The sequence below is a fragment of the Bradyrhizobium sp. BWC-3-1 genome (assembly GCF_032917965.1).
GTDB classification, from domain to species: Bacteria; Pseudomonadota; Alphaproteobacteria; order Rhizobiales; family Xanthobacteraceae; genus Bradyrhizobium; species Bradyrhizobium canariense_D.
On record NZ_CP136625.1, the window covers coordinates 4031339 to 4141343 of the forward strand.

Here is a 110005-nt window from a genome sequence, read left to right on the forward strand (position 1 = left end):
CAGCTCCATGTTGCCGAGCTGCGTCGCTCCCGCCTTGAACGCTTCGAGCACCACGAGACCCTTTGCCAGCGTCGTCGCGAACGCGGCGTCGTCGATGCTGTCCGCCAGCACGGCGGCAGCGGACGAGGAGGCGCGGATCGGTTTGGACGCGGTTTTGGCCATCCAGGATTAATGAACCCGGTCGGGGCGGTTGTCCAATAGATTCATAAAATTGTATTTTGTGTCCACTATCCGGACACGCGGCGGCGTTGCCCGTGCGGATAAAATGTGCGCGACGAGCTCCGCCGCACACAGATTCTCGTCGTGATTCCGTGGGTTGTTGTGACAGGATTATTACGACTGAATGTCATATCGATTACAGCGGAGCGATTCATGTTGCAGTGGCAGGCGCGGACAAATCCCCTCGCGTGGTGGTGGGGGTCCCTGACGCTGGTCAGTGCTGCCAACATTCTCGCCTGGTTCATGCTGTACCGCGCGTTCTATCCCACGTCCGCCGGCAGCATCAGTGGCGGCTCCGACATCGGACTGATGTTCCTGCTCTGCGCCGGCTATGTCTTCGGCTGCGCCTTCCGCTCGTTCCTGCCGCGCGCCGACGTGCAGCGCATCTGTCTGTTCGACACCTGGCTCTCCAGCGTCTTCGTCGGCCGCACGGTCGCGACCGTGGCCGAACTGTGCTTCGCGGCGCAATGGGCGGTCATCCTGCATCAACTCGGGACCATGACGGGCGCCGAGACGGTTGTGAACATCGCGTGGGTGATCGTGCCCATCATCATCATCGCGGAGTGCTTCTCCTGGTATGCGGTGGTGACGACAAACTTCCTTTTCAACGCGATCGAGAACTCGCTGTGGGCGGTGACATTCTTCCTCGCGGGCATCGCGCTGTGCCGGCTGATGCCGGAATTCCAGGGGCCGGTGCGCTGGGCGCTGATTGCCGGCATCGTCGGCATCGCCTGCTTCCTGGCCTTCCTCGTCACCGTCGACGTGCCGATGTATCTCAGCCGCTGGCGGGCAGGGTATGAAGAGGGCAACCGGTTGCTCGGCTTCCTCGAAGGCCTGCATGACGTCTCGACGCGCTGGGTCGTGACCCACGACATCGCGCACTGGAAGGGCGAGCTGACCTGGATGTTCCTGTATTTCACCGCCGCCGTGTGGTCGAGCCTTGCGCTTTGTGCGCTCTACGCGATGGAAGGCTATCTCACGCGCTATCTGGCTTGAGCAATCAGGCCTCGCCGAGATCGACCTCCGTCAAGATGCCCTGGCGCAGCGCCAGCCGGACCAGCTCGATGTCGGATCCGACGCCGAGCTTGTCCTTGATCAGGGAATGCAGGTTCGCCACCGTCTTCGGGCTGACATGGAGCGTCTCGGCGATCTCCTCTGTCGTATTCTCGGCGAGCAGCAGCCGCAGCACCTCGAACTCGCGCGGCGTGAGGACGTCGGCGGCAGAGCTTTCCCCAGCCAGCCGGCTCAGCGCGAGCTCATGGTCGATGTCGGGGCTGATCGCAATCTTGCCGGCAAGCACGTCCATCACGGCGCGCACCAGCGTCTCCGGCGGACTGGTCTTCGTGACGTAGCCCCTGGCGCCGGCGCGGATCGCCTGCACGGCAAAGCCGGCATTCTCGTGCATGGTGAAGACGAGGATCCTCGCGCCCTTGTCCCACTGCCTGATGCGCCTGACCGCCTCGATGCCGCCGATGCCGGGCATGCTCAGATCCATGATGACGAGGTCGGGCGCCTCCGATTTGTAGAGACGATAGGCCTCGGCGCCGTCGGCGGCTTCGGCGATGACGCGAAGTCCCGGCTGCTTCTGGAGCACGGAGCGATAGCCCTCGCGGACGACGGAATGGTCGTCGACCAGCAGAATGGTCGCGCCGGCCGCGCTCATGCGGCGTGCTCCAGCGGCGGCCGATCGGCGGCTGCGAGCGGAATGACGACGCGCAGTGCGGAGCCGCCGTTCGGCTTGGCCTCGAAGCTCAATTGGCCGCGCAAGGCCGCGACGCGCTCGCGCATGCCGAGCAGGCCCATTCCGGATTTCGCGACGGGATCGGTCGCGCGTCCGTCATCGTCGATCGCAAGCGCGATCTCGCTCGCCCCCATCGTCAATTCCAGGCTGACCCGCGTGGCGACGGCATGCTTGGCGGCATTGGTGAGCGCCTCCTGCACGATCCGGTAGAGGCTGGCGCTGATCGTGGCCGGCAGGGTCTCGAATGCGCCGTCGAACCGGATCGAGAAGCGCGTCTCGCCGCGGCTGCGCCCGTTCCAGCCCGCGACCAGGCCTTCGAGGCTGGCGACGAGCCCGAGCTCCTCGACATCCGGCGGCCGCAGCCGGAACAGTGTGCCGCGCAACGTCTCCATCATGCCGGTTGCGGTCCGCGCGATGCCGTCGCATTCGCCAAGCAAGGAAGGGCAGTCCTGCGCGGCGGTCTGGCGGGCGGAGGAGGCGAGCGCCCGGATGGCGGCGAGCGACTGGCCGAACTCGTCATGCAGCTCGCGCGCGAGATGGCGGCGCTCCTCGTCCTGGAGCGCGATCAGCTTCCGCGTCAGCTCGCTGCGTTCGGCAAGTGCGGTCTCGAGGCTTTCGGCGAGATGGTTGAAGCCGTCGCGGATCGCGGAGAGCTCGGCAAGGTCGAACGGCGGCAGCCGCGTGGTGAGGTCGTTGGCGGCAATCCGCTCCAGGCCGGTGCGGATCATGCGGGTGGGGCGCAGCGCGCGTGCCAGCGCGGCGTAGACCAGGGCGCAGAGCAGCGGCAGCGCGATCGCCAGCGCCAGCATCAGGCGGCCGGCCTCGTGCCAGGCCTCCGCCGTCTGCACGGCCGGCTCGACCGAGACCACGGCGTCGCCAAGCTTCGCTCCGCGCACGATCACAGGCCGTGCCGCTTCGCGGCCGGGGTCGAACAGGCTGCGATAGAAGGCCGTGAAGGCTTGCGGCGGTGGGTTTGCCGGGGCGGGCGCGCCGCTGCAGAAGCGCTGGAGGATGTCGCCGCTCGTGCCGCGGAATGCCAGGCACAGGCCGGGCGTCATCACATAGGCCGAAACGGGGTCGAGGTTGGGAAAGTCCGAGCGCGGGCTGGCGACCCACTGGATCTTGCCCTGCTGTAGCTCCAGCGTCTTGGCGACGATGGCGGCGATGTCGTCGAGGCGCGCATGCGCCGCGCGGTCGGCCGTAATCAGGAAATAGGCGGAGATAACGGCGAAGCAGGCGGCCGATATCGCGGCCACGCGCAACGTCAGACGGACTTTGAGATCGAACCTCGGGCGGTTCCACATCGGCGGGCACCTGGTGCGAACGGGTTGTCGCGCCCGCATTAAACGGCAGAACGCACCTAGCGCAAAGCCGTCAGGCGTGAGTGCGGTGCACCGTCGTGAAATTTTCCCGGTCATCGCCGGGACCGGCGCTGCTGCGAGCCCTGATTACGCCGTCCAGATTGTGCGCCGCTCCGTCATACGAGGCACATTTATGCACCTGCGCCGGTTGATCCTCTCAGTCTGTCTCCTTGTCGTCCTTCCGGCGGCTTATGCGCTCGGTGCCGAGACTGCCGTCGGCGTCGCCATGGACGATTTCAGTTATACCGATACGTCAGCGGAGCCTGCCAACCAGACCGCCGCCCACGAGCGACGGCTGGCGGCCTTCATGGCCGCGCTCCGGCAAGATATCGGCGGAGACCGGCGCTACCGGCTCGTGCCCTCGGCCCAGGACGGCGCGGCGTTCAAGGTGATCGGCGGCATCCAGAAGACGAGCACACTGGTGCAATGGGCCAAGGTCGCCGTGATCGACGTTGGCGCCAGGAAGGTCGTGATGGACAAGCTCTACACCTTCCGCGGCGACAATGATGAATCATGGGAGCGTGCCGAGATCTTCGTGTCCCGCGAGATCATGGCCGCGCTCGGCGCACCCGCGCCGATCGCGCTGGCGGTGTTCGAATTCGAGCTCGAGGACAAGACCGCGGCGCCGGCCGCCGGTCTCGCGGCCGCAGATGCATCCTATCTGGCCGAAGTGACCGGCAGTGTGCGCGATGCCCTTGGCCAATCCGGCCGCTACCGCCTCGTCGATGTCGGCAGCGCGAACGAGGAGGCGGTAAAGGCACGCGCTTTACGCGACTGCGGCGGCTGCGAAGCGGCGATGGCGCAAGGGCTCGGTGCGGATCAGTCTCTGATCGGGGTGGTGCGGCGGGTCAGCCGCACCGAATACACGCTCGGCTTCCAGGTGCGCGATGCCAGGACCGGCGCGGTGCTGGCACGCGGCGACAGCGGCCTGCGCCTGGGCGCGGACTATTCCTGGAAACGGGGCGCCGTGCGGCTGGTCAGCGACCGGCTGATCGAGAACCAATAGCAGCGCTCATCGATCAGAACGTCAATTGCACCTTCATCGACTGCGAGCGGTCGCTGGCGAGCTCGAACGCTGCGACCGCGTTCTCGAACGGCATGGTCGCCGTGATCAGCGGCTTGACGTCGATCAGGCCTTCGCCCATCAGCCGCACCGCCAGCTCGAATTCGGGATCGAAGCGGAAGGTGCCGCGCAGCTGCAATTCCTTGGCGACGATGGAGTTGATCGGCAGCGTCATTTCGCCGCCCAGGCCGAGCTGCACCAACGTGGCACCCGGCCTGAGCACGTCGAGCGCGGTGCGGAGTGCGGCCTGGTTGCCCGAGGCTTCGAACAGCGTGTCGAACACACCCTTGCCGGTGCGCCACGGATCGAGCGCCGCGGCGTCGGCCGCGACATTGATGGCATGACTGGCCCCGAGCTTCCTGGCGACCGCAAGCGGCGCCTCCGCGACGTCGGTGACCACGATCTCGGCCGCGCCGCCGAAGCGCGAGACCAGGATCATCAGCGCGCCGATCGGGCCGCAGCCGGTGATCAGCACGCGCTTGCCGAGCAGGGGCCCGGCCTGCTTGCCGGCATGCAGGCACACCGCGAGCGGCTCGGCGACCGCGGCTTCCGCCAGCGACAGCTTGTCGGCGATCGCAACGGCCTGCGCCGCATCGACCGTGATGAATTCGCGAAAGCCGCCCTGCACATGGGGAAAGCGCATCGCGCTGCCGAGAAAGCGCATGTCGAGGCACTGGTTGCGCATACCCTCCTGGCAATGCAGGCACCGGCCGCACGGCTTGCTCGGATTGACCGCGACCCGAGTGCCCGGCTTCACGTTCGTGACGCCGTCACCGATGGCCGCGACCACGCCCGCGATCTCGTGCCCCAGCGCCATCGGCTGCTGGATGCGCACGACACCGAAGCCACCGTGATGATAGTAGTGCAGATCGGAGCCGCAGATGCCGCCGTTCGCGATCTTGACGCGGACTTCGCCCGGACCGGGCGCTGCATCTGGATAGCTATCGATCCGCAGATCTTTCGGTGCGTGAATGACGACGGCGTGCATGGTTGGCTCCCTCAGCGTTTCGCGGCTCACATCGCGGCGATCATGCCGCCATCGACATAGATGATCTGGCCGTTGACATAGGTCGAGGCCTCCGACGCCAGGAAGATCGCAACGCCCACCAGCTCGTCCGGTCGGCCCCAGCGCTTGGAGGGAACGCGGCCCATCAGCCAGTTGTTGAAATCAGTGTTGTTGACCAGCGCCTCGTTCATGTCGGTCAGCATATAGCCGGGGCCGATCGCGTTGGCCTGGATGCCGTGCTGGGCCCATTCCACCGCCATCGAGCGGGTCAGGTTCTTGATGCCGCCCTTGGCGGCGGTGTAAGGCGCAATCGTGGGACGCGCGAGCTCGCTGCCGAGCGAGCCGATATTGATGATCTTGCCGTGCTTGCGCGGGATCATGCGCTTGGCCGCTTCGCGGCCGATGACGAAGGCGCTGGTGAGGTTGGTCTCGATCACCTTGCGCCACTCGTCGGTGGTGAACTCCACCAGCGGCTTGCGGTGCTGGATGCCGGCATTGTTGACGAGGATGTCGACCGCGATGCCCTTTTTGTCGAAGTCGTTGAAGGCGGCGACGATCGCAGGCTCGTCGGTGACATTGAACGGGGCGCCTTCCGCCTGATGTCCGGCGGCACGAAACTCGGCGACGGCCTGCTCGACACGCTTGGGATCGACGCCGTTGATGATCAGCTTGGCGCCGGCCTTGGCCATGCCCTCGGCAATGGCGCGGCCGAGGCCGCGGGAGGAGCCGGTCACGAGCGCGGTGCGGCCGGAAAGATCGAAGAGGGCGGTGCTCATCTCAAGAATCCTCAGACGTTGGAACGGCGCACGGTCAGATCGGAGCGGTCGAAGACGGCAGGCAGAAGGTCGACGCCGAGGCCGGGGCCTTCCATTGGATAGACAAAACCATCCTTGATCGTGGGCATGGTGGTCACGAGCTCATTGTACCATCCCTTGTAGAAGGCGCGCACGGATTCCTGGATCAATGTGTTGGGCTGGCTGAACGACATGTGGATGGCAGCGATGAAGCCGATCGGGCCGATGCAGTCGTGCGGTGCGAAGGGCCGGTGATAGGTCTCGGCCATCGCCGCGATCTTGCGGCCCTCGGTGAGGCCGCCGGTCCAGCACAGATCCGCCATCACCACATGCATAGCGTCGCGGTCGAGCATGTCCTTGTAGGGGAAGCGCGAGCCCAGCGTCTCGCTGGCGCAGACCCAGACGTCGGTGCAGCGGGCATATTCGGCCAGCGCCTGCGGCGAGTTCATACGGATCGGGTCTTCGTACCAGGTCGGCTTGTAGGGCTCGAGCGCGCGCGCGATCTGTTTTGCGGTTGGCAGGTTCCACAGCGAGTGAAGCTCGACCATGATCTCCATCTTGTCGCCGACCGTCTTTCGGATCTTCTCGAACGGCTCGATCGCCTGCTTCATCTGCGCGGCGGAGATGTAGAGACCCTTGTTCTCCTGCGCCGCCGGATCGAACGGCCAGATCTTCATCGCGGAGATGCCGCTCTCCAGCAGGTTTTCGGCAAGCGCGTCGGCGCGGTGCATGAAGCCGTCGAGGTCTTCGTAGGGACTTTTGGCAGCGCCAAGATTCCAGTTCGCGACCGGGCTGATATTGGTGGAGCGGACATATTGGGTGCCGGCGCAGGTGTTGTAGATGCGCTGCTTGTCGCGGCAGAGGCCGCCGAGCATCTGGTGGACCGGCTGATTGCAGACCTTGCCGAACAGGTCCCACAGCGCAATGTCGATTGCCGAAGCCGCGCGATATTCGACGCCGGTGGACGACTGCGCCATCGGCAGGTTCAGCATGTCGCGATGGATCGCCTCGATGTGCAGCGGATTGCGGCCGAGCAGGCGGCCGGCAAAGGTGTCGTGGATCTGCGCCTCGACTGCGCCGGCGCCATAAAAGGTTTCACCGAGGCCGATCATGCCCGTGTCGGTGTGGACGCGCACCCAGATGACGTTGGAGAATTCTTCGGTGCGCAGCGTCTCTATCGACGTGATCTTCACGGCAATACTCCTCCCGTCGCAGGCGCGCGCAGCGCCGTCTTGTTGTCATTCCGCACCGCAACATGGTGCGGGCGCATGCGAAGTCTTACGCCCGCTTGTAATATATCACAACATGTTTTAGGGATATCACCAACAAGGCGGCCGCCCTGCAACGACGGCGCGGGCTGAGGGAGAGACGACATGGCAACGCGCAAGCGCGCGCTCGAGGTGGTGAGGAACGACGACGGCGAGGGCAAGCCCTCCCGGCGCAATCGTCTCAACTTCTTCGAGCTGGCCTATCAGAGGATCGAAGAGCTGCTCGTCCATTGCGAGCTCAAGCCCGGCCAATTCATGACGATGCTGGAATTGCAGCACATCACCGGCTTCGGCCGTACGCCGGTTCATCACGCCGTCAATCGTCTCTCCGCCGATACGTTGATCATCATCCGACCGCGCCACGGTCTGCGCATTGCGCCGATCGATCTGGCACGCGAGCGCATGCTGCTGGCCTTGCGCCGCGACATGGAGCGCTTCGTGATCCGGCTTGCGGCCGATCGCGCCAGCCTCTCGCACCGCAATCAGGCGCTGCATATTGAGCGCCTTTTGCGCGAGCGCCGCGCCACTCTGACCCTCGACGAGTTCAACAGTATTGACCGCCGCATCGACGCGCTGGTGCTGGAGGCGGCAGGCGAGCCGTTTCTGGTGCACACGCTACGGCCGTTACACACGCTGTACCGGCGCATCGGCTACATCCACCACCGGTTCATGCCGGGACAGGCCGAACTGTCAGGCACGATCGATCGTCACCTCGCCATTCTCGCCGCGGTCGCCGGCCGCCGCGTCGAGGACGCGGTGAAGGCGAGCGATGCACTGATCGACTACATGGGCGAGATGTTCACCGGCATGGAGGTCGGGATCGACCCGCGCCTGCTCGATTGCAGCATCGAGCCGCTGCTTGGCACGTAAGAAAGTTTTGAAGAGAGGACCAAAGATGTCGACGATGGCGATGCCACAACCGACCGCGAGCGAAGCCGCGGTCCGCTACCTCATCACGAACTACAGTCCCAAGGGCAACAAGGTCGGCTGGCTGATGATGGCCTCGATCCTGGTCGAAGCCTGGGATCTCTATTCGATCGCCTTCGTGCTGATCTTCATCAAGGAGCAGTTCAATCCCGATCCCCTGATGCTGGGCCTGGCCGCGGCCGGTACGCAAGGCGGCGCCCTGATCGGTGCGCTGCTCGGCGGCTGGCTCTCCGACAAGATCGGCCGCCGCGTCATGTTCCTGGTGACGATGGTGCTGTTCATCGTGCTGGCGCTGGCGCAGGCCTTCGTGCCCAATGTGTTCTGGCTCGTCGTGATCCGCTTCTTGCTCGGCGTTCCGCTCGGTTCGGACATCTCGACCGGCTACACCTACATCATGGAATCCATGGCCAAGGGTGAGCGCGAAGTCATGGGCAACCGCTGGCAATTCATGTTCGCGGTCGGTGAGGTCCTGACGATCGGCGTCATCGTGATCTTCCTGCTGCTCGACATCAACCACGAAACGCTATGGCGGGTGACGCTCGGCCTCGGCGCGCTGCCGGCGCTGATCATCCTGATCATGCGGCACGACGTGCCGGAGACGGCGGTCTGGCTGGTGCAGAAGGGACGCTACCGCGAGGCCAAGCAGGTCGCGCGCGAGATGTTCAACGACGACCTCGCCATGCTGCCGGACCATGACGTGGAGGTGCCCAAGGTGTCCACCCGCGACTTCCTCGCCGACCTCAAGAAGGATCCGATCCGCTGGCGCGCCACGATCTACGGCTGGATCGCCTGCTTCGCGCAGGCCAGCGAGTTCTCGACCTTCGCGTTCTACCTGCCGGTGCTCTTCGTGATGGTCGGCGTGTCGAGCGTGCTCGGCATCAATCTGGTGACGATGGCGCTGTTCTCCTTCGCTGCCGTGTCGGGCTGGGTCGGTCCGCTGCTGACCCCGAAAATCGGCCACCGCGGCATCTCGATCGCGGGCTTCTCGATCGTGCTGGTCTCGCTGCTGGTCGCGGCCTTCGCGCTCTACACCGACAACAAGATCCTGCTGCCGTTCGCGGCTGCCGCGATGCTGTGGGGCCATTATTGGGATGCCTCCAACTGCATGACGATCCCGACCATGGTCGCCAAGCCGAAATATCGCGGCACCGCCAGCGGCTTCGCCTACATGTTCGTGAAGCTGCCGTCGTTCCTCGCGATCTTCCTGTTCCCGTCGTTGTTCGCGGCGATTGGGCAGGCGAATGCCACGCTGTTCGTCGCGATCTTCCCGCTGATCGGATTGCTTGCCGCAATCTTCATCCTGCCGGAAGTCTACGGCTACGAGAACGACTGATCTCGCAAGTTACCTGATCGCGGCCGCCAAGGCCGCGATCAGGGCCGGCGGCGTCACGAGCAGTCCGAGCTTGAGGAACGGCCAGGCGCCGACTTCGATCTTCTCCCGCCGCAGCGCCACCAGCCACAGGATGGTGGCGAGCGAACCGGTCACCGACAGATTGGGACCGAGATCGACGCCGATCAGGATGGCGCTCACGACCGGCGCGGGCAAGTGATCGCTGGCGGCGACCGAGCCGGCAACGAGACCGACGGGAAGATTATTGGCGATGTTGTCGGCGACCGCGGTGGCGATGCCGACGCTCCAGGCCGCCTTCGTCACGGATTGTCCGACAGCTTCATGCAGCAGCGCGCTGAGCTGCCCGATCACGCCGGTCTTGATTAGCGCTTCCACCATCACGAACAATCCGCCGACCAGCGGCAGCACGCTCCAGGAGACGCCGCGCAGCACGGGGAGCGGCGATTGCCGGTTGAGCAGCAGCACGATTGCGGCTGTCACCACGCCGCAAACGAAGGTCGGCAGGCCCAATTGCTTGTCCAACGCGGAGGCCGTGACCAGCACGACGCCGATCGCCACGATGCCGATGGCCGTCAGCTTGCCGCCGCGGCCGAGCTTGGGATGCGGCACTCTGCGCGCGATCGTCTCTTCCTTCAGGGCGCGGTGCTGGGTCAGGCGCAGCACGACATAAGTCAGCAGGATCGAGGCCGCCGAGGGCAGGGCGAACAGCCGCAGCCATTCGGTGAGCGCAGGCATGTGGGCGCCGAACACGACGAGATTGGCGGGGTTGGAGATCGGCAGCACGAAGCTCGCGGCATTGGCGATGAAGGCGCAGACGAAGAGATAAGGCAGCGGCTTGGCGCCGGCCGCACGCGTCGCGGCATAGACGGCGGGGGTCAGCACGATCGCGGTGGCGTCGTTCGAGAGCAGGACGGTGACGAGCGTGCCGACAATGTAGATCAGCAGGAACAGCCGCTGCGGCGAGCCGCCGGCATGTTCCACGGCGAGCGCTGCGAGATAGTCGAACAGGCCTTCGAGCCGCGCCAGCTCGGCGATCAGCATCATGCCGATCAGGAAAAGATAGACATCCACGCCTTTCTCGATGCCGGTGAGCGCATCCCGCCAGGGCAGCAGACCGAACAGCACGAGCGCACTGGCGCCGATGATGGCCCAGATCGCCTCCGGCAGGCGAAAGGGCCGGATGATGACGCCTGCGGTCGCGACGACGATGATGCTCCAGGCCCAGATGGCGTTAGACGGCACGTTCGATCCTTGAGATGTGTCGGTTCATTCGGCAGCGATAGCGGAAGCCGATGTCGATGTCTTCCCCCCGCGAGCGCGGACGGCTATCTGCGATTGCCGCGTCTCGGCCCGAGTTTCAGTCCACAATGTTGTTCAAAAGCCCGTTGGGTTGGAGCGGCGCGATAGCGCCGTCATTGCGAGGAGCGCAGCGACGAAGCAATCCAGACTGTTTCCGCGGAAAGATTTTGGATTGTTTCGCTGCGCTCGCAACTACGGAGTTTGTGGCAGCTTCGTGCGACCATAACACTCATCGCGCCATCGACGGCTTTGCCGTGATTGCCTTGCGCAAGATGCGCGACAGCGCTTCGACCGAATACGGCTTCTGGATCAGCTCGAAACCGCGATCGGCGTTCTCGGCGAGAACGTTGCTGTAACCAGAGGTGAGCACGACGGGCAGGCCCGGATAGCGTTCGCGGATGATGCCGGCGAGCTCGACGCCGTTCATGCCGGGCATGATGACGTCGGAGAAAACGAGATCGACGGCGAACTCGTTCTCGCCGAGAATGGCGAGCGCCGCATTGGCGTTGGCGGCGCGGCGGACGACATAGCCGAGGTCTTCCAGCAGCTCGGTGGAGAACCGGCCGACCTCGTCGTCGTCTTCCACCACGAGCACGCGATAGCCGCGCCCGGTGGCCGCGGCCTCATAGGTCAGCGCCGCGGCTTCCTGATCTGTCGCGGGGCTGTGCGCCCGCGGCAGATAGATGGTGAAGGTCGCGCCTTCACCATGGGTGCTCGTCACGGCGATGTCGCCCTCGGACTGCTTTGCGAAGCCGAAGGCCTGGCTCAAGCCGAGGCCGGTGCCCTTGCCGACCTCCTTGGTGGTAAAGAACGGCTCAAAGATGGCTTCGATGTTTTCGGGCGCGATGCCGCTGCCAGTGTCGGCAACGGAGATCGCGACATAGTCGCCGCCGCGCGCCGGTTGCGTGCGGAGGTCGGGGATTCCCTGAACTTTCCGGACCGCAATGGTGAGACGGCCTTCGCCGTCCATGGCGTCGCGGGCGTTGATGGCGAGGTTGATCAGCGCGGTCTCGAATTGCGCGATATCGGCGACCGTGAAGCAGTCGCCATCGTGAACCTCCACCGCAATTTCGATGCGGCCACCGACCAGCGGCCGGACCAGCTGCGCGACCCCTTCAACCTGGCTGCCGACGTTGAAGATCTGCGGTTTCAGCGGCTGCCGGCGCGCAAACGCCAGCAGCTGGGCGGTCAGCTTGGAGGCGCGCTCGACGGTGTCCGAGATAGCATCGACATAACGGCGACGGCGCTCCTCCGGCAGCTCGCGGCGGCGCAGGAAATCGGTGGCCGAGCGGATGATGGTGAGCAGATTGTTGAAGTCGTGCGCGACGCCGCCAGTGAGCTGGCCGATCGCCTCCATCTTCTGCGATTGCCGCAACGCTTCCTCGCCGCGGCGGCGCTCGGTGATGTCGACAGCCTCGGGCACCGCGCCGGTGATGTTGCCGTGGCGGTCGAGCACCGGGCGCATGCCGAACTCGAAATCGCGCTCGCCGATGGGAAGGCGCAGGCGCATCTCCAGCCGCACGGCTTCGCGCTTGAGCACGGTGTCGAAGGCCTCGCGCACCCGCGCGCTCATGCCGTCCGTCGTGCTGAACCAGGGCGTCTGCCACAAGGGCTTTCCGATCACGTCCGCAGGGCTCGCCTTGATGGCGTCGAGCACGGTCGTGTTGGCGTAAAGCAGCTCGCCCCTGAGATTGACGAGGCCCTGATATTGGTTGCTGGTCTCCAGGATCGCGCGCAGCCGCGCCTCGTTGGATTCGAGCTCGGCGGTGCGCTCGGCGATGCGTTCTTCCAGCGTCTCGTTGAGCTGCCGGAGCTCGATCTCGGCCTGCTTGGCCACGGTGATGTCATGGGCAACGCCGATAAAGCCGATATGCCTGCCGGTCGGGTCCCAGCGCGGCTGCGATTCCGAACGCAGCCAGCGCCATTCGCCGGCGGCGTTCTTGTAGCGGGCTTCCAGCACGAACGGTTTGAGTGATGCTTCGCCCTGAACGGATTGCTGTAGCACGTGGGGCAGGTCGTCCGGATGCAGCACCTTGCGCCAGTCGAAGGCAATGGCCTGGTCGTAGGGCAGGCCGACGAAATCGACATAGGCCTGGTTGGCGAAGGACCGTGTGCGGTCGAGTTTGGTGACCCAGATCGGCACCGGGGCGCTGTCGGCGATCAGCCGGAAGCGCTCTTCGCTCTCGCGCAGGGTCTCACGCACCAGCATCTGGTCGGTGACGTCGATATGGGCGCCGACGAGGCGAAGGGCGCGGCCGCCACCGTCCCGCTCGATCTTGGCGACGACGCGGATCCAGCGGGTCTCGCCGTCGCTGGGGCGGATGATGCGGTATTCTGCGGTATAGTCCTCACTGGTGCCGGACAGCGCTTCGATGAAGTGCTTCACCGTAGCGTCCCGGTCGCCGGGATGAATGCGATTGATCCAGTCCTCGTGCGACTCGTCGGCAGCTTCCGGCGGCAGGCCGTGAAGCATCAGATATTCCGGCGAACGGCGGTTCTTGAAGCCTTCGCGGAAATCGACTTCGAGACCGCCGACCTTGCCGATGCGCTGGATGCGCGCAAGTTCGGCTTCGCGCTCCTGGAGCGCGCGATAGGCGTTGTCGCGCTCGCGCGCAACATCTTCCAGGTGCTGGCGCAGCTTTTCGGCGGCGATGGTCTCGGGCAAAGGATCGTTCAAGGCGTTGGCCGTTGTGATGCGAGAGCGCACGTGGCGGACCGATATTCACACAGACGTAGCGCGATGGCCATTGCTCAGAGGGAATATGGAAAGAAAGGCGTCGCCGGATGCAGTATGGTGGGCATGAGCGAACGCCAAGTCTGGCTATTTGTTCCGAACATTGGAACGATGAGCCCGCCGCGCGCGTATCCGCGAGGCGCCACAACTGTCATTCCCAAAAGCTCCCTTTCCGAAGAGGCTAAATCTTGAAGCTTTTTGTCTGCCAGGCCTGCGGCAACGTCCTCTATTTCGAGAACCGCACCTGTGAACGCTGCGGCCATCGGGTCGCGTTCCTGCCGGAGAAGGAGACGATGTCGGCGATCGAGCCCGACGGAGAGGTCTGGGCCACGCTCGCCGACAAGGGCAGCGGACGCATGCCGTGCCGTAATGCCGAATATGATTCCTGCAACTGGCTGACGGATGCAGGTGATACCACCGGCTATTGCCGCGCCTGCCGGCATAACGGCGTCGTGCCGGATCTGTCGGATCAGGCGCAACTCGCCGGCTGGCGCGAGCTGGAGATGGCGAAGCACCGGCTGTTCTATTCCCTGATCCGCTGGAAGCTGCCGCTCCAGACCCGGCAGGACAATCCCGAACATGGCCTGATCTTCAATTTCCTCGCCGACGATCCGCAGAGCGGGCAGAAGGTCCTGACCGGCCACGACAACGGCCTGATCACGATCGCGCTGACCGAGGCCGACGACATCGAGCGCGAGCGGCGCAGGCTGGAGATGGGCGAGCCCTACCGGACGCTGCTCGGGCATTTCCGCCACGAGGTCGGGCACTATTTCTGGGACGTGCTGGTGCGCGACGGCGGCATGCTGGACGAATGCCGCGCCGTGTTCGGCGACGATTCCGCCGATTACGGTCAGGCCTTGCAGCGCCACTATGCCGAAGGCGCCCCGCCGGACTGGCAGCAGAACTACGTTTCTGCCTACGCGACCACGCATCCCTGGGAAGATTTCGCCGAGACCTGGGCGCACTATCTTCACATCGTCGACACTCTGGAGATGGCTAGCGAGTTCGGCATGGAGGTGCGGCCCAAGGTGGACCGCGACGGGGAGTTGACGGCGCGCATCCGCTTCAACCCGTACGAAGCGAGGGACGTCGAGGCCATCGTCAACGCATGGCTGCCCTTCACCTTCGCCATGAACAGCGTCAACCGCGCCATGGGCATGCGCGATCTCTATCCGTTCATCCTCTCGCCGGTCGTTGTCGACAAGCTCGGCTTCATTCACGGCCTGGTCCGGAACGTGGGCAAGGCCGGGAAGCCGTAGGCCGTCCGGGGCCTGTCAGGCCCGTTTCGGTCTTGCTTCGGTCTTGCGCTGGTACGCCAGAGGGGCCGGATTTTGACCGTTGCCTCCAGCCTATTTTGATGTACCACGGGAGCCACACGGCCCCTCCCATAGGCTCCAACGGCCAGGGAAGGGTCCCGCCCAAGGTCGAGACTCAAGAAAAGCATGTTCAAACGCATTCTGATCGCCAATCGCGGCGAAATCGCCTGCCGGGTCATCAAGACCGCTCGCCGCATGGGAGTTCAGACGGTCGCGGTCTATTCCGAGGCCGACCGCGACGCTCTCCATGTCGAGATGGCCGACGAGGCCGTGCTGATCGGCCCGCCGGCTGCGGCCGAGAGTTATCTGGTGATCGAGAAGATCGTGGAGGCCTGCCGCAAGACCGGCGCCGAGGCCGTGCATCCCGGTTACGGCTTCCTGTCCGAGCGCGAGGCGTTTCCGCGCGCGCTGGAGGCGGCCGGCATCGTCTTCATCGGCCCCAACCCGGGCGCGATCGCGGCGATGGGCGACAAGATCGAATCCAAAAGGGCTGCCGCGAAGGCAAAAGTCTCGACCGTGCCCGGCTATCTCGGCGTCATCGAGGACGCTACGCACGCGGTCAAGATCGCTGACGAGATCGGCTATCCCGTGATGATCAAGGCCTCCGCCGGCGGCGGCGGCAAGGGCATGCGCATCGCGCATTCGACCTCCGAGGTCGCCGAAGGGTTCAACCTCGCCAAGGCGGAGGCCAAGGCCTCGTTCGGTGACGACCGGGTCTTCATCGAGAAGTTCATCGTAGATCCCCGCCATATCGAGATCCAGCTGCTCGGCGACAAGCACGGCAACGTGATCTATCTCGGCGAGCGCGAATGCTCGATCCAGCGCCGCAACCAGAAGGTCATCGAGGAAGCGCCGTCGCCGCTGCTCGACGAAGCCACCCGCCGTAAGATGGGCGAGCAGGCGGTCGCACTCGCCAAGGCGGTGAATTACGACTCCGCCGGCACCGTCGAATTCGTCGCGGGGCAGGACAAGAGCTTCTACTTCCTGGAGATGAACACGCGCCTCCAGGTCGAGCATCCTGTCACCGAGCTGGTCACCGGCGTCGACCTCGTCGAGCAGATGCTCCGCGTCGCCGCCGGCGAGAAGCTCGCCATTGCGCAGAAGGACGTCACGCTGACCGGCTGGGCAGTGGAGTCGCGCCTCTACGCGGAGGACCCGTTCCGCAACTTCCTGCCCTCGATCGGGCGCCTGGTGAAATACCGTCCGCCGGCGGAAGCGAGCCAGGACGGCATCACCGTGCGCAACGACACCGGCGTGCAGGAGGGCGGCGAGATCTCGATCCATTACGATCCGATGATCGCCAAGCTCGTCACCCACGCGCCGTCGCGCGCCGCCGCGATCGAGGCGCAGGCCACTGCGCTGGACTCGTTCTATGTGGACGGTATCCGCCACAACATCCCGTTCCTGTCGGCGCTGATGCATCATCCGCGCTGGCGCGAAGGCCGGCTCTCCACCGGCTTCATCGCCGAGGAATTCCCCAAGGGCTTTGCCGTGCGCGTGCCTGAAGGCGAGGTCGCACGGCGGCTCGCTGCGGTCGGCGCCGCCATCGATCACGTGCTCGGCGAGCGCAAGCGGCAGATCTCGGGGCAGATGGGCGGCCGCATCGTGCAGCGCGAGCGTCGCCGTGCGGTCTGGCTCGACCGCCAGGAGATCCTGCTGGAGATCGCGCGCGAGGGCGAGGCGGTCGCGGTGCGTTTCGTCAATGCTGACGGCAAGACCGGCAATGCGCATCTGTTGCAGTCGCCGTGGAAGCCGGGCGATCCTGTCTGGCAGGGCACCATCGACGGGCATGTCGTCGCGGTGCAGGTGCGCCCGATCGCGAACGGTATCCGCCTCGCGCATCAGGGCGTCGAGGTGCCGGTCTATGTCTGGACCGAAGCGGAAGCTGCCTCGGCGCGGCTGATGCCGGTGACCACGGCTGCCGACACCGGCAAGAAGCTGCTTTGTCCGATGCCCGGTCTCGTGGTCTCGATCGCGGTGACCGAAGGGCAGGAGGTCAAGGCCGGCGAGACGCTCGCGGTGGTCGAAGCCATGAAGATGCAGAACGTTCTGCGCGCCGAGCAGGACGGCACGGTGAAGAAGATCCACGCCAGCGCCGGCGCGACGCTCGCGGTGGATGCGCTGATTTTGGAGTTTGCGTAACGTCATTGCGAGGAGCCACCGGGTCCGCGCGAAGCGCGGCCCGATGACAGGCTCCGCGACGAAGCAATCCAGTCTGTCTCTGCGGATGCATTTCTGGATTGCTTCGCTTCGCTCGCAATGACGGAGTATGCTGCGGCCTCCGTGACCTAACCGAGACATCACCATGGCCTTTCGTTCCCGCCGCGAAAAACTGCGATCGATCCTGTCGGGCGGGACGTGCGTCCATCCCGGCTCGGTCTACGACGCTATCTCGATCCGCATCGCCGAGGATCTCGGTTTCCCGCTCGGCATGTTCGGCGGCTCGGTGGCTTCGCTCGCGGTGCTCGGCGACCCCGACATCACGCTGATCACGCTCACGGAACTTGCCGAGCAGATGCGGCGGATGTCGCGTGCTGCAGCGCTTCCGGTGTTGGTCGATGCCGATCACGGCTATGGCAACGCGCTCAACGTGCGTCGCACGGTGCAGGAGCTGGAAACGGCGGGCGCCGCCGGCCTCACCATCGAGGACACGCTGCTGCCGGCTGGCTTCGGCGAAGCGAAGACGCAGCTGATCTCGCTCGAGGAGGGCGTCGGCAAGATGAAGGCGGCACTCGACGGCCGCGGCGACCCCTCGCTCGTCATCATGGGCCGCACCGGTGCGGCCTCGATCACCTCGATCGAGGATGCGATCCGCCGCGCCAGAGCTTATGAGGCTACCGGCGTCGACGCGCTGTTCTTCACCGGCATCAAGTCGCGCGCCGAGCTCGAGGCCATCGTGTCTGCGACGCGCCTGCCGATCGTGCTCGGCGGCGCGCCGGAGGAGTTGAACGTGCTCGAATACCTCGCTGGCCAGCGCGTGCGCATCGCGCTTCAGGGCCACGCGCCGATCGCGGCCGCAACGCAGGCCGTCTACGAGACGCAGAAGGCGCTACGCGACGGCACTGCGCCGAAGAATCTCAAAGGTCTCCCATCGTCGGACTTGACCAGCCGCGTCACGCGGGAGGCCGACGTCAAGGCGCGGAGCGCCGATGTCCTCGGACTGAAACAATGAGCCGGGCGATCCTCCAGGTCATGATCCGCGGCCGCGTGCAGGGGGTAGGCTACCGGGCCTGGCTCGAGTATCAGGCGACGACGTGCGGTCTCGAAGGCTGGGTCCGCAACCGCCGTGACGGCAGCGTCGAAGCGCTGTTCGCGGGGCCGCCGAAGCACGTCGCGGACATGGTTGCGCTGTGCCGCCACGGCCCGCCGTCCTCGCGCGTCGACAGCGTCACCAGCGAGACGGCCGACGTCGATGAACTGAACTTGCGCCGAGCAGGCGAGGCGTTTTCGGTGTTGCCGACGGTGTAGCTAAAGAATCACCGCGGCAGCTTGGCGATCGCTTCGCTCAATTCGTGGATCTCGTAGGGCTTGCGCAGGATCGGGAAATCGCCGCGCACGCCTGCGGCGACTTCGCTGTAGCCGGTGGCGAGCAGAATCGGCAGGCCGGGGCGGATCTGGCGGAGGTGATGGGCGAGGCTGAGCCCGTCCATCTTGCCGGGCATGACGATATCCGAGAACACGAAGTCGACGCCGTTCTTCTCGATCTCGCTCAAGGCGGCTTCGGCGTCCGCGACCCGGCGCACCTGATAGCCGAGCTGCTCCAGAAGGCCGATGCTGACGGCGGCGACGTCCGGATTGTCCTCGACCAGCAGCACCGTGCCGCTGCCTTGGAACGCCGGTTCTCCCGCCGCCTCACGCGATGGCTCGTCTTCTCCGCGCGGCAGCAGGATGGTGAAGGTCGTGCCCTTGCCGAGCGCGCTCGCGACCCGGACCGTGCCGCCGGCCTGATGGGCGAAGCCGTGCACCTGGGAGAGACCGAGGCCAGTGCCTTTTCCGATCGCCTTGGTCGTGAAGAACGGCTCGAAGATCTTGTCGAGAACGTCGGAGGGAATGCCGAGGCCGGTATCGGTGACGTCGATCGCGATGAATTCGCCCACGAGGGGGTCCTCGTCGAGCACGAGATTGCGCGCTGCGATCGTCACCGTGCCTCCGTCGGGCATCGCGTCGCGGGCATTGATGACAAGGTTGAGCAGCGCGGTCTCGAGCTCGGAAACGTCGGTCCTGATCGGCCAGACGTCGTCGCTGACGTCGAAAGCCAGGCGCACGGAGCTGCCGACGCCGGCATCGAGTACCTCGCGGATCGCCGCGATGCGGTCGGCGAAGTCGATCGCCTGCGGATTGACGCTCTGCCGCCGCGCGAAGGTGAGGAGCTGGTTGGTTAGCGCGGCGCCGCGCCTGGTAGCGGTCTCGATGGCCGAGATCGCGCGCTGAAGCTTGGCTTCGTCGTCGGCCCCTCGTTTCAGCATGTGGAGGCTGCCGCTGATGATCATCAGGAGGTTGTTGAAATCGTGGGCGACCCCGCCGGTGAGCTGGCCGAGCGCGTCGAATTTCTGGGATTCGGCGAGCTGCTTCTGCATCGCCTCGAGCTTGAGCTGGGTATTGCGCCGCTCGGTGATGTCGCGCGTGATCTTGGCGAAGCCGACCAGCTCGCCGGCCTCGTAGATCGGATCGATCACGACGCTGGCCCAGAAGAAGGTGCCGTCCTTGCGGACGCGCCAGCCTTCCTCCTCGTAGCGGCCCTTTTCCCGCGCGATGCCGAGCGCACGGGCGGGCTTGCCGTTGGCGCGGTCCGTCTCGGTGTAGAACCGGGAAAAGTGTTGGCCGAGGATCTCCCCGGGTGAATAGCCCTTGATGCGCTCGCCGCCAATGTTCCAGCTGGTGATTCTCCCGGTGGGATCCAGCATGTAGAGTGCGTAGTCCGCAACTCCTTCAACTAACAGGCGGAAACTGCGTTCGCTTTCGAACAAATCCCTCTGCTGACTAGACTTCTCGACCATTCGCGGACCCTGCCTCAACGGGGGCAAACGCAGTAGGTGGCGGATTGTTCCCGGAGGTTGGAACATTTTTAGGCAACATTGCGCGTCCGTATGCAGGACGCAAGCCAGCAGACGCTCGCCCGCATTCGAGCCGGAAAGCCGTGCGCGTCAGACCGCCGCCACGCTACGGAACGTCGCCGCCACCGCACGCAGCGCCGCCAGCTTTGCGGGATCGCTGACCTTCGAATGGAGCATCACCTTTGAGCTGCCGAGTTTCGGCAGCTTGTGGGCGGGGCCGACGTCGACCAGGCCTGCCGGCGCGATCCGTCGCGCCAGCGGCGCGATTGCAAGTCCGGCGAGCGCGGCTGCAACCACGGCGGTGACGCCGCCGCCGACGAAGCGCTCACGCCATTTCAGGCCGGCCTTGTCGAGCGCGCGCACAGCGATGGCGCGGACGCCGCAGGGCGGGGCGAGCGTCGCGAGCGGCAAAGGCTGCCCCTTTGGCACGGTGAAGCGTCGTGACGCGAACCAGCCGAATTCGTCCTCGGCCAGCGTCTCTCCGCCGCGCCGGCTGCCTTCCTGGCGCACGATCACCGCATCCAGTCGGCCCGCATCATAGGCCTCCTGCATCTCGCGCGAGAAGCCGATGATGACGGCAAGCGTGAGGTTCGACGACATCGCATGCAGGCGTTCGAGCAGGGGTACCAGCTCCGGCCCCGCAGCATGGTCGGAGATGCCGAGCGAGAGCGACTGCGCGACTGAGGCCTCGCCCGATAGCGCGCGGTCATGCGCCGCGATCAGCGCGCGGGCGCGCTCCAGGAACGTCGCGCCGTCTGCCGTGAGCCGGACCGCGCGCGGCGAGCGCTCGACGAGACGTTTTCCCAGCAGCGTCTCCAGCCGTTGCAGCTTGAGGCTGACAGCCGCCTGGGTCGTGCCGAGCGCTTCGGCGGTCCGCGTAAAATTCTGGAGGTCGGCGACCAGCAGGAAGGCCTGGACGGTGGCGATGTCGAGCGTTGCTGTCATTACGATGTCTTATCACTGGTATCAACAGAGATAAGATACCAAAATGTCGGTGGCGGGTCTAGCTTCTCATGAACGCCGCGCAACACCTGCGCGACATCCGAGGAGAACGACCATGCCGCTGATCACCGTGTCCTACACCACCCCGCGCCAGTCGCCGCCGCTGAAGGCCGACATCGCGAGCGCCGTATCCGAGCTCACCGCAAAAATCCTGCACAAGGACCCTGAGGTCACGGCCATTATCGTGAAGTCGGTGGAGGCGAGCGACTGGTTCGCTGGCGGCAAGTCGCTCGCAGAGCAAAAGCTCGCGAGCTACTGGATCGACATTCACGTCAGCGAAGGCACCAACACCAAGGACGAGAAGGCCGCCTATCTCGCCGCGATGTTCCAGCGCATGGCCGGGATCCTGGGCCCGCTGCATCACGAGACCTATCTGCATGTCGACGAGGTCAAGGGCGACGCCTATGGCTTTGGCGGCCTGACCCAGGAGCGGCGCTACATCGCCGGCAAGCTCGAGGTTTCGCCGGAGAAGGCGTGAGGAGGGAGGCCGCGGGTGAATAACCGCACCCGCGGCCTGAACCGTTGCCAGGGATCGTCAGCTCGCTATGCGAAACTGAACTTCGTCCTTGTTCAGGAAACAGGTCTTGTCGAACAGCTTCAGGTCGAGCGGGTTCGGCAGCCTGACATCGTCCAGGTCAGGGCAGGGTTTGAGCGAGGAATCATAGGAACGGTCGATCTGCGAGATGAAGACGACGATCAATCCCTTGTCGTGCGCGAATGATTTCAACGCGCGCACCTGAACGGTGAGGTCGGGATTTTCCCGCCGCTGGTCCAGCAGCTGCAGATAGTCGATCACCACGACCGTGCCGCGCGGTGCTGCGGCCATCTGCTTGACGACGTAGTCGGCACTGATGGCGTCGGAGCAATCGACCTCGAAGAGTTTTTCGAACTCCGCCAGATCCACGCCGATCGCCCGAAAGCGATCCAGAACGTCTTTCTCGGTGTATTCGAGCGAGAAGAACGCGGCGCGGTGGCCCGACCGCATCGCCTCTACGGCAAGCCCGAGGCTCATCAGGGTCTTGCCCTGGCCGGGACGCGCGCCCACCAGCACCAGGTCACCCGGTTGGAATTGCGGGAAAAGCCGGTTGGCCGGCGTCGCTGTGGCCGCTTTCGCCGCGAGCAGGCTCCATGCGGAAAAGCCTTGCGTCGCAGCGACGCGGTCGAGCGCATCGTGCAGCGGGATGCCTACCTCGCGGGACAAGCGCTTCGCTTTTCGTTTCAGATGATAAATGGGTGCAGACAGTCTCATCGCAAAAACCTCCCATTGCGAGCTGAAGCGCAACCCCTCCTTATGCCTTGGCGCTCGAACAGTCGGTCCGATGATCAATTCGCCCGGCATGACATCTGCTTTCCCGGCGGAGGGGGGAGGCGTGGGCGACACCGGAATCGAGGGTAGCTGATTCCGGGTTTGCCGAGAATGAGGGAGACCGAAGTTAGGCCGCTGCTTCCGGCATCAGCGCCTGGGTCGGCCCGAACAGCTCCTCGAATGCTTGCCGAAGCGCCACGTCGACATCGCTCATCGTCAGGAGCTGGCCGAGATCGACCAGCGAGGTGACGCCGTAGCGGGGATCGGCGACGCCGCAGGGCACGATGCCGGCGAAATGTGACAGCTCCGGCTCGACATTGATGGCAATGCCGTGAAACGAGACCCAGCGCTTCAGCCGGACGCCGATCGCGGCGATCTTGTCCTCGTGCTCGGGTCCCTTGTCGGGCCGCTTGACCCAGACGCCGACCCGGTCCTCGCGCCGCTCGCCACGGATGTTGAAGGCGGCGAGCGTCTGCACAATCAGCTCCTCCAGGCTCGCGACATAGGCCCGGACATCCGGCCGGCGGCGCTTCAGGTCAAGCATGACATAGGCCACGCGCTGGCCGGGCCCGTGATAGGTGAGCTGGCCGCCGCGCCCGGTGGCAAAGGTCGGGAATCGGGCATCGAGCAGGTCGGTGGTCTTGCCCGAGGTGCCGGACGTGTAGAGCGGGGGGTGCTCCAGCAGCCAGACCAGCTCCGGGGCTGCACCGGCCGCGATCGCCGCGACGCGCGCCTCCATTTCGGCGACCGCCTCCGGATAGGGCACCGGCGCGTCCGAAATCCGCCATTCCACCGGCTCGCCGGTGGAAGCGGAAAACGGCGTCAAATCGAGCTCTTGGCGGGGGTGTTGGGGCGAATTAACCATTGGCTAACCATAACCGGGTGATGATCCCAGGAGCAAATACCAGTCCCTAGTCCTAGTCCCAAGTTGCGGTGGTGCTGAAGTGCCTACTCTCGACAAAGTCACCGTGGACCTCATGGTCGTCCTCGGGACGACGACCATGCCGATCCATCAGGTATTGCGTCTTTCCCGCGGCGCCATCATCGAGCTGGACGCAACCGAGGCCGACGAGGTCAAGGTTCTGGCCAATAATTTGCCGGTCGCCTCCGGGGTCGTGCTGGTCGACCGCAACCGCATCGCGGTCGAGGTCAAGCAGATGCTGCCACGTGTCCCGGGCACACGGTAGCGGCCCGGCAGGCGTCGCGGCCCGGGCACGCGTCGCGGCCTGGGCGCGCAGTAGCGGCCGGGCAGGCGGAAAAGGCCGATCCCGGCGCAAGGAGCCGGAACTTTCCTGCCAAGCTTGTGGAATTCAGGGCCTTTGGAGGCTTGTACCCCTCTGACGGATTTGTTAGATCGGCGCCGTTGATCCGGTTGGCCTTCAAGCCTCAAGCCGGCATCCCCAAAGCGCTCGTGGCGGAATTGGTAGACGCGCTGCCTTGAGGTGGCAGTGAGTAAAATCGTGGGGGTTCGAGTCCCTCCGAGCGCACCAAGCAAACAGACACGCGAAAGATTGTTTCGCGATTTTCGGTGCCCGCCCTGTTCGCGCTGCGGACCCTGCAACGGGGCCTCCCCAAGTCTTCGATGTTCGATCTCGCGGCCGAGGGTTCGCTCCCTCGGCGCGATCGGGCATGAAGTTGCCTGGCGAAGTTCGCTATGCCCTCACGTCCGGGTTCCCTTAGTTTGCCTGCGGTCGAGACTCCGGCTCGATCTGCGTGGCGGCGGGCTTAAACACCCTCGCCGGATGGCTGAAGATCTCGAATTCGTCGCCCCGCGCTATGCCGACAAGCGTGATCCCGCTGGCTTCGGCCGTTCGGACTGCGAGCGCGGTCGGTGCAGACATGGCAACGACGACGCCGGCGCCGATCGCGGCGGTTTTTTGCACCATCTCGACCGAAATCCGGCTGGTGAGAATGACGGCGCCAGCGCGGCCGGATGCTCCTTCCGTCGCGAGAGCGCCGGCAAGCTTGTCGAGGGCGTTGTGGCGCCCCACGTCCTCGCGCACCGTCATGGTCTTGCCGACTGGCTCGAAAAAACCCGCGGCGTGAGCGGCGCGTGTCTTGTAGTTGAGGATCTGTGACTCGCTGAGGGTTGCGACGGCCGTGCTGATCTGCTCCGCCGTGAGGTTCGCTGGCTGCTCGACGCACTGAACGATCCGCCCGGCTTCCCGCAAGCTGTCGATGCCGCACAGGCCGCAACCCGTCGGCCCGACCAGATGTCGCCGGCGCTCCTTCAGGCGGCGCCCGGCGTTCGTTCGCAGCCATAGCCGCAGTTCGATGCCGTCGCGACCGGGAACGACCGTGAGCTCCTCGATCTCGCCGATGTCCCCGATGATCCCTTCGGTCAGGCTGAATCCCACAGCAAGATCGGTCAGATCGGCGGGAGTTGCCATCACAACGGCGACGGTCGTTCCGTCGTAGACGAGTGCCACGGGACATTCCTCCGCCAGCATCCGCTCATCCCGCGTTCCGCTCGACGTCAGCCGGGGCATTCTCACGGATGCCGTGGGCATGGATGCGCGATCGTGTGCGCCGGATCGAGAGCCGTGCATGGGTGTTCGTCCTACGTCGATTCATCGACGCACGAACCGGAGCAAGGTTCCGAACGCTTGGAACTTGCCATCCCATCTCGGGTTTTGCGTGCAGGGCTTGCGATTGAAGGAAACGCCATGCGGCAAAAGGCAAAGGTCGAGAACTATGATGCGCCGGCAGGCGGCTGGGGCTCGCTCAAAGCCGTTGCCAGTATCCTGACACAGGAAGAGGTCGCCATTCTCGGCAGCGAGATCCTGCTCAAGCAGAACAAGCCGGACGGATTCATGTGCGTGAGCTGCTCCTGGGCCAAGCCGGCCAAGCCGCGTCCGTTCGAGTTCTGCGAAAACGGCGCCAAGGCGACCGCCTGGGAGATTACGCGCAAGACCGTGACACCGGAGTTCTTTGCGCAACATACGCTGGCTGAACTACGAACTTGGTCCGATCATCAGTTGGAGGAGCAGGGGCGCCTGACGACGCCGATGCGTTACGACAGGGCAAGCGACAAATATCTGCCGGTCGACTGGGAGGAGGCCTTTGCGGCTATCGGCGCCGAGCTGAACCGGCTCGATCCCCGTTCGGTCGTGATGTACACGTCTGGACGTGCCTCGCTCGAAACCAGCTACATGTACCAATTATTCGGCCGCATGTACGGCACCAACAATTTCCCCGACAGCTCGAACATGTGCCACGAAACCACGTCGGTGGCGCTGCCGGAGGTGATCGGAGTTCCGGTCGGGACCGTTCTGCTGGAGGATTTCGAGACTACCGGTTGCATCTTCTTCTTCGGCCACAACACGACCACCAATGCGCCGCGCATGCTGCATCCGCTCCAGGAGGCGGCGCAGCGCGGCGTGCCGATCATATCTTTCAATCCGCTGCGCGAGCGCGGCCTGGAGCGTTTCGTCAATCCGCAAAATCCGGTCCAGATGATCGCCGGCGGCACGCGCATCAGCTCGCAATATTATCAGGTGCGGGTCGGCGGTGATGCTGCGGCGATCGTCGGGATTTGCAAATGGGTGATCGAGGCGGACGACCTCGCGCGCAAGAATGAAGCTGCGCGCGTGGTGGATGTCGAATTCATCCAGCAGCACACGGCCGGCTTCGAGGAGTTCGCCGCATTCTGCCGTACACAGGATTGGGACGAGATCGAACGGGCCTCGGGGCTTTCGCGCGGTGCGCTGCGCGAAGCCGCGAACACCTATATGGAAGCCAAGGCTGTGATCGCCAATTACGGCATGGGCATCACCCAGCACAAGCACGGCGTCGAGACGAACAAGATGATCGTCAACCTGCTGCTGCTTCGCGGCAATATCGGCAAGCCGGGCGCGGGCATTTTGCCGATCCGGGGCCACTCCAACGTGCAGGGCCAGCGCACCGTCGGCATCTCCGAGAAGACCAAGCTGGTGCCGCTCGACAAGCTTGCGGAGCTTTTCGGTTTCGAGCCGCCGCGGTGGGAGGGACTGTCCACCGTCGACGCCTGCCAGGGTATTCTGAAAGGCGACGTTCGCGGCTTCGTCGGCCTCGGCGGCAATTTCCTGCGCGCCGTTCCGGAGCGGTCCCTGATGGAGCCCGCCTGGTCCGGCCTGCGCCTGTCGGTGCAGATCGCGACCAAGCTCAACCGGACCCACCTCGTGCCGGGCGAGGGCACTTATCTGCTGCCGTGCCTCGGCCGGATCGAGATCGACCGGCAGGCCAGCGGCGCACAAGCGGTGTCGATGGAGGATTCCACCACCTGCATTCACGGATCGCGCGGCCAGCGCAAGCCGGTGGCCGACCATCTCCTGTCGGAGCCGGCGATCGTCGCCGCCCTGGCAAAGGCAACGTTGAAGCCCAACCCCAAGATCGATTGGGACGCCTGGGTCGCCGACTATTCGCGGGTTCGGGACGCCATCGAGCGCACCTATCCCGACCAGTTCAAGGACTTCAATGCGCGCATGTTCGAACCCGGCGGTTTTGCGCGGCCACTCGCGGCGCGCGAGCGGAAGTGGAAGACCCCGAACGGCAAGGCCAACTTCACCGTTCCGAAGTCGGCCTTCGCGCCGCCGCGCGAGACCGACGGCGTCTATGAGCTGATGACACTGCGCGCGGACGGGCAGTTCAATACGACGATCTACGCCGAAGGCGATCGCTTTCGCGGCATCGAGGGCGGCCGCTACGTCGTGTTCATGAATCCCGCCGACATGGAGGGAGACGGGTTGAAAGCAGGAGATACCGTCACGCTGGTGACGGAGGCGGGCGACGGTGTCGAACGCAGCCTGAGCGAACTCCAAATCGTCCCCTATGGCATCCCGCGCAGGAGCATTGCGGCTTATTATCCGGAGTGCAACGTGCTCATTCCGCTCTGGCATTACGCGGAGGGCAGCAAGGTCCCTGCGGCAAAATCCATTCCGGTGCGTCTGTTCAAGGACATCCTTCCAGAGATCGTCGAGGCCGGAGAGGCTCGGATCTCGGCGTCGTGAACGCCGTCGATCACGCCCACAGGAGTGAAGGACGATGAGAGACAGCGCGTCGGACGTGACCGACATCAGCGACGCCGTTCACTTGTGCATCGACATGCAGAACATCTTCGCTCCGGGTGGCCTTTGGGAGACGCCATGGATGGCGCGAGTGTTGCCGACGATCGCCTCGATCGTTTCGCGCCATCAGGCCAGAACGATCTTCACGCGATTCATCACGCCGGAAGATCCGGAAGATCGTCCCGGACAGTGGCAGCGCTATTTTCGTCGCTGGCGCGAAGCGACCCGCAAACATCTGCCGCCATCCGGCCTCGAACTCGTGCCGGCTCTGAGCCGCTTCGTTCCGCCGGCTGCCGTCATCGACAAGCCGGCCTACTCCGCGTTCAGCAATCCTGGCCTCGCGAGCCTGCTGATCGACAAGAACGTCGGCACGGTCGTCATCACCGGGGCGGAGACGGACGTCTGCGTGCTCTCGACGGTCCTGAGCGCCGTCGATCTCGGCTTCAGGGTCGTCATCGTCGAGGATGCGCTGTGCAGCTCGTCCGACGTCGGCCATGATGCGCTGATGACGATGTATCGCACCCGCTTTCACGGCCAGGTCGATCTGATGACCGCCGAGGAATTGGCGGAGTTCTGGCGCGAGTAGGGCACGACCCGCTCAATTGACATTGTCGCCGAGCATGTTGCGGAAGGCGGCGGCGACGGCGGCAATGCCGCTGGCGCCGTGCATCAGCGCGATCTCGCCCTGTTGCTCATGGCGGATGGCGTGGGCCATCACACGCAGGCGCAGATCGCCGCCGCTATGCCACATCTGGTCGGCCATCTTGACTGCGCCTGCGTGATGCTTGCTCATCGTTTCGACGAAGACCGTGTCGAATTGGTTCGCCGGCGCGGCCTTGACCTGCCGCATCTCGGCCTGTGTCAGGAAGCCCGGCATGGCGGCACGTTCGTCCGAGCTGCAATCGGGTATCTCGGTGTCGAACCAGCTCAGCCACCACGTCTCGAAAATCCGGTTCTCGCCGGTCTGGCTTGCGACCATCAGCATCGCCAGCTTTCGCAGATGCGGGTCCTGCGCGCGCTCCGCGGCGATCCGCGCCAGCGCGATGCCCTGGGCGTGATGCGCAGTCATGTGACGGATGTAAGTCTGGTCCGCGTCCCTGTCGCGGCCCGCCCACTGCGGCTCGTAACCATGGCTGCCGAACAAGGCAGCCGCGCCGAGCAGTGCGATCAAAGCCAGCGCGCCGGTGATCCAGGCATTGGTGAAGCGAACGTCGCGCGCGGGTGCTGCTCCCCCCGTCCAGCGCAGCCGGGCAAACAGGGGGTACATCACGGCCGAGGAGCCGTGGACGAGCAGGCCGATCCAGTAGGGCTGCTGCAGCGTGAACAGCGGTTGCCAAAACGGAAACAGGGGCACCAGCACGAACCATTCCATGCTTGACGAGAACACGGCCCAGGGCAGCGCGAGCAGCAGGATCGTGAGCGGCCGCAGGTCAGCGGTCCAGCGCCCGAGCACACCGAAGAACACCAGCGCCCAGGAGAAGTCCGCCCATTGGTGGAAGGCGATCCCGGCAAGGATCGCGCTCCACGACGGCTCTGCGCTGATCGCCCAATCGCGCGCGGGAATGGCGGCGACCGTCATCCAGTCGACCGCGGCATCGCGTCCGATGCGCGCGGCGAAGAGCTGGCTGACGATGGTCGAGAAGGTGCTGCTGATCAGGCCGAGTTCGGCAGCGGCGACCCAGCGCGAGCGTCGCCGTGAGGCGCCTTCATCACCGGTGCGAATTGACTTGGAAATGGCTGACGGCGCGGCAGCGTTCACGTCAGCTGATTGAGTTTCTTCAACGGATTGAGCTCGCTCGGCTTGCTCTGTTCGTCCCGGCCGCGCTCCGCTTGCTCCTTGCCTTCCTCATGGAGATTCTGATCGCCGACGATCTCGCCGACGGCCTGTTTCGCCTTGCCGGCGATCCGCTGACCGAGGCCCTTGGTCTTGCTCATGATCCGCCTCCTGGCTCACGCCGCCACCCCGGCGCTTGAAGGGGGTGAGCGCCGGGGCTGCGGTTTCGTCTATTCAGCCTCCGGCAGGGGGGACGTCGGAGGCGTTGATGAGACTCTCTGACGCGCGGATGGTTCCTCGGCCGTCACCGTGGCTCGAGTTCGATGATCACGCCTTCATTGCCGCGGAGCAGGATGGAGGCGTCCGGCAGCGGCTCGGACGGCAGGTCGAGATGCGTCGACATCAGCAGGCGGCCGCGACCTTGCCAATGCAATTTCCGCGGCTCGGCGGCAATGTTGAGCGCGACCAGAATTTCCTTGCCGCCATCCGTCCGCCTGTAGGCAAGAACGTCGTTCTGCGCGCGTAGGGGCTCGTAGCCGCCGTGGCGCAGGCACGCGCGCTCGCGCCGCAGTCGCATCAGCGCGCGAAACAGCGCCAGGATCGAACGTGGGTCGCGCTGCTGCGCGGCCACGTTGGCCGCGCCGTCGCGCGGCTCGAGCGGCAGCCATGGATCGCCGGTTGTAAAGCCGCCGTTGCTGCTGTCATCCCATCGCATCGGCGCGCGTTCGGGATCGCGGCAAAGGCCATACCCCGGCACGAGCTTCTCAAAGGGATCGTGGACGCGGTCGGGCGGAATGGGAACGCGCTTGCGGCCGATCTCGTCGCCCATGAAGAAGAAGGGCGTTCCCCGCAGCGTCATCAGCAGCATCGCCAGCACGCGCATTTGCGGCTCGCCGATTTGGCTCGCGATCCGTTGCTTGTCGTGACCACCGATCACCCAGACCGGCCATGCATGATCCGGGATGGCGTTGAAATACGCGTCGATCGTTGCTTGCAGGGACAGCGCGTCCCATTGCGAGTCCAGCAGTGCGAAATTGAGGGGCAGATGCAGGCGCGGTCGGTCGTTGCCGTAGAAGTGGCCGATGCGGTCGGTCTTGCCTTGGACTTCACCGCACAACATCCGCCCTGGATAGCCGTCGATCACCTCGCGAATGAATTCGATGCAATCCATCGTCTCCGGCCGGTCGTCGGTAAAGACGGGCGTTTGGCGCTGCGGCGGCGGCTTGCCTTTCGCTTGCGGGTTATGCGGATTGTCGCGCAGCAGCGCGTCCTTGATCAGGACCGCGCTGGCATCGACGCGAAAGCCGTCGACGCCGCGATCGAGCCAGAAGCGCATGACGTCGGCGATCGCGGCGCGCAGTTGCGGGTTGCGCCAGTTCAGATCGGGCTGCTCGACCAGGAAGGAGTGATAGTAATATTGCCGCCGCGCCTCGCACCATTCCCAGCCGCTGCCGCCGAAGCGGCTCAGCCAGTTGTTGGGCGGGCCGCCGTTCTCGGCTGCGTCGGCCCAGATGTACCAATCGGCCTTCGCGCTGTTCCGTGAGCTGCTGCTCTCGATGAACCATGCGTGATCGTTCGCGGTATGATTGGGCACGAGATCGAGGATCACGCGGATATCCGCCGCGTGCAGGGCCTTGAGCAGGCGGTCGAACGCCTCGAGGCTGCCGAACGCAGGATCGATCGAGCAGTAGTCGGAGATGTCGTAGCCGAGGTCGCGAAACGGGCTCTTGTAGACCGGCGTCAGCCACACCGCGTCGACGCCGAGCCATTTCAGATAGTCGATGCGGGATGTCAGGCCGGCGAGATCACCCTTGCCGTCGCCGTCCGAGTCCTGGAACGAGATCAGTGCGATTTCGTAGATGACGGCGGATTCCCACCACGCACCTTCGTTACGGGACGCTTCGCTCATTGTCTTGCATCACCTCGTCGCGCGTTCTCAGGTCCGTTCCGTCGCGGCGTGCGCTGCGATCTGCTTGGCCGCGGTTCGGGCGCTCTCGATGCCCTTGGGAAAGCCGCTGCGGTTCGGATACAGCTTGCGCCGTGCGTCGCGCTGCGGCCGCTGCGGCTTGGTGTCCTGCGCGGCGCGGTAATCGAGCATCGCGATGCCGCCGACCATCAGCAGCGCCAGCGCGATATTGCCCTTTTTGGGATTGTCCGCGGTCAGCCCCGAGAGCAGCGCGGCGGCATCGAGGCCGTCGCCGCCGACGCGGGCCCACAGGCCGGCGTTCTTCTCGACCGAGAGCGTCATGACCCCGGCCAGGATCTCGCGCAGGCCGAAGGTGCGGACCAGCGTCTCATGGCCCTCCATGCCCAGCGTTTCCGTGACGCGCCGCGGCGCGAAGAATTCCACGACGCCGAGACCGATGCTGAACCAGCCGAGCGCACGGGCGAGCTGGTCTTCGGGCCGCTTCAGGCTCGGGCCGCCCTCGACGATTTTCGGGTCGCCCTTGGTGCGAACGATGTTGGAGAAATGAAACATGGGTCTTGCTCCTCAGGGCTTCAGCACGACCTTGACGCAGGAGTCGCGCTTGTCGCGAAACACCTGGTACATCTCGGGGCCTTGGCTAAGCGGGACGGTGTGGGTGATGACGAAGGACGGATCGATCTGACCTTCCTCGATGCGATGGAGCAGGTCGTCCGTCCAGCGGTTGACGTGGGTCTGGCCGGTGCGCATCGTCAGGCCCTTGTTCATGAAGGCGCCCATCGGCAGCATGTCGGAGAATCCGCTGTACACGCCTGCCACCGAAATGATGCCGCCGGGCCGGCAGACATAGATCATCTCGCGCAGCACATGGGGCCGGTCGCTCTCCACCATGACCATCTGCTTGGCGCGGTCGAGCAGCGTGTCGGGCAGGGAAGCCATCACATGCGACTCCATCCCGACGCAATCGATACATTTTTCGGGGCCTCTGCCGTCGGTGAGCTCCTCGAGCCGCTCCAGGACGCTTTCTTTTTCGAAGTTGATGGTGGTGGCGCCGCCGGCTTCGGCCATGCTGAGCCGTTCGGGCAGGCAATCGATCGCGATCACCTGGTTGGCGCCGAGCAGGATGGCGCTGCGGATCGCCATCTGCCCCACGGGACCGCAGCCCCAGATCGCGACCGTGTCGGTCGGCTCGATGTCGCATTGCACGGCGGCCTGCCAGCCGGTCGGGAAGATGTCGCTGAGAAACAGCAACTGCTCGTCGGGAATGCCCGCGGGCACCTTGATGTGCGTGGCGTCAGCGAACGGCACGCGCAAATATTCGGCCTGGCCGCCGGGATAGCCGCCGGTCAGGTGCGTATAGCCGAACAGGCCGGCGCCCGAATGACCGAACGCTTTTTCAGCGAGATGACTCTTGCGATTGGTGGTTTCGCAAACCGAGAAATTGCCACGCTTGCACTGGTCGCATTCGCCGCAAATGATTGTGAAGGGCACGACGATGCGGTCGCCCTTCTTCAGCTTGCCGTCGACGCCCGAGCCGACCTCGACCACTTCGCCCATGGTCTCGTGGCCCATGATGTCCCCGGGCAGCATGCCCGGAATGTAATTGTGAAAGAGGTGCAGGTCCGAGCCGCAGATGGCGCAGCTCGTGACTTTGATGATGGCATCCCGCGCGTCCTGAATTTCCGGATCGGTAACGGTGTCGCAGCGTATGTCTTCCTTGCCGTGCCAAACCAGCGCCTTCATCTCTTTTCTCCCGAGCTACGAGGCAACCAAGTCGAACAACGAACGATGGTTGCTATTCCACAGTGCAAAATCTTTGCGCCGCACCAGCGTGCGTCCCCGATAGGAACGAGCGCGCATTGCGGTGATTGGAGCGTCATCAATCCCCCTCGAGGATTAGCGAAGGATACGCTCATGCCCGCCAATCAACTCGCCGTCGTCACCGGCGCCTCCACCGGCATCGGGCTGGAACTCGCCAGATGCTGTGCCCAAGCAGGTTTCAACCTTGTCATTGCGGCGGACGAGCCCGAGATCGAGAGGGTGGCCGTCGATCTGCGCAGGCTCGGCAGCAGCGTCGAACCGGTGCAGGCCGATCTCGCCACCACCGAAGGCGTCGACAAGCTCTGCGCCGCGGTCGGCGACCGGCCGATCGACGCGCTGCTGGCCAATGCCGGCGTTGGTCTTGGCAAGGCCTTTCTCGACCAGGATTTTGCCAGGATCAAGCACCTCGTCGACACCAACATCACCGGCACGCTGTATCTCATCCATCGCGCCGGCAACGCGATGCTTCGCCGCAATTCGGGGCGCATCCTGATCACGGGCTCGATCGCGGGATTCACGCCGGGCAGTTTTCAGGCGGTCTACAACGCCAGCAAGGCGTTTCTTGATTCATTCTCATTCGCGCTCCGCGAGGAGTTGCGCGACAGCGGCGTCACCGTCACCTGCCTAATGCCTGGCGCCACGGAAACGGAGTTCTTCCGCCGCGCCGACATGATGGATACCAAGGTCGGCACCGAGCCGAAGGACAGTGCCTACGACGTCGCGAAGGCCGGCTTCGACGCCATGTTGCGCGGGGAGTCCGACATCGTGACCGGAATGAAGAACAAGATCCAGACCACGATCGCCAATGTCACGCCGAACGAGATGCTGGCCAAGCAGCATCGCAAGATGGCGGAGCCGGGCACGGCGAAGTCGTAGAACGATACCGTCGCAATCTAAGCTAACCGGTGCGGCGCGGACCGATAAGGAGGACGCCGATTCACATAGCCTAATGCGCAAAGCTCCCCGCGCCGTCAGACTGGTTCGGCTGGAAAAAGGGGGCTGTGATGCCGATGGATCGCGTCGAACAGGCCTTTGTCGCAACGGCAATCACGGGTTTTCTCGTCATGATGGCGGCGATCGTCTGGATGATGATGGGTTGATGACCGGGAGGGCTGCTGATTTGCGGATCGCGTTGCCCTATGCTGCGGTGCTTCTGTGTCTGGCGGTGACCGCCTGGCTCGCTTTCGCGCATCTGTTCTGATCGTCGTCAGGCTCGGCCGTGCGGATCGGCGATCAGCGCCGCCAGCCTCTGTGCCATCGCAGGCATATCGATCGGTTTCTCCAGGATCGGCACGTCGTGGAATTCCGGACTGATCGTGACCTTGTCGTATCCGGTCGTGAAGAGGAAGGGGACGTTCCGTGCCTTCAGTTCGCGCGCGACCGGAAAGATCATCTCGCTGCGGATGTTCACGTCGAGCACGGCGGCATCCAGAACACTGCCGTCGTGCAGGATACGGAGTGCGTCGTTGAGATCGCCCACCGGGCCCGCGATGTCTGCGCCGAGCGCGCGACATGCTCTGCCAATGTCGTCGGCGAGAAAATATTCGTCCTCGACAATGAAGATGCGTCGCCCGCTGAGCGCCGACTCTGGACCTGACGATCGAGGCGACATCGCCATGGTGCCTTCCAGCCCTTCGTTGCCGGTTCATAGGAACATAGGGCGGTGACCCGCCTTGGTACAAACGAATACAACCGATAGTGGGTTCCATGAGCAACCGCGACATCATCGTCATAGGTGGCTCGGCCGGCGCGACCGCGCCGCTGAAGCAGATCCTGGGCCGGCTGCCGCCGGATCTGCCCGCGGCGGTGTTCATCGTGCTGCACATCCCGGCGCAGGGCATCGGCATTCTCTCGACGGTGGCCAGCAGCGCCGGTCCGCTCCCGGTCCGGCAGGCCGAAAACGGCATGAAGATCGAGCCAGGCCGGGTTTATCTGGCCGCACCGGACCACCATCTGCTGCTGTCCGAGGATCGCGTATTCCTCGGGCGCGGCCCGCGCGAGAACATGGTCCGGCCGGCCATCGATGCCTTGTTTCGCTCGGCCGCCATCAACTACGGCCCGCGTGTGATCGGTGTGCTGCTCAGCGGCCTGTTGTCCGACGGTTCGGCCGGTCTCAACGCCATCAAGCGTTGCGGCGGGATTTCGGTGGTTCAGGACCCCTCGGATGCCATCGCCGATGAAATGCCAAGGAGCGCCCTCGAGGCGACCATCATCGATCTTTGCGTTCCCGGCGCCGGAATGGGCGACGTGCTGTCTGATCTCGCCAGGGAGGCTGCCGGCGCCGCACTGCCGATCCCGCCGGAGATCCGGCTCGAGGTCGAGATCGCGGCCGGCGAACGGATCGGCAGTGACCGTCTCGTCTCGATGGCCGATCCGGTTGCGCTGACCTGTCCGGCCTGCGGGGGCGTCCTGTCCGAGATGAAGGAATCGCACCCGATGCGCTTCCGTTGCCAGGTCGGTCACGCCTTCGCCGCCGACGTCCTCGCAAAAGAGCAGGAGGGGCAAGTGGATGAAGCCCTGCGGGTCGCACTGCGCATCATCGAGGAGCGGGCCGAGCTGGTGCAGCGCATGGCCGCCGACGGACGGCGCAACGGCCGGCCGGCGGTGGCCGAGATGTACCAGGCGCGCGCTGCCGAATATCGCGAATATGCCGACATGATCCGGCGCGTTGTGCTAAAGTCGCTCGATCCTCCCATTCGCAAGCGGGAGGCTTGAGGGTCGCGATGGCCATTTCCCTCGCCGAATGGACCGAGCAACTCGATACCGAGCGCCGCCATCTGATCAAGGCCGATCGGGATATCGAGGAGGGTTCGCGGCGCATCCTCGATCAGGAGGCGCGCATCCGCGAGCTCAGTGCCGGCGGCCACGACGCGGGCCAGGCGGAACGGTTGGTCGAGGCGCTGAAGCAGACCCTCACGGAATGGCTGCGCCATCGCGTCCTGATCGAGCAGCGGATCGCCTATCTTCGGCAGCAAGTCGGTCCGGAGTGATCTGGGGGCGTTGGCAGGCCACCCAAGCTCAATGCCTAATGCCCAATGCTCGCTGTACGGAACGCAGCGTGACGTTTCCGCCTTGCACCTGTTGGGATAATATCAATTCTGCTATTTGCGGCGAGCGGGCGTCCTCTGGTTCCCGTCAATGAATGAGAGCTACCGAGACCATGCATGAAATCGGCGACCAGTCGGTCGAAAGAGAGCGCCAGACCAGGTCTCCGCTGATCATCGGGGTGGGCGCCGCGCCGACAGCTCTGGATAGCGTCGAGCGGTTCTTTTCCAGGCTGACCGTAAGCGCCGACCAGGCCGTCGTGCTCGCATTCCAGCATCATGAGGCCCTCGACGAGCCGCGGCTGCGCCAGATCGTGCGAAATTCCCACGGTGGCAAGATTTCCGACGTCGGCAACGGCCAGACCATCGAGGGTGGCACGATTTATCTGTGCCCGCCGGCGATGATCACGACGATCCAGGACGGTCGCTTCGGCGTCCGCCCGGCCGAGCAGGCGCCCGGCGAGCGGGCGACGATCGACAGCTTCCTGGTGTCGCTGGCGGAAGAACGCGCCGAGCAATCGATCGGCGTGATCCTGTCCGGCATCGGCGGCGATGGCACGTTGGGTACCGCGACACTGAAGGACCACGGCGGCCTTGCCATCGCCGAAAAAGGCGCGAGCGACGACGCGGATCATCTGAAGGACGCCGATACGCCGGCGGCGATCGCCGACTACGTGCTGACCGCCGAAGACATCGCCGAGCACATCCAGGTCTATGCCCGTCATCTGCGGCGGCTGGAGGAGAAGCAGGGGTTCGATGAGGTGCTGGCCGCTGCAGCGACCTCGCTGTCGCGCATCGCCGACATCCTGCGCAGCAAGACCGGCAATGATTTCCACGGCTACAAGCAGAACACCTTCCTGCGTCGCGTGCAGCGGCGGATGCAGGTGGTCCAGATCGGCGACATTTCCGCTTACGTCGATTTCCTGCGCAACGACCAGGACGAGGCGCAGCACCTCTTCAACGACCTCTTGATCGGCGTCACCGAATTCTTCCGCGACAAGCGTGAATTCGAGGTGCTGGAGAACCAGACCGTCCCGAAGCTCTTCGAAGGCAAGGACGCGAGCCAGCAGGTTCGCGTCTGGGTGCTCGGCTGCGCAACCGGCGAGGAGGCCTATTCGATCGCTATCCTCCTGCGCGAGTACATGGCCAAAATGGACTCGCCACCGCAGGTTCAGATCTTCGCGACCGACATCGACGGACGGGCGCTGGCGGCTGCGCGCGTCGGCCGCTATCGCACCAAGATCGAAGCGGAGATGACCGGCGAGCGCCTGGCGCGCTGGTTCGTGCGCGAAGGTGACACCTATTGCGTGGTCAAGGAGCTGCGCGAGATGTGCATCTTCTCGCAGCACAACGTGATCAAGGACGCACCGTTCTCCAAGCTCGATCTCGTCTCCTGCCGCAACCTGCTGATCTACCTCAATGCCGAATTGCAGAACCGGGTGATCCCGTTATTTCACTTCGCCCTTCTGCCGGATCGGTTCCTGTTCCTCGGCAATTCCGAGAACGTCACGCGGCATCCAAAACTGTTCGTACCGGTCGACCGCCGCGCCCGCATCTTCAAGAAGCTCGAGACCGGAACCCGGCTGCCGCCGGAATTTCCGATCACGACCGCCGCGGGGAGGGCAAACCTCGAGATAGCGCCGGCGCGCTCCTTCCGCCCTGATATCGGGCTGGAGCGTCGCGCGCAGCGGATCGCGGAGCGCTATGCGCCCGCCTATGTCATCGCCGACAGCAACTTTCAGGTCCTGCACTTTTCCGGGCGCACCGGACGCTACATCGAGCCGACGGCAGGCGCCGCCACGCTCGATCTGCTCCAACTCGTCCACCGCGATCTCCGCCTGGACCTGCGGGCGGTGCTCAGCCGCGCGGCGGAGACCAACGAGCCCGCCCATGCCGAACAGGTGCAGCTCGGCGCCAACGGCCAGCACATTCCCGTCGACATCACGGTGGAGCCGATCCAGGAGAGCGGCAGCGGCGATCGCAATTTTGTCGTCCTGTTCAAGGACGGCCCGGTGCGCGCCATCGATGCCGGCGCAGGCAAGCCCAATGCGTTGGTGCAGACCGAGCATGTCGACCGTATCGAAGGCGAGCTGCGGGCGACGCGGGAGCGCCTTCAGGCGACCATCGAAGAGCTCGAAAGCACCAATGAGGAGCTGAAGTCCTCGAACGAGGAATACCAGTCCCTCAACGAGGAGCTCCAGTCCGCGAACGAAGAACTCGAAACCTCGCGCGAGGAATTGCAGTCGGTCAACGAGGAGCTGACCACCGTCAACGGCGAGCTTGCTCACCGCGTCCAGGAATTGACGCGCGCCACCAGTGACCTCCGGAATTTCCTGGAGAGCACGCAGATCGCGACCGTATTCCTCGACAACGAGTTGCGCGTGATGAACTTCACGCCGGCGATCACACAAATTCTGCATCTCGTAGAAACCGATATTAGCCGGCCCATCGCGCACATCAAGGCGCGCGTCCCGATCGAGGACCTCTATGACGACGTTCGCAGCGTGCTGCGGACGCTTGCCAGCGCCGAGCGCGAGCTGAGGGCGCCGGACAGCGGCACGCGCTACATCGTGCGAATCCTGCCCTATCGCAGCATCGAAAACTTCATCGCCGGGGTCGTGATCACCTTCGTTGACATCACCGCCATGACCCGCGCCGAGGAGCGGCAGCGCCTGCTGCTGGCCGAGCTCCAGCATCGGGTCCGCAACACGCTCGGCGTGGTGCGCTCGATCGCCCGTCGCACGGCCGATACGAGCTCGACGGTCGAGGAGTTTGCCTCTCATCTCGACGGCCGGCTCAACGCTTTCGCCCGTACCCAGGCGCTGGTGACCCGCGATCCCGAAGGCGGCGTCGATCTCGAATACCTCGCCGTCGAGGAGATGCTGGCCTATAATGCCAGGGAGGGCGAGCAGGTACGTGTCAGCGGTCCCCCGGTGCGTTTTCAGTCGAAGGCAGCGGAAACCTTTGCCCTTGCCATTCACGAGCTCGCGACCAACGCACTCAAATACGGCGCCCTGAGCCGGCCGACCGGTCGCATCGAGATTTCCTGGCGCCTCGAGCAGGGCACCGACCCGGCGGAGCTGGTGTTCGAGTGGCGGGAGCGCGGTGGGCCGCCGGTTGCGCCGCCGCCGCACAAAGGATTTGGGACCGAGCTTCTGGAGCGCACACTCGCGTTCGAGTTCAAGGGGCAGACCAGGTTGGCATTCAGTCCCAAGGGATTGGAATGCACGATCACCATTCCCCTCAGCAAGCGGGCGTTTCATACACCGGCGGTGGCCAGCTGATGCCCTTGTCGACGCTAGATCGCAGCCAGGTGGACCCGGTCATTCGCCGGCTGAACGTGCTGAGGCCCTTGTCGACGGAGGCCCGCACCTCGCTCGAATACGCGATGCTCGAGGGAATCCAGCGCGCAGGAGCGGGCGAGGATCTGATCTCGGAGGGCGATCCGGTCGACAGCGTGCGCCTCGTGCTGTCCGGCTGGCTCTGCCGCTACAAGACGCTGGAGGACGGCCGGAGACAGATCGTCAATTTTCTCTTTCCCGGCGAAAGTTGCGACGCGCACGCGTTCCTGCTCTCGGTGATGGATCATTCCATCGCGGCGATGACGCCGGTCGTCTACACCGAAATCAAGCGCGCGCGGTTCGAGAGTCTGGTGGCGGGGGACCGTGGGCTCGCGGAAGCGTTCTGGTGCGAGACGCTCGTCAACAACGCGATCCAGCGCGAATGGGCCATCAACCTCGGCCGCCGGGTGGCCTTTGAACGCGTGGCCCATCTGTTCTGCGAGATCATCGAGCGGCTGCGTCCTGTCGGCATGGTCGAGGGCAATTCCTGCGTGATGCCGGTGACGCAAATGGATCTTGCGGACGCCACCGGCCTGTCGGTGGTCCATCTCAATCGCACGGTTCAGGAGTTGCGTGCTTCCGGTCTGATCGTGCTGCGCGATCGCACGCTGACCATCACCGATCTCGATGCGCTCAAGGATGCGGCGCTGTTCTCCCCGAGCTATCTGCAACTCTATCGACGGAGCTAAGCGTTTGCTCGCTTCGGGAACGGTCGTACTTGATCCAGGTTAGTGTTCGCGGATGTTTTTTGAGCGGATGGCTGGTTTTGAGTAATTGACGTAACTTACGTAAAGGCAGTTTCGTCCCGAATCCTGTATTGTCGTTCCATGAACGACGTCCTGCTTGCCCGCGCTGAGCGCGCGATCGAAGCAAGCCGCGCCCTCCGGGCGCAGCGCAGAGCGGTCGCGGACCAGCTTGATGACGCCACGCGCGAGGTGCGCCGGGTGGTGATGGAAAGCGCGATGTTACGCTCCGAGCTCAAGGCCCTTCGCGATAACCGGCAAGAGCAGGATCTCCGGCACGGCGTGTCGCCGGAATAGGAGCCGGCGACACCAAACATGCAGCACGCGCCGGGGGCGTGCCCCGCTCAACGCCGCTTCGCTGCTTTGGATCGCCTGTTGTATGGCGAGCGGTTGACGGGCCTGAGCGAAATGCCTTCGCGCTGCGCCTTGCTGCGAATGGCCGCGACCGGGCGCTGCAGCTTGATGCTCATGACGCCCGTGGGCGTGTTTCCTTTTGCGAGCTGCTTCAGCTTGCTCACGTCCGCAGGTGTCCACCGTTCGCGCGCCCTGCGCTTGTACGCGGGATTTGCCTTGCGCGGGCCTTTGCGGCCGATCGGTGAGCCCGGCCGTTTCCATGCTGCTTTCGCCATGATGATCCTCCTTCAAGTCCTTCATCAATAAGCGAATCAGCATTTCGGTTCCGGCGCAGTCGAAGCAGCGCCGGCGTGCGAAGGGAATGCATCCGTCGCTCCTCGGCCCCTTCGTTTCGCACCAGCAAAATCACGCACCGTTAACTTATTGAAATGCCGGAACCTGCGGTTGCGGCCGAAGCTGCCAACACTGCCGGGCTGGGCCGCCCCAACCGGCATGAACTTTGGCCCCGGCGCCCGACCTCCCGCCGGGGCCAATTCCTCCGATCAAAAGGGCTTTGTGAAAGTACAATGACCGCGAAACGCAACCGCAGGAAACAGACCCAATCGCTCCAGGAGCGGTTGGCGGCATTCGCCCAAACGGCTCGCGAGCGCGCGCGCAGCCTGCCGCCCGGCAAGGAGCGCGACATGCTGCTTCAGCGCGCCAAGCAGAACGAGGTGACCTCGAACCTGACGGACTGGCTGAGCGAACCCGTGTACCCGAGACGGGGAGGGTGACGATGCGGAGCATCAAGCACTACCGCGCGTTCCAGATCGATCCGGACGGGCATGTGTTTGGATGCATCAACCTGGTCTGCGACGATGATGAGCAGGCCAAGCGCGAGGCCGCCTCGCTCGTGCTGGTGCACCGCATCGAACTGTGGCGGCTGGACCAGCGCATCAGTTCGATGTGCCGCCGGAAGTTGTCCGCCAGTAGAGCAGCGACACGAGAGCGAGAAGGAACCGCGCGCTGCGCCCCGGGTTGGTCGAACTGTACCGACCTCGCGAGGAGCCAGCATGACGGAAGCCGACATTCGCAAGGGGATGCCGCCCGTCAAGCTCTCGCGCGAGGCCTTCGAGCACCGCTACAGGAGCCGGTTCGTCGATCCCGCCTTTGCACCGCTCCAGCGCGAGCTCGACGCCATCGTCGGCGCAGCCTGGGATGCCTACAGCAATTCACGCAAGGCCCCGCTGACGCGAAAGGCGGGCGCGGGATTCTCCGATCCCGATTACGACATCGCCATCGACTGGCTCGATGCGCGCGCGAAGATCCTGGCAGCGCAGCGACGCCATGACGACGCGGACGAGACGCCGCGCATCCTCATCATCAACGGCTCGGCCCGCAGCGAGCACACCTGTCCCGGCGAGATGTCCAAGACCTGGCGCCTGGTCGAACTCGCCGAGCCGGTCTTTGCCGAGCTTGGATTTGCCGTCGACATCCTCGATCTGTCGCGCCTGGCTTCGGAGTTCGGCAGGACGATCCATCCCTGCAAATCCTGCGTCGGAACAGCGATGCCGCTCTGCCACTGGCCGTGCAGCTGCTATCCAAACTACTCGCTGGGACAGACCGACGACTGGATGAACGATATCTATCCGCTGTGGGTCGCCGCCCACGGCATCCTGATCGTGACGCCGGTGAACTGGTATCACGTGCCCGCCGGATTGAAGGCGATGATGGATCGCATGGTCTGCGCCGATGGCGGCAATCCCGATCCGACCTCGACCCACGGCAAGAAGGCTGCCGAAGCCAAGGCGCTGGAGCTGAAGGGCTGGTCCTATCCGCGCCATCTCGCCGGCCGCCATTTCGGCCTCGTCGTTCACGGCGATGCGGTCGGTGCCGAGGGGGCGCGCCGGGCCTTGTCGGATTGGCTGACCGACATGCAGCTGATCTCGGCGGGCCGCTTCGCCGAGCTCGATGGCTATGTCGGCTACATGGAGCCATACGCCACCTCGCACCGCGACCTCGATGACGACAGGGCATTCCAGACGGAGGTGCAGAACGTCGCGCGCGCACTCGGCAACGCGGTCCGCCTGGCGCGGAGCGGACAGCTTCGCGAGCCCGGTGCGGGCCTGTCGGATCCAAACCCCAAATGACGGCGAATGATCAGCCGTATGATTGCCTGATCGTCGGCGGCGGCCCGGCCGGGCTGATGGCTGCGATCTACCTCGCGCGATTTCGGCGCCGCGTCTGTGTCGTGGACGCAGGCGCGAGCCGGGCGGCGCTGATCCCGCGCAGTCACAATGTGCCGGGCTTCGTCCACGGCCTCTCCGGCACTGACCTGCTCGCGCGCATGTCCGCGCAACTGGGCGAGCTCGCGGTCACGCGCGTTGATGCCGAGGTCACCGGCTTGCGACGACACGATCACGGTTTTCAGGCGATCTGGAACGGCGGCGCGCATACGGCCGCCACCGTCATCCTTGCCTGCGGCATCGTCGACGCCCATCCGCCGTTCGACGAATGGCGCGCGGCCGTCGCGGACGGGCTGTTGCGCTACTGTCCCGTTTGCGACGCCTTCGAGGCGATCGACCGTCGCATCGGCATCGTCGGTCCGCTTCACCGCGCCGCCGGCAAGGCGCTCTTCATGCGCGGCTACTCGCGCGACGTGACGCTGCTGGCAACGGGCGAGGATGACGGGAAGCCCGCGGCAGCGGAGCTCAATGAAGCCGGTGTCGAGATCGTCGTCGCGCCCGGCCTGCGCCTGAGGCGGCGAGACGACGGCGTTGAAGCCGTCTTCGCCGATGGCCGGACGGCGCAATTCGAGATGGTCTACCCGGTGATGGGTGCGGAAGTGCGCTCGCATCTCGCGATGACGCTTGGGGCCGAACACACCGCAGACGGCCATCTGAAAGTCGACGACCATCAGCGCAGCTCGGTCGACGGGCTCTACGGCATCGGCGACGTCGTCACCGACCTGCACCAGATATCGGTCGCGTTCGGCCACGCCGCGCTCGCCGCCTGCACGATCCACAACAGCCTGCCGCGGCGGCTGGCATGAGGAACGGGGTATCGGACATTGGCAACAGAATCATCCTCGAAGACCGCGGTCTATGCGGCGCTCTTCGGCAATGTCCTGGTCGCGGTCACGAAGATCGGCGCCGCCGCGTGGACGGGAAGTTCGGCCATGACGAGCGAAGCGGTGCATTCGCTCGTCGATACGACCAATGAGATCCTGCTGCTCTACGGCTACCGGCGCGCGAGCCGCTCGCCCGACGAATCCCATCCGCTCGGCTATGGGCGCGAGCTGTATTTCTGGAGCTTCATCGTTGCGCTGCTGATCTTCGCCCTGGGCGCCGGTGTCTCGCTGTATCAGGGCATTCTGCATGTCGCCGCACCCGAGTCGATCGAAAGTCCGATCGTCAGCTTCGTGGTGCTCGGGCTGTCGTTCCTGTTTGAAGGCGGTTCCTGGCTGGTTGCCCTGCGGCGCTTCAGCTCCGACGGCCAGCGGTTCGGGTATTACCAGGCTTTCGTTCGCAGCAAGGATCCTCCGGCATTCATGGTGCTGCTCGAGGACAGCGCGGCGCTGGTCGGCATCGCCATTGCCGCGGCGGCCACTGCCGCGGCCGTATGGCTGCGCCAGCCGGTCTGGGACGGGATCGGTTCGATCATGATCGGGATATTGCTGGCGATCGTGTCGATCGGTCTCGCGCGCGAGAGCAAGAGCCTGCTGATCGGCGAGCCCGCCGATCCGGAGCTTGCGCGATCCGTCCTCGATATCGCAAGGCGGTCGCCCGGCGTGCTCAGGGCCAACGGCCTGCTGACGGTGCAGCTGTCGCCGGTCGAGGTCGTTGCGGCCCTCAGCATCGAATTTGCGGATGACAAGCGCGCCGACGACATCGAGCGATGCGTCGTTTCGATCGAGACCGAGATACGCAAACGTCATCCGAGCGTGGCGGCGCTGTTCATCAAACCGCAGACCGATGCTCGCTATCGGGCGGTGCGCGCGAGGCGGTACGGCTAGCTTCGCGAAGTTCCCCCGAGGTCGCAATCGGCACGACGGCAGGAACGATCACAACATCCCGCTGGTTGACCGGTGCGGGTCGGCGGCATGGACGAGTGCGTCGCCATGTGCCGCTCCTGCGCGCAATCCTGCCGTGCGATGGCGGCCTGAGGACAAGCCCATGCTGGAAGAGAAACTCACGGAAGCCATCGTCGAGGAGCTGAAGCGGCAGGCGGCGAACCGGCCGCAATCGCTGAAGGTCGAACGGGCGCACGACGCGAAAGCCTCGGAGGAGCTGATCGTCAACGGCAAGATCGACTTGGCCGCGCTGGTCATGGTGATCGCCGGATCGGTCGCCGGCGGGCCTTAGGTCCGGCCGTCAACGGCGCCCTCAGCCATATTCCTCGCCGATGCCGTATTCCCGGTAGATCTCCAGCGGATCGAGGTCGGGAAAAAGCCGGCATTTGGCCTGGGCGAGATGCAGGGTCACCGCCGCCGGCTCCTTGCCGTTCGCGAGCATCTTGCGGATGTCGTCCATATGCGCGCTCGGCTGGTGCTTGGTGTCGAGCTGCTCCAGCGCGACCAGCGCAGTCGCCAGCGCCTCGGTCAGAACCCAGTCGTCGTGGCCGGTGATTCCCTTCTTCGGCATCGGCAGACCCCACATGTGGCGACCCCAGTCTATCGGGACTTCCGCCAAATCTCCAAGGAGCCGTTGCAGCCAACAGGCGCGCGGACGGCTCGACGGCCGGGGCTCCGGCTTGCATTATGGCCGGGCGTGGCTAAAAGGCGGCATCGCCGGGGCAATAGTATCTTTGTTGAAACAAAGTTGGCGTAGACGGGGCTGCATGGCATTCAGGCCGGCTGTTCCGGTCTGGGCTCCTGATCCCCGCATTTGCAACACGGTCGGTTGCGCCACCCTTCAAGGCTTAAGCCCGCATGGTCTTTTTAAGCTTCGTCTATCGCTTCGTGACCAACTTCGCATTCATGGCGATGGTCTATTTCAGCCTGAATTTCATGGAGAAGTACCAGAACCGGGCGATTATCGCGATCCTGGTGCTGGTCTATACCGGCATGCGCGCAGCTTCGACGCTGCGGGCGTTCTACTTTTACCAGAAGATCGAGAAGCTGGAAGCCGAGACCAAGCGCCTTCAGGCTCCGCTCAATGACGGCACTGGCGGAACGAGTGTGCGCAAGCAGGTCGTGGTTGACGTCGCCCGGCTGCGGCGCGACGGCGAGGTCAAGTCCTATATGGACCTGTTCTTCCTGGCGCTGATCGTATTGCTCTGCGTCGCCAACATCATGCGACAGTAAGCTCTACTGCGCGCGCTTCTTCAGGCTTGCCACACGGGTCGGGCGCGGCGCTGTGCTCTTGGGCGCGGCGCTCTTGGGGGCAGTGCTCTTGGCTGCAGTGCCCTCGGTCTCTGCGGCGTGGTTCGGTGTGCCATGAGCAGCGCGCGCGGTGCGGCGAGCGTGCCACTTGCCGGCTTTGACCTTGGCCGCAGGAGGCGTCTCGGCCGCCATTGCCAGGCGCGTCGCGGCGCGCCGCGACAAGGTCGTCGACAGCAGCACCTCGACCGAGCCTTCCGGGATCGCAAAGAGATCGCGGCCAGGCACGGGCAGGGTGGCCGCGACATTGGCGAGCGCCATGGTCTTGCGCGGCAGCAGCGGTTGGTGCGCGGCCTGTGCGTTGAGGTCGGCCAGCGAGGGTGCCGGAAGCGTCTTGGTCTGCGCGAACACGAAGTTCGGCACGGCCGGCCAGCGCGCGATCGGTGTGGTCTCGGTCGGCGGATGCAGCAGCCATTCCACCGGCGTTGTCGGCGTCGCCAGCTGCTCGGCGGTCGCGGGCACCACGTGCACGATGCGATAGCCGCGCGCCTTGAGGTCGCGGATGATCTTCGGCAGCGCCGCCACCGTGCGGGCCTGGATGTCGTGCAGCAGCAGGATGCCCTTGCCCTTGGCCTCAAGCCGCTGGATTGCGAGCTGATAGACGCGATCGGGCGACACATGGCGCCAGTCGTCCGCCGGGAAATCGGCGCTCCAGACCTGGATGCCGCGCGAGATCAGAACGTTCTCGACGCCGTCGGCGCGCATCAGGCCGGGAATGCGGAAGAACGGCGCGAGCTTGGACGGATCGGTCATTGCGGCCGATGTCCACTCGATGCCGCCATTGATCTGCGCCTCGGCCTTGTCGAGCGGCATCCGGTCCATTGTGAGCGGATGCGTCATGCTGTGGGTGCCGACGGTATGGCCCGCTGCGACCAGCTTGCGCACGCCTTCCGGGTTCGCCTTGGCCTGTTCGCCAATGATGAAGAAGGTCGCCTTGATGCACTCGTCGGCGAGGATCTGCAGCACCTGGTTGGAATATTTCGGCAACGGACCGTCGTCGAAGGTCAGGACGACTTCATGGTCCTTCAGCGGCAGCGTCTCGCGGTACTGCATGGTGCCGATGCGGGGATGCTCGTGCGGATCGACCACGAGCGTGCGGGAGGTCCCGAGCGCGTCCGGATGGCCGGGGCAGTCGGCCGCAATGGCCGGCGAGCCGATGGTCAGGACACCAAGGAATCCGCCAAGAAAGCTGCCAAGGCAAAGGACGATCCACGATCGCGTCCGAGCAACAACGCTACTTCCGATCATGAACCAGGTCTGCCCTCTTACGCGATTGCCGCCATAGTAGGTCGGAGACATCAGCAAACGGTTCAGGCGCAAGAACCCCGACCCAGAACCCTGCCGCGACAAGTCCCCTTGATACTTGCATGGCGTAGCATGAACAGACTGTTAATAGGGCCCAAATCACCCCATTTTGCACCGGCGTGACATTCCGGCATCAATGCGCGTCGGCACTCTTCTGTGATGCACCCGCCGGCACGACGTGAACCACCCGATAGCGGTTCTCCCTCAGATACCGCAGGAAGGCCGGCATGATCGCAGCCGTACGCGCCTTGGGATCGTGGAACAGGATGATACCCTTGCCGGCGGCGGCGAGCCGCTCGGTGACGAGCTTCATTTCCTGCTCCGGCGTCATCTCGTTCCAGTCGCTGGCCCACAGGTCGGCCCCGAACACCACGATGCCGCGGGACTGGAGCAGGTCAAGCTCGGCTGGCGTCGCCTCGAAATAGGGGAAGCGGAAGAACGGGGTCGCGGGCGTCGTTGTCGAGGTGCCGTGCAGAGCCAGCTCGACGGCCGCGATGCCGCGGTCGATTTCGCTCTTCGCTTTGTCGAACGGAATGCGCGCCATGAACGGGTGCGAGAAGGTGTGGTGACCGATGCTGTGGCCCTCGCGCGCGATGCGCTTGACCATGTCAGGGTGTTCGGAGGCGTGCAGGCCGATCAGGAAGAAGGTCGCGCGCACGCATTCCTGCGCCAGTGCCACCAATACCTTCGACGTCGTCGGCGGATGCGGGCCGTCATCGAAGGTCAGCACGACCTCGTGATCGGCAAGCTCCAGCGTCTGCGGAAAGCTCTTCAGGCCCACGCGCGGCGCGGTCTTGGCGTCGACGCTCAGAATGCGGGAGGTGCCGAGCGCGTCCTTGCGCGGGCACTCGGCGGCTTCACTCGAGGCGATGCCGGTGAGGGCGGCGAGGGCTGCGCCTGCCGACATCGAGGTCCACCTCAGTCGAAGCATCTTTGTCATTGCGCTCAGAGTTGCCTTGTGGGTATTGCCTGAACCGTCAGCTCAGACCACTCGTTCCAACCTGTCGAACGGCGAGGCGCGCCATGGATGAACATCTGGACGGTGCCGCATCTGCCGCGGAATCGGTACTCGACCACGTGCCGATGCGCAATGAAGACGGCGAAATTCGTCACGAATTCGTCGCGGAAATTACCCATGCGATCGAGGCCGGCGACAGCGCCGCGCTGCGCGCCTGCGTTGCCGAGCTGCACGAGGCCGATCTCGGCGACCTCATTGGGGCTCTCGAGCCCGACGATCGGGTCCGCCTGGTTGAGCTGACGGGGCGCGATTTCGACTTCTCCGCGCTGAACGAGCTCGACGAGGGCGTGCGCGAGGAGATCCTCGAGGAACTGCCGCCGCAGACGGTCGCGGAAGGTGTGCGCGAGCTCGAATCCGACGACGCGGTCGAGCTGCTGGAAACGCTCGATCAGGCCGATCAGGAGGAGATCCTCGAGAAGCTGCCGCTCAAGGAGCGCGTCGTGCTCGAGCGCAGCCTGCTTTATCCGGAGAACTCCGCCGGCCGCCGGATGCAGACCGAGTTCATCGCCGTGCCGCAGGATTTCACCGTGGGGCAGGCGATCGACTACATGCGCGAGACGCCGGATCTGCCAGACCGCTTCTACGAGATCTACGTCGTCGACAAGGAGCAGCACTGGCAGGGCGCGGTCTCGCTCGACGTGCTGCTGCGCGCCCGCCGCCCGGTGGCGCTTGCCGAGCTGACCGACGAGGATCGCCGCCGCGTCTCCGTCCTGGAGGACCAGGAGGAGGTGGCGCGCATGTTCGGCAAGTACAATCTCGTCGCAGCCCCGGTGCTCGACACCCAGGACCGCCTCGTCGGCGTCATCACCGTCGACGACGTCGTCGACGTCATCGAGGAAGAGGCGGACGAGGACCTCAAGGCGCTCGGCGGCGTCAACAGCGACGAAGAGCTGTCCGACACCGTGTTCACCATTGCACGCGCGCGGTTCAACTGGCTGCTGGTCAATCTCGCCACCGCCTTTCTGGCGTCCTCCGTGCTCGGCCTGTTCGAGGGCCAGCTCGAGAAGATGGTGGCGCTCGCCGTGCTGGCGCCGATCGTCGCAAGCCAGGGCGGCAATGCCGCCACCCAGACCATGACGGTCGCGGTGCGGGCGCTGGCGACGCGCGAGCTCGGCTCCTCCAATGCCTGGCGCGTGGTGGTGCGCGAGGGCCTGGTCGGCCTCGTCAACGGTCTCGCCTTTGCCGTGATCACGGGCGTCGCTGCGGTGGCCTGGTTCAGGATCCCGGGCCTCGGCCTGGTCATCGGGCTCGCCATCATCGTGAACCTCTTCGCCGGCGCACTCGGAGGAATCCTGATTCCGATGGCGCTCGAACGGGTCAGGGCCGATCCGGCCGTCGCCTCCGGCACGTTCGTGACAACCGTCACTGACGTCGTCGGCTTCTTCTCCTTCCTCGGCATCGCGACGTTGTGGTTCGGGTTGAGGTAGGGCTACAGGCACTCTCGTCTCCCCGGCGCGCTGCAACGCCCTTGGCGTTGCTGCGCAACCGGGACCCAGAAGCGGCACAGTATTGCAGCGACATGGGCCCCGGCTCTGCAGCGCACCGCTGAAGAAGCGCTGCGCTGCGTCCGGGGCACGAGACCGTATACGCAGCCATCATCTTTAATCCGAACTTAAGCGAGCTGCCGCATCATCGCCTTGCTTGGGGGAATGAGCATGCGTGTGCGGTTGAAGGCGGACGGACGGATTGTCGAGTTGCGGGATGGGCGGGAGTTTCCGGTCCAGCCGTTTCCAATCCAGCCCGTACCTAACGCAGCGCCGCCCGACACCAGCTCGCTCGCCGTGCGCGATTTGCGCCGCCGTGCCTGCCTGACCCAGATGGAGTTCGCGGCCAAGCTCGGCGTTCCCGTCGAGACCATCCGCAATTGGGAGCAGGGCAAGCGGGCCCCGCGGGGACCCGCCCGCGCGCTGCTCGCTGTGATCGCGCATGCGCCTGACACCGTATTCCAGGCGCTTGCCAAAGCCTGAGCTCGAGGCCTGACCTCAAGGCCTGACGTCAAGGCCTGACGTCAAGGCCTGGCACGAACCTCCCGTTAGCATTGCGCGCAAGATCCGACCCGGCGGCCGGTGTCGCCCGTTGGCAGTGTTGCCAGCCGGGTTCATAATGACGCCTGGATCATGATTTGGGGCGACCGCGACAGAGAGGATTCCTCATGCTGTTCGTCGAGACCAATGGCGCAAGGATACCGGCGATCGGGCTGGGGACCTGGGAGCTGAGCGGGCGCATGTGCACCCGTGTGGTCGAGCAGGCGCTGCGGCTCGGCTATCGCCACATCGATACCGCACAGGTCTACGAGAATGAGCGCGAGGTCGGCGACGGCTTGCGCGCCTCCGGCGTGCGCCGCGACGACATCTTCCTGACGACAAAGGTCTGGACCAATCATTTCGCGCCCCACGATCTCGAGCGCTCGGTCAAGGAGAGCCTGGCGCGCATGCGACTTCCCTCCGTCGATCTCCTGCTGCTGCACTGGCCCAATTCGCACGTGCCGCTGGAGGAGACGCTGGGCGCGCTGTCGCATGCCAAGCGCATGGGCCTGACCCGCCACATCGGCGTTTCCAATTTCACCGTGGCGCTGATCGAGCAGGCGGTGGCGTTGTCGCCGGAGCCGCTGGCCTGCAACCAGGTCGAATACCACCCTTATCTCGACCAGGCGAAGGTGAGGGCGGCCTGCGATCAGCACGGGCTCGCGCTGGTCGCCTACAGCCCGATCGCCAAGGGGCGGATCAAGACCGACCGGACGCTCGCCGAGATCGGGCGTCTGCATCACAAGACGCCGGCGCAGGTCTGCCTGCGCTGGCTGGTGCAACAGAATGTCGCTGCGATCCCGCGCACCTCGCGCGTCGAACGCCTGTCGGAAAACATCGAGATCTTCGATTTCGAGCTTTCGGACGACGAGATGGCCCAGATCGCCGCGCTGGCCAGTCCCAGGGGCCGCCTGACCGATTTCGCCTTCGCGCCAAAATGGGATTGAGAGGGGCCTGCCGTATGCTAGGACCAGCTTGGCAACCTGAAGTCAGGCGATGGAACTGCGGAAGATCATACGGACGGACATTGCAGCGTCGGCGATCGCCCATCTGACGCTGGTCGCGCTGATCATCGTGATCAGCGAAGTCCATCCGTTTCACGCCAGCCCGCCCGAATCGGTTTCCGTCAGCATCGTGACGCCGGAGCAGGTGAAGCAGGAGGAGGCCAAAGCCGAGGAGAAGACCGGGGAAAAACTCAAGGCGAAGCCGCCGGAGCCGACCCCTGACCTGAAACTGCCGAAGTTCGATTTGAACGATAAGGACAAGGCGGCGGCCGCGCCGAAGCCCGAGGCGAAGCAGCAGGCTGCGGCACAGTCCTCGAAGCAGCAGGCCTCGCCTGAACCGCCGCAGCAGAAACAGCCGCAGCCACAGCCTTCACAGACGCCGCAGCAGCGCGAGGCAAATGCGCAGCCGCAACCGCAGCCTCCACAGCCACAGCCTCAGCCATCGCAGTCGCCGCCGCCTCAGGCGACGCCGCAGCCCCCGGCGCCACAGCTACTGCCACAAGCGATGCAGCACCCGGAGGCCGCGCCGCCGCCGTCCTATCAGGCGCCGGAGCCCGACGTCACTGTCAAATACGGCGTCATGCTGGGCCTGCCGCCGGAATTGCCGACGGAGCTGCCGAAAGACGCCCCCAAAGACGATGGCGGCGATGCCAAGGATTCAATCGCGGCGAAGCTGCCGGTCGAAATCATCGCCGAGCTGCGTCGTCATTTGCGAAGCTGCGCCAAGCTGCCGGCTGGGGTCGCGCCGACCGACAACGTCAACATCAAGCTGCGCACCGTGCTCGCGACCGACGGCACGCTGGCGCGCGAGCCGATCCTGATCGAAGCCCCGCCGTCCGCAAAGGGCGTCGCGCTCGTGAAGTCCGCCATGAGCGCGCTTCAGGCCTGCCAGCCCTACAAGATGTTGCCGGCCGACAAATACGGGGAATGGAAGGTGATGGACCTGCTGTTCAGCCCGCGGGATTTCGGCGGCTAAACTCTCGCTTGGGCTACGGCCTTGCTTTGTCGCCCTGCTGTCAATCCATCTTCGCAAATATATTCCACTTTGCCGAAATTCGGACACGGCGTATGTGTTGGCCATCCCGGCTCATCCTTGAGGGGCGATCTTGTGGTCGTCATGTTCGCGAGCCGGCTTGCGGTGGACGCGGCAGCGTTCGGGTGCGAGAGGCCAAGGGCAGGGCGGATTGCTCTCTGTGAGCCCAAGGCTTCGTGCCGACGAGCGGCGCTGCAAAGCTTCGTCACGGCGCCGCCTGTCAAACCGCCACAGACGAGACGCCGGCAGCGAATACAACCTCAGCCTGAGTCGGGCGGCGAAATTGAAGCGCAGCCGCCGCGCGTGCACGGCGATTGCCGCGTCGGCGGGAGCATCAAAATGCAAAGATAATCAATGCCACCAGCAAGACGTTGAACATGCCCAACGTGAGTACGGCGATATCGAAAACGCGGATCAAGCTGATCATGGTGTCCTCCGATACACGCCAGCCGGGTGCTATGATGCCTCCGCTACGACCGGGTGTCTATGCAGTTTGTGCCTGCTCGGCGACCATCGCCACAATGTCGGCCACCCGCGTTGGGTCCAGAACGCCGTGTGTGGGAGCGCGGGCGCGCTTGGGAAAAGTGGTGAAAATTCCGCCTTCGTCAACTCGCGCGGCATTGTTGACCGATGCGCTGTTGAGTTGCAACCATTTGTCCAAAACTTCACTCGCCCTGTGGAGACAGGCGAGACCGTTGAAACTATCGTAGTTGCAGTCGGGCATCGTGCTACCGACCAAGGCAGCTCTACCTGGCTGCTGAAGCTACCCTATGCTTATTCTCTGTCCAACTCTGCTCGCCACAGTCGCACTTGAGCGACGGATAAGCCGAGATCGCCGCTAATCCTTACAAGTCAGCCGGAGCACACGCTGGGGACACCACCATCTCGACCCAACACCTTGTGCACCGCGCGCTAGTGCCCACGATCTCGCAAGCTGGGTCGGCCGACACAATGTCGCGGCAGCACTTCGGGCACGTATATCCCGCGATGTTTGGCGTGAAGTCATACTCCGGACCAACATAGGCGCAGATCATGTGGTGGAATACTGGAAACAACATCAGCGCGGAGGAGCCGCAAGCCGGGCAACCCGTTTGGTTCGCTTCGATCTGCATGCTGCACCTCGCTCCCTCTCACAGCTCGTCGAGCCCGAATAGTTTCACCAGCATGGAAGCAATGCGCGCGCTGAGTTGTGTGTAGTGCATGTGAACGTCGACGGCCGAGTTCAGCGCCGGGGGATGCGCGCCTGGGCTGAACTGAATTCGCGCGATTTGCGAGGCGGTACGCTCGCGCGCCGCCGATGAGCCCGCTCCGGGGTACACGTCTGACACCGGCAGAATTTCCACGATCTCGCCCAGAATTCGCCGGTTGCCGAACAGGACAAAGACTTCGTTACCGACTTTCGGGTCGGACAGGCGTTCGTTGGGAACGTACCAGTCGACGAAGACATCGGTGGGGTCGAGAATTTCTGCGATCGGAGTGCCCGCCACCAGTGACTGGCCGGCACGCGCTGGATTGTTCGCGACGATGCCAGCTATGGGTGAAAAGACTCTTCCGTCGGCAAAGCTGCTTTCAACCTTTTCGAGGCGATCAGAAAGTTGCCGGCTGAATTTCGTCGAGAGCGGCCAATTGAGTGCTGGCCTCGGCGGCTTCCGCCTCCTGCGAGACCACGGCTTTGTTCGCCAGGGCGCGCTCCCGCGACATGTCAATGCGGTAATTCAGGCTCGCGGCCGATGAGGTTGCGATAAGTTGGACAGCTTCCTCAGCAAGCTGCAGATGTGAGCGCGCCGCGTCGAGAGATTCGCGCGCAACCCGGGCTTTGACACGCAGTTCCGCTTTGCGGCCGGCGATGTCCGCGAGCGAGCGCATATAAGTAGCGACGATTTCATCGTGCTGCGGAGACCGCACCCTTCCGATTTCTTCGCCGGCCTTGACCGATCCACCTCTCACCACGGTGATGCTGTTGATCTGCACGATGTAGGGCAGTGAAACCAAATATCTTGGCGAGGACACGCTGCCCGGGCCGCCGAGATAGAGAATTGGCCTCCCGAAATAGACGACAAAGAATGCGAGTATGCCGAATACGATTGTCGCATAGGCGGCGCGGACGGTCCGTCCGGCCGCGCGCCGACGGCTCTCGATAGGATCGGGAATATGCGGATCGAGTCGCGTCAGGGCCACCGTCATTTGGCCACCTCTTTTGTCCGATCTCCGAATAGTGCACGGCGAACGCGCGGTGGCACGAAATCATCGTTCCGCGACGAGGCAAAGATGATTTCCGAAGAGTAGGAAAAAAACCGCGCGCACTTCAGATAGACGCCCTGGTACAAGGGAAAGATCAGCGCCATCTTCCAGCCAAAGTTTCCGACGGATCGTTGGAATAGGGCGAACACAAGTGCCATATTGAATACCGAGATCCAGAGCAGCAGCAGCAGGTAGATCGCCGAGAGAAACAACACGGCATCCGGGCCGAACAACAGCACAATGTAGGCCAAGTAGAACGGCAGGCTGAGCGTCGGAACGAGATCGAAGACGATGAAGTCCAGCCTTTGGATCGTGTCCGGTAAACGCTCTAGCGGATGGCGAAAACTCAGCTCGCCATACATCATGAAACGGATGCGCAGAGCATCGCGATCCCAGCGCGCGCGCTGGCGCAACAGACTGATGCCGCTTGCGGGGCCGGCTGTTTCCGCCCAGGCGTCGGACACGAACCGAATGACATAGCCGAGCCTGCGGAGCCGTAAGGTGTACTCCATATCTTCGCCAGGGCCGACGTCGAGCCCGCCCTGCTGCGTGAAGATATCCCGCCGATACATGGAACAGGCGCCGGACAGACACGCGATCGCATCCACCACGTCGAGGATCGACCGCCCCGCAGTGATCGACATCAGGTATTCGACGCTTTGAAGTCCTGTCCATATCGAATCGCGCTCATTGCTGATCGCGATGTTGCAACTTGCGCCGGCGACGAGCGGATCGCCGAACGCAGCCGCGAGGCGCTCAACCGCGTTCGGTTCGAAGACAGTGTCGGCATCTACGGTCAGAAGAAGATCGCCGCGGGCAAACCGTGCTGCAGCGTTGATGGCAGCGCTGCGGCCGCAGCGGGTCCCATGGCAGATGACCATATCAACCAGCCCCTGCGCTCTCGCCCGCTCCGCGACCGCGCGTGTTTGGTCGGTGGAGCCGTCGTCGACGACGATGATTTCGACAGGTCGCAGGGTTTGCCGGCGCAGCGAGCTGATCGAAGGAGCAAGCCCGGAGCCGCCGTTGAAGGTCGGGATAATCACGCTTACCGTCGCCTCGCAAACCGTCCCACTGGCGCTTCGCCGCTTCGAGCTGAACAGAGCAAGAGACACCAGCGATAAGGTGTAGCGGGGTATGTCGAATATCAGCAGCGAGAAGGCGAGCAGAAACAAACTCGTTCCGGCGAGCACTTCTACCATTTCGGACATGCCGGCCACCTCCGCTGCGAAAGGACCATTCCGAGCATCCGATCAAACAAGGCGCGCAAGGCAATTATCAGATGGGAAAATGAAGACCATCGCGTTGATGGTCGAGTGGTAAATTGCGTAAACATTTGCTTTGTGTGTCTGCGCTATTCACCTCCAGCATCGGCTTGGCCAATTGACGATGGAAGCGTGCTCTCGAGTTTTGATTTTGTTGGCCTGCTGGCATCAGCATTGCGGTTTCATGCTGTTGCCGGGTCGATAAATCCGACAAGGTGACCGGTCCGGCCAACCTTTCAGGCGCAAGACGGCCTCAGTCTGGAGGGCTGAGGCCGGGGGCCGTTGATGTACCGTTGGGGTCGGTACTCTTCTATTTTAATCATGGCGAGACCACTTTGCGGTATTGTCCTGAAGGACAAGCAATCAGCACGTTGTTCCTCTCACACATCTGCGGACCGCCCGACGGGTATGACGGACCGTCGTCCGTGCTACGCACACGCCGTTGATACGTGTCCTACCGACGCCGCAGGCAGCAGCAACTTCCGTAACGAGGCTTTCGGGCTGTGCAATCGGGGCAGGTGTCATCGCCTGAGCCGATACTGCGAAGCAGAAGGCGAATGTGGCAATTCCGAGCGACTTGATCATATCGAGCTCCCTGGAAGCGCCCAACCGCCCGGCCGGCGCGGCCGAGCGATGGACGCGACTCTCTCAAGTTGATGCCCGCGCCTGTAAGAGAATTGAGATAGATCAAAGCGACTTTAGGGAGTTCCATGCGGCAATCGCTGCACATAGCAGATCGAGACGCCGGCTTAGGACTATGACCGCAGACTTCCCTGTGCCCTCTTGGGACAAGAGGGTGAAGTGGCCAGACTCGGGCAAAATGCGCCGCGAAGGTGCGAAGCTATGGTCGCAACTCGAGATGCGAGCTGGAAAAGTGGCGCTGCCGCCTCATGCTCCGTCATTGCGAGCGCAGCGAAGCAATCCAGTCTGCCGCCGCGGAGGGATTCTGGATTGCTTCGCTGCGCTCGCAATGACGATGTGGAGAGAGGGTGCGCCACATTCGCTCTTGTGGACGCACCGCTACTCAGCGGTGCACTGCAGAGCCGCAACACGAGCGCGTCAGGGACCGCGCCGCGTCTCCTCGCCATTCACCACCTCCGGCGCCATCGCTTCCCACGCGCTCGAGGCGAATTGCCGCCGCCAAGTCACGATTACCACGGTTGCCGTGGTTACGAACAACACCCAGGGGCTGACGAACCAGCCGAGATAGCCGAGTGCGAAGAAGAAGGCGCGCTGGCCGCGGTTGAAATGGCGGCCGGCGGATTCGAACAGGCGCGAGGTGCGGATCACATGAGCTTCGGCCTCCGGCGTATCACGCTGCGAGGCTGCCGGCATGCCGCCGAACAGGATCGCGACATAGTTGAACAGGCGGTACGACCAGGCGAATTTGAAGAAGGCATAGACGCAGATCAGGACGAGGCCGACGCATTTCAGCTCCCACATCGCCGGCGAGGTACTGAGATCGATCGGCAGCTTGCTCAAGATCGTGATCGCGTCGTTGGTCGCGTGCAGCAGCGCCAGCGCGCCGCCGAGCGCGATCAGGCTGGTGGAGGCGAAGAAGGCGGTGCCGTTCTGCAACGAGGCCATGATCTGCATGTCGACCATGCGCGCGTCGCGGTCGAGCAGCCGGCGCACCCACACCTCGCGGTAGCGGTTCATGCGCGCCGACAGGCTGTCGCGGCCATAGGCCGAATGCTCCAGCGTCAGGGCGTAGACCAGCCATTCGATGATGAAGAAGCCGACGGCTGTGATGTCGACCCAATGCCTGCTCATGTCAGTCTCCTGGAGAGGATCGCAACGCTTGCCACGCATGGCGAGGTGCAGCAACGATTGATTGGCGGCAGGCGATGGCGTTAAAAGCGGCTCTCTTCAAGGCGTATCGAGAAGGACTGATGACATGGCTGCGCTGAAACTCGCAATCGGCAACAAGAATTACTCGTCATGGTCGATGCGGCCCTGGCTCGCGCTCCGCGCCAACGACATTCCGTTCGTGGAGACCCTCATCCCGCTCTACACCGACAATCCCGCGGACAAGGAGCAGATCATCTCGTTCAGCCGCGCCGGCAAGGTGCCGGTGCTGGTCGATGGCGACATCACGGTGTGGGATTCGCTCAGCATCATCGAATACATCGCCGAGCGCTATCCGGAAGTGAAGTTGTGGCCGGACGAGGCCGCCGCGCGCGCCCATGCCCGTTCGGTGTGCGCCGAGATGCATTCCGGCTTCATGGCCCTTCGCAACGAATGCGGCATGAACCTGCACCGCCCGGTGCGCCCCGTGACGCTGTCGGCGGACGCCGAGGCCAATATCGCGCGCGTGCAGGAGATCTGGCGCGAATGCCGGGCCCGGTATGGCGCCAATGGACCGTTCCTGTTCGGGCGCTTCGGCGCGGCGGATGCGATGTATGCTCCGGTCGTGCACCGCTTTCGCACCTACGCGATTGAGGTCACGCCGGAGACCAAGGCCTACATGGACACAATGCTGGCGCTTCCGGCGTTCCAGGAATGGACCCGGGACGCGCTCGCCGAAACGCTGGTCATCGAAAAGTTCGAGAACGTGTAATCTGCGGTGATCGGCCTCGCTCGACGTCGAGCAAGCCGGCGGCGCTCCATGCCAGGATGGTCGGCAGGGAGAGGGACCTCACGGCCCAGGAACCGCCCAAGGTGGTGGATCACGCCAGCCCCGACGGCCGTTTGCCCCATACCCCCCGGAAGAACCGGTTCCAGCGGTATCGTCGGCTGACGGCATCACTCTGAAATAACTGCAAAATTCGCACGTTTGCCATGTCGCATACTGCTGGCCAAAAACGCTCGTCGCATGCTATACAGCGGCCGGGTTTCCGGCCGGCCGACGCAGTGGGACCACGGGCGTGGCAGGCGTTGTTTGAGTGATGGAGAGGGTGTTGAAGCACAAATTCCCTATTGGCGCGCGCGTATTGTTCACCGCCAGCAATGTCGCACGCCCCGCTGCCAGCGGCTCGTATGAGGTCATCCGCCTCCTGCCGACCGATGGTGACGACTGTCAGTACCGGATCAAGAGCTCGACCGAAGCCTTCGAACGCGTCGCCAAGGAAAGCCAGCTCGCGCTGTCCTGAAGGCCGACGCTATCCGCGCATTGGCGCGTCCCCGGGAATTTGTATTCTGCCGCCGTCAAAAGGCCCGCTTCACCTTCAAAAGGTGGGCCGGGGGCAGTTGCCGACTCTCGGTACTCGCTTTGACCATTCGCTCTCTGCTCGCGTGAGGGGACGTCGCGCATGAACTGGGCATGGGCCTCGTCGTTTGACCAAATCTGGAGCTCGCCGGCCCTTCCAATGTGGATGATGCTGGCGGCTGCCGGCTTCTTCGGACTGATTCTCCTGGTCACGCTGCTGCGCGCCGAACGATCGGTCGCCAACGGCGCGCTGACCGTCATTGCGCTGCTCGCCATTGCCATCGCGCTGGCTGCTGTTGTGCGCGTCGATGGACCGGCGGGGCAGACCACGCCGACCGAGGCGCGCGCACAGGCGGCGATGACCGCGAGCCTGCCGGCGCTGTCCTGTCTCGACGATCTCGCGGGCGATGCCGTGGCCATGGGCTGCGAGAAGGCGCTGTTCGGCGCGCCTGACGCGGCGGCTGCGGCCGTCTCCACGACCGCGGCCAGGATCGACCGGCTGACGGCGCTCGGCGATGCCGCGACCGCCGAGAAGAGCCTGACGCCCGACATCAAGGTGCTGCGCAAGTCGCTGGAGCGTGATCGCTACGGCCTGGTCGCGCATGTGCTGGTCGCGCGCGATGGCTGCACGCAGTTTGACTGCGCGGCCTTCCGCTCGCTGACCGACCAGCAGCGGGTCGCCGCCAACATGGATTCCCATCTCTACGACACGCTGGTCGCGCGCTACGCCCCGACCTGGAATGCGCCTGCAGCAGCGCAATCGTTGCCGGCCACTGCCGCACTTGCGGGGCTGCCGCCGTCGATGCCGACGGGCAAGCCGACCAATGCGGAGTTCCCGAGTGCCTCGTCGACGCCGCCGGTCAGCATCATGAATCCCGAGCCGCCGACGCGTCAGGCGGCGCCCACCGCAAACGCGGCGGCTCCGCGCGCCCCCGCAGCGGCCTCGGCGCAGGCCGCAGCTCCCGCCGCGAAGAAGCCGCCTGCGCCGAAGGCTGCGCGGGCGCCGGCGGCAGCACCGGTTCCGCTCACGCCGCCGGCCGCGGCTGCCCCGGCTGCGGATAACGAGTAGATCGGCATTCCAAATGCGTGGCTGTCCGGCTAATGCTGGGGCATGCCACTACATCTGATCAAGCTCGCCGTCGGCTGCGAATCCGTCAAGGAATTGAAGGAGTGGACCGCCGAACGGATGCAGACCGCCAAGAAGAAGGGGCTGCCGCAACATCACATCCACATCACCCGCATGGTGCCCAAGCGCGACGCCGAGATCCTGTCGGGCGGGTCGCTCTATTGGGTGATCAAGGGCGAGGTCGCCGCGCGCGAAAAGATCATCGGCATCGAGCCGTTCCGCGACAAGGACGGCATCGGGCGCTGCCGGATCGTTATGCAGCCGAAGGTGATCCCGGTGTCGCCGCGGCCGATGCGCCCGTTCCAGGGCTGGCGCTATCTTGCCGACGATTCGGTGCCGCCCGATCTCGGCAGGTCCGCCGCCGGCTCGATCGCGGCGATGCCTGAGCCGATGCGGCGCGAGCTGCGCGATCTCGGGCTGCTCTAAACCGCGATATTGTCGATCAGCCGGGTGGTGCCGAGCTTGGCCGCGACCAGGATGCGCAACGGTCCGTCGTTGCGCGAGCTGACCTGTGCCAGGGTCGCTGCATGGCGCACTTCGAAATAGTCGAGCTCAAAGCCGGCCGCCGTGATCATCGCGGCACCGCGCGCCATTGCGGGCGCGACCGCTTCGCCGGCGCGAATGCGCCCGGCGCTCTCCTTCATGGCGCGGTATAGCGTGGTTGCGGTCTGCCGCTCCTGTGGCGACAAATAGACGTTGCGCGAGGACATCGCGAGCCCATCGCGCTCGCGCACGGTGCGGGAGCCGATCACCTTGACGCCGAGCTCGAGGTCGCGAGCCATCTGCGCCACCACCCGCAACTGCTGAAATCCTTCTCGCCGAAGATCGCGACATCCGGCCGGCACTGGGTGAACAGCTTGCCGACGACAGTGGCGACGCCGGCGAAGAAATGCGGGCGGAAGCGGTCTTCGAGGCCAGCCAGCGCCGGTCCCTCCGGCACGATGCGGGTGGCAAAGCCCTCCGGGTACATGGCCTCGGCGCCGGGATGCCAGACGATATCGACGTCCTCGGCGGCTAGCTTGGCGAGATCGGCCTTCCAGGTTCGCGGATAGGCGCCAAAATCCTCGGTCGGCGCGAACTGGGTCGGGTTGACGAAGATCGACACCACGACGCGGCTCGCGCGCCGCCTGGCGAGGCGTACCAGCGACACATGGCCGTCATGGAGCGCTCCCATGGTCGGGACCAGCGCGATCGTCGCCTTTCGCTTGCGAAGATTGTCGACGGCGCGTCGCAAGGCGGGGACCGTGCGGGCGATCAAGGGGCTGCGTGACATCAGAACTCGACGCGATCGGGAATCGACGGGCGCGTTCCGGCGCCCGGCAGGCTAACCTTAACAAGCGGCGACCATGGACGCCATGCATCCGGATGCGGCACAGCATCCCGCGCAAAGCCGCGCAAGCGTCGCGGCATTGTGGGCTGGATCACAGACGCGAAGCGGCGCCGCGATTCATGATGAAGGTCAGCGCGCCGCGATTTGTCTTGCCTGTCACGCATTTCACTTGACCGCAGACGCGGCCAACTCGAAGATATTCGTTAGGGGTGTTGAGGATCGCGATGCTTGTGCAAGCTAGCCAAGGCCAGTCCGGCTCGGCGCATGTGGTCGTGCTCGGCAACGAGAAAGGCGGCTCCGGCAAGTCGACCACCGCCCTGCACATCGCAGTCGCGCTTCTCAAAGCCGGCCAGCGCGTCGCCACCATCGACCTCGACTGCCGTCAGCAGAGCTTTACTCACTACATCAACAACCGTTCCGCCTGGGCGCGCCGAACCAAGCTCGACCTCGAACTGCCGTTGCATCGCTGCATCAAGCTTGGCGAAACGATGCAGGTTGCCGAGAACGAGAATTCGGAGTTCCTTCAGTTCATGGAGGCGGTCTCGGCGGTCGAGAGCAGCTTCGACTTCATCGTCATCGATACGCCCGGCACCGACAGCTACCTGATGCGGCTTGCGCACTCGATGGCCGACACGCTGGTGACCCCGATCAATGACAGCTTCCTCGATTTCGATGTGCTCGGCACTGTCGATCCCGCCAATTACGCGGTGACAGGCGAGAGCCACTACGCGGAGATGGTGCGGGATGTCAGGCGCAAGCGCCGCCAGCTCGACGGTGCGACCACCGACTGGATCGTGGTGCGCAACCGCCTGTCGATGCTCGGCTCCCGCAACAAGCAGCTCGTTGCCGATGGGTTGAAGGATTTGTCGCTGCGGCTCGGCTTCCGCTACGTCGACGGCTTCGCCGAACGGGTCGTCTATCGCGAGTTCTTCCCGCGCGGTCTGACCGCGCTGGACGAGATCGACGAGGCCACGCTCGGCATGCGGCCAAATCTCGGCCATCTCACCGCACGGGAGGAGGTGACGAGCCTGCTCCGCCAGCTCAAGCTTCCGCTCGACGAGCGCGGACGTCGCCGCGCGGCCAATCGCGCCGAGTGGTTCAACCAGGTCGACAAGCCGCTCGAGGTCCACGACATCCTCGGCGCTTGAGGCGGCGGTACATCGCTACTTCCAGTCGATCAAGAGGCCGGTCTCCCCGGGGAACCGAGCCCGCGCTCAACCGTTTTCACCCCGTGTTTACTGCAAAACGGAACCGATCGAGACAGGTTGCGTCGGATGGTGACGTGCACCCTGACGTAGCCGTGTGAGAGCGAGATGCCCAAGAAACGTGTGCGCCGCACAATGAAAGGGCTGCCGGTTCACAATATTTGGCCTTCCTGTCACGCGGCTGTGACATATATTAGGGAATAGGCGACCAGGGGCCGAAGAGCTCCGGAAGAACACGATTTTCAACAGGGATTCAGGCCGCAAGAGCCTGAGGCTGAGGACGAAAATGAAGCGTGGAATTGCCGTTCTGGTTTCGGTCAGTGCCCTCTGTGGCGTCGCCTATTTCACGGCGAGCAAGTGGGCAATCAGGCACGAGACCATCACCTTCTACGATGCCTCGCGCGACAACCGTGCGGTGCCCGTCGATATCGCGATCCGTCGTGACAAGGAAATGCAGGCCAATGCCGGCATGATCACGATGCCGGTCGCCGTGATCAACCACGGCAACACCGTCAAGAACACCGAGTACGGCTTCCTCGCCAACATTTTCGCCGCGCGCGGCTACCTCGTCGTCAGCCCGCAGCATGATTTGCCGACCGATCCACCGATGGTGACCAAGCCCGGCGAGATCTATGTCGGCCGGCTGCCGCAGATCCTGCGCGGCGTCGCCAACATCCATCTCGCCATGCAGGAGATGAAGAAGGTTCAGCCCAACGCCGACTACGAAAAGGTGACGATGGTCGGCCACTCCATGGGCGGCGACATCACGATGTATTTCGCCAAGCAGTATCCGGATGAGGTCAAGAAGGTCGTCACACTCGACAATCTTCGCGTGCCCTTCGTCACCGCCGGGAAGTTCAAGATCCTGTCGTTCCGCTCCACCGATCCGCAGTTCAAGGCCGATGCGGGTGTGATCCCGACCGACGAAGAATGCGAGAAGGCCGGCATCCAGGTGGTGAAGACCGAATTCCAGCACAACGACATGCGCGACACCGGTCCGGATGCTGCCAAGAACTCGATCCAGGGCATGCTCGACAAGTTCCTGAGCGCGACCGACAGTGAAGTGGCGCCGGTCGACACGCAATCGTCCCCGCCCAAGATTCTAGAGCCCGGGCCGGTCGCTTTGATGGCGCCCGCCAAGAGCTGACGCCTTCCTCGTCGTCGATACCGATTTCAAAGCCTCCGCCGGCTGCCGCCTGCGGGGGCTTTGCGCATTGACCGGGCTGCATGTGCTGACCACATTAGCCGCTCACGCAAGGGTCAAGGAAATGTCCGGCGAACCCATCAAACCGCGCGGCCGCGATGCCGTCTCGGCGCAACCAAGCGACGCTGTGCCGCAGGCGGGGACCTCGACCTCGGAGGACATCGCCGCCTTCGTCGCCAACGCGCGCGCGCTGTCACCGCATGCGCCCGGTGCAAAAGGGCGGCTGATCTTCGCGCTGGATGCGACGATGAGCCGGCAGCCGACCTGGGACATGGCTTGCGCGCTTCAGGCCGACATGTTCCGTGAGACCGCCGCGCTCGGCAGTCTCGACATCCGGCTCGTCTACTATCGCGGCTTCAACGAGTGCCGCGCCACGGGATGGATCTCCGACAGCGCCAGGCTGGCGGCGCTGATGAGCAAGATCGATTGCCGTGGCGGCGACACCCAGATCGGCAAGGTGCTGAGCGAGGCGCGGCGCGAGGCCGTCGCAACCGGCGTGCGCGCCGTCGTCTTCGTCGGCGACGCCATGGAGGAGAACGTCGACCAGCTCTGCGCCAAGGCAGGCGAGCTCGGCATGCTCAAAGTGCCTGTGTTCGTCTTTCAGGAAGGCCATGACGCGGTGGCCGAGAAGGCCTTTCGCGAGATCGCGCGCCTGACCGGCGGCGCTTGGTGCCGGTTCGATCCGGGCGCGGCGGCGCAGTTGCGCGAGCTGTTGCGCGCAGCCGCCGCCTACGCGGCCGGCGGACGCGAGGCGCTGTTGCAATTGGCGAAGACCGCCAGTGGCGCGGCCAGGCTGATCGGCCAGATGAAGTAGCGCTGGCGCGCGGTCGGCGGGGGCGCAAGGACTCGATGCTTTTTGGCGGTAGGCCGACTATATTCCGGCCATGACCCTGATCGCCGGCGCTATCGCCATTATCACCCTTTATTTGCTGCTCCAGATGTTCCGTTCGGCCAATCCGGCCGTGCTGGCACGCGCGATCAGGTTCGGTGGCGGCGTGGTGGCGCTGGCTGTCGCAGCGTTCACGGGCTTGAAGGGCGAACTGGTGGTGGCGATCCCGCTCGGGATATTCGGCGCCGGGCTCTTGGGCTGGACACCGATGGCAAACGCCGGCTTCGGCAATATCGGCGGGCTGTTCGGCGGGGGCGCGACGCGCCCGGCCGGTCAGGCCTCGCGCGTGCGCTCGCAATTCCTGGATATGCGGCTCGATCACGATTCCGGCCAGCTCGGAGGCCAGATCGTCGCCGGGCCTCACGCCGGGCGCGATCTCGATGAGTTCGATCTCGCGGCCCTGCTGGCAATGGTCCCGGCGTTCGACGCCGAGAGCGTGGCCCTACTTGAAAGCTATCTGGACCGCCGGTTTCCCGCTTGGCGTCAGAACGCGCAGGGCGATGCGGCAGGGGGGCAGCGCCGCACGGTGGCGAGCGGTAAAATGACGACGGAGGAGGCCTATCAGATCCTTGGCCTGCAGCCGGGGGCGGGGCGTGACGACATCAGCCGGGCTCACAAGTCCCTGATGAAGAAACTGCATCCCGACCAGGGGGGCTCGACGTATCTCGCTGCCCGTGTAAACGAGGCCAAGGATACTCTGCTTCGCACGCATAACGGCTAACTCCGGCACCACGCTACAAACGCTCGTCCCGTGTGAGCTCTGCTTGCTCTGTTTGCCGTCGCCCCGATGCCCGCCATTGTCGGCGTGGTCGATCCCTTGCGTAAAGTTTTAACCGTAAATCCTTGACGAGAGGTTGTCGTGGAACAGCCTCGTCGGTCACCGCATCCCGAAAATGAAAATGCCCGCGCAAGGCGCGGGCATTTTCATAGGAGCGGTGCGAAAGTTCAGTTGCGGACGGTCATGCAGGAGATATCGGCGCGCTTCAGGGTGCGGCAGACGGCTTCGGCCTGGTCGCGGTCGAGCCCGGCGAAGCGGGCGCGGTAGAGCTTGCGATTATCTTTCGCGACGACCGGCTCGGTGAACGGGTCGGCCTTGCTGAGCAGGCCGCGAGCCGAGCTGCGCGCCGCGTCGATGCGCTGCTGGGCTTCGTTCTCGCTCTCGAGCGCGCCGACCTGAACGATCCAGCCGCTGTGGGTAGCGACCGGCTTCGTGGTGGCGCTCATCTGGATCGGCTGCAGCGCCGGGTCGGCTGATGCGAGCTTCGCAGCAGCCGGGGCGGGTGCGGCGGCGGTGGCGGCCGGCAAGACGCCGAGGATGCCGTTGCCGGTGCCGAAGCCCGCCGGCTGCCGCGGCAGCTCGGCACGGGTGATCTCGGCCCTCGGAGCTTCCGGTTGGCTGGCCTCGGGCTTGTTGATGAGGTCTGCGCGGGCGACGACGGCACCGGAGGTTTCGGCGACTTCGGAGCGGGATGCGATCGTGCTCGTGACCTGCGGTGCGATCTGAGCCGGGGCGGCGGAGGCGACCTTCACCGCGCCGGCCTTGACCTGGACGGTCTTGACCCGGACCGGCTTCATCGGTTCGGACGAACCGGGGATGATCGAGAGCGGCTGGCTCGAGATCACGCCATTGGTGAGCGGCGCAGGCTCGATCTTGGATTCTATCGGCCGAACTTCAGGCCTATTGGCTTCAGATCTGGGCTGAGCCGGCGGCACCGCGGCAGCCGCAGCCGCAAGCGTCGAAAGGCGCGCGGCGAGACGCGACGGGGCTGCTTCGGGAGCAGGGGCAGCCGACGCCTGGACCTGCGGAGCGGAACGGGCCGGGGTGTCCGATGTATCGGCGACTTCGGCAGCGGCGTCGGAGCCGTTGCGTTCGGTGACCGCGGCGACGGTGTGGGTGGTCGCGGCCTTATCGAGGTTCTCCGCGAGCAGGTTACGCATGATGGCGTCGCGCGAGCCGCCGCTACGGCCGCCCAGCACCACGCCGATCAGGTGGCGGTTGCCGCGGCGCATCGAGGTCACGAGATTGAAGCCGGAGGCGCGAGTATAGCCGGTCTTGATGCCGTCCACGCCCTCCACATTCCCGAGCAGATGATTGTGGTTCCGGATCGACTGTCCGCGCCAGTTGAACGTCGAGGTCGCGAAATAGCGATAGTAGCGCGGGAAGCGCTCCTGGATGGCGCGGCCGAGCGTGGCCTGGTCGCGCGCGGTCGTGACCTGCTCGTCGTTGGGAAGACCGTTGGCGTTGCGGTAAACCGTCCTGGACATGCCGAGCGAACGCGCCTTGCGCGTCATCATCTGGGCGAAGTCGTCCTCGTCGCCGCCAATCGCTTCCGCGATCACAACGGCTGCGTCGTTGGCGGAGCGGGTGACGAGACCTTTGATCGCGTCCTCGACGCGGATCGTCTGGCCGGCACGCAGGTTCAGCTTGGTGGGATCCTGATCGGCGGCGTGCTGCGACACCGGCATCTCGGTGTCGAGCTTCATCTTCCCGGACTCGAGGCGCTCGAACAGGAGATAGAGCGTCATGATCTTGGTCAGCGAGGCCGGATGGCGGATCCCGTCGGGACTCGTGGCCTGAAGCACGGAGCCGGAGTTGCCGTCGACGATGATCGACGCGAATTTCGGGCTGGAACTCTCGGACACATCGCGCTGCACGCGGTGTTGCGCGTAGTGACGCCGGTGGCGCCGCGCCTCGGCAGCATCGGTGGTGAAGATGACTGCACTCGTGACCGCAAGAAGCCCAAAAACGCCAACCCGCGCCAAGCGCGAGGAAGACAAGTTTTTACGAAGCATGAAACCCCGTCCCCGTTTCTGACTTGATCACCGGCTCGTGAGGCGAAATTGTGCCCAAGGGACCCGGGATCATTACCTGCTCAGGCTGTCCTCCGCAGATGTTCGCCGCGGGGGACGTTGGACCTGAGCCGCTGTTCTGGCTAAGGTGATGTTCTCCAACGGCTTTTGGCCGCTTGTGGAAGTTGAACACGTCCAGGGAATCAAGGTAGGGGGCCGCGGTTTCCAAAAGCTTAAGGAACCATTGCGGGAAACCCCGGGAATCTCGGCAAATTTGCCCGCAATTTTGTGCGACGCACAAAATTCTTGACTTTTTTGTGCGTTGCACTAATCGTGAGCAGAGTCAGGGAGCCGGGGCTTCCGACAGGCTAGGGAAAAGGATTCCGAATGTTCAAGGTTGAAGACTTTCAGGGCTACGGGAAAGAGCACTTCGAGCAGTACGTCGCCTCCGCGACGTCGATGCAGCACGGCCTTCAGGCGATCGCCAGCGCTTATGGCGACTACACCAAGAAGTCGTTCGAAGACACCAAGTCCTTCGTCGAGAAGCTTTCCGGCGTGAAGTCGCTGGACAAGGCCGTCGAAGCGCAGACCGAATTCGCCCGTTCCGCCTACGAGTCCTTCGTCGCGGAATCGCAGAAGATCGCCGGCCTTTACAGCGACCTCGCCAAGCAGGCGTTCAAGCCGGTCGAGACCATCGTGTCGAAGTTCACCCCGGCCGCCAGCTAACGTTTCCTGACGTCCTGGAATCAAAGGCCCGGCTGCAGTAGCCGGGCTTTTTTTGTTTGTCTCGAAGTGTAGGTCTCAGCGCGCCATCGCAGCTTCCACACCGTGCCGGTTTCCTTGAACATCGAGACGTCTGATCTGCCTTCGTCATCAGATAGAACTTGTCGGTGCGGCTCGCGCAATACTGCAGCACGCGGGAGGTCGGGTCGCTCCGGTGTTCACCTGCACCGTATGGATCCTGATGTTCGCCGCCTTGGCGTTATCGCACAGCTTCTTCTGCCGCGCGTCGATCTGCGAGGCGTGACGATCCCCGGAAATCTGTGCCTTTGCCCGTTTTCGCGTCACGCCATTGTTTTCGCGTCACGCCATTGAGGGTAAATTGGTCCGTAGATAACCGGAGATAGCCCGCGCGAAACCGCCGCAGCCGCGTTGCTGGCCGGGTTCCTGGTGAACATCTTCTAAACCGGCGGGGCGGAAGCTTTTGTCAAATCAGTCCGGATTGATTAACCTTGGTGAGGATCGCCCGGACCGGGAATCGGACCGCCATGGCCGCATCGGCCGAGCTGCCGCACGCTTGCGGCGAGCCGGGGGCAGGCCCATATTCGGTGAGGCCGATCCGGTTTGGACCGGACCGGCTGGAAGCGGCGATCCAAAAAGGCGGTGCGCCTGTGCGAAGCTCCGAAGGCCGGGGCTGCGCGGCGAACCGTCATACGCTTCCGTGGGGAATTTGAACGCCTGAGCCATGCCGCAACTGTCTTCCAGACCAGATCCCTCCGCGGCCGTCGCCGCCCACGCTGCCCTGATGAGCAACGACGAGAACCGTTCCGGCGGTCCTTCCGCGCCAAACACGTCCGTCATCACCAAGGTCAAGCCGAAGACCAAACGGCCGAACCTGTACCGTGTGCTGATCCTGAACGACGATTACACGCCGATGGAATTCGTCGTTCATGTGCTGGAGAAATTCTTCCAGAAGGACGCCGAGGCCGCAACCAAGATCATGCTGCACGTTCATCATCACGGGATCGGGGAGTGCGGCGTGTTCACCTACGAGATCGCCGAGACCAAGGTGACGCAGGTGATGGATTTCGCTCGCAAGCACCAGCATCCGCTGCAATGCGTGATGGAAAAGAAGTAAGACACGTTACGGCGCATTCGAAGCCGGTTCTTGTGCATGTCGCAGTGTGATTGCCGCGTGATGTCTGCGCGCGATGTTCGTTGCAGAGGGCAAAACTACGGAATTTCGGACCGGTGCTGATCGTGCCCAAACCGGAACGGGTTTTGCATCAAAAAATACCGTAGCTGTGCAGCCGCCTGAGTCGCGGAACCGGTCTTTCGCCGCGATCTTGTATAACTATATGTGACAAAGGTTGTTGTTGCCTGACCGGGCGATGGCGATCATGATGGTGGGGGCCATAGAGGACGCGAATGCCGACTTTTTCCCAAAGCCTTGAACAATCCCTGCATCGTGCACTGGCGATCGCAAACGAGCGTCATCACCAATACGCGACGCTCGAGCATCTTTTGCTCTCCCTGATCGACGACTCCGATGCAGCCGCCGTCATGCGCGCCTGTAGCGTCGACCTCGACAAGCTCCGTACGAGCCTCGTCAATTATCTTGAGACCGAATTCGAGAACCTGGTGACGGACGGCGCCGATGACGCCAAGCCGACCGCAGGCTTCCAGCGCGTGATCCAGCGCGCGGTGATCCACGTGCAGTCGTCCGGTCGCGAAGAGGTGACCGGCGCCAACGTGCTGATCGCGATCTTTGCCGAGCGCGAGAGTCATGCCGCGTATTTCCTGCAGGAGCAGGACATGACGCGCTACGACGCCGTCAATTATATCAGCCACGGCATTGCCAAGCGGCCGGGCGTCTCCGAGGCGCGGCCGGTGCGCGGTGTCGACGAGGAGACCGAGACCAAGGGCAGCGAGGACGCCAAGAAGAAGGGCGAGGCGCTCGAGACCTATTGCGTCAACCTCAACAAGAAGGCGCGCGACGGCAAGATCGATCCGGTGATCGGACGCAATTCCGAGATCAACCGCGCGATCCAGGTGCTGTGTCGCCGGCAGAAGAACAATCCGCTGTTCGTGGGCGAGGCCGGCGTCGGCAAGACCGCGATCGCGGAGGGCCTGGCCAAGCGCATCGTCGACAGCGAGGTGCCGGAGGTGCTGGCGGCTGCGACCGTGTTCTCGCTCGACATGGGCACGCTGCTCGCCGGTACGCGCTATCGCGGCGACTTCGAGGAACGCCTGAAGCAGGTGCTGAAAGAGCTCGAGGCGCATCCCAACGCCATCCTGTTCATCGACGAGATCCACACCGTGATCGGTGCGGGCGCGACCTCGGGCGGTGCGATGGATGCCTCCAATCTGCTCAAGCCCGCGCTGGCTTCCGGCACCATCCGCTGCATGGGCTCGACCACCTACAAGGAATATCGCCAGCACTTCGAGAAGGACCGCGCGCTGGTGCGGCGCTTCCAGAAGATCGACGTCAACGAGCCGACGGTCGAGGACGCGATCGCGATCCTCAAGGGCCTCAAGCCGTACTTCGAAGACTACCATCGGCTGAAATACACCAATGAGGCGATCGAGGCTGCGGTGCAGCTCTCTTCGCGCTACATCCACGACCGCAAGCTGCCGGACAAGGCGATCGACGTGATCGACGAATCCGGCGCGGCGCAGATGCTGGTCGCCGAGAACAAGCGCAAGAAGACCATCGGCATCAAGGAGATCGAGACCACGATCGCCTCGATGGCGCGGATCCCGCCGAAGAGCGTGTCGAAGGACGATGCCGAGGTGCTCAAGCATCTTGAGCAGACCCTGAAGCGCACGGTGTTCGGTCAGGACAAGGCGATCGAGTCGCTCGCCGCTTCGATCAAGCTGGCGCGTGCCGGCCTGCGCGAGCCGGAGAAGCCGATCGGCTGCTACCTGTTTTCGGGTCCGACCGGCGTCGGCAAGACCGAGGTCGCGAAACAGCTGGCGGCGTCGCTCGGCGTAGAGCTGTTGCGCTTCGACATGTCCGAATACATGGAGCGGCACACCGTGTCGCGCCTGATCGGCGCGCCTCCCGGCTATGTCGGTTTCGATCAGGGCGGCCTGCTCACCGACGGTGTCGACCAGCATCCGCATTGCGTGGTGCTGCTCGACGAGATCGAGAAGGCGCATCCCGATCTCTATAACGTGCTGCTCCAGATCATGGATCACGGCCGGCTCACCGACCACAACGGCAAGCAGGTCAACTTCCGCAACGTGATCCTGATCATGACCACGAACGCGGGCGCGTCCGATCTCGCCAAGCAGGCGTTCGGCTTCACGCGCTCGAAGCGGGAAGGCGACGACCACGAGGCGATCAACCGGCAGTTCGCGCCGGAATTCCGCAACCGTCTCGATGCCGTCGTGTCGTTCGGCCATCTCAGCGTTGAGGTGATCGGTACGGTGGTCGAGAAGTTCGTGCTTCAGCTCGAAGCGCAACTCGGCGATCGCGACGTCACCATCGAGCTGTCCGATCCCGCCAAGACCTGGCTGGTGAAGCATGGTTACGACGAGCAGATGGGCGCACGTCCCATGGCTCGCGTGATCCAGGAGCACATCAAGAAGCCGCTGGCCGACGAGGTGCTGTTCGGCAAGCTCAAGGGTGGCGGCCATGTCCGCGTCGTTCTGGTCAAGGACGAGGCCGACGAGACCAAGGACAAGATCGGCTTCGAGTTCGTCGAGGGTCCGGTCACGCCGAAGCAGGAGAAGCTCCCGGGTGCCCGCAAGCGCCCGCCGGGCAAGTCCAAGCCCGGTGGCCCCGGCGGCTCGAAGGGGCCGACCAAGAGCCCGCTGGTCAAGGCTTGATCTGCGCGCGATGAATTGAAAAGGCCGGCTGAGAAGCCGGCCTTTCTCGTTGGCAGCCAAATATAAGCAAGAAGATCCGGTATGACCAACACGCCTTCTGCAAACTCGTCGTCAGCTTCCTCCATCCCCGCCGACGATCCCGGCCGCGCCCTGACGGTCGCCGATCCCGACGGTGCTGACGTGCCGCATATCTCTGTGGCCGGCGGCACCTACACGGTCCTGGTGTCGGGCGCGCAGACCGCAGGACGCTATTGCCTGGTCGACATGCTGGTGCCCGCCGGCGGCGGGCCCCCGCCGCACCGCCACGACTTCGAGGAAATGTTCACGCTGCTCGAAGGCGAACTTGAATTCACCTTTCGCGGTAAGTCCCATACCGTAAGTTCGGGGTCGACCGTCAACGTCCCGGCCAACGCGCCGCACGCGTTCAAGAACGTGTCCGGCAAGACGGCCCGTATGCTCTGCATGTGCGCGCCAGCGGGACAGGACGAATTCTTCCTGGCGGTTGGCTTTCCCGTCGAAGGCCGCACATCGCCACCGCCGAAGGCGACCCCGGAAGAGATGGCCGAGAAAGGCAAGCTGATCGCAGCACTGCTGCCGAAATATCGCACCGAGATGGTGAAGATGTGAGGCGCGGCGGACGCAGCCGAAATCGGCCTTCCCAAATGGTCGCGCGCTATTCGCCGCGCAGGCGCTGGTCGTCCTGCACGCGAACATGCTCGGCGCCGCGCGCACCCGCGGACGACAGCCGCAACATGCTCAGCGCTGCGCCGCAGAGCGCGAAGCCGACGCCGGTCAGCAACGCGATCCTGGTTCCCTCGATCGGATAGCGGCCGAGGAAGAGTGCCACCAGCGCTGCGCCGGTGGTCTGCCCAAGCAGCCGCGCCGTCCCCAGCATGCCGCTGGCGCCGCCGGCACGCTCGCGCGGGGCGGCCGCGATCATGGTGCGGTTATTGGGGGTCTGGAACAGGCCGAAGCCGGCGCCGGCCAGCGCCATCCGCCAGACCACGTCGAGCGGCGTGGGCGCAGCCGGCAGCAAGGCGAGCGCAGCGAGGCCGCAGGCGAACAGAGTAAGGCCGATGCCGCCGAGCAGGCCGGCCGGATAATGCTCCACCAGGCGGCCGGCGAGGGGGGCTGCGAACGCCACCGCGATCGGCCACGGCGTGATCAAGAGGCCCATATGCACGGCCGAATAGCCGAAGCGGCTCTGGAGATAGAAGGGGATCGCGACGAAGGCCAGCATCTGCCCGCAGAACGAGGCCATCGAGGTCGCAATCGACAATGCGAACACGGGGATGCGCAACAGGTCGATCGGCAGCAGCGGCGAGGCCATGTGGGTCTCGCGGTAGATCAGCAGGGCGCCGGCGACGAGCGCGATGGCGAACTGCACGAGGCAGGTGATCGCGGCTTCGCCATGACCGACGCTATCGACGGCCGCGATGCCGACGCCGAAGGTGATCGCGGACAGCCCCGCGCTCTGCCAGTCGAAGGAATGGCTCGCAGGCCTGGTGTGCGGCAGGCTGCGCAGGCCCAGCACCAATGTCACCACGCCGAGCGGAACGTTGATGGCGAACAGCCAGGGCCAGCTGCCGAACGCCAGGATACCGGCGGCGAGCGTCGGGCCGACCGCGGCTGAGAAGGCGACGACGAGAGCGTTGAGCCCGATGCCGCGGCCGAGCTGGCTGCGTGGGTAAGTGAAACGCACCAGCGCTGCGTTGACGCTCATGATGCCGGCCGCGCCGAACCCCTGCACGATGCGTGCAATCGTGAGGAGCGGCAGCGTGTGCGCCAGCGCGCAGAGTGCGGAGGCAAATGTGAACAGCACCAGGCCGACCAGATAGACGCGGCGATAGCCGACGATCTCGCCGAGCGAAGCCAGCGGCAGCAGCGAGATCGTGATCGCGAGCTGGTAGCCGTTGACGATCCAGATCGAGAACGCCGGGCTGGCGTCGAGGTCGGCCGCGATCGTCGGCAGCGCGACGTTGGCGATGGCGCTGTCGACCACCGCCATGATAATGCCGAGCGCAATGGTCAGGACCGCCTGGCCACGCTGCGGCTGCGGCAGGCCGTCGGCGTGCTCCATGGAGGCTGGCAACATGATGGCGGCGTGCTTGATTCGAGCCGTGGTTCGTCTCCGGATTAGGAAATTGCGAGATGCATCGCAACCCGGCAGGATACGGGCGGTTCCTGCGCCGGGAGCGGGTCTCCCGGCACCGCGGGCATGGGTCGGCACGGCCTCGCGGCTCACCAGCGGGAGGTCGACTTCCCGAACACATAGAGCGCGCCGAGCCCAACCGTCACCGCGGTCGAGACGATCAGGATGGTGCGCTCCCAATCGATCCGCTCCGCTCGGCGCGGTTGAGATTGAGAGCGGTGAACAGGGCCTTCATGGCAAATCGGCGCATCGGCTGCCTCGCGTGAGCGCACGATGCCACTGTCGGCGCGGGCCGGCTTGATGCAGCTCAAGCCGGACTGCGCCGGCGTGCCGGTCTCTACACCGCCGGCGGATTGCGGTCGGTGAAAGTTGTGCGCTGGTGCCAGTAAGGATAGGGCAGCGTCACCTTGCTCGCCGCATCGAGCTTGGCGATCTGGTCCTTGGTCAATGACCAGCCGACCGCGCCGAGATTTTCGCGCAGCTGCGTCTCGTTGCGCGCGCCGATGATCAGCGTCGAGACGGTCGGACGCTGCAGCAGCCAGTTCAGCGCGATCTGCGAGACGCTCTTGCCCGTTTCCCTGGCGACCTCGTCGATCGCATCGACGACGCGATAGACGTGCTCGTCCGGCACGGGCGGGCCGAACTCGGCCGTCTTGGGCAAGCGGCTTACGTCAGGCTTTGGCTGGCCGCGGCGGATCTTTCCGGTGAGGCGTCCCCATCCGAGCGGCGACCAGACCACCGCGCCGAGGCCCTGGTCGAGACCGAGCGGCATCAGCTCCCATTCGTAGTCGCGCCCGATCAGTGAATAATAGGTCTGGTTGGCGACGTAACGCGGGAAGCCGTGCTTGTCGGCAACGCCAAGCGATTTCATCAGGTGCCAGCCCGAAAAGTTCGACACGCCCACGTAGCGGATCTTGCCGGCGCGCACGAGCACGTCGAGGGTGCTAAGCACCTCTTCAGGCGGGCTGAAGGCGTCGAAGCCGTGAAGCTGGAACAGGTCGATGTAATCGGTGCCGAGCCGGCTCAGCGAAGCATTGATGGCTGTAAGCAGATGCTGCCGCGACGACCCGATGTCGTTGGGGCCGTCGCCGAAGCGGAACGTCGCCTTGGTCGAAACCAAAACCTTGTCGCGGCGGCCCTTGATGGCTTCGCCGAGAACGCGCTCGGACTCGCCGAGCGAATAGACGTTCGCGGTGTCGAACATCGACACGCCGGCATCGAGGCAGATATCCAGAAGGCGCCGGGCTTCGGTCGCGTCGGTGGTGCCCCACGCAGCGAGGCGGCCCACGCCGCCGAAGGTGCCGGTCCCAAGACTCAAGGCGGGCACCATGAGGCCCGAGCGGCCCAAGCGTCGGTATTCCATCGATTTGCTCCTCGGCTGGCCGCTGATTGATCTCCGCGACCTCTGTGCCGGATCGTAATGCAAGGCTGCGCCGTGTCCTACCTCGCGCTCACATACCGGCCTTGCTTGGAAACGGCCTAGTCGTGCAGACGCATGTCATCGAATGCCGCGTCAGTCACGCGCGGGCTGGCCGTCGTCGCCGGAAGCCGAGCCGCGCCCCTCGTTACTGGTGATTGAAGGCAGGTGGCCTCGCTCTCGCGCGCCGGCCGCGGCAGGAGCGTCAGGCTCCAGCCCACCGCAACAAGCACCGCGAGCCGGATCGCGATCACGGCGAGCAAGACTTCCGATCCGCTTATCGTGGCGTTGGTTCTCATGTGCAGAGCCTGATCCCGGCTGCAGCACCTGACAATCTGGAATTCACGAGCACGGCCTTCGCCTGAAGCGAAGGCTCGGGCCATTGGCTGCCCGGACGTCAATGCCGCGACTGGCTCTGCCGGAAGTCGCGCGGTGACATCCCGAAATGCTCGCGGAAGACGCGGCCGAAATGCGAGAGGTCGTTGAAGCCCCAGGCGAAGGCGATCTCGCTGATGTGGCGGTGAGCGAGCACGGGGGAGGCGAGGTCGCGCCTGCATTGAGCGAGGCGCTCACCGAGGACGTAGCGCTGGAACGAGGTGTCCTCGTCAGCGAGGAGATCGTTGACATAGCGGGACGAGATGCCGAGCGCCGCTGCGGTCTCGGACAGCGAGAGGTCGGGATCGGCAAGATGAGCCCGGATATGCGCCTTCAATCGGTAGAGCAGGGCGGAGCGATGCGTCGAGGACGGCAGCGGCGTCTTGCCCAGCCGCTCGCCCAGTGCCATCGCCAGGACATCGACGGCCTGTTCCGACAGAGCGGCGGCGTGGTGCGGATCGATCTGATCCGCGCTCTGGCAGAGCCGGTAGATGAAATCGTAGGCGATCCTCTGCAGTGGCGAGTCCGGCCCGAAAGAGGTGGCAGTAAGAGTTTCGGTCGCGCCGAGCCGGCGCTGCAGCATCTCGCGCGGCACCTTGAAGATGGTCTGCGTGAAGATGCCGTCGAATTTCAGCTCGTAGGGACGGGTGGTGTCATAGAGCGCAAACTCTCCCGGACTGACCACGGCCTCGCGGCCGTCCTGCACCACGCCGCCGGCGCCGCGATTGCCGAGCGCGATCAGGATGAAGTCCTGATCCGAGCGCGCGATGCGCGACGGCGTGCGCAACACGTGTTGACGGTCGGAGCAGACCTCGGAGCATTCCGCCTTGCCCAGTGGCGCCCGGGTGACCGTGCCGCGAAAGGCGCTGCCAAGATCGGACCTGCAGTCGAGCCCGACGAAGACGTCGCAAACGATATCCTGCCAGAGCGCAAGCCGGCGGTGGCCTGGGCTGTCGTCCGTGGTGAACTGGATTGGCATCTGCAGAGCCTCCCTTTCACATCCCGCAAAATCGCGTGTCGGCGCTGGTCCCGACTGACGAAGGCAAATCCCGTACCGGGTCGGTGAATCCCGTCCGGTCGAGTTTTTGTTCCGCCGCGGTCGAGCGCCCGCCGCCCGGCTTGGTCAAATAGACTGCATCGGACCTGGCTTCCGATCAACCGGCAAGGGAGGCGGGAATGGGCATCGAACATCCGAAATACAAGGTCGCGGTGGTGCAGGCGGCGCCCGCCTGGCTCGATCTCGACGCCTCGATCGACAAGTCGATCGCCCTGATCAGGGACGCCGCCGAGAAGGGCGCCAAGCTGATCGCTTTTCCGGAAGCCTTCATCCCCGGCTACCCCTGGCACATCTGGATGGATTCGCCGGCCTGGGCGATCGGTCGTGGCTTCGTGCAGCGCTATTTCGACAATTCGCTGTCCTATGACAGTCTGCAGGCCGAGCGGCTGCGCGACGCCGTGCGCAAGGCCAAGCTCACTGCCGTGCTCGGTCTGTCCGAGCGCGACGGCGGCAGTCTCTATCTGGCGCAATGGCTGATCGGGCCCGATGGCGAGACCATTGCAAAGCGCCGCAAGTTGCGGCCGACCCATGCCGAGCGCACGGTCTATGGCGAGGGCGACGGCAGCGATCTCGCCGTGCACGCGCGGTCCGACATCGGCCGCATCGGCGCCCTGTGCTGCTGGGAGCATCTCCAGCCGCTGTCGAAATACGCCATGTATGCCCAGAATGAGCAGGTCCATGTCGCGGCCTGGCCGAGCTTTTCGCTCTACGATCCTTTCGCGCCGGCGCTCGGCGCCGAGGTGAACAACGCCGCCTCGCGCGTCTATGCGGTCGAGGGCTCCTGCTTCGTGCTCGCGCCTTGCGCGACGGTCTCGCAAGCCATGATCGACGAGCTCTGTGATCGGCCGGACAAGCACGCGCTGCTGCATGCCGGCGGCGGCTTCGCTGCGATCTACGGCCCCGATGGCAGCCAGATCGGCGATAAGCTCGCGCCGGACCAGGAGGGCCTCTTGATCGCCGAGATCGATCTTGGCGCCATCGGCGTCGCCAAGAACGCCGCTGATCCAGCCGGGCACTATTCGCGCCCCGACGTGACCCGGCTCCTGCTCAACAAGAAGCGATACCAGCGCGTCGAGCAGTTTGCGCTGCCGGTCGACACCGTCGAGCCCACGGACATTGCCGCGGCGGCGAGCTGATCGCCGCAATCGAGGGAGGCACGATCATGGAATCCGCAATTCCTCTGCATCTCGAGACGCCGCGCACGCGCCACAAGCGCGTGCCGGACGATTACCAGCCGCCATACCCGTCCTTCGTGGCGCGCTATAAGCCTTCCGTGAACCGGGTCGTGATGGCCTATTTCGGCCTTCAGTATCGCGGCACGGCGGCAGCTGCTGCAACGGACGCTCTCGCCGAAATCGCGGCGCGGTTTGCCGCGGAAGGCGGTCCTTCGCATTGGGACCGGGCGCAATATGTTGATCAGGCAGGCTACGAGAACGTCGTCTCGGTGGCCTATTGGGACGACATTGCGCGGTTCGACAAATGGTTTGCATCGGCGCGCGAGGCCTGGACCGGAGCGCAGCCCGAGGGCATCGGCACGTTCATCGAGGTGCTGCGCCCCACGGTGGCGCGGCACGAGACGCTGTTTTCCTCGCTCGGCCGGCCCGAGGGCGTCGCCGCAATCTCCGGCGGCATGAGCGGCGAGGTGCAGGAGCACGCCTATTGGGGCGGCATGCGCGACCGCATCCCGCTGTCACAGACCGATCCGATGTCGCCGGGCGGCAATCCCGAGCTGATCCGCGACGGCGCGCGGCTGCGCGTGAAGGCGCACGACAATCTCTGTCTGATCCGATCAGGCCAGGATTGGAGCGATACCGAGACCTCGGAACGAAAGCTCTATCTCGACGACGTCGAACCGGTGTTGCGCGAGGGCATGGATTTCTTGCGCGATGACGGCCTTGGCATCGGCTGTTACGCCAACCGTTACATGCGCGTGCTTGCAGCCGGCGGGGACGCGAGTGAAAAGTCCTACGGTCAAAGCTGGTGGAAGAGCCTGGCGGCGCTGGAGCGGTGGGCGGAATCGCATCCGACCCACGTCAGGATATTCGGCGCCGCGATGAAGTACCTGTCGACGCTCGGCCCCTCGGCAAAACTGCGGCTCTACCACGAGGTCACCGTGGCTGCTGCCGACGAGCAGTTCTTCGAGTACCTGAACTGTCACGCCAAGACCGGCATGCTGGCGGCGGTGGAGACCGTCGCCGCTTGATAGAGTTAGATCACGCAATGGCCGAGCAGCTCGGGATGCGTGGCGCAGATGTGATGCGCGCCGGCGTCCCGCAGCTCGGTCTCGCTGCCGTAGCCATAGAGCACGCCGATCGCGGTCATGCCGTTGGTGCGGGCGCCGACCACGTCATGGCTGCGGTCGCCGATCATGATCGCGCTGGCGGGATCGACCCTGGCTTCGTCGAGCGCGTAGCGCAGCAGGTCGCGCTTGTCGACGCGCGTGCCGTCGAGTTCGGAGCCGAACACCCGCTCGAAATACGGTTTCAGGCCAAAATGCTCGACGATACGGGTGGCGTAGACCGCGGGCTTGCTGGTCGCCACGAACATGCGCGGTGTTGTCGCGGCAAGCGTTGTCAGCGTGTCCACGATACCGGCATAGGCTTCGTTCTCGAACAGGCCGACGTCGCTGAAGCGCTCGCGATAGAGCAGCAGCGCCCGGTCGGCGAGTTCCGCGCTGCCCGTGAGCTTTTGCAGGCTGGCATGCAGCGGCGGCCCGATGCACCAGGTCAGCTCGTCCTCGCTCGGAACCGCAACGTTGAGCCGCTCCAGGGCGTACTGGATCGAGCGCGTGATCCCGGGCTTCGGGTCGGTCAGCGTGCCGTCGAGATCGAAATAAATGGTCACCATATTGTCGCGCCTGTGTTGATACCGCCGCCTGTTGCCAGACCTAAACGAGGCCGGGGGCCAAGGCAAACGCGCAACCATTGTCACGCCGAAAATCGCCTTCCCGATACCGCGTATCCCTTAAAGCTCGCTATTCGCGGGAGGGAAGCGTAGAGTCGCGCCATCACCGCCTTTCCATTGGCATCGACCGGTGACTGAGGGTCACCAGCGCTCCCGCCGACTGAGCAGGAGCGTGCATGACTCGATTTCGTCTGGTCGACTGGATCCGCCGGAGAGCGCTTCTCGTCGCATTGATGCTTGGCACATTGATACTTGGCACACTGTCGCAAGGCGCTGTCGCGGCAGGACCGGACTGCCGGGCGATCGAAAGCACGAGCGGACGTCTCGCCTGCTACGATGCTGCGTTTCCTCCGAAGGAAAAAAAGCCCGCTGCTGCGGAAGGCGATGGGTCCCGTGCTGCCTACAAGGACCCGTTCGTGGCGGAAGAGGCCAGAACCGCGGCGAAGCTGAAGAACATCTGCCGCGGCTGTTGAGGGTTGCTCGTTCGCCGCGCTCGTCGATCAACGAGTCCGGACGAGGGATCGAGACGATTTTTTCAGGAGAGGCCGGATGAGCGAGCGACTTGAAACCCTGAAGAAGGCCCGTGAGCGCATGATCGAGGACAGGGACGCGCATGCGAAAGTGCTGGCCGCCCCCTTTGTGCGCGACACGGCCGAGCGAGCGCGCAACAAGTTTATCGAGATCCAGGCGCTGATTGATGCCCTCGACCGCGCCATCCGGGGCGAAATCCCGGTTGCGGTCAAAAACTAAGGCGGTAGGCAGCGAGACCAGCGGAGCGCCGCTACCGCTCCCTCATTGCTGTCTCGTCCATTCAACGATGGCGGTCGCCTCCGCGCCTGCCCGGGTTTCCCAGGCGGTGATCGCGCCCGTTGCTGCCTTCCGCAGCTCCGTGACAACGGACGCAGGCGCCGGCTCGGCGATATGGACGCCATTGTCGCGCATGCGCGCATAGTTCTCGATGGTGCGGTGGCTCAATAGCGCCAGCTGGCTCTGCTCAGTCTCGGCCGCCGCCGCCAGCACCTCGCGCTGCATCGGTTCGGACAGTTCGGCAAAGGCGTCGCTGCGGACGAAGGCGATCGAGATTGGCATCGCGTAGTTGATGGCCGTGAAATGCGGCAGGAAGTCCCACAATTTGCGTCCCGCGCCGCCGTCGCCGGAGGTGAGGAAGGCATTCAGCCGGTGTTCCCTCAGTCCGGCGAGCGCCGCATCCATCGGCAGGAATTGCGCGTTCGCGCCGGCTGCGCGCATGACCTCGGTGGAATTGGCATCGTAGGTTCGCAGATTCAGTTTCGGCAGGTCGTCAGCACCGTCGAGCGACTGCTCCGACCAGAGGCCCGTGGCCGGCCAGATCGTCACATAGAGCAGCTTGAGGCCGCGCGCAGCCAGCGCCTTCTCATAGAGCGGTCGCGCCCGCAGATTGGTGGCCCGGGCGAGATCCACCGATTGCACGAGAAAAGGCAGGGTGGACAATCCGAGCACAGGGTCGAGGCTCGAGAGCGCGCCCGCGAAGGCATCGCCGCCCGCGATCCGGCCGTCCAGCGCCGCGCGCGGCATCTCGCCCGAGTTGATCTTGAGCTGGTTGTCGAAGGCGTTAGTCACGGTCACGAAGCCGTGGGTACGGTCGGAGACGCGGCTGGCGAAAGTCGCCAGCCCAATCCCGGAGATGTTATTCTCAGGGTATTCCGTGGTCATCCGCCAATTGACTTGAGACGCGACTTGAGACGTCACCTGCGCGGCGGCTGGCGCGACGCTCAGGATGAGCGCTGCGAGGCCAAGGATCGCGCGGATCCGTTTGGCGGGGTAACGCATTGGGAGAAGCAGGTCAGGCAGCATGATATTGGCGACCCGTCGAACCATGGCACGATGCCACAACATTGTTGATCACACTGTCGCATGCCGCGCCGAGGCGCGCCACCGCCGTGCCTGCGCGCGATGGGTGCAGATTGCGATGTGCATCATCTCCGCGCTGCTTGTCTCGTCGACCCAGGCCGCGGCATGGGACAGTTCGCCCGCCAAGACCGACGTTGCCATCCCCAGCGTCGAAGAACTCGCTGTGCAGCCGGAGAAGCCCGGTGCGCGGGAGAGCGACACGCGGGAGTCGATCTGCCTGATCATCGAGGCCGCGGCGCGCGATGCCAATCTTCCGCTGGAGTTCTTCGCCCGCGTGATCTGGCAGGAAAGCCGCTTCCAGACCGATGCGGTCGGGCCGGTGACGCGCAGCGGCGAGCGGGCGCAGGGGATCGCGCAATTCATGCCGGGCACCGCGAGCGAGCGCGGGCTGCTCAATCCCTTCAATCCGGTGCAGGCGCTGCCGAAGTCGGCGGAATTCCTGAACGAGCTGCGCAACCAGTTCGGCAATCTCGGGCTGGCGGCGGCCGCCTACAATGCCGGGCCGCGCCGGGTGCAGGAATGGCTCGCCGGCACCGGCGGCATGCCCGAGCAGACCCGCAATTACGTTCTTGCGATCACCGGCACGAGCGTCGATGCGTGGGCCAAGGCAGGCGCGACCGGCAAGGGGCCGCCCAGCGTGCCGCCGACGAGCTGCCGCGATCTGATGGCGCTTTTGAAGCGCGCGCCGAATGCCTTCGTCGCCGAGCTCGAGCAGCATGTGGAGCTTGCGGCTGCAAAGGTCTGGGGCGTGCAGCTCGCCGCGGGCTTTGACCGCAACCGCGCGCTGGCGATGTACTCCCGCGCGGTCACGCGGCTGAGCGCCGTGATCGGCGAACGTGATCCGAGCCTGCTCAGCTCGGTGATGCGCAGCCGCGGCACGCGCGCCTTCTACCAGGTGCGCATCGGCGCCGATACGCGGAGCGAGGCGGATGAACTCTGCGGTCGCATTCGCAAGGCCGGCGGGGCGTGCTTCGTGCTGAAGAATCGCGGTGTGAGCGGGTAGGGCATCTGTCCCAGCGTGCATGCCAGCCCCGCCGTGCGCTTTCTTGACGCGAGGCGCCGCATTGCCCGTTATGCGGGCACGATTCCTCATCCGGCCAAGACTCCCCGTGGCGCTTCCTCCGCTCGATTCACCTCAATGGCGAAGTCCCTGGCGCGCCTTTGCGTGGGGGCTGCGCTCGATCACGCAGACCATCCTCACGCTCGTGCTGTTCGTGACCTATCTCGGCATCGGCGCGCTCGCCCACGACACACATTTCAGCCTGCTCTGGGCGCTCTGCTCGACGCTGTTCGTCTGGGCAGGTCCGGCGCAGATCATCCTGATCACCACGCTTGGCTCCGGCGCGACGATCGTCCAGTCCGCGATCGCGGTCACCGTCAGTGCGATCCGGCTGTTTCCGATGGTGGTCTCGGTGCTGCCGTTGATGCGCACGCCGACGACGAAACGGCGCGAGCTGTTTTTCGCGGCGCATCTCACCGCGGTGACACTGTGGGTCGAATGCCATCGCTTCCTGCCGCAGGTACCGCGTGAACGCCGGATCGCCTTCGTCAACGGACTTGGCTTCGGTCTTGTCTCGGTTTGTCTCACCGCCAACACGGTCGGCTATTTCCTTGCCGCGAATCTGACCCAGACGCTTGGCGCGGCGATCCTTTTGCTGACGCCGCTGTCCTTCCTGTTCTCGACCGCACGCAACAGCCGCGAGGTCGCCGATGTCGTCGCCCTCGCGCTGGGCATATTGCTGTATCCGCTGGCCGCGAAGATGAACTCCGGCCTCGACATCCTCGTCAGCGGCCTCGGGCTGGCACGATTGCCTATGGCGTGCATTGGTGGCGGGAGGTGCGCGCATGAGCTTTGCGCAGCTCATCGGCGACTGGCACGCGCTGGCGGTGCTGTTCGTCGCCGGCGTTGTTCCCAACCAGATATGGCGCATGCTGGGCCTGTGGTTCGGCGGCGGCATCGACGAGGGCTCCGAGCTTCTGGTCTGGGTACGGGCGGTCGCCACGGCGATCCTGGCCGGCGTCATCGCCCAGATCGTGGTCGAGCCCCCCGGGGCGCTTGCGAGCGTGCCGGACGCCCTGCGCTACGGTGCGGTCGGCGCCGGCCTCGTCGTCTTCCTGCTGGCCCGCCGCTCGATCTTCGCGGGCGTGGTCGCGGGCGAAGTCTTCATGCTGGCCGGCAAGTGGTGGTTGGGCTAAAACCGCCGGCGAACAGCAGGGAATTGGACATATGGTTCGCGAAAACCAGCTCCGCGAGGGTGAAGTCTCCATCGAGCTGCCGCCGACGCAAGATGCCGGCCTCGTCTTCATCGGCCGCATCCGCACGCCCTGGAGCTCGCGGATGGAGACCCCGCGGCAGGGCCGGACAGACGGCCCGATATGTCGGCTCGAGATCTTCGAGCCGTTCGTGCCGGCGATCAAGGGCGTCGATTTCTACAGCAATCTCGAAGTGCTTTACTGGCTCGACAAGTCGCGCCGCGACATCGTCCTGCAAAGCCCTAAGAACAACGAGAAGACCCGCGGCACGTTTTCGCTGCGCTCGCCGGTGCGCCCTAATCCGATCGGCACGTCGATCGTGAAGCTGGTCGGCATCGAAGGCAACGCGATTCTGGTGCGCGGGCTCGATTGCCTCGACAACACGCCGCTGATCGACATCAAACCAGATCGTTGCGAGTTCACGCCGCTGGCCGCCCCGCAGCCGGGAGATTTTCAGACGGAGTGAAGTGTCTCCTCCGTCATTTCGAGGAGCTCTTGCGACGAAGCAATCCAGACTGTAGCCGCGGAGGCAGTCTGGATTGCTTCGCTGCGCTCGGAATGACGAGTGGAGAGCGTCAGCCCGCCTTCAACGCCGCGATCAGCTTGGTCGCGTTCTCTTCCAGCACCTTGACGTCTTCCTTGCGGCTGGCGGGCGGAAGCATCGCCACGCCGTCGTGGCGCGGCATCACGTGCATGTGGAGATGAAACACCACCTGTCCGCCGGCCGCCTCGTTGAACTGCTGCACGGTGATGCCGTCGGCCTTGAACGCCGTCATCGCTGCGGCAGCGATTTTGTGTGCGCCGCGGGCGACGTGGGCGTAGTCGTCCGGCTTGATGTCGAGGATGTTGCGGGCAGGAGCTTTTGGAATCACCAGCGTGTGGCCCGGTACCCGCGGCATGATGTCGAGAAAGGCGAGCACGTGCTCATCCTCGTAAACCTTGTGGCAGGGGAATTCACCGCGGAGGATCTTCGCGAAGATGTTGTCGGGGTCGTAGGCGGTCATGGCGGCGGCTCCCTGGAATTTTGCGCTTACTGTCACCAGCCGCAACGAACCGTCAAGGCGCCTCGTCGGCGCCTTTGCGGAACGGGCCGAGCTCGGCCAGCTCCCGTCCGGCTTCTGCAACATAGGCGCGCTCGCGCTTGAGGTAATCGTCGATGGCGCGGCGCAAGCCCGGATCAGCGATGAAGTGAGCGGAGTGGGTGGTCCGCGGCAGGTAGCCGCGTGCGATCTTGTGCTCGCCCTGCGCGCCGGCTTCGACATTCGCCAAACCGCGTTTGATGGCGAAGTCGATCGCCTGGTAATAGCAGACCTCGAAATGCAGGAAGGGATGATGCTCGACCGCACCCCAGTTGCGGCCGAACAGCGTGTCCGAGCCGATGAAGTTGATCGCGCCCGCGATCCAGCGATCGTTGCGGCGTGCCATGACCAGCAGCACGTCCTGGCTCATGGTTTCGCCGATCAGCGAGAAGAATTCCCGCGTCAGATAAGGCCGGCCCCATTTGCGCGAGCCGGTCTCCATGTAGAACGTGAAAAACGCATCCCAGGCCTCCTCGGTGATCTCCTTGCCCGTGAGGCAGTGGATGGTGACCCCGGCAGCCAGCGCATCGCGCCGTTCGCGCTTGATCGATTTGCGGTGCCGGGAGTTCAGCGTCGCCAGGAAATCGTCGAAACTCGCAAAGCCTTCGTTGTGCCAATGGAACTGCTGGTCGGTGCGCTGGAGGAAGCCGTGCTCGGCGAGCAGCTTCCACTCCGCCTCGCGGGCGAAAGTGACGTGCACCGAGGAAGCCTTGCTGACACCGCACAGCGCCACCAACCCGCTCGCCAGCGCTACCATGATGTGCTCGCGGTCAACGCCGTCGCGGACCAGCAGCCGCGGTCCCGTCGCCGGCGTGAACGGAACCGAAACCTGCAGCTTCGGATAGTACCGCCCGCCGGCGCGCTCATAGGCATCGGCCCAGCCGCGGTCGAAGACATATTCGCCTTGCGAGTGCGATTTCAGATAGCAGGGCACGACGGCGGCGACGCGACCGTCGACCTTGGCCACGAGATGCCGCGGTCCCCAGCCGGTGCGGATCGTGGCCGAACCCGATTTCTCAACGGCCGATAAAAACGCGTGGGAGACGAAGGGGTTATAGCCGGGCTTTGAGAGGCCGAGGGAATCCCCTGGAAGTCCGGATGAGGTTCCCTTGCCATGCCCATTACAAGACTTGCCGCCGGGATTGGCGCAGGCGTCCCAGTCGTCCGGCGATACTTCGCCAATGGAAGGTACGGCCTCAAGGGTGATTTCGGATGGTGCCATCGTGCCCAAGATCGTGCATTGCAGCAGCGACTTCAAGAGTGGGAAACATCAAGCCTAGGGTACGAAGCCCTCGAAGATCATCTGATCCGCATATTGCGCGACCCGCGTCCGCTGCTCGGTCGTACGCACGGTCCAGCCCAGTAGAGCGCAGCCGAACACATTGCGGGCGATCCAGGGGGCGGGGGCGGGCAGGTCGTCGACCCTAAAGGCGACGAACTGCGGCTGGGTCTGAAAGCCATGGCGCAGGTACAGCATGCTGTCGCGCTGCTGCTGCGTCAGGTGAGCCCAGTAGTCGTCCTGATAGCTCCGTTGCGCGACGATGCCGCGGGGGCGGGATGGCAGCAGCTCGCGCAGCGCCAGCACCTGGTCCGGGTCGAACGACATGCCGACCGCTGGGCCATCATAGGACGCGAGCACCTCGGCCATCCGCTTCACCAGCTTGCGGTCGCGGTCAAAACGGCTCTTAACCTCGATCACCAGCGGCACGCGGCCGCCAACAAGGGCGCAGAGGTCGCTGAGCGACATCATCCGCTCGGCCGTGTCCTTGAACGTGAGCGCCTTCAGTTCAGTGGCGGTTTTCTCGACCAGCGGGCCGGTGGCCTCGGTCAGGCGGCCGAGCGCATGGTCGTGATGCACCATGGCCTCGCCGTCGGCGGAGAGCTGGATGTCGACCTCGATGGAGAAATTGCCCGCAATTGCAGCCTGCACCGCGCCCGGCATGTTCTCGACGATGCCGCGGGAAATGTCGTGCAGGCCACGATGGGCGACCGGGCGGGCTGTCAGCCAATCAGGAGCGCGCATTCGCCTCAGGCGACCTCAAACACGCCTTCGACCTCGACCGCCGCATCCGCGGGCAGGGAGGCGACGCCGACAGTGGTGCGGGCATGACGGCCCTTGTCACCGAAGGCGGCGACCATCAGGTCGGAGGCGCCGTTGAGGACCTTCGGCCCGTCCAGGAAGTCCGGCGCGGAGTTGATGAAGCCGCCGAGGCGCACCACGCGCACGACCTTGTCGAGGTCGCCCAGCGCCGCCTTGACCTGGGCCAGCAGATTGACGGCGCAGCCGCGGGCGGCCGCGGCGCCGTCTTCGATGGTCACGCCGGCGCCGAGCTTGCCCTTGGCGATCAGCTTGCCGGCGGGATCGAAGCAAACCTGGCCGGAGACGAACAGCAGATTACCGGTGCGCACGAACGGCACGTAGTTTGCCACGGGGGTGGGGGCCTCGTGCAGCTTGATGCCCTGTTCCGCCAGCTTCTGCTCGACCGTGCCCGCCATGTCCGACCTCGTTGTCCAAAAATCCATCCGCCCCGGCGCATCCCTTGCAGGCCGGGCGGGCCCTGTTTCGCCCATCGTGCCGCCACATGCAAGCAACCGTCGGGGTGGCATTTTGTTGAGGCAGGGCAGGAGGTTCAATGCAAAGGCCGCAACTTTACGTGAAACGGCCTCAGTTGCGACGCAATGGAACGGTCATTAAAATGTCGAATCTGCGCTTTCCTCAGGAACCAGACATGCTGCACCTTTTCCGGACTTCGCTCGGTGTGACGGCGCTCGCGGCGGCCGCTCTCGGCCCCGGAGGTGGGGCGTTGGCCGCGAACGGTCCGTTTCTCGCGCATCAGGCGCTCTATGATCTGAGCCTGGTGAAATCGCGCTCGAATTCGATCAACAGCGCGCGCGGCCGCATCCTCTACAATTTCACCGGAAGTTCGTGCGAGGGCTACACCTCCGAATTCCGCCAGGTTTCCGAGCTCGACAGCGGCGAGGGCAAGGTCACGCTCAGCGACCTCCGCTCCAATTCCTGGGAGGACGCCGGCGGCAAAAGCTACCGCTTCAAGATCGAGACGCGGATGAACGAGGCGGATGCCGGCCGGGTCGACGGCTCGGCTGAGCGCGACGGCGACCACATCAACGTCAAGCTGAAGCTGCCGGCCCCGAAGAGCTTTACGCTCGACGGCAAGATCGTATTCCCGACCGAACAGATCCAGCGCATCATTGCCGCCGCCAAGGACGGCAAGTCGCTGCTCGAACTCTCCGTCTATGACGGCTCCGACGATGGCCAAAAGGTCTACAACACGCTGACCGTGATCGGCCAGCCGATCCCCGCCGAACGCGAAGGCTCGCCCGATCCCTCGACGTCCGACGAGCACATGAAGTCCCTCAAGCGCTGGCCCGTCACCGTCAGCTATTTCGATCGTGAGGCCCAGCAGAAGGAAGGCGAGCAGACGCCGGTCTATGCGATGGCGTTCGAGCTCTACGAGAACGGCGTCTCGCGCCAGCTTGTGCTCGATTACAACGATTTTGTGATTTCGGGCGCGATGGGCAAGTTCGACGCGAAGGACAGCAAGCCCTGCAATTGAGGGCTGGCCTGCAACGCGGTCTCTGGCTACGCTCCTCCCAACCACAAACATCCGGGAGGCTCGTCATGCCCAAGCTCGATCATCTCCGTCCCAGCGGCCTGCATCACAATCCCGCCTATTCGCATGTCGTCACCGCCACGGGGGCGCGGACGATTTACATCTCCGGCCAGGTGTCGGTGGATGAGGAGGGGCGGATCGTCGGCGAGGGCGACATCGCCGCGCAGACCACGCAGGTGATGCAGAATCTCGGGCACGCGCTGAAAGCAGCCGGCGCGAGCTACGCCAATATCGTGAAGATCACGACCTTCGTCGTGAACTACAAGCCGGAGCTGCGCCCGATCATCGGCAAGGCCCGCTCGGCCTTCTTCGAAGGCATGGAGCCGCCGGCGAGCACGCTGGTCGGCGTCTCGGCGCTCGCCGCGCCGGAATGGATGATCGAGATCGAGGCGGTGGCTGTCGCGGATTGAGATCTTTCGCTACAAGTGTGTTGCGTTGGACATCTCTCGCAGAAGAACCATCGCGTCGTCAGCCCTGTCTGCCGGCACAAACAAATGATCGTGGTGGAACGCCGAAACGGCGTTCACGCTGATGCCGGCTGCGGCGAGACGTGCCGTGATCGCCGCCAGGAAGCCGACCGCATCGAGTGCGGAGTGAACCGTCAGGGTGATCAGGCACGATGCAAATGCGTGGCGTAGTCCTGCCGCTTCGGCCTCTTCGCGCAGGAGCACCAGCGTCGTTCCTTCCTGCTCGCAAAACGTCAGCAGTGGACTGAGCGCTGCGGGAACTGGCTCGTTCGTCGGGATCGTGCAGAACACGAAGATGCCCGGCCGCATCTCCGGCTTCATGTGTCTCAGCAGTGCGTGGAGGTCGCATTCGCCTGTCATCACTCCTGCGCCTTTTCCGGCCCCTCATACGCGATGCCGCGGATCACTGCGGCGCTGCCGAATTTCTTGCGCAAGCTGTCCACCGCGCGCTCGGCATGGGCGGCGCGGCGGTCGAGCATGTCGGTGTCGTCGGCGACTGAACCCTCGCGCAGGGCGCTGACGCCGGCGCCCATCAGGCGGAAGGCGGTGCCGTCGATCTCTTTCGCCAGCATCTCGCGGCAGATCGAGAAGATCTTCGCGGCAAGCTGCGTCGGGGCCGTGATCGACTGCGAGCGGGTGCGCTGGCGGAAATCGGCGGTCTTCAGCTTCAACGTGACGGTCAGTCCGGCGAGCTCGCTGCTCTTAAGGCGAGACGACGTCTTTTCGCACAGCCGCCACAAAATCTTCTCCAGCGTCGCGAAGTCCCGGATGTCGGTCTCGAACGTCGTCTCGCTCGAAATCGTCTTGGCGCCCCGATCGGGCTCGACGCGGCGGTCGTCGATGCCGCGCGCGAGTCGCCACAGCCTGCGGCCGTCACTCGGAAACTGCCGCATCACCTCGATCTCGTCGGCCTTCTGCAGGTCCGCGATGATGCGGAAGCCGCGTTGCACCAGACGCTCCTGCGTCGCGGGTCCAACGCCGAAAATGAAACCGACCGGCTTCTCCGCCAGCATCAGGCGCGCTTCGTCCTGGTCGAGCGCAGCAAACCCGCGCGGCTTGTCCAGGTCGGAGGCGATCTTCGCCAGGAACTTGTTGCAGGAGAGGCCGACCGAGACGCTGATGCCGATGTCGCGCTCGATGTTGCGTGCGAACCGCGCCAGCACCTTGGCCGGGATCATGCCGTGCACCCGCTCGGTGCCGGAGAGATCGAGGAACGCCTCGTCGATCGAAAGCGGCTCGACCAGCGGCGTCAGCGCTTGCATGGCCTGGCGCACCTCGCGCCCGACCCGGACATATTTCGCCATGTTCGGCGGGATCACGGCTGCATGCGGGCAGGCTTCCAACGCCTTGTACATCGGCATGGCCGACCGCACGCCGTAGGTGCGGGCGATGTAGCAGGCGGCCGACACCACGCCGCGCTTGCCCCCGCCGATGATCACGGGCTTGTCGGCGATGTCGGGATTGTCGCGCTTCTCGACGGTCGCGTAGAAGGCGTCGCAGTCGATATGGGCGATGGTCAGGCTTGCGAGCGCGCGGTGGCGGGCGAGGCGGGGGGAACCGCAGGCGGAACAGCGCCGCACGCCCATATCCAGATCGGCCGAACAATCCCGGCAGAAGCAGCGGGGCCCGGCCGTCTCCAAGGAGGTCACGGCACGTCGCGCTCCCAATTGGGGTCGCCGAGCGCGTCGCCGAGAACCTGCCGCGCTGCGGCAACGTTGGTCGGATGCAGTTCCGCCGTGCTGGCAAAAGCCTTCACGGTGGCGTCGTCGCGCATCACGAAATCGAGCACGCTCAGCAGGAAATTGGGGTCCGAGGCGGCATTGCGCAGCATCTCCGGGCCGACCCCTGTCTCGGCCAGGAACAGGCCCAGCCGCTCGGGTTCGCCCGCGACGAAAGACAGCGCCTGAAGCGCAACGATTTCAGCGACTTCGCGCGGGTTGTGAACAGGCTTTTTCACGTGGCCGGTTTGCCTTTCCGTTAACTTTCGGTGTCTACTTTGGGGCCACCATGCCCGAGTCTCGTTTCCAAGTCTCTTGCCCAGTCCCTTACCCAAGTCTTGCGACCCCCGACAAGCAACTGGAAACCACATCGCAGAAAGTCGGCCCTCGGGTTTAACGAAACTCAAGCGAATTCGAGGCTAGTTTGAATCCAGTTTTCGAAGCGCCGGCGACCGGCGCCTGAGGCGTCACATGCATCGGTCTGCGGACCAATCAGGAGGGCGGGATGGCTAAGACCGTCCTGATCGTGGAAGACAACGAGCTCAACATGAAGCTCTTCCGCGACCTGTTGGAGGCGCACGGCTACCAGACCACCGGCACCAGCAACGGCTACGAGGCGCTCGACCTCGTTCGCAAGATGCGGCCCGACCTCGTGCTGATGGATATCCAATTGCCGCAGGTCTCGGGCCTGGAGGTGACGCGCTGGATCAAGGACGATCCGGAGCTGCGCAGCATTCCCGTCGTCGCCGTCACGGCGTTCGCGATGAAGGGCGACGAAGAGCGCATCCGCGAGGGCGGCTGCGAGGCCTATTTGTCCAAGCCGATCTCGGTCGGCAAATTCATTGAGACGGTCCGACGTTTCATCGGATAGGAAGTGAGTTCACAGTGTCCGCGCGTATTCTCGTCGTCGATGACGTCCCTGCCAACGTCAAGCTGCTCGAAGCCCGCCTGTCCGCCGAATATTTCGACGTGATGACCGCCGCGAACGGCACCGAGGCGCTGGCGATCTGCGCCCGCGCCGAATGCGACATCATCCTGCTCGACGTCATGATGCCGGACATGGACGGTTTCGAGGTCTGCCGCCGGCTCAAGACCGATCCGGCCACGCATCACATTCCCGTCGTGATGGTCACCGCGCTCGACAGCCCGTCCGACCGCAACCGCGGGCTGGAAGCGGGCGCCGACGATTTCCTGACAAAACCCGTCTCCGATGTCGTGCTGATCGCGCGCGTGCGCTCGCTGACCCGGCTGAAGATGATGACGGACGAGCTGCGCATGCGCGCCATTACCTCGCTCGAGATCGGCATGCAGGCGCCCGAGCGCAGTGCGATCTCCGACACCGGCAAGGGCGGCCGTATCCTGCTGGTCGACGACCGCCAGTCCTCCTATGAGCGGCTGGCGACGATCCTCGCCGCCGAGCACACCATCGACGTCGAGCCGAACCCGACGGAGGCGCTGTTCCACGCCGCCGAGGGCAATTACGATCTGCTGATCGTCTCGCTCGACCTCAACAATTTCGACGGCCTGCGGCTGTGCAGCCAGGCGCGCTCGCTGGAGCGAACGCGGCATGTGCCGATCCTGGCGATCGCCGACCCCGAGAACGCGACGCGGCTGCTGCGCGGGCTCGAGATCGGCGTCAACGACTATCTGCTGCGTCCCATCGACAAGATCGAGCTGCTGGCGCGCGCCCGCACCCAGATCCGCCGCCGCCGCTACACCGACCATTTGCGCGACAACGTGCAGAATTCGATCGAGATGGCGATCACCGACGCGCTCACGGGGCTCCACAATCGCCGCTACATGGAGAGCCATCTCGCGACGCTGGCCGAGCAGGCCGCAACGCGCGGCAAGCCGCTGGCGCTGATGATCCTGGACATCGACTACTTCAAATCGATCAACGACAATTACGGCCACGACGCCGGCGACGACGTGCTGCGCGAATTCGCCGTGCGGGTGCGCAAGTCGATCCGCGGCATCGACCTTGCCTGTCGCTACGGCGGCGAGGAATTCGTCATCGTGATGCCGGAGACCGATCTCCACGTCGCGGGCATGGTCGCCGAGCGCCTGCGCCGCTCGATCGCCGGCGAGCCCTTTGCGATCCACAAGGGCACCAAGCGCATCGAGGTCACGATCTCGATCGGCCTGACCACGCTGGAGCAGAAGGGCGAGGCGGTTGGCGACGTGCTCAAGCGCGCCGATACCGCCCTGTACCGCGCCAAGCACGACGGCCGCAATCGCGTGGTGTCGCACGCGGCGTGAGGCCGCTGGCACACGCCCGCGTAAAAAAACGCGAAAACAACCCCATGCACAGTAGCCGACACTAGTCGGATCAATGGCTTACGTCGGCTGCAAAACGGCTGATGCGCACAGCATTGCCGTTTGACTCGTCGGGCAAAACAGGAGCATCCTGCTAGCATCCAACATCCACAAACTCTGCTGTCATCCCGCTAGCGAGGAATCCGGCACGCCACGGCGAACAAGCGGGCGTCCACCCTTCAGGTCAGGGAGGATAGGGCTCCGACCATTCTGCCTTGGCCAGGGCCGCGCCCGTGCTGGACTTCGCGATGACCTCATAAGTGTACAGGCCGGAATTGCAGGGGCCCCAGGTTCGCAAGCTCTCCGGCTTCACGATGTTGTCTGAAGGAAATGGGATCTCCTGGCCGCCCATCTCGTAGTTCTTCTCTCTGCGAAACTTGACGACGATCGTGCGCGTGCCGGGCGGAACACTCTTCATCTTGATTTCGGGATTGGGAAAGACGGTGGTGCAGGGCCGCGGAGGTCCAAATGTGAATTGGATCTTCATCTCGTCGGCCGTGGCCGGGGTGCAGATGATCAGAAATGAAATTGGCAGCAACGACGAAAATCTAATCATGGGCACGCCTCAAAAAGAAACCAGTGTATCGGCAGGGCCGCCTGATGCCAAGTTTACTCCATGTCTCGCCCTCGCAGCGCTAGGCCTCGTCCACTCCCTTCAGGACGTCACAGAAAAGGCCCGCCGTAGCGGGCCCTGTGGGGATGGAGAAAGTCCGGGTCACTTCTGATCGACGTTGCTGGTCCCCGAACCGGGCGTACCGATCGGCAAGCCGTTCGCCGCATGACCGACGCCAACGCCCGGCGCACTGACGGCTCCTGGAGTTTGGTCCTGTGGAAGCGTCTTGATCCCCGTTCTTGCCTGCTCCGCGGGGCTCATCTGGCCCTTGTTGTCGCTGTTGGCGCCATTGGTGGCCGTGATACCGGACCTGTCGGTCCCGTTTGGCGTGCCCGCCTGTGCTCCTGACGCGGTGTTGCCCGCGCCGGTGGTGGTCGGTGTGCTCGCAGTATTCCCGTTCGGCGTCGGGGGCTGAACGTTCGGGTTGGTTGGAGAGTTGTTGGTGTGAGCGCCGGTTGAGGTTCCGTTTGTGCCCATGCCGGATGGCGCCGAGGGGCCTCCATTGGCGGCGCCAGACGTGCCAGTGCCTGCGCCTGAGCTGGCGGATGATCCGGACGCGCCGCCGCTCGCAGCTGCGCCACCCGCGCCTCCGCCGGCACCGCCGCCACCACCTCCGCCGCCGCCTTGTGCGAAGACGGGAGCGGCAACAGCGAAGGACAGTGCGGCTGTAAGAAGAAGCGATTTTCGATTCATGACCTTCTCCGGTGTAAAGAAGGTCAACTACGCCGAAATGACGATGGTTCCTCTCAGTCCAATCGCTTCAAGAGATCGAAGGGTGAAGCACGGCAAACGGACCTTGCGGTGCGTGCTTTCCGATCCGGACTTCTTGCGGCGAGCGGCGGGTTCTGATGTTGCAGCTGCTTCAGGGATGCCGGGCCGGCCGCTTGCCTCGCTTCACCGTAGTCTGATCTCCCACCGTCACCCCCGCATTCCGCAGCAGCACCGTCGCCGCTTCCTTCGCGGCGCGGGCCATTGCGGGGTCGTCGCGGACGAGGTCCTGCGCGATCGAGCCGTCGACCAGCAGCACGAGCTGCGTTGCGAGCGCCTCCGCGTTCGCAACGCCGAGCTCGTTGAGGCGGTCGCGAAACCAGATGCGGCGGCTTTCCTTGAAGGCGATTGCGATCTTCTTCACGGCGCGGTCGGCCGGGCCAAGCTCGGCGACCGCATTCACGAACGGGCAGCCGCGAAAGTCTTTTGCGGCGAAGCGGCGCTCCAGCGAATCGAAGGTGGCGAGGATCTGCTCGGCCGCCGGCTTGTCCGAGGGGCGGGGCTGCACGAAGCGGCGCTCCAGGTAGGCGGCGATCAGCGCGTCCTTGGAGGGGAAGTGGTTGTAGAGCGTGCGCTTGGAGATGCCGATCTCGGCCGCGATGGTGTCGACGCCGATGGCGCGAATGCCCTGAAGATAGAACAGTTTGTCGGCGGTCTCGAGAATCCGCTCTTTCATCGTCTGTGGGGCGGGCGGGGGAGCCATGCGGCGGTGAATGTCCTGTTTGCTTGACTGCGCACGCTATTCATAGCCTAAGTACACAGGTCTGTGTAACCAAAATCAACTGATATTGCAGACGACGGCGCTCGCGCCGCGCCGATGAGGGAGACAAAAATGCCCCTGTTGCAGGTCCTGCGCCCGACATTGCCCATCCTGATCGGCGCCTCGATCATGCTGACGCTGAGCATGGGGCTGCGACAGAGCCTCGGCATCTTCATGCAGCCGCTGACCCACGACATCCATCTGTCGATCTCCGATTTCACGCTGGCGCTGGCCGTGCAGAACCTCGCCTGGGGCTTTCTCCAGCCGCTCGCCGGGGCAATGACCACGCGCTACGGCTTCCGTCCGATCATGATCGCAGGCTCGTTCATGTACATCGCGGGCCTGGTGCTGATGGCAACCGCGAACGGTCTCGTCGCCATCATGATCGGCGCCGGCGTGCTGATCGGCACCTCGCTCGCCTGCACCGCGGCGGCAATCGCGATGTCGGTGGCGGCGCGCGCGGTGCCCGCGACGGTGCGTTCCACCGTGCTCGGCATCGTCTCCGGCGCGGGCTCGCTCGGCGCGCTGCTGTCAGCGCCGATCGGGCAGATGCTCAACGAGGGCTTTGGCTGGCGCATTGGGCTGGCCGGCTTCGTGGTGATGTCGGTGCTGATGATCCCGGCGGCCTGGTATGCCGGGCGCGTCGACGCGGTCCCGCTGCCGAAGCCCGCGACTGACGAGATCGTCGATGCCACGGCGATGATTGCAGCGAAGACCGCCTTCGGCAATGCGTCCTTCGTGGTGATGACCTGCGCCTATCTCGTCTGCGGCATGCAGCTCGTGTTCCTCACCACGCACCTGCCGTCCTATCTCGCGATCTGCGGCCTCGATCCGATGCTGAGCGCGCAGACGCTCGGGATGATCGGCGGCTTCAACGTGCTCGGCTCGCTGTTCTTCGGCTGGGCCGGCCAGCGCTGGAACAAGCTGGCGCTGCTCGGCGGCATCTACGTCCTGCGCTCGCTGGCGCTGGCCTGGTACTTCATGTTGCCGGCGACGCCTGCCTCGACCTTGCTGTTCGGCGCAATCATGGGCTTCCTGTGGATGGGTGTCGGACCGCTGGTCGCGGGCGCGGTTGCCGAGATGTTCGGCCTGCGCTGGCAGGCGATGATCCAGGGCCTCGCCTTCATGAGCCACCAGATCGGCAGCTTCCTCGGTGCCTACGGAGGCGGGCTGCTCTACGACGCGCTCGGCTCGTACACGATGGCCTGGCGCATCGGCGTCGCGCTGGGGCTGGCCGGCGGCATCATCCAGGTCGCGTTTGCGCTGATCCGGCCGTCGCAGCCGCCGGCGCCGGTGTTGCGGACGGCGTAGGCGAGGCGTCCAGCGGCTTGAGCGAACTTCGTGGAGCGCGGCATCATCAAACGGAGTGGTACCGCTGCCCCGATCAGTGCCCAGCGCCGCGCCCAATTTGGGACTTCCGTAATTGGTGCGAAGCGGACCTTCACGGTAATGCCCGCTGGGCGCCGCTTGAACCCATTGCTGACTCTCGAGAGAAGCTGAGCAAAACCAATGAGCGACATCCTCCGCCTCCGATGCGGGCGGCAGGCGTTGTTCGCTGCAAGGCTCATCAATCAAAACTGCCTGAACTTCGCTGGACGGTGTCCAGCGAAGCTCAATGCTGGTATGGGTCGGAAGATCGATCCGACAGCATCCACGAGGGTCGCCGATCAATTCAGCTGACACTCACGATTGGAAAATTCCGGCGCGTCGTCTGGCGTTATAGGCCACCTCGCGCTTCCCAGTAAGTGGGTGTCCCATAATACCGGTGGGTTCGCGTTTCCCAATCTCGATCCTGCCAGGAGTCATCGCTGAACTCCGGCGCATCCCTGAGCTGTTGCTCTGTGATATTGGTTCGGAAGCCCTCGATCGACGTATCATACGTCAGAGCGCTCCATGGAATGGGGTAGTGGCTGTGACCCAAGCCAACAAATCCGCCGAAGCTCATGACTGCATAAGCTACGCGGCCTGACACCTTGTCGATGATGAGGTGATCAATCTCACCGATATTCTTTCCATCTGCTCCATACACCTCGGTTCCCTGAATGTCTTCGCTCGAGATGCAGTGATGATCCGGGTGGGCCGTTGCGCGGGCCATGACTTTGTCTCCCTCACAGGTGATTTTGGCGGCTTAACTTGGCAGCTACGAGGACGTTCCTGCGTTGAGCGCCGCAGCGCCAAATCGACGCGATTGGTCCGTAGCTGACCTACGGAGCGCGGCCAGTCGAGGACCGCTAGTGGGCCCAAAGCGGACTCCAGCGCATCGCGCTGCCCCTGAGGGAGTAGCGAAGCCTCGAATAGCCTTGGAGCAACTTATGGGCGCACTTTCGTGACCGAGCCCGTTAACATAGTTAAATTGATTTGCTGGTTTTTCCCGATAGTTTTTTGCGCAGGGGAGAACATTCATGCGAAGCTCTCGCGCAATCCTTTATGCCCAACGACTTAGCGAACTCACCTCTCAGCTCTCAGAATTGGAATATATTCGAGGTCTAGTCGAAGAAGCAGAGCGAAGCGCCCGCAGTGTGCCTCCATTACGCTTGACACATCCTGCTTCGCGCCGCCTTCGAACTCGTGAACCAGGCGCCCTGTCTGTCCGCTTCCGTCGCCGCGCGCCACCAAGCTGGAATGCAGGCCCTATCAGCCCCTGACAACGACAACCAAGTCAATCGGACTTTGCTGGAGCCATTCCCCGACGGATGGTGGGCTTCCTCCTAAAACCTCTCCAAGCGCTCGCCTTCACTCCTGCTGAGAAGGAGGGGACGAGAAGCGCCAGCAATGAGAAGCGACTTCGCACATTGATACGCATCGCCGGCCGAGGGTCTAACCGTAGGCGTCGGTGGCTGAGAGACAATTCCGCGCTCCCGCCTGCATGTTAGGAGCGCAAAATGGCCGAAGAATTCAGCGCCGAGACACGTGCCTGCTCGAGCGAGCCAACGAACCATCGCTCAAAGTCGTCACTTAGCCACGGAACATCGCCCACTCGTCCCTGAGTGCGAACTAAATCTCCGACACAGGCTGCTCAACATAGTCGCCCTGCATACTGATGACCGGAGATTGCCGGGTCCGCGCACCTGACGACGCTTGAGGGCTTCGGTCCGCTGCCCCTGAGGAAGTTCCGAAAAGTGCGAAGCCGGACGAAACTTATTGTCGCACTTTGTGACCGGACTTATTAACATGGTTCAATTGATTTAATAATATTTAAGGTATTTAATCTCTGCGCCAGCTCCGGAGAGACCCCATGCCCGACGAAGACGATGACCGCCGCGAATTTCTGAAGACCTGCGGAAAGTTCGCGGTGGTGACACCTCCAGCCATAACGCTGCTGCTCTCCACCTCCCTCACGTCCGATGCAATTGCTAAATCGGGTGCGAGCGCGGTCCATCACCACGGCAACAATGGCTGGGGTAACGGCGGCGGCGATGGTAGTCCCAACGGCAAGGACGACAGAGGCCGCTGAACATTTGTAGGCGGAACGGCAGTTTGGAACGACTCGTCAGTTACCAAGTTTTCCCAATGCCCATCCCCAAGTGGGTGATTCAGTCGGGCCCCAGCTCTTCCCCCATTGCCCCCCGGGAGCTGGGGCCCATTTTGTTGCGCCTTCCGGCGCCGGTTTCGGAGCTTCGACAACATTCAGTCATGAAGCAACAAGGAGGGATCCGCATGCCGATCCAAGTCGTGATGGACAGTACCGGCGACAGCCGTCACTTTTTCGACGCCAACGATGCACGAGAAGTAGCCAAGGCGGAGCAGCGATTCCGCGAGCTGAGGAACGTCGGCTTCACCGCCGCGGTCCGGACCGGTTCAAATCAGGTGTCGCAGATCCGATCGTTCGACCCCACTGCGGAAGAAACTCTCTTCTTCCCCAGGCTGGTCGGCGGCTGAATCGCTGAGCCGTGTGGCTGTTCAGGCCGTCCCGGCCGGGTGAACGCTCACGGATGAGGGCTGCAAAGGCGCTGTTCATTAGACACGGCGCCGAGAGCACTCCCGAAGGACGCGCGCTGCTGCTGCTGCGGCATTGCCTCTCGCCCCTCCAGCGGCGGCAATTCACGCAAACAGGCTATTTCGATGTGGTCGGCGGCGATACGGGCAACCGCTATAGGATCTATGCGGGAGCGGCTGCGAATGTCTGCGAGATCGGCGAAAACGGTCGCCCAAAGATCGGCTTGTGCTTCCTGCCCGTTGGCGATCTTCCGATTGGCGACGTCATGCTGGCCCAGAAGATCGCGCTCGAAACGTGCGAGGCCAGCGCGCTCGCAGTAGCCCGAAAGTTCACTCCCAGCGGTTTCTTGTTCAGCCGGTCCCGCCCGCTTCGCTAGCCGCGGTGTTGCGTCAGTCAAGTTTGGGCGTCGGTGACGTCTCCCATTGGCCCATCTGCGACCTCGAAGGCCTTCAGGTCTGCGGCCGATGTTGGCGGTAAACCGGACATCTGGCGGGCGGCCGCTTAATGAGTACACGCCCTTCTGTAATGGGCCCGATGATGTCAAGCCTCCCGGTGAACGTCGCGCCGCCGAGCTCATGCTTCTGTCCGTGGTCAACGCCTGGCCGCCACATCATGCTGTCAGAGGGAGCGGTGAGCCTATCTAGATACGCGTGGTTCGTCGGACGACGGCCACTGGGCGTGTAACGGCTTCACCGCATCCACCGTCCCGGCGACGGGACTTCGGGCACTGGGCTTCTGTTCAGCCCGGTTGCATTCCGGCTCTTCTCCTCGTGCTCTATGCTGCGATCGGGCCCGTTTCAGCCCATCGGTAAGTTGTGCCGTCGACCCAGATCCGATGCAGGATCACTGCAAGCTTACGTGCCAAGGCAACTTTTGCGCGCTTCGAGCCTCGCCGCTTGGCGACGTCCATCCCCCAGCGCTTAAGTTTTGAGAACCGCGTGATGCGCGATAGCAAAACGTTGGCGGCTTCATACAATACCGTGCGCACCATCTCGTCACCGGCCAGCGTGATTCCGCCCGTGACGTCCTTTTCTCCCGATTGGTACTTCTTTGGCGTGAGCCCGAACAGCGCACCTGCCGCCTTCGATTTCGCGATGCGATGAGGGTCATCAATCGCCGATTTGTAGGTGATGGCCACCAAGGGACCAACCCCCGGCACGGTCATAAGCCGGCGACAGACCGCATCGTCACGCACAGTTGCCAGCACAGCCTTGTGCAGCCTTCCGTACTCTGCCTTCAAGGCAGATCGCGCCGAAAGCATCGCACCGGCAATGCGCTCTAATGTCGCCTGACCAGTAACCAACTCTCGGATCCGCGCTTCGAAATTCCTCCGCGTCACCGGGCCAACCTTCAGCCCGAAGCCACGCAAAATCCCTCGGATACTTAATTCCACATCGATAAGTCGCCCGAGAAGCTGTTTGCGCGCGATCAGGAGTGCCCGGATCTCCTGCGCACCGACCGACTTTGCGTGCACCGGCTGGAACCAGCCCATCCGGATCAACTGGGCTATCCCGCGGGCATCCTTGCGATCAGTCTTTACCGTCATCGCCGATAATGCGGCCTTTACGTGCCGTGTTTCCAGCAGAACCGTTTCGAATCCTGCTTTTCTCAGCCCCGCATGCAGCCATTGGGATAGCGGCCCAGCCTCCAGCCCGATCCGCTCCACTGCAAAGCCGAGCGTCTCAAAAAACTCAACTAAGGCGTCGGGTTCGCTTGCGACCTTCGCCTCTCTCAGGATCTTACCCTGGGCATCCACAACGCACACGCTCGACAGTTCCAATGACACGTCGATTCCGGCATAGTTCTCCACGGCTGTCCTCCGTCTCTAGATGCTTGGGGCCGACTCAAGTCGTGACCCCGTCTCATCATCTATCGGGGGACAGCCACCATCATGACCCCTTCCTCGGAGCAGGGCCCATTACGGCATCTGGCAGGGCGGAAGCGCATGCTTCGTCTCCATCGCGGCGGATAATCCAGCGGGCATCCGAGCTGCTGGTGATCGCCGGCCGGTCGCGCGCATCAATGGGCGTGCGTCTCTCAGGGACGAATGTGGATAATCGTATTCCCCTTGCGTCGCTTGGTCGGATTTAACGCGGCGACGGCATCATCGAGGGTCGAGACGTTGCCGATGTTCGTCCGCAGTCGTCCGTCCCGCACCCGCCGTACGATCTCACTCAGTTGGGCTCGATCGGACTCGACGACGAAGTCGACCGCCAGGCCATCGGAGGGCCGCGTCTCGGCCGGCCCCACGATCGTCACCAATGTTCCTCCGGCTCGGATCAGTGCTGCGGATCGCTTCTGGATGTCACCGCCGATGACATCGAAGACCAGATCGACCTTGCCCACGTCCTTCAGGGTATCGTTGTCGAGGTCGACGAACTCCTTCGCGCCGAAGTCGAGCACCGTCTGACGGTCGGCGGCGCGTCCAGAGCCGATGACGTAGGCGCCGGCCTCTCGTGCGAGTTGCGTCACCATCGATCCGACTGCGCCGGCCGCGCCGTGTGCGAGGACGCTTTGCCCCGCCTGAAGGCGGCCGTGTTGGAACAGCCCTTGCCACGCCGTCAGGCCCGAGATCGGCAGACTCGCACCTACCGTAAAGTCGACGTCGCCCGGCAGCGGTGCAAGGTTGCGTGCCTCGATCGCCACATACTCGGCCAGCGTGCCGTCGCGATACCAGTCCGCGAGGCCGAACACCCGCTGTCCGACTGATAGTCCCGTTGTGCCATATCCGAGGGCGGAGACCACTCCGGCCAGCTCGTGCCCAGGGATCGACGGTGTTCGGTCACGTTCGAGGCGATCGGTCCAGGTCGAGGGCCACGCCAGCTCAGTCGGTACAAATCCCGACGCATGAACCTGAACGACGACGTCGTTTATCGCTGCCTGCGGCTCGGGCCGGTCCATGAGCTTCATCCCGGCCCTTCCTGCGGCCTGGTCCGTTACAACGATCGCCTTCATGGGAATTATCTCCTCGGTCATTTGTCTCTTGGGCGAATAATGCAAAGAGCGTGGACGCACCGGCATCCACAGAATGTCAGGCTGTGTGGAACTCGTGTCTTCGTGTCCGCAATCTCCGCTCTCCGCATTGACCGGGGCTCCCACTCATCCTGATGGATAGGGATCGCTCCGGTCGCCGGTCGTCAGCGAATAGATGCGTTGCGCCCGGCTATAAAACAGGACCAAGAATGCCGATTTTGGCTGTACCAAGCGCGAGGGCCGCCTCCCGATACAACCCGATTGTGCCAAACGGCTCCACTGGCTGCCGAGATTTGCTCGGTGATCGAGAGCGCCTTGAGACGGCGAACAGGAATCGAGGTTGCGGACGGTTCAGTCTTTCGCGCGCAGCCCCGCTTCGATGCGCTGGATCAGTTGCTCCCGCAGCGCAGGCACCACGTTTCCGAGGACGACGAAGGTGCGGACGATAGGCAAATACGGCTCCATTGCCGCCGTCAACTCCGCCAGAGACATGCCGGCCAGCCGCGCATATTCGGATTGCGCCGCCGCATTGGTCGCGCGCGGCCGCTCCGGATTGTCGGCTATTTTCGGGCCGAGCTCGGACAGGATGACATGCAAGAACCCAAGATCGAGGGCGGCGGGCCCGCGCATCGCGAAGGTCCAGTCGACGAGCTTGGGGCCTTCCGCAGTCATGATCACGTTGCCGGGGCTAAGGTCGCAATGGCAAAGCCCGCCGCCGGTCGACAGGCGATCGATCAGGGTGAGGATGTCAGTGGCGACGTGCTTCGGGACCTTGCCGTCGTCGTGCCGCAACTCGCTCTCCATATACGCGCGCATGGAGGGGAGCTCCGGCGGTGGCGACGTCTTGTGAAGAGACATGGCCAGAGCCGCGATGATCGCGCCCGCCTGTTCGAACGTCACCGCGCCGGTGCGGAGAGATGCCGCAGGGTCGGTCCGTCGAGGCGCTCCAGCACGATGCCGAAGCGCCCGTCCAGCGTCACCTCTCCCAACACCGCCGGCACGGGGACGCCGGCGGCGTGCACGGCGCGGATCATGCGTACCTCGTGTCGGCCGAGCAGATGAGAGACGCCGGCCTTAAACAGCTTCACGACCTGACCGGGCGCCCAGGCGTAGGCCTCGGAGAAGGCGCCTTCACCGATCTTTTCCCCCAGCGATCCCTGCATGTCCGTTCTCCGCCGCGCAGATGAAACACCGGCGGCGAGAAAAAAGGAACCCTTCCCGTCGCGGGGGCAGCCGGACATTATCATCGCGTTTCAACCTGCAGAGACCTTCGATCGCAGTCGCAGCCTCGGGGCCGTGATCGGCCACTTGTGACGTATAGCGGTCAGACGAAGTCGGGGATAAAACAGCGTTCAGGAAACTGGATCCAAAACCCATGGCTTTTTGGACAGCGGGCGCGGTTGGGTTGTTGATCGCCTATCTCCTTGGCTCGGTCCCCACGGGCCATCTGGCGGGGAAGCTGCTCAGGGGCATCGACATCCGAAGGCATGGCTCCAAGTCCACCGGGGCAACGAATGTCTTGCGCACTCTCGGCAAGGGGGCTGCCTTGTTCGTGCTCGTCGGCGATGTGCTGAAGGGCGTGGGTGCCATCATCGTCGCGCGTTCGTTCTGCCCTTGGCTGTACGCGGAAATATCCCCGCCGCCGACAGCGTCTGATCTGCATGTCTGGGTGCCATGGGCTGTTTGTCTGGCTGGACTTGCTGTGCTGTTGGGACATAGCCGATCGATCTGGCTGAACTTCACGGGCGGCAAGTCGGCTGCCGCGGGGCTCGGTGTGTTGCTGGCGATGTCTTGGCCCGTCGGATTGGGGGCTGCAGCCGTCTTTGGCCTCGTGCTGGCTATGACCAGGATCGTTTCCTTGAGCTCGATGCTCGCGGCTTTGACGTCAATCGTTCTTGTCTGCGCGGTCGAGCACCCATTGCCGTATCGGTTGCTGGTGATCGGAGGCGGCCTCTACGTGATCATCCGCCATCGTGCCAACATCCAAAGGCTTTTGGCGGGAACGGAGCCGCGTCTGGTTCGAAATGGCCAGGGTACGAAAGCGGAAGTGCAGGTTTAGCAGACGACTTATTTGCCGCGCTTATTGAGGTGCAGCAACGCTCAGTTGTCGAACGGCGCTGAGCGATATCAATTCACAATAGCGAACCCAACGGAGGGAACATGGCCTTCAGATCAGCGAGCTTTGTCCTCAACGCTGGAACATGGGAGGCCAAGGTAGGAGACCGTCCGTTTCACGGTTATTACTCATCCATACTGACCAGCGAAAATGGACAACTGAGGATTATCGAAGAAACGGTTGCAGTCGCAGCGCCCTGATCGTCTCGGTGATCAGCCGAAGCGGGAGCGCATAGCGGAGGCGACAGTTCCAGAAGCACGCTTCCTCGCGCTCTCGTGCCCCGGCGCAGCGCGGCGCTTCTTTAGCGGTGCGTTGCAGAGCCGGGGCCCAGTCGCTGGTTGTATTGTGTGGCTTTCTGGGTCCCGGTTCTGCGCAGCAACGCTTGCGCGTTGCAGCGCGCCCGGGACACGCGAGCGCCCAAGACGGGCCAGAAAAAGCCCATTCAAGCTCCGTGACGTCCGCGAACTTACGACAGGAGAGCTAAGTTCAACTGCGCCAGAAAGCCGGCGGACGGGATGGACTAACGCGTGCGTCCTGACCGCTTGAGATCGGCGACCTTAAACCTGTTGCCGGCGGCCAGACTGCTGCACAACCAGTGAGCCTTGTTTCGGTTGTCGCCCAGGAACGTCCTGGTTTCGACGCAGTCCAGGTAGGATTTGTGGGTGATGGTGTCTCGGCAGGTCGGCGAGAAAGGTCCGTAGTCTATGTTGCCGCCCGACACGCTGCATCCAACCCAGGGATCTTTGCCGCTTGGGAAGCTTGATGCACAGCCACCGTTGCAGCTGCTGGCGACTTTCTCCAGGCTGGCAATCCTCCCCATCACAGAACCCGGCGCATACGAAGGCGTTCGCGCGACTGACGTTTGAGCTGTTGAGGCAGTCCGACGCGGCGCAATTGTGTTTGCTCCTCGCTCCGACACGTGCGGCCTTGCCACCTGTTTCGGCGCGTCGACCGTGACGGGAGGAATCGTGGCGGCGGAGCCGGTTGGGATTTGCGACGCTGCCGGCGCGCACAGCAAGACGGTCGACAAGACAGCGATGGTTGAAGGCACGACAAGGCTTGATGCGAATCTCATGACCATGTCCTTCCAAATCCGGACGGAAATTTCCGCCCGGCAAGTGCACGGTAACATACATTCGGGAGCGAGCAACCGAGGGTTGAAAAAAATCTGGCCATGACTCGCTGTGCCCAGCTCGCAGCGTAGCGTCACGTCCACGGGGCGCTGCTGCGTATCCGGACACGAGAGAGGGGCCAAAATAAAACGGGACCCGAAAGGGCCCCGCAAAAGTCTTCTACGTTCCGCGATCTTACTTGATCTTGGCTTCGCGGAATTCGACGTGCTTGCGCGCCACGGGGTCGTACTTCTTCTTGACCAGCTTGTCGGTCATGGTGCGCGAATTCTTCTTGGCGACGTAGTAGAAGCCAGTGTCGGCCGAGGACACGAGCTTGACCTTGATGGTGACCGCTTTGGCCATGTTCAGAACCTCAGGAATGAAGGGAATCTGGAGCCGGCCAAATGGCCCGCGTTGGCCGGCAACCTAGCCAGAAACCGCCTGATGTCAAGATTTTAGGGCTCGAAAAGCACCCAGATCAGGCCGATTACGCCTCGAAGAACCGGTTTTTGGGCCGAGGCAGGCCCAGATTCTCTCTCAAAGTGGGCCCTTCGTACTCTTTCCGGAAAATCCCGCGGCGCTGCAGCTCCGGGACCACCTTGTCGACGAAATCGTCGACGCCGGCAGGCAGGAACGGGAACATGATGTTGAAGCCGTCGGAGCCGCACCCGACCAGCCATTCCTCCATCTGGTCGGCGATGGTTTTGGCCGTGCCGACGAAGGATAGCCCGCCATAGCCGCCGACGCGTTGGGCGAGCTGGCGCACCGTGAGCTTGTCGCGGGCCGCGAGGTCGACCATGCGCTGGCGACCGCTCTTGCTGGCATTGGTCTCCGGGATTTCCGGCAATTGCCCATCCGGATCGAAGCCGGAGGCATCCGTGCCGAGGATGACCGAGAGCGAGGCGATGGCGCTGTCGTAATGCACGCGGCTGTCGAGCAGCGCGCGTTTCTCCTTGGCCTCGTCGACGCTGTCGCCGACCACGACGAAGGCGCCGGGCAGGATCTTGAGGTGTTCAGGATCGCGGCCGACCTTCTCCATGCGGCCCTTGATATCGGCATAGAGTTTCTGGCTGTCGGCAAGGCTGCCGCCGCCGGTGAAGACGGCTTCCGCGGTCTCGGCGGCGAGCTGCCTGCCGTCCTCGGAGGCGCCGGCCTGCACGATCACCGGCCAGCCCTGGACCGGGCGGGCGATGTTGAGGGGACCGCGCACCTTCAGATATTTGCCGTGATGGTCGAGCACATGCATCTTGGCGGGATCGACGAACACGCCGCTTTCGACGTCGCGCACGAAGGCGTCGTCGGCAAAGGAATCCCACAGGCCCGTGACGACGTCGTAGAACTCGCGGGCGCGCTTGTAGCGCTCGGCGTGCTCCATGTGGTCGTCGAGGCCGAAATTCAGCGCCGCATCCGGGTTCGAGGTGGTGACGATGTTCCAGCCCGCCCGCCCGCCGCTGAGATGGTCGAGCGAGGCGAAGCGCCGTGCGACGTGATAGGGCTCGTCGAACGTGGTCGAGCCCGTCGCGATCAGGCCGATCCGCTCGGTGACGGCCGAGAGCGCCGACAACAGCGTGAAGGGTTCGAACGAGGTGACCGTGTGGCTGCGCTTGAGCGCATTGACCGGCATGTTCAGCACGGCGAGGTGATCGGCCATGAAGAAGGCGTCGAACTTGCCGGCCTCGAGCTTCTGGATCAGCGTCTTGATGTGGCCGAAGTTGAAATTGGCGTCCGGCCAAGCCCCGGGATAGCGCCAGGCACCGGTGTGGATGCTGATCGGGCGCATGAACGCGCCAAGCTTGAGTTGCCGTTGTGCCATCGCCCGGTGTCCGTTCTTGGTGTCGTTCCCGAAGACATAGGCACGCCGCGGAACTCCGCCATCGGGGGAGGTAGGAAGATTATTTTGTTTTTCGCGACGCCCTGAGCACATTCGCGTCATTCCGGGCCGCGCCCGGAATGACGGAGGAGTCCCATCGAACCGATCCACGGCTCACTCCGACCAAGCCATGACTTTCGCTCCCGAGGAGACCTTCGATGGCAGGTGCAATGACCGTGGACGGGCGCATCGTCCGCATCGACCGGCCCATGCCCTGGGTCGGGCGGCTGCTGTCATTGCCGCTGCTGGCGGCGAGCTTCTATCTGCTGTGGAATGTCGCGCTCGGCCTGCGGCAGGATTTCTCCGGTTTTGGGCGGCTCGCCGATGATCTCATGCCGGTGCTGGTGTTCACGGGACTCGGGCTGCTCGTCGGCATCCCCGGAATCATCCTGCTCACCTTTCGCACCTTCGTCGTGCTGAACGAGACGCTGCGCCAGATCGTCATCACCAGGCAGTTCGGCCCGCTGAATTTTCGCAAGCATCGCGATCTCGCCGATTATCATTTCATCAGCATGACCGACGAGGACGATCCGGAGCTGACGACATACGATGTCAATCTCTGCGGCAACAAAGGGACCGAGCCGATCACGCTGATGAGCTTCACCAAGCGCGAGGAAGCCAGTCGCTTCGCCAGCGAGCTCGGGCGAGTGCTGAACCTTCCCGCGCGCGACTATGTCGGCACCGAGCCCGACGCGGACAATGCGGACGTCACGAACTGATCAGCTCAAAATATCCTTCTGCATCTTGCCGCCGTAGAAATGGAAGAACGGCACCGGCGCATCGTGGCGGAGCGGGCCGGTGGCGAGGCGCGCGTCGAGCTCGTTGAGCACATTGCGTGTCATCGGATGCAGATCGGCGAGCGGCTTCGAGCCGAGCTCGACCCAGACCAGTTCGACAAGCTCTGCATCGGCATGGATCACGCCGTCGACGCGATGGGTGATCGCGGAGGCGTCCGCCGTGAAGAAGCGCGTGTCGAACCGCTTGACGCGGCCGGGCGGGGTGATCGCGCGCGCGATCAGGAACAGGCTGGAGGGATCCGGCAACAGGCCCGCATCCGCGAACGGCTTCCAGGCGCCTTCGAGTTTTGCCTTGCCCTCGGCCTTGCGTCCCAAGCAGAGACCGGTCTCCTCGCAGGCTTCGCGGATCGCGGCGATGGCCAGCGATTTTGCGCGCGAGGCCGGCGTCTTCGGGCTGCCCTTGGCGAGATTGGCTTCCAGCTCGGCGGTGATCGGCGCCGCGCATGGTACGCGATAATCGTCCTTGTCGACGCGGCCGCCGGGAAAAACGAACTTTCCGGGCATGAACACCACCTTGTCGTGGCGCTTGCCGACCAGAACTTTTGGAATGGCTCCGCTGCGGTCGACCAGGATCAGTGTCGCGGCATCCCTAGGGCGGAAATAGGGATAATGATCGGCTTCCTTGCCCTCGTGGATCTTTGCCTTGTCGGCTGCCTGCGACGTATCCGTCATGTCCTCACCCAAACCAATTCTTGTTTATTTTGCTTACACCGGCGGAATACCATCCGTCGGGTTCTCGTCAAACCCGTGCATGCGCAGAGCCCATTGCAATCCGACCACGGCTCCCTTCACCGGCTGCAGCAGTGCCAGCGAGGCGACGAAGGTGAAGGGCAGATAGGCCGCGAAGCTGATCCAGACCGGCGTCGTATAGTTGGTCTCGATCCACAGAATAGTCGGCACCACGATGTGCCCGACAATGACGATGACGAGATAGGCTGGCAAATCGTCTGCCCGATGCGGCGTGACATCGAGGCCGCAGACGGAGCAGTTATCCGAGGTCTTCAGGAAGGCGCGGAACAGCTTTCCCTCGCCGCAGCGCGGGCAGCGGCCGCGAAAGCCGCGCCTCATCGCAGCAAAGACGTCGCGCTTCTCGACGAGGCCGGTGTCGCGGGTCCAGATCTTCGGCGCCGTGCTCGTCGTCACCATGCCTTGCCCTTCTGGCCCTTGCCCTTGCTTTTTCCCTTGGCCGTTTTCCCCTTGCCGGGCTTCTTCGGCTTGTCCGGCTTGCGCTTCTTGTCGGGACTGCGCCCGGGGTGCGCCTTGAACGAGGGGCGGCGTTGCGGACCGGAGGACCTGCGGCCCCGCGGTGCGGTCTCGCCGGACGAGGACAGCAGCTCGAAGCGCAACGCGCCTGCGATCGGAGCCGCCTCGATCAGGCGGACGTCGACGACATCACCGAGCTGATGCATGGTGCCGCTGCGGGTGCCGACCAGGGCGTGGCGGCCCTCGTCATAGTTGAAATATTCCGTGCCGAGGGATCGGATCGGGATCAGGCCGTCGGCGCCGGTCTCAGCGAGCTTGACGAACAGGCCGGCGCGCGTGACGCCGGAGACGCGGCCCTGGAAGCTCGAACCGATGCGGTCGGCGAGGTGATGGGCGATCAGGCGGTCGACGGTCTCGCGCTCCGCTTTCATCGCGCGCCGCTCGGTCACTGAGATATGAGCTGCGACCTCGCTCAACGTTTCCGGCGTCTCGGTGTCGGGCAGCGCGCCTTCGCCGAGGCCGAGCGCGCGAACCAGCGCACGGTGCACGACAAGGTCGGCGTAGCGGCGGATCGGCGAGGTGAAATGCGCATAGCGGCGCAAATTCAGGCCGAAATG

At 64.2% G+C, this 110005-nt stretch carries 113 protein-coding genes, 1 tRNA gene and 3 pseudogenes (2 of these 117 cut by a window edge); 59 read left to right on the forward strand and 58 right to left on the reverse strand.

All coding sequences use genetic code 11. The features are described 5' to 3' along the window. Positions 1-162, reverse strand: partial view of an IclR family transcriptional regulator gene (locus RX329_RS19510; RefSeq protein ID WP_085351335.1) — the beginning only. It extends 717 nt beyond the left edge of the window; only the first 162 of its 879 coding nucleotides appear in the window; it begins with the start codon at positions 160-162; its stop codon lies beyond the left edge, outside the window. A gap of 210 nt (positions 163-372) precedes the next feature. Here RX329_RS19510 and RX329_RS19515 point away from each other — a divergent pair, with 210 nt between their 5' ends. Beyond that, entirely contained in the window at positions 373-1215 is an 843-nt protein-coding gene (locus tag RX329_RS19515; protein WP_018455247.1) for a hypothetical protein, read from the forward strand. A gap of 4 nt (positions 1216-1219) precedes the next feature. On the opposite strand, the gene RX329_RS19520 is transcribed toward RX329_RS19515, so the two are convergent. Beyond that, a complete protein-coding gene (locus tag RX329_RS19520; protein ID WP_018455246.1) occupies positions 1220-1882 on the reverse strand; it encodes a response regulator transcription factor in 663 nt (220 codons plus the stop codon). Further along, the gene (locus RX329_RS19525) at positions 1879-3264 is read right to left on the reverse strand and encodes a HAMP domain-containing sensor histidine kinase (RefSeq protein WP_018455245.1); all 1386 of its coding nucleotides are present in this window, start codon (positions 3262-3264) and stop codon (positions 1879-1881) included. The genes RX329_RS19520 and RX329_RS19525 overlap by 4 nt, the downstream gene beginning before the upstream one ends. A gap of 190 nt (positions 3265-3454) precedes the next feature. Here RX329_RS19525 and RX329_RS19530 point away from each other — a divergent pair, with 190 nt between their 5' ends. Beyond that, entirely contained in the window at positions 3455-4327 is an 873-nt protein-coding gene (locus tag RX329_RS19530) for a DUF3280 domain-containing protein (RefSeq protein ID WP_085351337.1), read from the forward strand. Between the two features lie 13 nt (positions 4328-4340). Here the strand turns inward: RX329_RS19530 and RX329_RS19535 are convergent, their stop codons facing one another. From RX329_RS19535 to RX329_RS19545, 3 genes are read right to left on the reverse strand one after another with little or no spacing between them, the layout of a single operon-like run. Further along, entirely contained in the window at positions 4341-5372 is a 1032-nt protein-coding gene (locus tag RX329_RS19535; protein ID WP_085351338.1) for an L-idonate 5-dehydrogenase, read from the reverse strand. 26 nt (positions 5373-5398) lie between these two features. Beyond that, positions 5399-6166 (reverse strand): SDR family oxidoreductase, encoded by a 768-nt coding sequence (locus tag RX329_RS19540; protein WP_018455242.1) that lies wholly within the window; start codon positions 6164-6166, stop codon positions 5399-5401. Positions 6167-6177: 11 nt separating this feature from the next. Then, positions 6178-7377: a mandelate racemase/muconate lactonizing enzyme family protein gene (locus tag RX329_RS19545; protein ID WP_085351339.1), complete on the reverse strand. Its 1200-nt coding sequence runs from the start codon at positions 7375-7377 to the stop codon at positions 6178-6180. A 180-nt stretch (positions 7378-7557) separates the two neighbouring features. On the opposite strand from RX329_RS19545, the gene RX329_RS19550 reads away from it, so the two are divergent. After that, complete coding sequence (locus tag RX329_RS19550) at positions 7558-8322, forward strand: GntR family transcriptional regulator (RefSeq protein ID WP_085351340.1); 765 nt, start codon at positions 7558-7560, stop codon at positions 8320-8322. A 25-nt stretch (positions 8323-8347) separates the two neighbouring features. Next, a complete protein-coding gene (locus RX329_RS19555; RefSeq protein ID WP_085351341.1) occupies positions 8348-9712 on the forward strand; it encodes an MFS transporter in 1365 nt (454 codons plus the stop codon). A gap of 9 nt (positions 9713-9721) precedes the next feature. Here the strand turns inward: RX329_RS19555 and RX329_RS19560 are convergent, their stop codons facing one another. Both RX329_RS19560 and RX329_RS19565 read right to left on the reverse strand, forming a co-directional pair. After that, the gene (locus tag RX329_RS19560) at positions 9722-10972 is read right to left on the reverse strand and encodes an arsenic transporter (RefSeq protein WP_018455238.1); all 1251 of its coding nucleotides are present in this window, start codon (positions 10970-10972) and stop codon (positions 9722-9724) included. A 286-nt stretch (positions 10973-11258) separates the two neighbouring features. After that, positions 11259-13736 carry a PAS domain S-box protein gene (locus RX329_RS19565; RefSeq protein ID WP_317246333.1) on the reverse strand — a complete coding sequence of 826 codons (2478 nt, stop codon included), beginning with the start codon at positions 13734-13736 and terminating at the stop codon, positions 11259-11261. Positions 13737-13951: 215 nt separating this feature from the next. Between RX329_RS19565 and RX329_RS19570 the strand changes: the two genes are divergently transcribed. From RX329_RS19570 to RX329_RS19585, 4 genes are all read left to right on the forward strand, one after another. Continuing rightward, the gene (locus tag RX329_RS19570) at positions 13952-15022 is read left to right on the forward strand and encodes a putative zinc-binding metallopeptidase (RefSeq protein WP_018455236.1); all 1071 of its coding nucleotides are present in this window, start codon (positions 13952-13954) and stop codon (positions 15020-15022) included. Between the two features lie 183 nt (positions 15023-15205). Beyond that, positions 15206-17221 (forward strand): acetyl/propionyl/methylcrotonyl-CoA carboxylase subunit alpha, encoded by a 2016-nt coding sequence (locus RX329_RS19575; protein WP_018455235.1) that lies wholly within the window; start codon positions 15206-15208, stop codon positions 17219-17221. A gap of 163 nt (positions 17222-17384) precedes the next feature. After that, on the forward strand, positions 17385-18251 hold the full coding sequence (locus tag RX329_RS19580) for an oxaloacetate decarboxylase (RefSeq protein WP_018455234.1): 867 nt from the start codon (positions 17385-17387) through the stop codon (positions 18249-18251). Next, a complete protein-coding gene (locus tag RX329_RS19585) occupies positions 18248-18547 on the forward strand; it encodes an acylphosphatase (RefSeq protein ID WP_007603158.1) in 300 nt (99 codons plus the stop codon). Before RX329_RS19580 ends, RX329_RS19585 begins: the two co-directional genes overlap by 4 nt. Before the next feature lie 8 nt (positions 18548-18555). Here the strand turns inward: RX329_RS19585 and RX329_RS19590 are convergent, their stop codons facing one another. Both RX329_RS19590 and RX329_RS19595 read right to left on the reverse strand, forming a co-directional pair. Beyond that, positions 18556-20076, reverse strand: a complete 1521-nt coding sequence (locus tag RX329_RS19590) for a PAS domain-containing sensor histidine kinase (RefSeq protein ID WP_085351344.1) — start codon at positions 20074-20076, stop codon at positions 18556-18558. A gap of 147 nt (positions 20077-20223) precedes the next feature. Continuing rightward, complete coding sequence (locus RX329_RS19595) at positions 20224-21078, reverse strand: LysR family transcriptional regulator (RefSeq protein WP_085351345.1); 855 nt, start codon at positions 21076-21078, stop codon at positions 20224-20226. 112 nt (positions 21079-21190) lie between these two features. Here RX329_RS19595 and RX329_RS19600 point away from each other — a divergent pair, with 112 nt between their 5' ends. After that, positions 21191-21613 carry a tautomerase family protein gene (locus tag RX329_RS19600; RefSeq protein ID WP_018455230.1) on the forward strand — a complete coding sequence of 141 codons (423 nt, stop codon included), beginning with the start codon at positions 21191-21193 and terminating at the stop codon, positions 21611-21613. Positions 21614-21670: 57 nt separating this feature from the next. Here RX329_RS19600 and RX329_RS19605 read toward each other — a convergent pair whose 3' ends face one another. Next, positions 21671-22384 carry a DNA helicase gene (locus RX329_RS19605; protein ID WP_143273336.1) on the reverse strand — a complete coding sequence of 238 codons (714 nt, stop codon included), beginning with the start codon at positions 22382-22384 and terminating at the stop codon, positions 21671-21673. Positions 22385-22568: 184 nt separating this feature from the next. Then, a complete protein-coding gene (lipB, locus tag RX329_RS19610; RefSeq protein ID WP_085351346.1) occupies positions 22569-23306 on the reverse strand; it encodes a lipoyl(octanoyl) transferase LipB in 738 nt (245 codons plus the stop codon). A 79-nt stretch (positions 23307-23385) separates the two neighbouring features. Here lipB and RX329_RS19615 point away from each other — a divergent pair, with 79 nt between their 5' ends. After that, entirely contained in the window at positions 23386-23628 is a 243-nt protein-coding gene (locus tag RX329_RS19615) for a FliM/FliN family flagellar motor switch protein (RefSeq protein ID WP_085351347.1), read from the forward strand. 218 nt (positions 23629-23846) lie between these two features. Beyond that, positions 23847-23931: transfer RNA gene (locus RX329_RS19620), tRNA-Leu, on the forward strand. A gap of 186 nt (positions 23932-24117) precedes the next feature. On the opposite strand, the gene fdhD is transcribed toward RX329_RS19620, so the two are convergent. Next, positions 24118-24951: a formate dehydrogenase accessory sulfurtransferase FdhD gene (fdhD, locus tag RX329_RS19625; RefSeq protein WP_039799364.1), complete on the reverse strand. Its 834-nt coding sequence runs from the start codon at positions 24949-24951 to the stop codon at positions 24118-24120. Between the two features lie 156 nt (positions 24952-25107). On the opposite strand from fdhD, the gene RX329_RS19630 reads away from it, so the two are divergent. Next, entirely contained in the window at positions 25108-27429 is a 2322-nt protein-coding gene (locus RX329_RS19630) for an FdhF/YdeP family oxidoreductase (protein WP_085351348.1), read from the forward strand. Positions 27430-27463: 34 nt separating this feature from the next. Continuing rightward, on the forward strand, positions 27464-28072 hold the full coding sequence (locus tag RX329_RS19635) for a cysteine hydrolase family protein (RefSeq protein WP_018455224.1): 609 nt from the start codon (positions 27464-27466) through the stop codon (positions 28070-28072). A gap of 12 nt (positions 28073-28084) precedes the next feature. Here the strand turns inward: RX329_RS19635 and RX329_RS19640 are convergent, their stop codons facing one another. The 5 genes from RX329_RS19640 to RX329_RS19660 all read right to left on the reverse strand — a co-directional run bounded on the left by RX329_RS19640 (position 28085) and on the right by RX329_RS19660 (position 32927). Further along, a complete protein-coding gene (locus RX329_RS19640) occupies positions 28085-29245 on the reverse strand; it encodes a DUF305 domain-containing protein (protein ID WP_085351349.1) in 1161 nt (386 codons plus the stop codon). Next, positions 29242-29421, reverse strand: a complete 180-nt coding sequence (locus tag RX329_RS19645) for a CsbD family protein (protein WP_085351350.1) — start codon at positions 29419-29421, stop codon at positions 29242-29244. Before RX329_RS19645 ends, RX329_RS19640 begins: the two co-directional genes overlap by 4 nt. Before the next feature lie 143 nt (positions 29422-29564). Continuing rightward, the gene (locus RX329_RS19650) at positions 29565-31169 is read right to left on the reverse strand and encodes an alpha-amylase family glycosyl hydrolase (protein ID WP_085351351.1); all 1605 of its coding nucleotides are present in this window, start codon (positions 31167-31169) and stop codon (positions 29565-29567) included. Between the two features lie 27 nt (positions 31170-31196). Beyond that, positions 31197-31739 carry a hypothetical protein gene (locus RX329_RS19655; protein WP_018455219.1) on the reverse strand — a complete coding sequence of 181 codons (543 nt, stop codon included), beginning with the start codon at positions 31737-31739 and terminating at the stop codon, positions 31197-31199. A gap of 12 nt (positions 31740-31751) precedes the next feature. Further along, on the reverse strand, positions 31752-32927 hold the full coding sequence (locus tag RX329_RS19660) for a zinc-dependent alcohol dehydrogenase (protein WP_085351352.1): 1176 nt from the start codon (positions 32925-32927) through the stop codon (positions 31752-31754). A gap of 171 nt (positions 32928-33098) precedes the next feature. On the opposite strand from RX329_RS19660, the gene RX329_RS19665 reads away from it, so the two are divergent. After that, a complete protein-coding gene (locus RX329_RS19665) occupies positions 33099-33881 on the forward strand; it encodes an SDR family NAD(P)-dependent oxidoreductase (protein WP_085351353.1) in 783 nt (260 codons plus the stop codon). Between the two features lie 70 nt (positions 33882-33951). On the opposite strand, the gene RX329_RS19670 is transcribed toward RX329_RS19665, so the two are convergent. Together RX329_RS19670 and RX329_RS19675 are read right to left on the reverse strand one after the other, a co-directional pair. Continuing rightward, on the reverse strand, positions 33952-34197 hold the full coding sequence (locus RX329_RS19670; protein ID WP_162496518.1) for a hypothetical protein: 246 nt from the start codon (positions 34195-34197) through the stop codon (positions 33952-33954). A gap of 15 nt (positions 34198-34212) precedes the next feature. Next, positions 34213-34623 (reverse strand): response regulator, encoded by a 411-nt coding sequence (locus tag RX329_RS19675; RefSeq protein ID WP_083926391.1) that lies wholly within the window; start codon positions 34621-34623, stop codon positions 34213-34215. 89 nt (positions 34624-34712) lie between these two features. On the opposite strand from RX329_RS19675, the gene RX329_RS19680 reads away from it, so the two are divergent. The 5 genes from RX329_RS19680 (at position 34713) to RX329_RS19700 (ending at position 40430) form a co-directional block, all read left to right on the forward strand. Beyond that, on the forward strand, positions 34713-35720 hold the full coding sequence (locus RX329_RS19680; RefSeq protein WP_018455214.1) for a chemotaxis protein CheB: 1008 nt from the start codon (positions 34713-34715) through the stop codon (positions 35718-35720). Between the two features lie 8 nt (positions 35721-35728). Next, positions 35729-35995 (forward strand): hypothetical protein, encoded by a 267-nt coding sequence (locus RX329_RS19685; protein ID WP_018455213.1) that lies wholly within the window; start codon positions 35729-35731, stop codon positions 35993-35995. A 170-nt stretch (positions 35996-36165) separates the two neighbouring features. After that, positions 36166-39333, forward strand: a complete 3168-nt coding sequence (locus tag RX329_RS19690) for a CheR family methyltransferase (protein WP_085351354.1) — start codon at positions 36166-36168, stop codon at positions 39331-39333. After that, positions 39333-40079: a Crp/Fnr family transcriptional regulator gene (locus tag RX329_RS19695; protein ID WP_085351355.1), complete on the forward strand. Its 747-nt coding sequence runs from the start codon at positions 39333-39335 to the stop codon at positions 40077-40079. The genes RX329_RS19690 and RX329_RS19695 overlap by 1 nt, the downstream gene beginning before the upstream one ends. A 138-nt stretch (positions 40080-40217) precedes the next feature. Then, positions 40218-40430, forward strand: a complete 213-nt coding sequence (locus RX329_RS19700; RefSeq protein WP_085351356.1) for a hypothetical protein — start codon at positions 40218-40220, stop codon at positions 40428-40430. A gap of 47 nt (positions 40431-40477) precedes the next feature. On the opposite strand, the gene RX329_RS19705 is transcribed toward RX329_RS19700, so the two are convergent. Beyond that, complete coding sequence (locus RX329_RS19705) at positions 40478-40762, reverse strand: hypothetical protein (RefSeq protein WP_027518458.1); 285 nt, start codon at positions 40760-40762, stop codon at positions 40478-40480. Positions 40763-41053: 291 nt separating this feature from the next. Between RX329_RS19705 and RX329_RS19710 the strand changes: the two genes are divergently transcribed. The 5 genes from RX329_RS19710 to RX329_RS19730 all read left to right on the forward strand — a co-directional run bounded on the left by RX329_RS19710 (position 41054) and on the right by RX329_RS19730 (position 44830). Beyond that, a complete protein-coding gene (locus RX329_RS19710) occupies positions 41054-41260 on the forward strand; it encodes a hypothetical protein (protein WP_018455208.1) in 207 nt (68 codons plus the stop codon). A gap of 279 nt (positions 41261-41539) precedes the next feature. Beyond that, complete coding sequence (locus RX329_RS19715; RefSeq protein ID WP_085351357.1) at positions 41540-42616, forward strand: flavodoxin family protein; 1077 nt, start codon at positions 41540-41542, stop codon at positions 42614-42616. Continuing rightward, on the forward strand, positions 42613-43518 hold the full coding sequence (locus tag RX329_RS19720; RefSeq protein WP_085351358.1) for an NAD(P)/FAD-dependent oxidoreductase: 906 nt from the start codon (positions 42613-42615) through the stop codon (positions 43516-43518). Before RX329_RS19715 ends, RX329_RS19720 begins: the two co-directional genes overlap by 4 nt. Positions 43519-43536: 18 nt before the next feature. Continuing rightward, positions 43537-44481, forward strand: a complete 945-nt coding sequence (locus RX329_RS19725) for a cation diffusion facilitator family transporter (protein WP_317246334.1) — start codon at positions 43537-43539, stop codon at positions 44479-44481. Positions 44482-44641: 160 nt separating this feature from the next. After that, positions 44642-44830, forward strand: a complete 189-nt coding sequence (locus RX329_RS19730; protein ID WP_018455203.1) for a hypothetical protein — start codon at positions 44642-44644, stop codon at positions 44828-44830. A 21-nt stretch (positions 44831-44851) separates the two neighbouring features. Here the strand turns inward: RX329_RS19730 and RX329_RS19735 are convergent, their stop codons facing one another. Next, positions 44852-45109: a hypothetical protein gene (locus RX329_RS19735; protein ID WP_240543306.1), complete on the reverse strand. Its 258-nt coding sequence runs from the start codon at positions 45107-45109 to the stop codon at positions 44852-44854. Positions 45110-45396: 287 nt separating this feature from the next. Here RX329_RS19735 and RX329_RS19740 point away from each other — a divergent pair, with 287 nt between their 5' ends. Next, positions 45397-45771, forward strand: coding sequence for a hypothetical protein (locus RX329_RS19740; RefSeq protein ID WP_018455201.1), 375 nt, complete (start codon positions 45397-45399; stop codon positions 45769-45771). A gap of 3 nt (positions 45772-45774) precedes the next feature. Here RX329_RS19740 and RX329_RS19745 read toward each other — a convergent pair whose 3' ends face one another. After that, positions 45775-47094, reverse strand: a complete 1320-nt coding sequence (locus tag RX329_RS19745; protein ID WP_085351439.1) for a polysaccharide deacetylase family protein — start codon at positions 47092-47094, stop codon at positions 45775-45777. A 190-nt stretch (positions 47095-47284) separates the two neighbouring features. Next, complete coding sequence (locus RX329_RS19750) at positions 47285-48058, reverse strand: polysaccharide deacetylase family protein (protein ID WP_162496377.1); 774 nt, start codon at positions 48056-48058, stop codon at positions 47285-47287. A 116-nt stretch (positions 48059-48174) separates the two neighbouring features. On the opposite strand from RX329_RS19750, the gene mgtE reads away from it, so the two are divergent. From mgtE to RX329_RS19770, 4 genes are all read left to right on the forward strand, one after another. After that, on the forward strand, positions 48175-49596 hold the full coding sequence (gene mgtE / locus RX329_RS19755; RefSeq protein ID WP_018455198.1) for a magnesium transporter: 1422 nt from the start codon (positions 48175-48177) through the stop codon (positions 49594-49596). Positions 49597-49818: 222 nt separating this feature from the next. Next, on the forward strand, positions 49819-50136 hold the full coding sequence (locus RX329_RS19760) for a helix-turn-helix domain-containing protein (protein WP_085351361.1): 318 nt from the start codon (positions 49819-49821) through the stop codon (positions 50134-50136). Positions 50137-50321: 185 nt separating this feature from the next. After that, positions 50322-51140, forward strand: coding sequence for an aldo/keto reductase (locus RX329_RS19765; protein ID WP_018455196.1), 819 nt, complete (start codon positions 50322-50324; stop codon positions 51138-51140). A gap of 49 nt (positions 51141-51189) precedes the next feature. Next, complete coding sequence (locus tag RX329_RS19770; RefSeq protein ID WP_085351362.1) at positions 51190-52173, forward strand: hypothetical protein; 984 nt, start codon at positions 51190-51192, stop codon at positions 52171-52173. Between the two features lie 541 nt (positions 52174-52714). Here RX329_RS19770 and RX329_RS19775 read toward each other — a convergent pair. The 5 genes from RX329_RS19775 to RX329_RS19795 form a co-directional block, all read right to left on the reverse strand. Then, complete coding sequence (locus RX329_RS19775; protein WP_158091568.1) at positions 52715-52891, reverse strand: hypothetical protein; 177 nt, start codon at positions 52889-52891, stop codon at positions 52715-52717. A gap of 469 nt (positions 52892-53360) precedes the next feature. Then, positions 53361-53717 (reverse strand): HlyD family efflux transporter periplasmic adaptor subunit, encoded by a 357-nt coding sequence (locus RX329_RS19780; RefSeq protein ID WP_317246335.1) that lies wholly within the window; start codon positions 53715-53717, stop codon positions 53361-53363. A 100-nt stretch (positions 53718-53817) separates the two neighbouring features. Then, positions 53818-54414: a hypothetical protein gene (locus tag RX329_RS19785; RefSeq protein ID WP_317246336.1), complete on the reverse strand. Its 597-nt coding sequence runs from the start codon at positions 54412-54414 to the stop codon at positions 53818-53820. Further along, the gene (locus RX329_RS19790; RefSeq protein WP_317246337.1) at positions 54411-55679 is read right to left on the reverse strand and encodes a glycosyltransferase; all 1269 of its coding nucleotides are present in this window, start codon (positions 55677-55679) and stop codon (positions 54411-54413) included. Before RX329_RS19790 ends, RX329_RS19785 begins: the two co-directional genes overlap by 4 nt. 1113 nt (positions 55680-56792) lie before the next feature. Further along, the gene (locus tag RX329_RS19795) at positions 56793-57506 is read right to left on the reverse strand and encodes a DUF599 domain-containing protein (RefSeq protein WP_085351440.1); all 714 of its coding nucleotides are present in this window, start codon (positions 57504-57506) and stop codon (positions 56793-56795) included. Between the two features lie 124 nt (positions 57507-57630). On the opposite strand from RX329_RS19795, the gene RX329_RS19800 reads away from it, so the two are divergent. The 4 genes from RX329_RS19800 to RX329_RS19815 all read left to right on the forward strand — a co-directional run bounded on the left by RX329_RS19800 (position 57631) and on the right by RX329_RS19815 (position 60433). Next, positions 57631-58293 (forward strand): glutathione S-transferase family protein, encoded by a 663-nt coding sequence (locus RX329_RS19800; protein WP_018455191.1) that lies wholly within the window; start codon positions 57631-57633, stop codon positions 58291-58293. A 328-nt stretch (positions 58294-58621) separates the two neighbouring features. Next, on the forward strand, positions 58622-58825 hold the full coding sequence (locus tag RX329_RS19805) for a hypothetical protein (protein ID WP_007611353.1): 204 nt from the start codon (positions 58622-58624) through the stop codon (positions 58823-58825). Positions 58826-58984: 159 nt separating this feature from the next. Further along, a complete protein-coding gene (locus tag RX329_RS19810) occupies positions 58985-59950 on the forward strand; it encodes a hypothetical protein (protein ID WP_085351366.1) in 966 nt (321 codons plus the stop codon). Positions 59951-59992: 42 nt separating this feature from the next. Then, positions 59993-60433: a DUF1489 family protein gene (locus RX329_RS19815; protein WP_018455188.1), complete on the forward strand. Its 441-nt coding sequence runs from the start codon at positions 59993-59995 to the stop codon at positions 60431-60433. Here the strand turns inward: RX329_RS19815 and panC are convergent. Next, positions 60430-61280: pseudogene (gene panC, locus RX329_RS19820) on the reverse strand (pantoate--beta-alanine ligase). The gene RX329_RS19815 and the pseudogene panC overlap by 4 nt on opposite strands. A 281-nt stretch (positions 61281-61561) precedes the next feature. Here panC and RX329_RS19825 point away from each other — a divergent pair. From RX329_RS19825 to RX329_RS19840, 4 genes are all read left to right on the forward strand, one after another. Further along, positions 61562-62485: a division plane positioning ATPase MipZ gene (locus RX329_RS19825; protein WP_018455186.1), complete on the forward strand. Its 924-nt coding sequence runs from the start codon at positions 61562-61564 to the stop codon at positions 62483-62485. A 343-nt stretch (positions 62486-62828) separates the two neighbouring features. Continuing rightward, entirely contained in the window at positions 62829-63689 is an 861-nt protein-coding gene (locus RX329_RS19830; protein WP_007603233.1) for an alpha/beta fold hydrolase, read from the forward strand. A 121-nt stretch (positions 63690-63810) separates the two neighbouring features. Then, entirely contained in the window at positions 63811-64560 is a 750-nt protein-coding gene (locus tag RX329_RS19835; protein WP_085351368.1) for a hypothetical protein, read from the forward strand. A gap of 70 nt (positions 64561-64630) precedes the next feature. Continuing rightward, the gene (locus tag RX329_RS19840; protein ID WP_018455184.1) at positions 64631-65356 is read left to right on the forward strand and encodes a DnaJ domain-containing protein; all 726 of its coding nucleotides are present in this window, start codon (positions 64631-64633) and stop codon (positions 65354-65356) included. Between the two features lie 224 nt (positions 65357-65580). On the opposite strand, the gene RX329_RS19845 is transcribed toward RX329_RS19840, so the two are convergent. Continuing rightward, entirely contained in the window at positions 65581-67428 is a 1848-nt protein-coding gene (locus RX329_RS19845; RefSeq protein ID WP_085351369.1) for a D-alanyl-D-alanine carboxypeptidase, read from the reverse strand. A gap of 384 nt (positions 67429-67812) precedes the next feature. Between RX329_RS19845 and RX329_RS19850 the strand changes: the two genes are divergently transcribed. The 4 genes from RX329_RS19850 (at position 67813) to RX329_RS19865 (ending at position 72606) form a co-directional block, all read left to right on the forward strand. Beyond that, positions 67813-68151, forward strand: a complete 339-nt coding sequence (locus RX329_RS19850; protein WP_007603238.1) for a phasin family protein — start codon at positions 67813-67815, stop codon at positions 68149-68151. Between the two features lie 799 nt (positions 68152-68950). Continuing rightward, positions 68951-69283 carry an ATP-dependent Clp protease adapter ClpS gene (gene clpS / locus RX329_RS19855; protein WP_018455182.1) on the forward strand — a complete coding sequence of 111 codons (333 nt, stop codon included), beginning with the start codon at positions 68951-68953 and terminating at the stop codon, positions 69281-69283. 290 nt (positions 69284-69573) lie between these two features. After that, the gene (gene clpA, locus RX329_RS19860) at positions 69574-71979 is read left to right on the forward strand and encodes an ATP-dependent Clp protease ATP-binding subunit ClpA (protein WP_018455181.1); all 2406 of its coding nucleotides are present in this window, start codon (positions 69574-69576) and stop codon (positions 71977-71979) included. Positions 71980-72060: 81 nt separating this feature from the next. Then, positions 72061-72606, forward strand: coding sequence for a cupin domain-containing protein (locus RX329_RS19865; protein WP_317246338.1), 546 nt, complete (start codon positions 72061-72063; stop codon positions 72604-72606). A 46-nt stretch (positions 72607-72652) separates the two neighbouring features. Here RX329_RS19865 and RX329_RS19870 read toward each other — a convergent pair whose 3' ends face one another. The 5 genes from RX329_RS19870 to RX329_RS19890 all read right to left on the reverse strand — a co-directional run bounded on the left by RX329_RS19870 (position 72653) and on the right by RX329_RS19890 (position 76902). Then, the gene (locus tag RX329_RS19870) at positions 72653-74074 is read right to left on the reverse strand and encodes an MFS transporter (RefSeq protein ID WP_317246339.1); all 1422 of its coding nucleotides are present in this window, start codon (positions 74072-74074) and stop codon (positions 72653-72655) included. Between the two features lie 146 nt (positions 74075-74220). Next, positions 74221-74442 carry a hypothetical protein gene (locus RX329_RS19875; RefSeq protein WP_162496372.1) on the reverse strand — a complete coding sequence of 74 codons (222 nt, stop codon included), beginning with the start codon at positions 74440-74442 and terminating at the stop codon, positions 74221-74223. Positions 74443-74468: 26 nt separating this feature from the next. After that, positions 74469-75494, reverse strand: coding sequence for an aldo/keto reductase (locus RX329_RS19880; protein ID WP_085395614.1), 1026 nt, complete (start codon positions 75492-75494; stop codon positions 74469-74471). Between the two features lie 116 nt (positions 75495-75610). Then, complete coding sequence (locus tag RX329_RS19885; protein WP_085395653.1) at positions 75611-75847, reverse strand: hypothetical protein; 237 nt, start codon at positions 75845-75847, stop codon at positions 75611-75613. A gap of 98 nt (positions 75848-75945) precedes the next feature. Further along, the gene (locus RX329_RS19890; RefSeq protein WP_085360941.1) at positions 75946-76902 is read right to left on the reverse strand and encodes a helix-turn-helix domain-containing protein; all 957 of its coding nucleotides are present in this window, start codon (positions 76900-76902) and stop codon (positions 75946-75948) included. A 197-nt stretch (positions 76903-77099) separates the two neighbouring features. On the opposite strand from RX329_RS19890, the gene RX329_RS19895 reads away from it, so the two are divergent. Both RX329_RS19895 and RX329_RS19900 read left to right on the forward strand, forming a co-directional pair. Continuing rightward, the gene (locus tag RX329_RS19895; protein WP_018455175.1) at positions 77100-78116 is read left to right on the forward strand and encodes a carbon-nitrogen hydrolase family protein; all 1017 of its coding nucleotides are present in this window, start codon (positions 77100-77102) and stop codon (positions 78114-78116) included. Between the two features lie 26 nt (positions 78117-78142). Next, a complete protein-coding gene (locus tag RX329_RS19900) occupies positions 78143-79183 on the forward strand; it encodes a phenylacetaldoxime dehydratase family protein (RefSeq protein WP_247404152.1) in 1041 nt (346 codons plus the stop codon). A gap of 5 nt (positions 79184-79188) precedes the next feature. Here the strand turns inward: RX329_RS19900 and RX329_RS19905 are convergent, their stop codons facing one another. Beyond that, a complete protein-coding gene (locus RX329_RS19905) occupies positions 79189-79827 on the reverse strand; it encodes an HAD family hydrolase (RefSeq protein ID WP_317246340.1) in 639 nt (212 codons plus the stop codon). Between the two features lie 233 nt (positions 79828-80060). Between RX329_RS19905 and RX329_RS19910 the strand changes: the two genes are divergently transcribed. Both RX329_RS19910 and RX329_RS19915 read left to right on the forward strand, forming a co-directional pair. Next, positions 80061-80357, forward strand: a complete 297-nt coding sequence (locus tag RX329_RS19910; RefSeq protein ID WP_085351377.1) for a hypothetical protein — start codon at positions 80061-80063, stop codon at positions 80355-80357. 76 nt (positions 80358-80433) lie between these two features. Then, positions 80434-80634, forward strand: a complete 201-nt coding sequence (locus RX329_RS19915) for a hypothetical protein (RefSeq protein WP_018455171.1) — start codon at positions 80434-80436, stop codon at positions 80632-80634. Between the two features lie 42 nt (positions 80635-80676). Here RX329_RS19915 and RX329_RS19920 read toward each other — a convergent pair whose 3' ends face one another. Continuing rightward, positions 80677-81717 carry a TRAP transporter substrate-binding protein gene (locus RX329_RS19920; protein ID WP_317246431.1) on the reverse strand — a complete coding sequence of 347 codons (1041 nt, stop codon included), beginning with the start codon at positions 81715-81717 and terminating at the stop codon, positions 80677-80679. Positions 81718-81832: 115 nt separating this feature from the next. Here RX329_RS19920 and RX329_RS19925 point away from each other — a divergent pair, with 115 nt between their 5' ends. The 4 genes and pseudogenes from RX329_RS19925 to tsaA all read left to right on the forward strand — a co-directional run bounded on the left by RX329_RS19925 (position 81833) and on the right by tsaA (position 84493). Then, entirely contained in the window at positions 81833-82777 is a 945-nt protein-coding gene (locus RX329_RS19925) for a lytic transglycosylase domain-containing protein (RefSeq protein WP_162496378.1), read from the forward strand. Between the two features lie 106 nt (positions 82778-82883). Then, positions 82884-83623 (forward strand): annotated as a pseudogene (locus RX329_RS19930) (AzlC family ABC transporter permease). Beyond that, entirely contained in the window at positions 83620-83970 is a 351-nt protein-coding gene (locus RX329_RS19935) for an AzlD domain-containing protein (RefSeq protein ID WP_085395617.1), read from the forward strand. The pseudogene RX329_RS19930 and the gene RX329_RS19935 overlap by 4 nt, the downstream one beginning before the upstream one ends. A 31-nt stretch (positions 83971-84001) precedes the next feature. Further along, positions 84002-84493 carry a tRNA (N6-threonylcarbamoyladenosine(37)-N6)-methyltransferase TrmO gene (gene tsaA / locus RX329_RS19940; RefSeq protein WP_018455166.1) on the forward strand — a complete coding sequence of 164 codons (492 nt, stop codon included), beginning with the start codon at positions 84002-84004 and terminating at the stop codon, positions 84491-84493. A 109-nt stretch (positions 84494-84602) separates the two neighbouring features. On the opposite strand, the gene RX329_RS19945 is transcribed toward tsaA, so the two are convergent. From RX329_RS19945 to RX329_RS19960, 4 genes are read right to left on the reverse strand one after another with little or no spacing between them, the layout of a single operon-like run. Further along, positions 84603-85031, reverse strand: coding sequence for an HIT family protein (locus RX329_RS19945; protein WP_018455165.1), 429 nt, complete (start codon positions 85029-85031; stop codon positions 84603-84605). 52 nt (positions 85032-85083) lie between these two features. Continuing rightward, positions 85084-86328: a GNAT family N-acetyltransferase gene (locus RX329_RS19950; protein WP_317246341.1), complete on the reverse strand. Its 1245-nt coding sequence runs from the start codon at positions 86326-86328 to the stop codon at positions 85084-85086. A 54-nt stretch (positions 86329-86382) separates the two neighbouring features. After that, positions 86383-87129, reverse strand: coding sequence for a glycerophosphodiester phosphodiesterase (locus tag RX329_RS19955; RefSeq protein ID WP_085386300.1), 747 nt, complete (start codon positions 87127-87129; stop codon positions 86383-86385). 5 nt (positions 87130-87134) lie between these two features. Then, entirely contained in the window at positions 87135-87602 is a 468-nt protein-coding gene (locus tag RX329_RS19960) for a RidA family protein (RefSeq protein WP_007611287.1), read from the reverse strand. Between the two features lie 233 nt (positions 87603-87835). Here RX329_RS19960 and RX329_RS19965 point away from each other — a divergent pair, with 233 nt between their 5' ends. After that, entirely contained in the window at positions 87836-88681 is an 846-nt protein-coding gene (locus tag RX329_RS19965) for a cell envelope integrity EipB family protein (RefSeq protein ID WP_007611285.1), read from the forward strand. 65 nt (positions 88682-88746) lie between these two features. Further along, complete coding sequence (locus RX329_RS19970) at positions 88747-89148, forward strand: RidA family protein (protein WP_085351382.1); 402 nt, start codon at positions 88747-88749, stop codon at positions 89146-89148. Positions 89149-89157: 9 nt separating this feature from the next. Here RX329_RS19970 and RX329_RS19975 read toward each other — a convergent pair whose 3' ends face one another. The 3 genes from RX329_RS19975 to RX329_RS19985 are packed head-to-tail and all read right to left on the reverse strand — an operon-like array spanning position 89158 to position 91162. Next, complete coding sequence (locus RX329_RS19975; protein WP_317246342.1) at positions 89158-89565, reverse strand: ACT domain-containing protein; 408 nt, start codon at positions 89563-89565, stop codon at positions 89158-89160. Next, positions 89565-90791, reverse strand: a complete 1227-nt coding sequence (locus RX329_RS19980; protein ID WP_249799937.1) for a DNA polymerase IV — start codon at positions 90789-90791, stop codon at positions 89565-89567. The genes RX329_RS19975 and RX329_RS19980 overlap by 1 nt, the downstream gene beginning before the upstream one ends. Positions 90792-90850: 59 nt before the next feature. After that, a complete protein-coding gene (locus RX329_RS19985; RefSeq protein WP_027518410.1) occupies positions 90851-91162 on the reverse strand; it encodes a DUF3572 domain-containing protein in 312 nt (103 codons plus the stop codon). A gap of 266 nt (positions 91163-91428) precedes the next feature. Here RX329_RS19985 and RX329_RS19990 point away from each other — a divergent pair, with 266 nt between their 5' ends. Together RX329_RS19990 and RX329_RS19995 are read left to right on the forward strand one after the other, a co-directional pair. Then, a complete protein-coding gene (locus RX329_RS19990; RefSeq protein WP_007603272.1) occupies positions 91429-91794 on the forward strand; it encodes a response regulator in 366 nt (121 codons plus the stop codon). 14 nt (positions 91795-91808) lie between these two features. After that, entirely contained in the window at positions 91809-93182 is a 1374-nt protein-coding gene (locus tag RX329_RS19995) for a PleD family two-component system response regulator (RefSeq protein WP_018455158.1), read from the forward strand. Between the two features lie 241 nt (positions 93183-93423). On the opposite strand, the gene RX329_RS20000 is transcribed toward RX329_RS19995, so the two are convergent. From RX329_RS20000 to RX329_RS20010, 3 genes are all read right to left on the reverse strand, one after another. Beyond that, positions 93424-93795, reverse strand: coding sequence for a hypothetical protein (locus RX329_RS20000; protein WP_085395621.1), 372 nt, complete (start codon positions 93793-93795; stop codon positions 93424-93426). A gap of 159 nt (positions 93796-93954) precedes the next feature. Continuing rightward, on the reverse strand, positions 93955-94545 hold the full coding sequence (locus RX329_RS20005) for a hypothetical protein (protein WP_085351444.1): 591 nt from the start codon (positions 94543-94545) through the stop codon (positions 93955-93957). A 169-nt stretch (positions 94546-94714) separates the two neighbouring features. Further along, positions 94715-95323, reverse strand: coding sequence for a TetR/AcrR family transcriptional regulator (locus RX329_RS20010; protein WP_085395622.1), 609 nt, complete (start codon positions 95321-95323; stop codon positions 94715-94717). A 129-nt stretch (positions 95324-95452) separates the two neighbouring features. Here RX329_RS20010 and RX329_RS20015 point away from each other — a divergent pair, with 129 nt between their 5' ends. Continuing rightward, positions 95453-96691 (forward strand): MFS transporter, encoded by a 1239-nt coding sequence (locus RX329_RS20015; RefSeq protein ID WP_247297033.1) that lies wholly within the window; start codon positions 95453-95455, stop codon positions 96689-96691. Positions 96692-97097: 406 nt separating this feature from the next. On the opposite strand, the gene RX329_RS20020 is transcribed toward RX329_RS20015, so the two are convergent. Next, positions 97098-97475: a PRC-barrel domain-containing protein gene (locus RX329_RS20020; RefSeq protein ID WP_018455153.1), complete on the reverse strand. Its 378-nt coding sequence runs from the start codon at positions 97473-97475 to the stop codon at positions 97098-97100. 1140 nt (positions 97476-98615) lie between these two features. Between RX329_RS20020 and RX329_RS20025 the strand changes: the two genes are divergently transcribed. The 3 genes from RX329_RS20025 (at position 98616) to RX329_RS20035 (ending at position 99693) form a co-directional block, all read left to right on the forward strand. Then, entirely contained in the window at positions 98616-98834 is a 219-nt protein-coding gene (locus RX329_RS20025) for a hypothetical protein (RefSeq protein WP_085351389.1), read from the forward strand. Between the two features lie 203 nt (positions 98835-99037). Then, positions 99038-99259 (forward strand): hypothetical protein, encoded by a 222-nt coding sequence (locus RX329_RS20030; RefSeq protein WP_026232889.1) that lies wholly within the window; start codon positions 99038-99040, stop codon positions 99257-99259. A gap of 53 nt (positions 99260-99312) precedes the next feature. Further along, positions 99313-99693: a hypothetical protein gene (locus RX329_RS20035; protein ID WP_018455151.1), complete on the forward strand. Its 381-nt coding sequence runs from the start codon at positions 99313-99315 to the stop codon at positions 99691-99693. A gap of 399 nt (positions 99694-100092) precedes the next feature. Here RX329_RS20035 and RX329_RS20040 read toward each other — a convergent pair whose 3' ends face one another. The 4 genes and pseudogenes from RX329_RS20040 to RX329_RS20055 form a co-directional block, all read right to left on the reverse strand. Next, positions 100093-101127, reverse strand: a complete 1035-nt coding sequence (locus tag RX329_RS20040; RefSeq protein ID WP_247287488.1) for an IS110 family transposase — start codon at positions 101125-101127, stop codon at positions 100093-100095. Between the two features lie 227 nt (positions 101128-101354). After that, a complete protein-coding gene (locus RX329_RS20045; RefSeq protein ID WP_085395626.1) occupies positions 101355-102272 on the reverse strand; it encodes an NADP-dependent oxidoreductase in 918 nt (305 codons plus the stop codon). 369 nt (positions 102273-102641) lie between these two features. Continuing rightward, a pseudogene (locus tag RX329_RS20050) lies at positions 102642-103196 on the reverse strand (phosphotransferase); the annotation flags it as partial. Continuing rightward, positions 103187-103453, reverse strand: a complete 267-nt coding sequence (locus RX329_RS20055) for a hypothetical protein (protein WP_245329521.1) — start codon at positions 103451-103453, stop codon at positions 103187-103189. The pseudogene RX329_RS20050 and the gene RX329_RS20055, both read right to left, overlap by 10 nt. Before the next feature lie 212 nt (positions 103454-103665). On the opposite strand from RX329_RS20055, the gene plsY reads away from it, so the two are divergent. Next, on the forward strand, positions 103666-104349 hold the full coding sequence (gene plsY / locus RX329_RS20060) for a glycerol-3-phosphate 1-O-acyltransferase PlsY (RefSeq protein WP_085395627.1): 684 nt from the start codon (positions 103666-103668) through the stop codon (positions 104347-104349). Between the two features lie 1364 nt (positions 104350-105713). On the opposite strand, the gene rpmG is transcribed toward plsY, so the two are convergent. Further along, positions 105714-105881: a 50S ribosomal protein L33 gene (rpmG, locus tag RX329_RS20065; protein ID WP_007603295.1), complete on the reverse strand. Its 168-nt coding sequence runs from the start codon at positions 105879-105881 to the stop codon at positions 105714-105716. Positions 105882-106005: 124 nt separating this feature from the next. Continuing rightward, a complete protein-coding gene (locus RX329_RS20070) occupies positions 106006-107331 on the reverse strand; it encodes an LLM class flavin-dependent oxidoreductase (RefSeq protein ID WP_317246343.1) in 1326 nt (441 codons plus the stop codon). Positions 107332-107546: 215 nt separating this feature from the next. Between RX329_RS20070 and RX329_RS20075 the strand changes: the two genes are divergently transcribed. Next, positions 107547-108107: a hypothetical protein gene (locus RX329_RS20075; protein ID WP_085395629.1), complete on the forward strand. Its 561-nt coding sequence runs from the start codon at positions 107547-107549 to the stop codon at positions 108105-108107. Here the strand turns inward: RX329_RS20075 and RX329_RS20080 are convergent, their stop codons facing one another. The 3 genes in view from RX329_RS20080 to rnr are tightly spaced (at most 33 nt apart) and all read right to left on the reverse strand, a layout consistent with a single transcriptional unit that may run on beyond the window. Continuing rightward, on the reverse strand, positions 108108-108857 hold the full coding sequence (locus tag RX329_RS20080; protein WP_085395630.1) for an NUDIX hydrolase: 750 nt from the start codon (positions 108855-108857) through the stop codon (positions 108108-108110). Positions 108858-108890: 33 nt separating this feature from the next. After that, the gene (locus RX329_RS20085; protein WP_085395631.1) at positions 108891-109331 is read right to left on the reverse strand and encodes a DUF983 domain-containing protein; all 441 of its coding nucleotides are present in this window, start codon (positions 109329-109331) and stop codon (positions 108891-108893) included. Next, on the reverse strand, positions 109325-110005 hold the final stretch of the coding sequence (gene rnr, locus RX329_RS20090) for a ribonuclease R (protein WP_085395632.1). It continues 1674 nt past the right edge of the window; only the last 681 of its 2355 coding nucleotides appear in the window; its start codon lies off the right edge, out of view; the stop codon is at positions 109325-109327. Before rnr ends, RX329_RS20085 begins: the two co-directional genes overlap by 7 nt.

What these genes read in the sequence shown, in the direction of transcription:
- RX329_RS19515 (WP_018455247.1), top strand. Translation starts at nt 373, where the DNA reads ATGTTGCAGTGGCAGGCGCGGACAAATCCCCTCGCGTGGTGGTGGGGG.
- RX329_RS19520 (WP_018455246.1), bottom strand. Translation starts at nt 1,882, where the DNA reads ATGAGCGCGGCCGGCGCGACCATTCTGCTGGTCGACGACCATTCCGTC.
- RX329_RS19525 (WP_018455245.1), bottom strand. Translation starts at nt 3,264, where the DNA reads ATGTGGAACCGCCCGAGGTTCGATCTCAAAGTCCGTCTGACGTTGCGC.
- RX329_RS19530 (WP_085351337.1), top strand. Translation starts at nt 3,455, where the DNA reads ATGCACCTGCGCCGGTTGATCCTCTCAGTCTGTCTCCTTGTCGTCCTT.
- RX329_RS19535 (WP_085351338.1), bottom strand. Translation starts at nt 5,372, where the DNA reads ATGCACGCCGTCGTCATTCACGCACCGAAAGATCTGCGGATCGATAGC.
- RX329_RS19540 (WP_018455242.1), bottom strand. Translation starts at nt 6,166, where the DNA reads ATGAGCACCGCCCTCTTCGATCTTTCCGGCCGCACCGCGCTCGTGACC.
- RX329_RS19550 (WP_085351340.1), top strand. Translation starts at nt 7,558, where the DNA reads ATGGCAACGCGCAAGCGCGCGCTCGAGGTGGTGAGGAACGACGACGGC.
- RX329_RS19555 (WP_085351341.1), top strand. Translation starts at nt 8,348, where the DNA reads ATGTCGACGATGGCGATGCCACAACCGACCGCGAGCGAAGCCGCGGTC.
- RX329_RS19575 (WP_018455235.1), top strand. Translation starts at nt 15,206, where the DNA reads ATGTTCAAACGCATTCTGATCGCCAATCGCGGCGAAATCGCCTGCCGG.
- RX329_RS19580 (WP_018455234.1), top strand. Translation starts at nt 17,385, where the DNA reads ATGGCCTTTCGTTCCCGCCGCGAAAAACTGCGATCGATCCTGTCGGGC.
- RX329_RS19585 (WP_007603158.1), top strand. Translation starts at nt 18,248, where the DNA reads ATGAGCCGGGCGATCCTCCAGGTCATGATCCGCGGCCGCGTGCAGGGG.
- RX329_RS19590 (WP_085351344.1), bottom strand. Translation starts at nt 20,076, where the DNA reads ATGGTCGAGAAGTCTAGTCAGCAGAGGGATTTGTTCGAAAGCGAACGC.
- RX329_RS19595 (WP_085351345.1), bottom strand. Translation starts at nt 21,078, where the DNA reads ATGACAGCAACGCTCGACATCGCCACCGTCCAGGCCTTCCTGCTGGTC.
- RX329_RS19600 (WP_018455230.1), top strand. Translation starts at nt 21,191, where the DNA reads ATGCCGCTGATCACCGTGTCCTACACCACCCCGCGCCAGTCGCCGCCG.
- RX329_RS19605 (WP_143273336.1), bottom strand. Translation starts at nt 22,384, where the DNA reads ATGAGACTGTCTGCACCCATTTATCATCTGAAACGAAAAGCGAAGCGC.
- lipB (WP_085351346.1), bottom strand. Translation starts at nt 23,306, where the DNA reads ATGGTTAATTCGCCCCAACACCCCCGCCAAGAGCTCGATTTGACGCCG.
- fdhD (WP_039799364.1), bottom strand. Translation starts at nt 24,951, where the DNA reads ATGCCCACGGCATCCGTGAGAATGCCCCGGCTGACGTCGAGCGGAACG.
- RX329_RS19630 (WP_085351348.1), top strand. Translation starts at nt 25,108, where the DNA reads ATGCGGCAAAAGGCAAAGGTCGAGAACTATGATGCGCCGGCAGGCGGC.
- RX329_RS19635 (WP_018455224.1), top strand. Translation starts at nt 27,464, where the DNA reads ATGAGAGACAGCGCGTCGGACGTGACCGACATCAGCGACGCCGTTCAC.
- RX329_RS19645 (WP_085351350.1), bottom strand. Translation starts at nt 29,421, where the DNA reads ATGAGCAAGACCAAGGGCCTCGGTCAGCGGATCGCCGGCAAGGCGAAA.
- RX329_RS19650 (WP_085351351.1), bottom strand. Translation starts at nt 31,169, where the DNA reads ATGAGCGAAGCGTCCCGTAACGAAGGTGCGTGGTGGGAATCCGCCGTC.
- RX329_RS19655 (WP_018455219.1), bottom strand. Translation starts at nt 31,739, where the DNA reads ATGTTTCATTTCTCCAACATCGTTCGCACCAAGGGCGACCCGAAAATC.
- RX329_RS19660 (WP_085351352.1), bottom strand. Translation starts at nt 32,927, where the DNA reads ATGAAGGCGCTGGTTTGGCACGGCAAGGAAGACATACGCTGCGACACC.
- RX329_RS19665 (WP_085351353.1), top strand. Translation starts at nt 33,099, where the DNA reads ATGCCCGCCAATCAACTCGCCGTCGTCACCGGCGCCTCCACCGGCATC.
- RX329_RS19670 (WP_162496518.1), bottom strand. Translation starts at nt 34,197, where the DNA reads ATGCGCGAAAGCGAGCCAGGCGGTCACCGCCAGACACAGAAGCACCGC.
- RX329_RS19675 (WP_083926391.1), bottom strand. Translation starts at nt 34,623, where the DNA reads ATGGCGATGTCGCCTCGATCGTCAGGTCCAGAGTCGGCGCTCAGCGGG.
- RX329_RS19680 (WP_018455214.1), top strand. Translation starts at nt 34,713, where the DNA reads ATGAGCAACCGCGACATCATCGTCATAGGTGGCTCGGCCGGCGCGACC.
- RX329_RS19685 (WP_018455213.1), top strand. Translation starts at nt 35,729, where the DNA reads ATGGCCATTTCCCTCGCCGAATGGACCGAGCAACTCGATACCGAGCGC.
- RX329_RS19690 (WP_085351354.1), top strand. Translation starts at nt 36,166, where the DNA reads ATGCATGAAATCGGCGACCAGTCGGTCGAAAGAGAGCGCCAGACCAGG.
- RX329_RS19695 (WP_085351355.1), top strand. Translation starts at nt 39,333, where the DNA reads ATGCCCTTGTCGACGCTAGATCGCAGCCAGGTGGACCCGGTCATTCGC.
- RX329_RS19700 (WP_085351356.1), top strand. Translation starts at nt 40,218, where the DNA reads ATGAACGACGTCCTGCTTGCCCGCGCTGAGCGCGCGATCGAAGCAAGC.
- RX329_RS19705 (WP_027518458.1), bottom strand. Translation starts at nt 40,762, where the DNA reads ATGGCGAAAGCAGCATGGAAACGGCCGGGCTCACCGATCGGCCGCAAA.
- RX329_RS19710 (WP_018455208.1), top strand. Translation starts at nt 41,054, where the DNA reads ATGACCGCGAAACGCAACCGCAGGAAACAGACCCAATCGCTCCAGGAG.
- RX329_RS19715 (WP_085351357.1), top strand. Translation starts at nt 41,540, where the DNA reads ATGACGGAAGCCGACATTCGCAAGGGGATGCCGCCCGTCAAGCTCTCG.
- RX329_RS19720 (WP_085351358.1), top strand. Translation starts at nt 42,613, where the DNA reads ATGACGGCGAATGATCAGCCGTATGATTGCCTGATCGTCGGCGGCGGC.
- RX329_RS19730 (WP_018455203.1), top strand. Translation starts at nt 44,642, where the DNA reads ATGCTGGAAGAGAAACTCACGGAAGCCATCGTCGAGGAGCTGAAGCGG.
- RX329_RS19735 (WP_240543306.1), bottom strand. Translation starts at nt 45,109, where the DNA reads ATGCCGAAGAAGGGAATCACCGGCCACGACGACTGGGTTCTGACCGAG.
- RX329_RS19740 (WP_018455201.1), top strand. Translation starts at nt 45,397, where the DNA reads ATGGTCTTTTTAAGCTTCGTCTATCGCTTCGTGACCAACTTCGCATTC.
- RX329_RS19745 (WP_085351439.1), bottom strand. Translation starts at nt 47,094, where the DNA reads ATGATCGGAAGTAGCGTTGTTGCTCGGACGCGATCGTGGATCGTCCTT.
- RX329_RS19750 (WP_162496377.1), bottom strand. Translation starts at nt 48,058, where the DNA reads ATGTCGGCAGGCGCAGCCCTCGCCGCCCTCACCGGCATCGCCTCGAGT.
- mgtE (WP_018455198.1), top strand. Translation starts at nt 48,175, where the DNA reads ATGGATGAACATCTGGACGGTGCCGCATCTGCCGCGGAATCGGTACTC.
- RX329_RS19760 (WP_085351361.1), top strand. Translation starts at nt 49,819, where the DNA reads ATGAGCATGCGTGTGCGGTTGAAGGCGGACGGACGGATTGTCGAGTTG.
- RX329_RS19765 (WP_018455196.1), top strand. Translation starts at nt 50,322, where the DNA reads ATGCTGTTCGTCGAGACCAATGGCGCAAGGATACCGGCGATCGGGCTG.
- RX329_RS19770 (WP_085351362.1), top strand. Translation starts at nt 51,190, where the DNA reads ATGGAACTGCGGAAGATCATACGGACGGACATTGCAGCGTCGGCGATC.
- RX329_RS19785 (WP_317246336.1), bottom strand. Translation starts at nt 54,414, where the DNA reads ATGACGGTGGCCCTGACGCGACTCGATCCGCATATTCCCGATCCTATC.
- RX329_RS19790 (WP_317246337.1), bottom strand. Translation starts at nt 55,679, where the DNA reads ATGTCCGAAATGGTAGAAGTGCTCGCCGGAACGAGTTTGTTTCTGCTC.
- RX329_RS19795 (WP_085351440.1), bottom strand. Translation starts at nt 57,506, where the DNA reads ATGAGCAGGCATTGGGTCGACATCACAGCCGTCGGCTTCTTCATCATC.
- RX329_RS19800 (WP_018455191.1), top strand. Translation starts at nt 57,631, where the DNA reads ATGGCTGCGCTGAAACTCGCAATCGGCAACAAGAATTACTCGTCATGG.
- RX329_RS19805 (WP_007611353.1), top strand. Translation starts at nt 58,622, where the DNA reads ATGGAGAGGGTGTTGAAGCACAAATTCCCTATTGGCGCGCGCGTATTG.
- RX329_RS19810 (WP_085351366.1), top strand. Translation starts at nt 58,985, where the DNA reads ATGAACTGGGCATGGGCCTCGTCGTTTGACCAAATCTGGAGCTCGCCG.
- RX329_RS19815 (WP_018455188.1), top strand. Translation starts at nt 59,993, where the DNA reads ATGCCACTACATCTGATCAAGCTCGCCGTCGGCTGCGAATCCGTCAAG.
- RX329_RS19825 (WP_018455186.1), top strand. Translation starts at nt 61,562, where the DNA reads ATGCTTGTGCAAGCTAGCCAAGGCCAGTCCGGCTCGGCGCATGTGGTC.
- RX329_RS19830 (WP_007603233.1), top strand. Translation starts at nt 62,829, where the DNA reads ATGAAGCGTGGAATTGCCGTTCTGGTTTCGGTCAGTGCCCTCTGTGGC.
- RX329_RS19835 (WP_085351368.1), top strand. Translation starts at nt 63,811, where the DNA reads ATGTCCGGCGAACCCATCAAACCGCGCGGCCGCGATGCCGTCTCGGCG.
- RX329_RS19840 (WP_018455184.1), top strand. Translation starts at nt 64,631, where the DNA reads ATGACCCTGATCGCCGGCGCTATCGCCATTATCACCCTTTATTTGCTG.
- RX329_RS19845 (WP_085351369.1), bottom strand. Translation starts at nt 67,428, where the DNA reads ATGCTTCGTAAAAACTTGTCTTCCTCGCGCTTGGCGCGGGTTGGCGTT.
- RX329_RS19850 (WP_007603238.1), top strand. Translation starts at nt 67,813, where the DNA reads ATGTTCAAGGTTGAAGACTTTCAGGGCTACGGGAAAGAGCACTTCGAG.
- clpS (WP_018455182.1), top strand. Translation starts at nt 68,951, where the DNA reads ATGAGCAACGACGAGAACCGTTCCGGCGGTCCTTCCGCGCCAAACACG.
- clpA (WP_018455181.1), top strand. Translation starts at nt 69,574, where the DNA reads ATGCCGACTTTTTCCCAAAGCCTTGAACAATCCCTGCATCGTGCACTG.
- RX329_RS19865 (WP_317246338.1), top strand. Translation starts at nt 72,061, where the DNA reads ATGACCAACACGCCTTCTGCAAACTCGTCGTCAGCTTCCTCCATCCCC.
- RX329_RS19870 (WP_317246339.1), bottom strand. Translation starts at nt 74,074, where the DNA reads ATGTTGCCAGCCTCCATGGAGCACGCCGACGGCCTGCCGCAGCCGCAG.
- RX329_RS19880 (WP_085395614.1), bottom strand. Translation starts at nt 75,494, where the DNA reads ATGGAATACCGACGCTTGGGCCGCTCGGGCCTCATGGTGCCCGCCTTG.
- RX329_RS19885 (WP_085395653.1), bottom strand. Translation starts at nt 75,847, where the DNA reads ATGAGAACCAACGCCACGATAAGCGGATCGGAAGTCTTGCTCGCCGTG.
- RX329_RS19890 (WP_085360941.1), bottom strand. Translation starts at nt 76,902, where the DNA reads ATGCCAATCCAGTTCACCACGGACGACAGCCCAGGCCACCGCCGGCTT.
- RX329_RS19895 (WP_018455175.1), top strand. Translation starts at nt 77,100, where the DNA reads ATGGGCATCGAACATCCGAAATACAAGGTCGCGGTGGTGCAGGCGGCG.
- RX329_RS19900 (WP_247404152.1), top strand. Translation starts at nt 78,143, where the DNA reads ATGGAATCCGCAATTCCTCTGCATCTCGAGACGCCGCGCACGCGCCAC.
- RX329_RS19905 (WP_317246340.1), bottom strand. Translation starts at nt 79,827, where the DNA reads ATGGTGACCATTTATTTCGATCTCGACGGCACGCTGACCGACCCGAAG.
- RX329_RS19910 (WP_085351377.1), top strand. Translation starts at nt 80,061, where the DNA reads ATGACTCGATTTCGTCTGGTCGACTGGATCCGCCGGAGAGCGCTTCTC.
- RX329_RS19915 (WP_018455171.1), top strand. Translation starts at nt 80,434, where the DNA reads ATGAGCGAGCGACTTGAAACCCTGAAGAAGGCCCGTGAGCGCATGATC.
- RX329_RS19920 (WP_317246431.1), bottom strand. Translation starts at nt 81,717, where the DNA reads ATGCTGCCTGACCTGCTTCTCCCAATGCGTTACCCCGCCAAACGGATC.
- RX329_RS19925 (WP_162496378.1), top strand. Translation starts at nt 81,833, where the DNA reads ATGTGCATCATCTCCGCGCTGCTTGTCTCGTCGACCCAGGCCGCGGCA.
- RX329_RS19935 (WP_085395617.1), top strand. Translation starts at nt 83,620, where the DNA reads ATGAGCTTTGCGCAGCTCATCGGCGACTGGCACGCGCTGGCGGTGCTG.
- tsaA (WP_018455166.1), top strand. Translation starts at nt 84,002, where the DNA reads ATGGTTCGCGAAAACCAGCTCCGCGAGGGTGAAGTCTCCATCGAGCTG.
- RX329_RS19945 (WP_018455165.1), bottom strand. Translation starts at nt 85,031, where the DNA reads ATGACCGCCTACGACCCCGACAACATCTTCGCGAAGATCCTCCGCGGT.
- RX329_RS19950 (WP_317246341.1), bottom strand. Translation starts at nt 86,328, where the DNA reads ATGGCACCATCCGAAATCACCCTTGAGGCCGTACCTTCCATTGGCGAA.
- RX329_RS19955 (WP_085386300.1), bottom strand. Translation starts at nt 87,129, where the DNA reads ATGCGCGCTCCTGATTGGCTGACAGCCCGCCCGGTCGCCCATCGTGGC.
- RX329_RS19960 (WP_007611287.1), bottom strand. Translation starts at nt 87,602, where the DNA reads ATGGCGGGCACGGTCGAGCAGAAGCTGGCGGAACAGGGCATCAAGCTG.
- RX329_RS19965 (WP_007611285.1), top strand. Translation starts at nt 87,836, where the DNA reads ATGCTGCACCTTTTCCGGACTTCGCTCGGTGTGACGGCGCTCGCGGCG.
- RX329_RS19970 (WP_085351382.1), top strand. Translation starts at nt 88,747, where the DNA reads ATGCCCAAGCTCGATCATCTCCGTCCCAGCGGCCTGCATCACAATCCC.
- RX329_RS19975 (WP_317246342.1), bottom strand. Translation starts at nt 89,565, where the DNA reads ATGACAGGCGAATGCGACCTCCACGCACTGCTGAGACACATGAAGCCG.
- RX329_RS19980 (WP_249799937.1), bottom strand. Translation starts at nt 90,791, where the DNA reads ATGGGCGTGCGGCGCTGTTCCGCCTGCGGTTCCCCCCGCCTCGCCCGC.
- RX329_RS19990 (WP_007603272.1), top strand. Translation starts at nt 91,429, where the DNA reads ATGGCTAAGACCGTCCTGATCGTGGAAGACAACGAGCTCAACATGAAG.
- RX329_RS20000 (WP_085395621.1), bottom strand. Translation starts at nt 93,795, where the DNA reads ATGATTAGATTTTCGTCGTTGCTGCCAATTTCATTTCTGATCATCTGC.
- RX329_RS20005 (WP_085351444.1), bottom strand. Translation starts at nt 94,545, where the DNA reads ATGAATCGAAAATCGCTTCTTCTTACAGCCGCACTGTCCTTCGCTGTT.
- RX329_RS20010 (WP_085395622.1), bottom strand. Translation starts at nt 95,323, where the DNA reads ATGGCTCCCCCGCCCGCCCCACAGACGATGAAAGAGCGGATTCTCGAG.
- RX329_RS20015 (WP_247297033.1), top strand. Translation starts at nt 95,453, where the DNA reads ATGCCCCTGTTGCAGGTCCTGCGCCCGACATTGCCCATCCTGATCGGC.
- RX329_RS20020 (WP_018455153.1), bottom strand. Translation starts at nt 97,475, where the DNA reads ATGGCCCGCGCAACGGCCCACCCGGATCATCACTGCATCTCGAGCGAA.
- RX329_RS20025 (WP_085351389.1), top strand. Translation starts at nt 98,616, where the DNA reads ATGCCCGACGAAGACGATGACCGCCGCGAATTTCTGAAGACCTGCGGA.
- RX329_RS20030 (WP_026232889.1), top strand. Translation starts at nt 99,038, where the DNA reads ATGCCGATCCAAGTCGTGATGGACAGTACCGGCGACAGCCGTCACTTT.
- RX329_RS20035 (WP_018455151.1), top strand. Translation starts at nt 99,313, where the DNA reads ATGAGGGCTGCAAAGGCGCTGTTCATTAGACACGGCGCCGAGAGCACT.
- RX329_RS20045 (WP_085395626.1), bottom strand. Translation starts at nt 102,272, where the DNA reads ATGAAGGCGATCGTTGTAACGGACCAGGCCGCAGGAAGGGCCGGGATG.
- RX329_RS20055 (WP_245329521.1), bottom strand. Translation starts at nt 103,453, where the DNA reads ATGCAGGGATCGCTGGGGGAAAAGATCGGTGAAGGCGCCTTCTCCGAG.
- plsY (WP_085395627.1), top strand. Translation starts at nt 103,666, where the DNA reads ATGGCTTTTTGGACAGCGGGCGCGGTTGGGTTGTTGATCGCCTATCTC.
- rpmG (WP_007603295.1), bottom strand. Translation starts at nt 105,881, where the DNA reads ATGGCCAAAGCGGTCACCATCAAGGTCAAGCTCGTGTCCTCGGCCGAC.
- RX329_RS20070 (WP_317246343.1), bottom strand. Translation starts at nt 107,331, where the DNA reads ATGGCACAACGGCAACTCAAGCTTGGCGCGTTCATGCGCCCGATCAGC.
- RX329_RS20075 (WP_085395629.1), top strand. Translation starts at nt 107,547, where the DNA reads ATGGCAGGTGCAATGACCGTGGACGGGCGCATCGTCCGCATCGACCGG.
- RX329_RS20080 (WP_085395630.1), bottom strand. Translation starts at nt 108,857, where the DNA reads ATGACGGATACGTCGCAGGCAGCCGACAAGGCAAAGATCCACGAGGGC.
- RX329_RS20085 (WP_085395631.1), bottom strand. Translation starts at nt 109,331, where the DNA reads ATGGTGACGACGAGCACGGCGCCGAAGATCTGGACCCGCGACACCGGC.